General features: G+C 61.0%; 103 protein-coding genes, 1 tRNA gene and 2 riboswitches (2 of these 106 only partly in view). Of the genes, 35 read left to right on the top strand and 69 right to left on the bottom strand.

Annotated elements, in window-relative coordinates; all coding sequences use genetic code 11:
* The 3 genes from mtaB to J2X43_RS19415 form a co-directional block, all read right to left on the bottom strand.
* Positions 1–917, bottom strand: partial view of a tRNA (N(6)-L-threonylcarbamoyladenosine(37)-C(2))-methylthiotransferase MtaB gene (gene mtaB, locus J2X43_RS19405; RefSeq protein ID WP_310296378.1) — the 5' portion only. 358 nt of this gene lie to the left of the window's left edge; 917 of the gene's 1,275 nt are visible here — the first part of the coding sequence; its start codon is at positions 915–917; its stop codon lies off the left edge, out of view.
* Positions 914–1,819: a diaminopimelate epimerase gene (dapF, locus tag J2X43_RS19410; protein WP_310296381.1), complete on the bottom strand. Its 906-nt coding sequence runs from the start codon at positions 1,817–1,819 to the stop codon at positions 914–916. Before dapF ends, mtaB begins: the two co-directional genes overlap by 4 nt.
* A gap of 73 nt (positions 1,820–1,892) precedes the next feature.
* Positions 1,893–2,900 (bottom strand): MBL fold metallo-hydrolase, encoded by a 1,008-nt coding sequence (locus J2X43_RS19415; RefSeq protein WP_405049622.1) that lies wholly within the window; start codon positions 2,898–2,900, stop codon positions 1,893–1,895.
* A 293-nt stretch (positions 2,901–3,193) separates the two neighbouring features.
* On the opposite strand from J2X43_RS19415, the gene ffh reads away from it, so the two are divergent.
* From ffh to trmD, 5 genes are all read left to right on the top strand, one after another.
* On the top strand, positions 3,194–4,765 hold the full coding sequence (gene ffh, locus J2X43_RS19420; RefSeq protein ID WP_112517792.1) for a signal recognition particle protein: 1,572 nt from the start codon (positions 3,194–3,196) through the stop codon (positions 4,763–4,765).
* Between the two features lie 16 nt (positions 4,766–4,781).
* Positions 4,782–5,090, top strand: coding sequence for a chorismate mutase (locus J2X43_RS19425; protein ID WP_112385841.1), 309 nt, complete (start codon positions 4,782–4,784; stop codon positions 5,088–5,090).
* A 48-nt stretch (positions 5,091–5,138) separates the two neighbouring features.
* Positions 5,139–5,507: a 30S ribosomal protein S16 gene (rpsP, locus tag J2X43_RS19430; protein WP_112385842.1), complete on the top strand. Its 369-nt coding sequence runs from the start codon at positions 5,139–5,141 to the stop codon at positions 5,505–5,507.
* A 126-nt stretch (positions 5,508–5,633) separates the two neighbouring features.
* Positions 5,634–6,203, top strand: coding sequence for a ribosome maturation factor RimM (gene rimM / locus J2X43_RS19435; protein ID WP_112386059.1), 570 nt, complete (start codon positions 5,634–5,636; stop codon positions 6,201–6,203).
* Between the two features lie 3 nt (positions 6,204–6,206).
* Positions 6,207–6,887: a tRNA (guanosine(37)-N1)-methyltransferase TrmD gene (trmD, locus tag J2X43_RS19440; RefSeq protein WP_310296385.1), complete on the top strand. Its 681-nt coding sequence runs from the start codon at positions 6,207–6,209 to the stop codon at positions 6,885–6,887.
* A 28-nt stretch (positions 6,888–6,915) separates the two neighbouring features.
* Here trmD and J2X43_RS19445 read toward each other — a convergent pair whose 3' ends face one another.
* Positions 6,916–8,370: an NCS1 family nucleobase:cation symporter-1 gene (locus J2X43_RS19445; RefSeq protein WP_112385844.1), complete on the bottom strand. Its 1,455-nt coding sequence runs from the start codon at positions 8,368–8,370 to the stop codon at positions 6,916–6,918.
* Positions 8,371–8,715: 345 nt separating this feature from the next.
* On the opposite strand from J2X43_RS19445, the gene rplS reads away from it, so the two are divergent.
* From rplS to leuC, 4 genes are all read left to right on the top strand, one after another.
* Positions 8,716–9,252 carry a 50S ribosomal protein L19 gene (rplS, locus tag J2X43_RS19450; RefSeq protein WP_310296387.1) on the top strand — a complete coding sequence of 179 codons (537 nt, stop codon included), beginning with the start codon at positions 8,716–8,718 and terminating at the stop codon, positions 9,250–9,252.
* A gap of 150 nt (positions 9,253–9,402) precedes the next feature.
* Positions 9,403–10,200, top strand: a complete 798-nt coding sequence (locus J2X43_RS19455; RefSeq protein WP_112385846.1) for a transporter substrate-binding domain-containing protein — start codon at positions 9,403–9,405, stop codon at positions 10,198–10,200.
* Between the two features lie 16 nt (positions 10,201–10,216).
* Positions 10,217–11,035 carry an amino acid ABC transporter permease gene (locus tag J2X43_RS19460; RefSeq protein ID WP_112385847.1) on the top strand — a complete coding sequence of 273 codons (819 nt, stop codon included), beginning with the start codon at positions 10,217–10,219 and terminating at the stop codon, positions 11,033–11,035.
* Between the two features lie 238 nt (positions 11,036–11,273).
* Positions 11,274–12,683 (top strand): 3-isopropylmalate dehydratase large subunit, encoded by a 1,410-nt coding sequence (gene leuC / locus J2X43_RS19465; protein WP_112385849.1) that lies wholly within the window; start codon positions 11,274–11,276, stop codon positions 12,681–12,683.
* Between the two features lie 61 nt (positions 12,684–12,744).
* On the opposite strand, the gene J2X43_RS19470 is transcribed toward leuC, so the two are convergent.
* Together J2X43_RS19470 and J2X43_RS19475 are read right to left on the bottom strand one after the other, a co-directional pair.
* Positions 12,745–13,575 (bottom strand): aldo/keto reductase, encoded by an 831-nt coding sequence (locus tag J2X43_RS19470; protein WP_310296389.1) that lies wholly within the window; start codon positions 13,573–13,575, stop codon positions 12,745–12,747.
* Positions 13,576–13,672: 97 nt separating this feature from the next.
* Positions 13,673–14,221 carry a L,D-transpeptidase family protein gene (locus J2X43_RS19475; RefSeq protein WP_310296391.1) on the bottom strand — a complete coding sequence of 183 codons (549 nt, stop codon included), beginning with the start codon at positions 14,219–14,221 and terminating at the stop codon, positions 13,673–13,675.
* 141 nt (positions 14,222–14,362) lie between these two features.
* On the opposite strand from J2X43_RS19475, the gene J2X43_RS19480 reads away from it, so the two are divergent.
* Together J2X43_RS19480 and J2X43_RS19485 are read left to right on the top strand one after the other, a co-directional pair.
* Positions 14,363–15,046: a response regulator transcription factor gene (locus J2X43_RS19480; protein WP_112385851.1), complete on the top strand. Its 684-nt coding sequence runs from the start codon at positions 14,363–14,365 to the stop codon at positions 15,044–15,046.
* 13 nt (positions 15,047–15,059) lie between these two features.
* Complete coding sequence (locus J2X43_RS19485) at positions 15,060–15,515, top strand: cyclic nucleotide-binding domain-containing protein (protein ID WP_310296393.1); 456 nt, start codon at positions 15,060–15,062, stop codon at positions 15,513–15,515.
* Here J2X43_RS19485 and J2X43_RS19490 read toward each other — a convergent pair whose 3' ends face one another.
* The 6 genes from J2X43_RS19490 to tesB all read right to left on the bottom strand — a co-directional run bounded on the left by J2X43_RS19490 (position 15,516) and on the right by tesB (position 22,999).
* Positions 15,516–16,319 (bottom strand): exodeoxyribonuclease III, encoded by an 804-nt coding sequence (locus J2X43_RS19490; RefSeq protein ID WP_310296395.1) that lies wholly within the window; start codon positions 16,317–16,319, stop codon positions 15,516–15,518.
* 123 nt (positions 16,320–16,442) lie between these two features.
* On the bottom strand, positions 16,443–17,111 hold the full coding sequence (locus J2X43_RS19495; RefSeq protein ID WP_112385854.1) for an outer membrane lipoprotein carrier protein LolA: 669 nt from the start codon (positions 17,109–17,111) through the stop codon (positions 16,443–16,445).
* Between the two features lie 136 nt (positions 17,112–17,247).
* Positions 17,248–19,914, bottom strand: a complete 2,667-nt coding sequence (locus J2X43_RS19500; RefSeq protein WP_310296398.1) for a DNA translocase FtsK — start codon at positions 19,912–19,914, stop codon at positions 17,248–17,250.
* 240 nt (positions 19,915–20,154) lie between these two features.
* Positions 20,155–21,525, bottom strand: a complete 1,371-nt coding sequence (locus tag J2X43_RS19505; protein ID WP_112385856.1) for an ammonium transporter — start codon at positions 21,523–21,525, stop codon at positions 20,155–20,157.
* A gap of 28 nt (positions 21,526–21,553) precedes the next feature.
* A complete protein-coding gene (locus J2X43_RS19510) occupies positions 21,554–21,904 on the bottom strand; it encodes a P-II family nitrogen regulator (protein ID WP_162698828.1) in 351 nt (116 codons plus the stop codon).
* A 210-nt stretch (positions 21,905–22,114) separates the two neighbouring features.
* On the bottom strand, positions 22,115–22,999 hold the full coding sequence (gene tesB, locus J2X43_RS19515; protein WP_310296401.1) for an acyl-CoA thioesterase II: 885 nt from the start codon (positions 22,997–22,999) through the stop codon (positions 22,115–22,117).
* Positions 23,000–23,033: 34 nt separating this feature from the next.
* Between tesB and J2X43_RS19520 the strand changes: the two genes are divergently transcribed.
* Positions 23,034–24,296, top strand: coding sequence for a ubiquinone biosynthesis hydroxylase (locus J2X43_RS19520; protein WP_310296403.1), 1,263 nt, complete (start codon positions 23,034–23,036; stop codon positions 24,294–24,296).
* On the opposite strand, the gene J2X43_RS19525 is transcribed toward J2X43_RS19520, so the two are convergent.
* The 4 genes from J2X43_RS19525 to J2X43_RS19540 form a co-directional block, all read right to left on the bottom strand.
* On the bottom strand, positions 24,293–24,481 hold the full coding sequence (locus J2X43_RS19525) for a Trm112 family protein (RefSeq protein WP_112385859.1): 189 nt from the start codon (positions 24,479–24,481) through the stop codon (positions 24,293–24,295). The genes J2X43_RS19520 and J2X43_RS19525 overlap by 4 nt on opposite strands.
* 9 nt (positions 24,482–24,490) lie before the next feature.
* Positions 24,491–25,162 carry an LON peptidase substrate-binding domain-containing protein gene (locus J2X43_RS19530; protein WP_112385860.1) on the bottom strand — a complete coding sequence of 224 codons (672 nt, stop codon included), beginning with the start codon at positions 25,160–25,162 and terminating at the stop codon, positions 24,491–24,493.
* 102 nt (positions 25,163–25,264) lie between these two features.
* A complete protein-coding gene (gene trxA, locus J2X43_RS19535) occupies positions 25,265–26,248 on the bottom strand; it encodes a thioredoxin (RefSeq protein WP_310296406.1) in 984 nt (327 codons plus the stop codon).
* Positions 26,249–26,306: 58 nt separating this feature from the next.
* Complete coding sequence (locus J2X43_RS19540; RefSeq protein ID WP_310296408.1) at positions 26,307–26,816, bottom strand: prolyl-tRNA synthetase associated domain-containing protein; 510 nt, start codon at positions 26,814–26,816, stop codon at positions 26,307–26,309.
* A gap of 253 nt (positions 26,817–27,069) precedes the next feature.
* Between J2X43_RS19540 and J2X43_RS19545 the strand changes: the two genes are divergently transcribed.
* A tRNA-Gly gene (locus tag J2X43_RS19545) sits at positions 27,070–27,144 on the top strand.
* 169 nt (positions 27,145–27,313) lie between these two features.
* Positions 27,314–28,645 carry a glucoamylase family protein gene (locus tag J2X43_RS19550; protein ID WP_310296705.1) on the top strand — a complete coding sequence of 444 codons (1,332 nt, stop codon included), beginning with the start codon at positions 27,314–27,316 and terminating at the stop codon, positions 28,643–28,645.
* Here J2X43_RS19550 and J2X43_RS19555 read toward each other — a convergent pair.
* The 6 genes from J2X43_RS19555 to J2X43_RS19580 form a co-directional block, all read right to left on the bottom strand.
* Positions 28,642–29,682, bottom strand: coding sequence for an ABC transporter ATP-binding protein (locus J2X43_RS19555; RefSeq protein ID WP_112540454.1), 1,041 nt, complete (start codon positions 29,680–29,682; stop codon positions 28,642–28,644). The genes J2X43_RS19550 and J2X43_RS19555 overlap by 4 nt on opposite strands.
* Positions 29,679–31,349 (bottom strand): iron ABC transporter permease, encoded by a 1,671-nt coding sequence (locus J2X43_RS19560; RefSeq protein WP_310296410.1) that lies wholly within the window; start codon positions 31,347–31,349, stop codon positions 29,679–29,681. The genes J2X43_RS19555 and J2X43_RS19560 overlap by 4 nt, the downstream gene beginning before the upstream one ends.
* 63 nt (positions 31,350–31,412) lie before the next feature.
* Complete coding sequence (locus tag J2X43_RS19565) at positions 31,413–32,426, bottom strand: iron ABC transporter substrate-binding protein (protein WP_310296412.1); 1,014 nt, start codon at positions 32,424–32,426, stop codon at positions 31,413–31,415.
* A gap of 144 nt (positions 32,427–32,570) precedes the next feature.
* A complete protein-coding gene (locus tag J2X43_RS19570) occupies positions 32,571–33,560 on the bottom strand; it encodes an Ldh family oxidoreductase (RefSeq protein ID WP_310296414.1) in 990 nt (329 codons plus the stop codon).
* Positions 33,561–33,636: 76 nt separating this feature from the next.
* Entirely contained in the window at positions 33,637–35,175 is a 1,539-nt protein-coding gene (locus tag J2X43_RS19575) for an aldehyde dehydrogenase family protein (RefSeq protein WP_310296415.1), read from the bottom strand.
* Between the two features lie 21 nt (positions 35,176–35,196).
* Positions 35,197–36,480 (bottom strand): FAD-binding oxidoreductase, encoded by a 1,284-nt coding sequence (locus J2X43_RS19580; protein ID WP_310296417.1) that lies wholly within the window; start codon positions 36,478–36,480, stop codon positions 35,197–35,199.
* A 222-nt stretch (positions 36,481–36,702) separates the two neighbouring features.
* Here J2X43_RS19580 and J2X43_RS19585 point away from each other — a divergent pair, with 222 nt between their 5' ends.
* The 3 genes from J2X43_RS19585 (at position 36,703) to J2X43_RS19595 (ending at position 39,185) form a co-directional block, all read left to right on the top strand.
* Positions 36,703–37,593, top strand: coding sequence for a LysR family transcriptional regulator (locus J2X43_RS19585; RefSeq protein WP_310296419.1), 891 nt, complete (start codon positions 36,703–36,705; stop codon positions 37,591–37,593).
* 64 nt (positions 37,594–37,657) lie between these two features.
* On the top strand, positions 37,658–37,894 hold the full coding sequence (locus tag J2X43_RS19590; RefSeq protein WP_112385869.1) for an Lrp/AsnC ligand binding domain-containing protein: 237 nt from the start codon (positions 37,658–37,660) through the stop codon (positions 37,892–37,894).
* A gap of 121 nt (positions 37,895–38,015) precedes the next feature.
* Positions 38,016–39,185 (top strand): glycosyltransferase family 4 protein, encoded by a 1,170-nt coding sequence (locus J2X43_RS19595; RefSeq protein ID WP_310296423.1) that lies wholly within the window; start codon positions 38,016–38,018, stop codon positions 39,183–39,185.
* Here the strand turns inward: J2X43_RS19595 and J2X43_RS19600 are convergent.
* The 9 genes from J2X43_RS19600 to epmA form a co-directional block, all read right to left on the bottom strand.
* The gene (locus J2X43_RS19600) at positions 39,182–42,487 is read right to left on the bottom strand and encodes a polysaccharide biosynthesis C-terminal domain-containing protein (protein ID WP_310296425.1); all 3,306 of its coding nucleotides are present in this window, start codon (positions 42,485–42,487) and stop codon (positions 39,182–39,184) included. The genes J2X43_RS19595 and J2X43_RS19600 overlap by 4 nt on opposite strands.
* A 69-nt stretch (positions 42,488–42,556) precedes the next feature.
* Complete coding sequence (locus J2X43_RS19605) at positions 42,557–43,732, bottom strand: glycosyltransferase family 4 protein (protein WP_310296707.1); 1,176 nt, start codon at positions 43,730–43,732, stop codon at positions 42,557–42,559.
* Between the two features lie 13 nt (positions 43,733–43,745).
* Complete coding sequence (locus tag J2X43_RS19610; RefSeq protein WP_310296427.1) at positions 43,746–46,223, bottom strand: glycosyl hydrolase 2 galactose-binding domain-containing protein; 2,478 nt, start codon at positions 46,221–46,223, stop codon at positions 43,746–43,748.
* A 16-nt stretch (positions 46,224–46,239) separates the two neighbouring features.
* Positions 46,240–47,202, bottom strand: coding sequence for a DUF1839 family protein (locus J2X43_RS19615; RefSeq protein ID WP_310296428.1), 963 nt, complete (start codon positions 47,200–47,202; stop codon positions 46,240–46,242).
* Positions 47,203–47,210: 8 nt separating this feature from the next.
* Positions 47,211–48,119 carry an amino acid--[acyl-carrier-protein] ligase gene (locus tag J2X43_RS19620; RefSeq protein ID WP_112385874.1) on the bottom strand — a complete coding sequence of 303 codons (909 nt, stop codon included), beginning with the start codon at positions 48,117–48,119 and terminating at the stop codon, positions 47,211–47,213.
* 5 nt (positions 48,120–48,124) lie between these two features.
* On the bottom strand, positions 48,125–49,306 hold the full coding sequence (locus J2X43_RS19625; RefSeq protein WP_112385875.1) for an acyl-CoA dehydrogenase family protein: 1,182 nt from the start codon (positions 49,304–49,306) through the stop codon (positions 48,125–48,127).
* Positions 49,306–49,557, bottom strand: coding sequence for an acyl carrier protein (locus J2X43_RS19630; protein WP_112385876.1), 252 nt, complete (start codon positions 49,555–49,557; stop codon positions 49,306–49,308). The genes J2X43_RS19625 and J2X43_RS19630 overlap by 1 nt, the downstream gene beginning before the upstream one ends.
* Positions 49,558–49,813: 256 nt before the next feature.
* Positions 49,814–50,866: a lysine-2,3-aminomutase-like protein gene (locus J2X43_RS19635; protein ID WP_310296432.1), complete on the bottom strand. Its 1,053-nt coding sequence runs from the start codon at positions 50,864–50,866 to the stop codon at positions 49,814–49,816.
* The gene (gene epmA, locus J2X43_RS19640) at positions 50,863–51,927 is read right to left on the bottom strand and encodes an EF-P lysine aminoacylase EpmA (RefSeq protein ID WP_310296435.1); all 1,065 of its coding nucleotides are present in this window, start codon (positions 51,925–51,927) and stop codon (positions 50,863–50,865) included. The genes J2X43_RS19635 and epmA overlap by 4 nt, the downstream gene beginning before the upstream one ends.
* Before the next feature lie 150 nt (positions 51,928–52,077).
* Here epmA and efp point away from each other — a divergent pair, with 150 nt between their 5' ends.
* A complete protein-coding gene (gene efp, locus J2X43_RS19645) occupies positions 52,078–52,647 on the top strand; it encodes an elongation factor P (RefSeq protein WP_112385879.1) in 570 nt (189 codons plus the stop codon).
* Positions 52,648–52,699: 52 nt separating this feature from the next.
* Here efp and J2X43_RS19650 read toward each other — a convergent pair whose 3' ends face one another.
* From J2X43_RS19650 to metA, 6 genes are all read right to left on the bottom strand, one after another.
* Positions 52,700–53,428 carry an SIS domain-containing protein gene (locus J2X43_RS19650; protein WP_310296437.1) on the bottom strand — a complete coding sequence of 243 codons (729 nt, stop codon included), beginning with the start codon at positions 53,426–53,428 and terminating at the stop codon, positions 52,700–52,702.
* Between the two features lie 2 nt (positions 53,429–53,430).
* The gene (gene nagA / locus J2X43_RS19655; protein ID WP_310296439.1) at positions 53,431–54,582 is read right to left on the bottom strand and encodes an N-acetylglucosamine-6-phosphate deacetylase; all 1,152 of its coding nucleotides are present in this window, start codon (positions 54,580–54,582) and stop codon (positions 53,431–53,433) included.
* The gene (locus J2X43_RS19660) at positions 54,582–55,613 is read right to left on the bottom strand and encodes an SIS domain-containing protein (RefSeq protein ID WP_310296441.1); all 1,032 of its coding nucleotides are present in this window, start codon (positions 55,611–55,613) and stop codon (positions 54,582–54,584) included. The genes nagA and J2X43_RS19660 overlap by 1 nt, the downstream gene beginning before the upstream one ends.
* Positions 55,610–56,383, bottom strand: a complete 774-nt coding sequence (locus tag J2X43_RS19665) for a GntR family transcriptional regulator (RefSeq protein WP_112517819.1) — start codon at positions 56,381–56,383, stop codon at positions 55,610–55,612. Before J2X43_RS19665 ends, J2X43_RS19660 begins: the two co-directional genes overlap by 4 nt.
* Positions 56,384–56,498: 115 nt before the next feature.
* On the bottom strand, positions 56,499–57,521 hold the full coding sequence (locus tag J2X43_RS19670) for an aldose epimerase family protein (protein ID WP_310296444.1): 1,023 nt from the start codon (positions 57,519–57,521) through the stop codon (positions 56,499–56,501).
* 137 nt (positions 57,522–57,658) lie between these two features.
* Entirely contained in the window at positions 57,659–58,582 is a 924-nt protein-coding gene (metA, locus tag J2X43_RS19675) for a homoserine O-succinyltransferase (RefSeq protein WP_310296445.1), read from the bottom strand.
* Between the two features lie 65 nt (positions 58,583–58,647).
* Positions 58,648–58,725: riboswitch (SAM riboswitch) on the bottom strand.
* A 146-nt stretch (positions 58,726–58,871) separates the two neighbouring features.
* Between metA and J2X43_RS19680 the strand changes: the two genes are divergently transcribed.
* Positions 58,872–60,710 (top strand): ABC transporter ATP-binding protein/permease, encoded by a 1,839-nt coding sequence (locus tag J2X43_RS19680; protein WP_310296448.1) that lies wholly within the window; start codon positions 58,872–58,874, stop codon positions 60,708–60,710.
* Positions 60,711–60,714: 4 nt separating this feature from the next.
* Here the strand turns inward: J2X43_RS19680 and J2X43_RS19685 are convergent, their stop codons facing one another.
* The 4 genes from J2X43_RS19685 to J2X43_RS19700 all read right to left on the bottom strand — a co-directional run bounded on the left by J2X43_RS19685 (position 60,715) and on the right by J2X43_RS19700 (position 64,493).
* The gene (locus J2X43_RS19685) at positions 60,715–61,338 is read right to left on the bottom strand and encodes a hypothetical protein (protein WP_310296450.1); all 624 of its coding nucleotides are present in this window, start codon (positions 61,336–61,338) and stop codon (positions 60,715–60,717) included.
* Between the two features lie 101 nt (positions 61,339–61,439).
* Positions 61,440–63,263: an ABC-F family ATP-binding cassette domain-containing protein gene (locus J2X43_RS19690; protein WP_310296453.1), complete on the bottom strand. Its 1,824-nt coding sequence runs from the start codon at positions 63,261–63,263 to the stop codon at positions 61,440–61,442.
* A gap of 3 nt (positions 63,264–63,266) precedes the next feature.
* The gene (locus J2X43_RS19695; protein WP_310296455.1) at positions 63,267–63,923 is read right to left on the bottom strand and encodes a thiamine diphosphokinase; all 657 of its coding nucleotides are present in this window, start codon (positions 63,921–63,923) and stop codon (positions 63,267–63,269) included.
* Between the two features lie 42 nt (positions 63,924–63,965).
* A complete protein-coding gene (locus tag J2X43_RS19700) occupies positions 63,966–64,493 on the bottom strand; it encodes a MarR family winged helix-turn-helix transcriptional regulator (protein WP_310296457.1) in 528 nt (175 codons plus the stop codon).
* Between the two features lie 115 nt (positions 64,494–64,608).
* On the opposite strand from J2X43_RS19700, the gene J2X43_RS19705 reads away from it, so the two are divergent.
* The 5 genes from J2X43_RS19705 (at position 64,609) to J2X43_RS19725 (ending at position 71,516) form a co-directional block, all read left to right on the top strand.
* The gene (locus J2X43_RS19705; protein ID WP_310296459.1) at positions 64,609–66,144 is read left to right on the top strand and encodes an MDR family MFS transporter; all 1,536 of its coding nucleotides are present in this window, start codon (positions 64,609–64,611) and stop codon (positions 66,142–66,144) included.
* Positions 66,145–66,198: 54 nt separating this feature from the next.
* A riboswitch (TPP riboswitch) is annotated at positions 66,199–66,313 on the top strand.
* 49 nt (positions 66,314–66,362) lie between these two features.
* Positions 66,363–67,385 carry a thiamine ABC transporter substrate binding subunit gene (gene thiB, locus J2X43_RS19710; RefSeq protein WP_310296461.1) on the top strand — a complete coding sequence of 341 codons (1,023 nt, stop codon included), beginning with the start codon at positions 66,363–66,365 and terminating at the stop codon, positions 67,383–67,385.
* A complete protein-coding gene (thiP, locus tag J2X43_RS19715) occupies positions 67,385–69,022 on the top strand; it encodes a thiamine/thiamine pyrophosphate ABC transporter permease ThiP (protein WP_310296709.1) in 1,638 nt (545 codons plus the stop codon). Before thiB ends, thiP begins: the two co-directional genes overlap by 1 nt.
* Positions 69,009–69,719, top strand: coding sequence for an ATP-binding cassette domain-containing protein (locus tag J2X43_RS19720; RefSeq protein ID WP_310296463.1), 711 nt, complete (start codon positions 69,009–69,011; stop codon positions 69,717–69,719). Before thiP ends, J2X43_RS19720 begins: the two co-directional genes overlap by 14 nt.
* A gap of 252 nt (positions 69,720–69,971) precedes the next feature.
* Complete coding sequence (locus tag J2X43_RS19725; protein WP_310296464.1) at positions 69,972–71,516, top strand: M48 family metalloprotease; 1,545 nt, start codon at positions 69,972–69,974, stop codon at positions 71,514–71,516.
* Between the two features lie 54 nt (positions 71,517–71,570).
* On the opposite strand, the gene J2X43_RS19730 is transcribed toward J2X43_RS19725, so the two are convergent.
* The 5 genes from J2X43_RS19730 to J2X43_RS19750 all read right to left on the bottom strand — a co-directional run bounded on the left by J2X43_RS19730 (position 71,571) and on the right by J2X43_RS19750 (position 77,785).
* Entirely contained in the window at positions 71,571–72,434 is an 864-nt protein-coding gene (locus J2X43_RS19730; RefSeq protein ID WP_112385893.1) for an RNA polymerase factor sigma-32, read from the bottom strand.
* A 375-nt stretch (positions 72,435–72,809) separates the two neighbouring features.
* The gene (locus J2X43_RS19735; RefSeq protein ID WP_112385894.1) at positions 72,810–73,382 is read right to left on the bottom strand and encodes a CarD family transcriptional regulator; all 573 of its coding nucleotides are present in this window, start codon (positions 73,380–73,382) and stop codon (positions 72,810–72,812) included.
* A 397-nt stretch (positions 73,383–73,779) separates the two neighbouring features.
* Entirely contained in the window at positions 73,780–74,118 is a 339-nt protein-coding gene (gene fdxA, locus J2X43_RS19740) for a ferredoxin FdxA (protein ID WP_310296467.1), read from the bottom strand.
* Between the two features lie 193 nt (positions 74,119–74,311).
* On the bottom strand, positions 74,312–74,716 hold the full coding sequence (locus J2X43_RS19745) for an RNA-binding S4 domain-containing protein (protein WP_112540431.1): 405 nt from the start codon (positions 74,714–74,716) through the stop codon (positions 74,312–74,314).
* Between the two features lie 3 nt (positions 74,717–74,719).
* Positions 74,720–77,785, bottom strand: a complete 3,066-nt coding sequence (locus tag J2X43_RS19750; protein ID WP_310296469.1) for a helicase-related protein — start codon at positions 77,783–77,785, stop codon at positions 74,720–74,722.
* A 728-nt stretch (positions 77,786–78,513) separates the two neighbouring features.
* On the opposite strand from J2X43_RS19750, the gene J2X43_RS19755 reads away from it, so the two are divergent.
* Positions 78,514–78,669, top strand: a complete 156-nt coding sequence (locus J2X43_RS19755) for a DUF3309 family protein (RefSeq protein ID WP_112385898.1) — start codon at positions 78,514–78,516, stop codon at positions 78,667–78,669.
* A 28-nt stretch (positions 78,670–78,697) separates the two neighbouring features.
* On the top strand, positions 78,698–78,991 hold the full coding sequence (locus tag J2X43_RS19760) for a YMGG-like glycine zipper-containing protein (RefSeq protein ID WP_112385899.1): 294 nt from the start codon (positions 78,698–78,700) through the stop codon (positions 78,989–78,991).
* 101 nt (positions 78,992–79,092) lie between these two features.
* On the opposite strand, the gene J2X43_RS19765 is transcribed toward J2X43_RS19760, so the two are convergent.
* Together J2X43_RS19765 and J2X43_RS19770 are read right to left on the bottom strand one after the other, a co-directional pair.
* Positions 79,093–79,818, bottom strand: coding sequence for a beta-ketoacyl-ACP reductase (locus tag J2X43_RS19765; protein ID WP_310296470.1), 726 nt, complete (start codon positions 79,816–79,818; stop codon positions 79,093–79,095).
* 59 nt (positions 79,819–79,877) lie between these two features.
* Complete coding sequence (locus tag J2X43_RS19770) at positions 79,878–81,059, bottom strand: acetyl-CoA C-acetyltransferase (protein ID WP_310296471.1); 1,182 nt, start codon at positions 81,057–81,059, stop codon at positions 79,878–79,880.
* A gap of 239 nt (positions 81,060–81,298) precedes the next feature.
* Between J2X43_RS19770 and phaR the strand changes: the two genes are divergently transcribed.
* A complete protein-coding gene (gene phaR, locus J2X43_RS19775; protein ID WP_112385902.1) occupies positions 81,299–81,871 on the top strand; it encodes a polyhydroxyalkanoate synthesis repressor PhaR in 573 nt (190 codons plus the stop codon).
* Positions 81,872–81,896: 25 nt separating this feature from the next.
* Here the strand turns inward: phaR and J2X43_RS19780 are convergent, their stop codons facing one another.
* The 4 genes from J2X43_RS19780 to mtgA all read right to left on the bottom strand — a co-directional run bounded on the left by J2X43_RS19780 (position 81,897) and on the right by mtgA (position 84,252).
* Complete coding sequence (locus J2X43_RS19780; RefSeq protein WP_310296473.1) at positions 81,897–82,304, bottom strand: hypothetical protein; 408 nt, start codon at positions 82,302–82,304, stop codon at positions 81,897–81,899.
* A 144-nt stretch (positions 82,305–82,448) separates the two neighbouring features.
* Positions 82,449–82,634: a 50S ribosomal protein L32 gene (gene rpmF, locus J2X43_RS19785; RefSeq protein ID WP_006724402.1), complete on the bottom strand. Its 186-nt coding sequence runs from the start codon at positions 82,632–82,634 to the stop codon at positions 82,449–82,451.
* A gap of 153 nt (positions 82,635–82,787) precedes the next feature.
* Positions 82,788–83,435 carry a glutathione S-transferase family protein gene (locus tag J2X43_RS19790; protein WP_310296475.1) on the bottom strand — a complete coding sequence of 216 codons (648 nt, stop codon included), beginning with the start codon at positions 83,433–83,435 and terminating at the stop codon, positions 82,788–82,790.
* Positions 83,436–83,505: 70 nt separating this feature from the next.
* Entirely contained in the window at positions 83,506–84,252 is a 747-nt protein-coding gene (mtgA, locus tag J2X43_RS19795) for a monofunctional biosynthetic peptidoglycan transglycosylase (RefSeq protein WP_310296477.1), read from the bottom strand.
* Positions 84,253–84,386: 134 nt separating this feature from the next.
* On the opposite strand from mtgA, the gene J2X43_RS19800 reads away from it, so the two are divergent.
* Positions 84,387–85,301: a farnesyl diphosphate synthase gene (locus J2X43_RS19800; RefSeq protein WP_310296479.1), complete on the top strand. Its 915-nt coding sequence runs from the start codon at positions 84,387–84,389 to the stop codon at positions 85,299–85,301.
* A gap of 31 nt (positions 85,302–85,332) precedes the next feature.
* On the opposite strand, the gene J2X43_RS19805 is transcribed toward J2X43_RS19800, so the two are convergent.
* On the bottom strand, positions 85,333–85,755 hold the full coding sequence (locus J2X43_RS19805; RefSeq protein WP_310296481.1) for a DoxX family protein: 423 nt from the start codon (positions 85,753–85,755) through the stop codon (positions 85,333–85,335).
* A gap of 13 nt (positions 85,756–85,768) precedes the next feature.
* Complete coding sequence (locus J2X43_RS19810) at positions 85,769–86,212, bottom strand: cupin domain-containing protein (protein ID WP_310296483.1); 444 nt, start codon at positions 86,210–86,212, stop codon at positions 85,769–85,771.
* A gap of 116 nt (positions 86,213–86,328) precedes the next feature.
* On the opposite strand from J2X43_RS19810, the gene J2X43_RS19815 reads away from it, so the two are divergent.
* Together J2X43_RS19815 and J2X43_RS19820 are read left to right on the top strand one after the other, a co-directional pair.
* Positions 86,329–86,943 (top strand): TetR/AcrR family transcriptional regulator, encoded by a 615-nt coding sequence (locus J2X43_RS19815; RefSeq protein ID WP_310296484.1) that lies wholly within the window; start codon positions 86,329–86,331, stop codon positions 86,941–86,943.
* 52 nt (positions 86,944–86,995) lie between these two features.
* A complete protein-coding gene (locus tag J2X43_RS19820; RefSeq protein ID WP_310296486.1) occupies positions 86,996–87,634 on the top strand; it encodes a LysE family translocator in 639 nt (212 codons plus the stop codon).
* A gap of 11 nt (positions 87,635–87,645) precedes the next feature.
* On the opposite strand, the gene ispG is transcribed toward J2X43_RS19820, so the two are convergent.
* From ispG to J2X43_RS19835, 3 genes are all read right to left on the bottom strand, one after another.
* Positions 87,646–88,896: a flavodoxin-dependent (E)-4-hydroxy-3-methylbut-2-enyl-diphosphate synthase gene (gene ispG / locus J2X43_RS19825; RefSeq protein WP_310296488.1), complete on the bottom strand. Its 1,251-nt coding sequence runs from the start codon at positions 88,894–88,896 to the stop codon at positions 87,646–87,648.
* A 95-nt stretch (positions 88,897–88,991) separates the two neighbouring features.
* Positions 88,992–90,185, bottom strand: a complete 1,194-nt coding sequence (locus J2X43_RS19830; RefSeq protein ID WP_310296490.1) for an MFS transporter — start codon at positions 90,183–90,185, stop codon at positions 88,992–88,994.
* A 49-nt stretch (positions 90,186–90,234) separates the two neighbouring features.
* Positions 90,235–91,011, bottom strand: coding sequence for a DeoR/GlpR family DNA-binding transcription regulator (locus tag J2X43_RS19835; RefSeq protein WP_112386068.1), 777 nt, complete (start codon positions 91,009–91,011; stop codon positions 90,235–90,237).
* A 247-nt stretch (positions 91,012–91,258) separates the two neighbouring features.
* On the opposite strand from J2X43_RS19835, the gene J2X43_RS19840 reads away from it, so the two are divergent.
* The 3 genes from J2X43_RS19840 (at position 91,259) to J2X43_RS19850 (ending at position 93,564) form a co-directional block, all read left to right on the top strand.
* Complete coding sequence (locus J2X43_RS19840; protein WP_112385912.1) at positions 91,259–92,029, top strand: amino acid ABC transporter substrate-binding protein; 771 nt, start codon at positions 91,259–91,261, stop codon at positions 92,027–92,029.
* 96 nt (positions 92,030–92,125) lie between these two features.
* Entirely contained in the window at positions 92,126–92,806 is a 681-nt protein-coding gene (locus J2X43_RS19845) for an amino acid ABC transporter permease (RefSeq protein ID WP_310296493.1), read from the top strand.
* Positions 92,803–93,564 carry an amino acid ABC transporter ATP-binding protein gene (locus J2X43_RS19850; RefSeq protein WP_112385914.1) on the top strand — a complete coding sequence of 254 codons (762 nt, stop codon included), beginning with the start codon at positions 92,803–92,805 and terminating at the stop codon, positions 93,562–93,564. The genes J2X43_RS19845 and J2X43_RS19850 overlap by 4 nt, the downstream gene beginning before the upstream one ends.
* A 24-nt stretch (positions 93,565–93,588) precedes the next feature.
* On the opposite strand, the gene J2X43_RS19855 is transcribed toward J2X43_RS19850, so the two are convergent.
* The 3 genes from J2X43_RS19855 to J2X43_RS19865 all read right to left on the bottom strand — a co-directional run bounded on the left by J2X43_RS19855 (position 93,589) and on the right by J2X43_RS19865 (position 98,634).
* Complete coding sequence (locus tag J2X43_RS19855) at positions 93,589–94,149, bottom strand: NAD(P)H-dependent oxidoreductase (RefSeq protein ID WP_310296496.1); 561 nt, start codon at positions 94,147–94,149, stop codon at positions 93,589–93,591.
* A 160-nt stretch (positions 94,150–94,309) separates the two neighbouring features.
* Positions 94,310–97,774, bottom strand: coding sequence for a pyruvate carboxylase (pyc, locus tag J2X43_RS19860; RefSeq protein ID WP_310296498.1), 3,465 nt, complete (start codon positions 97,772–97,774; stop codon positions 94,310–94,312).
* 119 nt (positions 97,775–97,893) lie between these two features.
* Positions 97,894–98,634 carry a LuxR family transcriptional regulator gene (locus J2X43_RS19865; protein ID WP_112385917.1) on the bottom strand — a complete coding sequence of 247 codons (741 nt, stop codon included), beginning with the start codon at positions 98,632–98,634 and terminating at the stop codon, positions 97,894–97,896.
* A gap of 315 nt (positions 98,635–98,949) precedes the next feature.
* Between J2X43_RS19865 and J2X43_RS19870 the strand changes: the two genes are divergently transcribed.
* Both J2X43_RS19870 and J2X43_RS19875 read left to right on the top strand, forming a co-directional pair.
* Positions 98,950–100,713: a glucan ABC transporter ATP-binding protein/ permease gene (locus J2X43_RS19870; RefSeq protein WP_112385918.1), complete on the top strand. Its 1,764-nt coding sequence runs from the start codon at positions 98,950–98,952 to the stop codon at positions 100,711–100,713.
* A 286-nt stretch (positions 100,714–100,999) separates the two neighbouring features.
* On the top strand, positions 101,000–101,353 hold the full coding sequence (locus tag J2X43_RS19875) for a VOC family protein (protein WP_112540419.1): 354 nt from the start codon (positions 101,000–101,002) through the stop codon (positions 101,351–101,353).
* A 53-nt stretch (positions 101,354–101,406) separates the two neighbouring features.
* Here the strand turns inward: J2X43_RS19875 and J2X43_RS19880 are convergent, their stop codons facing one another.
* The 9 genes from J2X43_RS19880 to J2X43_RS19920 all read right to left on the bottom strand — a co-directional run.
* Complete coding sequence (locus J2X43_RS19880) at positions 101,407–102,615, bottom strand: OpgC domain-containing protein (protein ID WP_310296501.1); 1,209 nt, start codon at positions 102,613–102,615, stop codon at positions 101,407–101,409.
* A 97-nt stretch (positions 102,616–102,712) separates the two neighbouring features.
* Positions 102,713–111,238, bottom strand: a complete 8,526-nt coding sequence (locus J2X43_RS19885) for a GH36-type glycosyl hydrolase domain-containing protein (protein WP_310296503.1) — start codon at positions 111,236–111,238, stop codon at positions 102,713–102,715.
* 331 nt (positions 111,239–111,569) lie between these two features.
* Complete coding sequence (locus tag J2X43_RS19890) at positions 111,570–111,731, bottom strand: DUF1328 domain-containing protein (protein ID WP_112386069.1); 162 nt, start codon at positions 111,729–111,731, stop codon at positions 111,570–111,572.
* A 154-nt stretch (positions 111,732–111,885) separates the two neighbouring features.
* Entirely contained in the window at positions 111,886–112,395 is a 510-nt protein-coding gene (locus J2X43_RS19895; protein ID WP_112385922.1) for a Dps family protein, read from the bottom strand.
* A 182-nt stretch (positions 112,396–112,577) separates the two neighbouring features.
* The gene (locus tag J2X43_RS19900; RefSeq protein ID WP_310296505.1) at positions 112,578–112,742 is read right to left on the bottom strand and encodes a hypothetical protein; all 165 of its coding nucleotides are present in this window, start codon (positions 112,740–112,742) and stop codon (positions 112,578–112,580) included.
* Positions 112,743–112,878: 136 nt separating this feature from the next.
* Positions 112,879–113,067 (bottom strand): hypothetical protein, encoded by a 189-nt coding sequence (locus tag J2X43_RS19905; RefSeq protein WP_112385923.1) that lies wholly within the window; start codon positions 113,065–113,067, stop codon positions 112,879–112,881.
* A gap of 158 nt (positions 113,068–113,225) precedes the next feature.
* The gene (locus J2X43_RS19910) at positions 113,226–113,975 is read right to left on the bottom strand and encodes an ABC transporter ATP-binding protein (RefSeq protein ID WP_310296507.1); all 750 of its coding nucleotides are present in this window, start codon (positions 113,973–113,975) and stop codon (positions 113,226–113,228) included.
* Positions 113,972–114,805, bottom strand: a complete 834-nt coding sequence (locus J2X43_RS19915; protein WP_310296509.1) for an ABC transporter ATP-binding protein — start codon at positions 114,803–114,805, stop codon at positions 113,972–113,974. Before J2X43_RS19915 ends, J2X43_RS19910 begins: the two co-directional genes overlap by 4 nt.
* Positions 114,802–114,864, bottom strand: partial view of an ABC transporter permease gene (locus tag J2X43_RS19920; RefSeq protein WP_112517845.1) — the 3' portion only. 873 nt of this gene lie beyond the right edge of the window; 63 of the gene's 936 nt are visible here — the last part of the coding sequence; its start codon lies off the right edge, out of view; the stop codon is at positions 114,802–114,804. The genes J2X43_RS19915 and J2X43_RS19920 overlap by 4 nt, the downstream gene beginning before the upstream one ends.

Below are 114,864 nucleotides of genomic sequence, written 5' to 3' on the forward strand. Positions count from 1 at the left end.
ATCTCCTCGGTTTCCGTCGGGAAACCAGCGATCATATCTGCGCCAAAAGCCATGTCCGGCCGCAGGCGCCGCACCTGAGCGACAAAGTCGAGCGCATCGGCGCGGCTGTGCCGCCGCTTCATGCGCTTCAGGATCATGTCGTCACCATGCTGCAGCGACAGATGCAGATGCGGCATAAAGCGCGGTTCATCAGCGATAAGGTCGAAGAGGTGATTGTCAGCCTCGATGCTGTCGATCGACGACAGCCTGAGACGGCGGATTTCGGGGATCTGCTTCAACAGCGTCTTGGCCAGCATTCCAAGCGTCGGCTGCCCTGGCAGATCGGCGCCATAGCTGGTCGCATCGACACCGGTCAGCACGATCTCGCTGTAGCCGCCCTCGACCAGATTGCGGGCCTGATCGACGACAGCTCCCATCGGCACCGAACGCGAGTTTCCGCGGCCATAGGGGATGATGCAGAAGGTACAGCGGTGATCGCAGCCATTCTGCACCTGGATGAAAGCGCGAACATGGCCGTCGATGTGCTTGACCATCTGCGGCGCCGTCGCCTTGACGCTCATGATGTCGTTGACGCGCAGCTTCTCTTCCGCCTTGACGCCGAAATCCGGCAGCGCGCGATAGGAGGCGCTCTTCAGCTTTTCTTCATTTCCGAGGACAGCATCGACCTCGGCCATCTCGGCAAAAGTCTGCTTCTCCGTCTGCGCCGCGCAGCCGGTCACGATGATGCGGGCATGCGGATTATCGCGCCGCGCACGGCGGATCGCCTGGCGGGCCTGGCGCACGGCCTCGCCGGTGACGGCGCAGGTATTGACGAGGATGGCATTGTTGAGCCCGGCCTTCTCGGCCTCCGCCCGCATCACTTCGGATTCGTAGGTATTGAGACGGCAGCCGAAGGTGATGACCTCGACACCGCTCACCGCGCCTCGGCTCCCTGCTCCGCATCGCGTGCCCAGCTGCCTGTCTTGGGATCGACCATGCCCGACCATTCCCATTCGGCCGGGCCGGTCATGATGACGTGGTCGTCGCGCTCGCGCCATTCGATGGAGAGCGATCCCGCGTTCGGGCTGCTCGCAACCTTGATGGTCACATCGCGGCCGGTGCGGCCGGTGCGGGCGGCGGAGACGGCAGTGGCGCAGGCCGCCGAACCGCAGGCAAGCGTCAGACCGGCGCCGCGTTCCCACGTCCGGGTGGTGATCGAAGACGGCGAGGTGACCTCAGCCAGTGTGATATTCGCCTTTTCAGGGAACATCGGGTGGTTTTCGAGCAGCGGCCCGAATCGGCCTAGATCGAAGGACATCACGTCCTTGTCGACCCAGAAGATCGCATGCGGATTGCCCATCGAGGCAACCGACGGCGAATGCAGCACCGGATTGTCGATCGGCCCGATCTGCAACTCTATACGGCTCGTATCGTAGAATTCTTCGGCAAGCGGGATCTTGTCCCATTCGAAAACGGGCTTGCCCATATCGACCGAAATCGTCCCATCAGCCTGCTCGACGGCATTGAGGATCCCGGCGACGGTCTGGAAGGTGAAGACCTTCTTGCCGGTCTCGGCAGCGAGTGCCTGCACGACACAGCGCGTGCCGTTGCCGCAGGCCTGGGCCTTCGAGCCGTCGGAATTCAGGATATCGATCCAAGCGTCCGTACCCTGAGCCTTCGGATCATGGATCGCCATGATCTGATCGAACTGCGTTGCCGGATCGGCGTTCAGCGCAATCGCCGCAGCGGGCGTCACGGCATCCGGACGTCCACGCATATCGACAACCAGGATCTTGTTTCCAAGCCCGTTCATCTTCGCGAATTCGACCGTTGTGCTCATTGCTGCTGCTTCCATTGCTTTCGGCCTGTATATGGCGGAAATGCGGGGGAATTACCAGTAGGCCGCCGATAGCTCAAGCCTTGGGAACGTCGAACACTTCCCCTGCCCTCAGCGGCCGGAAACGGCCAGGCGCCATGCCGCGCGCCGCAAGCGCGGTCTCCAGCGCCTCGACTGGCGCATCGATTGCCTCGTTCGTCAGCTGGAACGTCGCGAAGTGGTGCCCTGCCACATAGGCGGCATTGGCGAGCTCCATGCCCTCCACCGCCTCCTCCGGATTTTGATGCTGCCCCTTCATGAACCAGCGCGGCTCGTAAGCGCCGAACGGCAGGATCGCCAGCCGGAAGCCACCATGCTTTTCGCGGACAGCACGGTAGTTGATGCCATCGTGAAAGCCGGTATCGCCGACATGGTAGATTTTGCCTGCCGGCGTCGAGATGACGAAGGCTGCCCAGAGCGCCATGCGCCGGTCGCGCGTGCCGCGCGCCGACCAGTGATGGCAGGGCTCGGCATCGATGGTGACCCCATCCCAATAGGAAAGCCGGTCGCCCCAATCCATATCGGAGATCTTCGTCTCGGGGATCGCACGATGGATGATCGTATCATTGCCGAGCGGCGTCACGAAATGCGGGCCATGCTCCTCATGCAGCCGCCTCAGCGTCCTGACATCGAGATGATCATAGTGATTGTGCGAGACGAGCACGATATCGATCGGCGGCAGATCCTCGAAGCGAATGCCGGGTGGCGAAACGCGGCGCGGGCCGGCGAAGGAGAAGGGGCTGGCGCGATCCGACCAGACAGGATCCGTCAATATATTCAGCCCGGAAACCTGGATCAGCATCGTCGCGTGGCCAACCATGGTCACCCGCAAATCCTCGCCGCTGACGCGTTCTACGGGCTTGGCGGACGGAAACGGGCTCTGCACCGCCTTCGGCCAGCGAAAACGCCCGCCGCCGAACTGCCAGCGCATCAAATCGCGAAAACCGAGCGGCTCGATCCCATCAGGATTGAAAAAATGGACGCCATCGAAATGGTCGGAGACCGGCCCCTGGTAATAGGCATTGCGCATCTTGGCGTCGGGCATGGGCAGATGGACTCTCGTGGCGGGAGGATGCATTTGGGAAGGCGCAGGCGATTTGAGAAGGACCGGAAGCGCGAATTTGGCTGCTCTGGCTTGACTTTCCGGCCGCTTTCCTGTTTACCGCGCCTCAATTCTGCGACGAGCGACATGACTCCGAGCCGCCGACCGGGACTTGATCCCGGAGGTCCACACCCGACAGCGCGATGCGCCCTCGGGTGCTTTTTGGCTTTGCGTCTTGTTTTCGTCAAGGAAAAGCACGAGGTTTCCGGCATATCCGGAAACACAAGGAAGAGCCTATGTTTGAAAACCTCCAGGACCGTCTTGGATCCATTCTCAATGGACTGACAGGCCGTGGCGCGCTTTCGGAAGCCGATGTTTCCGCTGCGCTGCGCGAGGTTCGCCGTGCCCTTCTGGAAGCCGACGTTTCGCTCGAAGTCGTCCGTGGCTTCACCGACCGTGTTCGCGAAAAGGCTGTCGGCGCCGAAATTCTGAAGTCGATCAAGCCCGGCCAGATGGTCGTCAAGATTGTCCATGACGAGCTGATCGAGATGCTCGGCGGCGAGGGCGTGGGCGTCGATCTTCATGCCGTTGCCCCCGTCGTCATCATGATGGTCGGCCTGCAGGGCTCCGGCAAGACGACGACCTCGGCCAAGATCGCCAAGCGGCTCACCGACCGCGACAAGAAAAAGGTGCTGATGGCGTCGCTGGATACGCGCCGTCCCGCCGCCCAGGAACAGCTGCGCCAGCTCGGCGTCCAGACCGGCGTCGATACGCTGCCTGTGATCGCTGGCCAGTCGCCGACTGATATTGCCGCCCGCGCCGTTCAGGCCGCCAAGCTTGGTGGCCACGACGTCGTCATTCTCGACACCGCCGGCCGCACGCATATCGACGAGCCCTTGATGGTCGAAATGGCCGACATCAAGAAGAAGTCGAACCCACATGAAATCCTGCTGGTCGCGGATTCGCTGACCGGTCAGGATGCCGTCAACCTCGCCCGCAATTTCGACGAGCGCGTCGGTATTACCGGCCTTGTCCTGACCCGCATGGACGGCGATGGCCGCGGCGGTGCCGCCCTTTCGATGCGCGCTGTCACCGGCAAGCCGATCAAGCTCATCGGTGTCGGCGAGCGCATGGGCGAGCTGGAAGAGTTCCACCCGCGCCGTATCGCCGACCGCATCCTCGGCATGGGCGACATCATCTCGCTGGTCGAGCGCGCTGCCGAAAACATCGATGCCGAAAAGGCAGCCGCCATGGCTGCCAAGATGGCCAAGGGCAAGTTCGACCTGAACGACCTTGCCGACCAGCTGCGCCAGATGCAGAAGATGGGCGGCATGGGCGGCATCATGTCGATGATGCCCGGCATGTCGGGCATGAAGGACAAGATGGCGTCGGCCGGCCTCAACGACAGCCTGTTCGGCCGCCAGCTCGCCATCATCTCGTCGATGACCAAGGCCGAGCGCGCCAACCCCGATATGCTGAAGCATTCGCGCAAGAAGCGTATCGCCGCCGGCTCCGGCACCGATGCCTCCGACATCAACAAGCTTCTGAAGATGCACCGCCAGATGGCGGACATGATGAAGATGATGGGCGGCAAGGGCAAAGGCGGCCTGATGAAGCAGATGATGGGCGGCCTCGCCGGCAAGATGGGTCTTGGCGGCATGGGTGGCGGAATGGGCGGCATGCCCGACCTCTCGAACATCGACCCGAAGCAGCTGGAAGCGCTCCAGAAGCAGGCTGAAGCGGCGGGTCTTGGAAAGCCGGGCGGCGGCATGCCGGGCCTCGGCGGACTTCCGGGCCTGGGTGGCGCCAAGCTGCCGGGTCTCGGTGGTGGTTTCCCGGGGCTTCCCGGTTTGCCCAAGAAGAAGTGAAAGGGTCGCCTGAACGATGATTGATCCTGAAATCAAAGCCCAGCTTTCGAGCTACCGCCAGTCGATTGACAATATCGACGCGGCACTCGTCCACATTCTGGCCGAACGCTTCCGCTGCACCAAAGAGGTCGGCGTTCTCAAGGCCAAGTACCAGCTGCCGCCGGCCGATCCGGCGCGCGAAGAATACCAGATCGAACGCCTTCGCCGCCTGGCCAAGGATGCCAATCTGGATCCGGATTTCGCCGAGAAGTTCTTGAACTTCATCATCAAGGAAGTCATCCGGCATCATGAGCAGATCGCTGCGGACCACGCCGCAGCAAAATGAACCTGCCGCCCTACGAAGCGGTCAAGAAAAGCCTAAGGAGTAAATGACATGGCACTGAAAATTCGTCTCGCACGCGGTGGTTCCAAGAAGCGCCCGTACTACCACATCGTTCTCGCTGACGCCCGTTCGCCGCGCGACGGCCGCTTCCTGGAGAACCTCGGTTCCTGGAACCCGATGCTCGCCAAGGACAACGACGCGCGCATCAAGCTCGATAACGACCGCATCAAGCATTGGCTCGATCAGGGCGCACAGCCGACCGACCGCGTTCTGCGCTTCCTGAACGAAGCTGGTCTCGCCAAGCGCGACACCAAGAACAACCCGGAAAAGGCAAAGCCGGGCAAGAAGGCTCAGGAGCGCGCTGCTGAGAAGGCTCAGAAGATTGCTGACGCCGCCGAAGCTGCAGCTTCCGCAGAATAATCCGCAAGGATTTTGTTTCGAACGGGCGGCATGGCGACATGCCGCCCGTTTTCGTTTTCATTCCGGCGCACTTCGTTTATGAGAGGCTTGAACGCGGATCGATGCAGACTTCGGATGAAGGACACCATGACAAAGCTTGAGAACCCCGTGCTGATGGGCACCATAGGCGGCGCGCAGGGCATCCGCGGGGAAGTTCGTGTCAAGCCTTATACGGCCGACCCGACGGCACTCGGCGATTACGGCCACCTGCACAGCCTCGATGGCCGCGTCTTCGAGATTCTCGAGCTGCGCGAAATGAAGAACATGGTCGTCGTCCGCTTCCGCGGCATCAACGACCGCAACGCCGCCGAGGCGCTGAACGGCCTCGAGCTCTATATGGAACGCGACAATCTTCCGGACGACGAACTGGAAGAGGACGAGTTCTATTATGCCGATCTCGAGGGCCTTGAGGCGCTCGACGACAAGGGCGTCAGCTATGGCACGATCACGGGCGTTTTCGATTTCGGCGCCGGCGACCTGCTGGAACTGAAAGGCCCGGGCAAGCGTCCGGTGCTGATCCCCTTCTCCGAAGCTTCGGTGCTGGAGATCGACCTCGAAGGCGGCACGATCCGCATCGACCCGATGGCAGCCGGCCTGATCGACGATCCGGAAGACATCTCCAAGCTCGCCACCGGCAAGCCGAAGAAAAAGAAGTAAGCCATGGCCTTCCGGGCAAGCGTGCTCACCCTCTATCCGGAGATGTTTCCGGGCCATCTTGGCTTCTCGCTGTCAGGCAAGGCGATGGAGCGCGGGCAGTGGTCGCTCGATGCCGTGCAGATCCGCGATTTCACCGCCGACAAGCACCGCACCGTCGACGACACCCCCGCTGGCGGCGGCGCCGGAATGGTGCTGAAGCCGGATGTGCTCGCCCGCGCCATCGATCAGACCTCCGAAAACGACAATCGCCCGCGCCTGCTGATGAGCCCGCGCGGCAAGCCCCTAACGCAGCAGCGCGTGCGCGAACTCGCCGCTGGCGAAGGCGTGATCATCGTCTGCGGACGTTTCGAAGGTGTGGACCAGCGGGTGATCGAGGCGCGCCAGCTCGAGGAAGTCTCGATCGGCGACTATGTGCTCTCAGGCGGCGAACCGGCGGCGCTGACGCTTCTCGACGCCATCATCCGCATCTTGCCCGGCGTTATGGGCAACGATCTCTCGGGCCTGCATGAGAGCTTCGAAGGCGGCTTGCTGGAGCATCCGCATTATACCCGTCCGCAGGAATGGGAAGGCCGCGAGATCCCGGCAATCCTGACCTCGGGCAATCACGGCGCCATCGAGAAGTGGCGGCATGAACAGGCCGTCGCCCTGACCAGGAAGCGACGGCCCGACCTCTTGGAAGAATAAGCGCCCGGAAGACCAGGCGCCTCATTTGTCAGGTGGCGGCGCCGACGGCAGAGCCGCGCGTGCTCATCCTCAGCACGTAATAGACCAGGCCGCCAATGCCGACGCCGAAGAACCAGCCATAGGTACCCCACCAATCCGGCAGGATCGATGTGAAGGTCGGCAGGATCGACGAAAAGACCACGCCGACGATGAATGCGATAAAGGCATTCGCATGCCAGCCGTTCTGGAAGCGGAATTCGCCGTCTTCGCGGTAGAGTGCCGCGACATTCAGCTCGCCCTTCCGGATCAGATAGTAGTCCACCATCATCACCCCGAAGATCGGCCCCATCGTCGAGCCGATGAAGTTGACGAAATGCGCCGCACCCGTCTCCCAGGGCGCGAAGGGATAGAGCACCAGTGCGATCAGAGCCGCAATGTAGCCGCCACGCTTGAAGCTGATCTGCCGCGGGAAGACGTTCGAGAAGTCGAAGGCCGGAGACACGAAGTTGGCAACGACGTTGATGCCGAGCGTCGCGACTGCAAAGGTCAGAGCCGCCAGCAGCGCCAGGAACCAGCTGTCGAATTTCGCAGAAATCGCTTCCGGATGCAGCAGCACCTCACCATAGACGGTGAAAGCCGCCGTCGTCGTCACACCCGCCACGAGGCAGAAGGCGAGGAGATTGATCGGCAGACCCCAGAGGTTGCCTTTGCGCAGGGTCTTGGTGTCCTTGGCATAGCGCGAGAAGTCGCAGAAGTTCAGATAGAGCGCTGCGAAATAGGTGATCCATGTCGCGGCAACGGCGGCCAGCGCCGGGAACGATCCGGGTTCACCGGGAACGCCGGCATCCTTGGTCTTCTCAAGCAGAACATCGCGCGGGATCTCGCTACCAAAGGAGAAGGTCCCCGCCTTGACGACGAGATAGACGGCAAGCACCAGCATCATGATCCAGACCGCAGGCCCGGCCCAATCCTGAAACTTGCGGACGGTTTCCATGCCGCGCTGGATGATCAGCAGCTGCAACGCCCAGATGATCACATAGCAGATCAGCTCCAGCGTCGAATGACCGAGCATATGGCTGTTCTGGTGGAAGGCGAGAATGCTGTCGTTGCGGATAAGGAGTGCAACGATCGCACCCGAAGCCGCCGCCGTCTGCGCGCCATACCAGAAGCAGGCAACGACGGCGCGCACCAGCGCCGGGAGGTTGGCGCCGAAGGTGCCAAAGGAAGCACGGGCGAGAACTGGGAAAGGTACGCCCGTCTTGACGCCGGCATTGCCGACAAGGCTCATCAGGCAGAAGATGACCAGCGAACCGATACCGATCGCAATCACGAAATTGATGAAGCTGCCGCACAGCAGGAAAAGACTTGCGGCGAGGTAATAACCCCAAAGACTATGGACGTCAGACGTCCAGACGTTGAAAATACTGAAGGCGCCCCATTTCCTCTCTTCTGCAGGCGCCAAGTCCTCGTTATACAACGAAGGCGATGGATTGCTTATCGACATTCATTCCCCTCCAAATTCCCACGGGTCATGATTTGGCCCGAATCAGAATCTGCTCCTAAATTAGGCATTCGACAAATATTTAATCAGGGAACTCGCTGCCTTGATTGCGTGGAGCATCCGGCGGCAGGCATACGAGACCGATGATCATTGTGGTTTTTCAGAGCGGGAGGGGTGACAAAGCCTGCGCGATAGGGTATGCGCACGCCCGGAATGGGAAAAAATCCCATCAACCACGTAAAGAAAAGCAGACGAATTCGCTCCTGCCTTCACCGGCATATATCCGAGGCTTCGCCAAAGATAGATCGTAGAGCGCTCTGGCTGTTGAACCAACAAAGAGGTTGAGTCATGAACATCATTCAGCAGCTTGAGGCCGAACAGGTCGCCAAGATCGAAGCCAAGCGCACCCTACCTGAATTCTCCCCGGGCGACACCGTCCGCGTCAACGTGAAGGTCACGGAAGGCACGCGTACCCGCGTCCAGGCCTACGAAGGCGTTTGCATCGCCCGCTCCGGCGGCGGCCTGCAGGAAAACTTCACGGTCCGCAAGATTTCCTACGGCGAAGGCGTCGAGCGCGTATTCCCGGTTTACTCGCCGATGATCGAAAGCGTCGAAATCGTTCGCCGCGGTAAGGTCCGTCGCGCCAAGCTCTACTACCTGCGCGACCGTCGCGGTAAGTCTGCCCGTATCGTTGAAGACACCGGCGTTCGCGCCCGCAAGCTCAACGACGCCGAGCGCGCCGCCGTTGCCGAGGAAAAGGCACGTCTGGAAGCTGAAAAGGTTGCAGCAGCACAGGCTCTCGCCGCCGAAAAGGCAGCGACCGAAGCCGCTGAAGCAAAGGCAGCTGCAGAAGCAGCAGCCGCTGCTGAGCCTGCAGCAGAATAAGTTCTGCCCAGCGCAAAATTCTTGCATGAAAAGGCGGTCTTCGGGCCGCCTTTTCTGTTTTAGAGCCGCAGGCGCGCACTGGCCGCTCTTGCCATCGCCTTCTCTTCTATGACAGTTTCCGCCAGCCACATTTTACCGGGGATTTTCAGCATGCTTTTCCGCCGCACCATTCTCGCGGGCCTCGCGGCCCTTTCTCTTTCGCCGCTCGCCGCTGTTGCGGAAAGCCTGCCCGATCTCGGCGGCAAGTCGGTCGTGGTCGTGACCGAGAACGCCTATCCCCCGCTGCAGTTCGTCGATCCGAAATCCGGCAAGCAGATCGGCTGGGAATATGATGCGATGAACGAGATCGCCAAGCGGCTGAATTTCAAGGTCGAGTACCAGAACACCAGCTGGGACGCGATGATCCAGGCGGTCTCCGACAACCAGTACAACATCGGCATGACCGGCATCACCATCAAGGACGACCGCAAGGCGAAGGTCGATTTCTCCGACCCCTACATGCGCTCGCAGCAGTTCATGCTTGTTCGCGCCGATGAAAACCGCTTCACCGACGGCAAGACCTTCGGCGCCTTCAAGGATGGCCTGGTCGGCGCCCAGCCGGGCACCTCGCCCTTCTATACCGCCGTCTACGAAATCCTCGACGGCAACGAGCAGAACCCGCGCATCAAGCTCTTCGAAACCTTCGGCGCCACCGTTCAGGCCCTGAAGACCGGTGACGTCGATACGGTGCTGACCGACGGTGTCGCCGCCAAGGGCTATGTCGACGCGTCGAACGGCACGCTCAAGGTCATCGGCGGCCCGCTCGGCACCGAGGACTTCGGCTTCATCTTCCCGAAGGGCTCCGACCTCGTTGCCCCTGTGAACGCCGCCATTGCCAGCCTCAAGGCCGACGGCACGCTCGACGCGCTGAACAAGAAGTGGTTCCTCGACTACAAGATGGGCCAGTAATTCTGGATCATCGCAGATGGCGCCACACCCATCCCCGCGATCCGAGAAGGGCGACTATCCCTGGTGGCTGGTCGCCCTTGCCATTATCGGCATCATCCTCGCCATCGTCATTGTCACCAACGGCATTTATGCGCAGGTCTTCCAGACCGTCTTCAACGGCGTCTGGATCACTGTTTTCGTCACCATCGTCGCCTTTGTGCTGGCAACGATCCTCGGCCTTGGAATCGCACTCCTCGGGCTGTCCGACAGCAAGGTGCTGCGGCAGATCTCGCGTTTCTATATCGAGATCATCCGCGGTATCCCCATGCTGGTGCTGCTGTTCTATGTCGCCTTCGTCGGTGCGCCCGGCATTGTCGCTGCCTATAATTTCCTGATCACACCGCTGGTAAAATCGGGCATCGCCGAACCCATTCTCGTTCGCGACCTGTCGCTGATGTGGCGGGCGATCATCGCGCTGATGATCGGCTACTCCTCCTTCATCGCCGAAGTCTTCCGCGCCGGTATCCAGTCCGTCGATCACGGCCAGATCGAAGCCGCCAAGGCCCTCGGCCTGTCGCGCTATCACCGCTTCCGGCTCGTCATCTTTCCGCAGGCGATCCGCGTCATCTTCCCGCCGCTCTCCAACGATTTCGTCTCGATGGTGAAAGACTCCTCCCTGGTCTCCGTGCTCGGCGTCTCCGACATCACGCAGATGGGCAAGGTCTACGCGTCCGGCTCCTTCCGCTTCTTCGAGACCTACTCGATCGTCACCTATATCTACCTGATCCTGACGATCGGCCTGTCGCTGGGCCTCAGGCAAGTGGAGCAGCGGATGCGCCGCAGGCACGGGCGATAGTCCTGACGATTCGAATTGCCGTTTATGAGAAAAATCGCTATATCCAGCCTCATGGAAAGCAAGTTCAAGTGCACAGGCGCGCATATTTTCGTGCTGCAGGACCATTATCGCCTGCCGGCGCGGTTCTTTGCGTGCGTTTCGGGCGCTCTCAACAGCCGACTTCGTTGATCGAATGACGGCCGGCGGGCCTTGCCGCCATTTCCCTTTTTCCATTGCATCCAAAAACGGACATACCGCTATGAGCGCACCGCGTACCCTTTACGACAAGATCTGGGACGATCACCTGGTTGACGAACAGGCCGACGGCACCTGTCTTCTCTACATCGACCGCCATCTGGTCCACGAAGTCACCTCCCCGCAGGCTTTCGAAGGCCTGCGCATGACGAACCGCAAGGTTCGTGCGCCGGAGAAGACGCTGGCGGTGGTCGATCACAACGTTCCGACCTCTCCCGATCGCCACCTCGGCATCAAGAACGAGGAAAGCCGCATCCAGGTCGAGCAGCTGGCGATCAATGCCGCCGAGTTCAACGTCGAGTATTACTCGGAGAACGACAAGCGCCAGGGCATCGTCCACATCATCGGTCCGGAACAGGGCTTCACCCTGCCGGGCATGACGATCGTCTGCGGCGACAGCCACACTTCGACCCACGGCGCCTTCGGCTCGCTCGCCCATGGTATCGGCACCTCTGAGGTCGAGCACGTTCTCGCCACCCAGACGCTGATCCAGAAGAAGGCGAAGAACATGCTGGTGCAGGTCGACGGCCAGCTGCCGCCGGGCGTCACCGCCAAGGACATCGTTCTCGCCATCATCGGCGAAATCGGCACGGCCGGCGGTACCGGCTACGTCATCGAATATGCCGGTGAAGCCATCCGCGCGCTGTCGATGGAAGGCCGCATGACGATCTGCAACATGTCGATCGAAGGCGGCGCGCGCGCCGGCCTGATTGCGCCTGACGAGATCACCTTCGAATACCTGAAGGACAAGCCGCGTGCGCCGAAGGGTGCCGAGCGCGAACAGGCGATCGCCTACTGGAAGACGCTGAAGACCGACGAAGGCGCCCATTTCGATCGCATCGTCAAGCTCAACGCCGCAGAACTGCCGCCGATCGTTTCCTGGGGCTCCTCTCCTGAAGACGTCATCTCGGTTCAGGGCATCGTTCCGAACCCCGACGATATCAAGGACGAGACCAAGCGCACCTCCAAGTGGCGCGCGCTTGACTATATGGGCCTGAAGCCCGGTACGCCGATCACCGACATCAACATCGACCGCGTCTTCATCGGCTCCTGCACCAACGGCCGCATCGAAGACCTGCGCGAAGTTGCCAAGGTCGTCGAAGGCAAGACCGTTGCCTCCACTGTCAGCGCCATGATCGTCCCGGGCTCCGGTCTGGTGAAAGAACAGGCGGAGAAGGAAGGCCTCGACAAGATCTTCAAGGCGGCCGGCTTCGACTGGCGCGAGCCGGGCTGCTCGATGTGCCTCGCGATGAACGACGACCGCCTGAAGCCGGGCGAGCGTTGCGCCTCGACCTCCAACCGCAACTTCGAGGGCCGCCAGGGCTTCAAGGGCCGCACCCATCTCGTCTCGCCCGCCATGGCAGCAGCCGCTGCGATTGCCGGTCACTTCGTCGATATCCGCGAGTGGAACTGAGCGTCTAACTGCATAAAATGAAAAGGGCGGCCTCGGGCCGCCCTTCTTGTTTCTGCCGATATCAGAATGTCGCCGTGTACGGATCCGGCCCCATCCGGGAGCCATTGTCGTCAAGCTTGGCGATCGCAGCCATATCCTCTGCATCCAGCTTGAAATCGAAGACATTGAAATTCTCTTCGATGCGAGACGGCGTTACCGATTTTGGAATTACCACCAGTCCGGTATCGATATGCCAGCGGATGATCACCTGCGCCGGCGTCTTGCCATGCTTCTTGGCGATCTCACCGATGACGGCATTGGCGATGAACTTGCCCTGCCCGAGCGGGCTCCAGGATTCCGTCACGATGTTGAGCTTCTTATGCGCCTCCTGCGCCGCCTTCTGCTGGAAATCAGGATGCAGCTCGATCTGGTTGATCACGGGCACGACGCCGGTATCGCCGATGATGTGCTCCAGATGATCCGGATAGAAGTTCGACACGCCGATCGAGCGCGCCCGGCCCTCTTCCTTGATCTTCACGAAGGCCTTCCAGGTCTCGCGATAGAGGCCGCGATGCGGCGATGGCCAGTGGACGAGATAGAGATCGACATAGTCCATGCCGAGCTTCTTCAGGCTGCCGTCGAAGGCGCGAAGCGTATTGTCATAACCCTGATCAGGGTTGCGCAGCTTGGTGGTGATGAAAACGTCCTTGCGGTCGAGACCGGAGGAGCGGAGGCCTTCGCCAACGCCCTGTTCGTTGTCATAGCCGGACGCCGTGTCGATATGGCGGTAACCGGCCTGCAGCGCCTTCAGCACTGTTGGCGCGGCGATATCCTGCGGCGTCTGCCAGACGCCCAGGCCGACCTGCGGAATGGAATGTCCGTCATGGAAAGTAATGATGGGTTGATTGGCCACAATATGTCTCCGTCAATTTGAAAGCCGGCGCGCCCGAGGCAGCGCGACGTCGAGAAGCCATATAGGACGGCGGCGAAGAATTATCACCCCTTGAGATTCAGAGAACCTTGACGACTGTCCCTTTACGCATGTGGGGCAGCATGCGGCGCATGTCCTGCGGCTTGACGGCGACGCACCCGTCCGTCGGCTGGTAGCCGGGGCGGATCAGGTGGAAGAAGATCGCCGAGCCGCGATAGCGCGCCCTCGAAGACACGTTCCAATCCATGACGAGGCAGACGTCGTAAAGGCCGTCCTTGCGCTTCAGTTCCTCATGGCTCTGCTTGAAGGGCGCCTTGACCAGGCGGTTATAGTTGGCGTTCTCGGCCTGATCGCACCAGAGCATGCCGGCACGGATGCGCGAAAGCGCAAGCGGCGTCGTGATCCGCTGTGGGCGCTCGCCGCGCCGGAAGCCGTACAGCAGCTTCATCGAGGCCACCGGCGTTGCCCCATCCCCCTCGCGCTTCAAGATGCTGCGGCCCGTCCGGCCGATCGCTGCAGGCACAACAATAGGCCCGCACTGCACCAGCGCCCGGCTCTTTTTTCCCGGTTGAGGCCTCACAAGGATGGTGCAGATACGCTTTGCCGCTCTCTGCCTTGTTTTTTCCATTATTGTCACATGTTTTTGTTTTGCTTAGATGTTCGATGAAATCATATCGATCCGGGCGCTGCAACCGCGTGTCTTGCGCTCTTTGCCAATCATCGAATTTGGCGTAGGACTTGTAAGACGGAACCTGAGGAACAAAGCCGCATGACCGCACGCACCATTCTACTGGTGGATGACGATGACGACCTCCGCGAAACCCTGACGGAGCAGCTCGCGCTCTATGAGGAATTCACGGTTCTCCAGGAATCGACCGCCGGCAAAGGCGTGCAGGCTGCCCGTGGAGCACCCATCGACCTTCTGATCATGGACGTCGGCCTGCCTGACATGGACGGCCGCGAAGCCGTCAAGCTGCTGCGCAAGGGTGGCTTCAAGGCGCCGATCATCATGCTGACCGGGCACGACACCGATTCCGACACCATTCTCGGTCTTGAGGCCGGCGCCAACGATTACGTGACAAAGCCCTTCCGCTTCGCCGTCCTCCTCGCCCGCATCCGCGTGCAGCTGCGCCAGCACGAGCAGAGCGAAGACGCGACCTTTACTGTCGGTCCATATCTCTTCAAGCCCAGCCAGAAGCTGCTGACCGCTGAAAACGGCCAGAAGATCCGGCTGACGGAAAAGGAAGCGGCGATCATCCGCTATCTCTATCGCGCCGAACAGAAGGTCGTGACCCGCGACGTTCTGCTCGAAGAGGTCTGGGGCTACAATTCCGGCGTCACCACGCATACGCTGGAAACCCACGTCTATCGCCTGCGCCAGAAGATCGAGCGCGACCCGTCCAATGCCGAAATCCTCGTCACCGAGAACGGCGGATACAAGATCATACCGTGAGGCAGATGCGCAGATGGCGCTGACAGACGACATCCACACGCTCTCGCAGCTGCCGCTCTTCAACGGCATGTCCGACGACCAGCTCCGCCTGGTCGCCTTCGGCGCCGATCGCCGCGTCATCTCCACCGGCCAGATGCTGTTCCGCGAGGGCTCTCCAGCGGAGAGCGCCTATGTGGTCACCAGCGGCGCTTTGGAGCTCACCGTAATGGACAAGGATGGGCATCATCGGGTGCAGCGTGTCGCCGGACCCGGAACACTGCTTTCCGAACTTGCGCTGGTGACGCTGGTGGAGCGCAAATATACCGCGGTCGCCCGCGAGGATACCGGCATCATCCGCATCACCCGCGCGCTTTTTCATCGCCTCATCGAGGAATATCCGGAAGCCGCCAAACTCATCGAAAACCGTATCCGCGACAATATCGCGGAGCTTGCTGCGCGCGCCACGGCGCAGCTCCACCGCTTTTCCTGATCAGAGATTGAAGTAGGCCGTCACGGGAACGTGGTCGGATGGCTTTTCCCATCCGCGCGCTTCCTTGAGGATCTCGACACGCTGCAGCAGCGGCCCGAGATCGGATGAAGACCAGATGTGGTCGAGGCGGCGGCCCTTGTCGGCCGCTTCCCAATCCTTGGCGCGGTAGCTCCACCACGTATAGAGCTTCTCATTGGCAGGCACATGCTGGCGCATCAGATCGAGCCAAGCACCGCGCTTGATGACCTCGAGCAGCCCCTCGGTCTCAACAGGCGTATGGCTGACGATCTTCAGGAGCTGCTTGTGCGACCAGACGTCGTGCTCCAGAGGAGCGATATTGAGATCGCCGACCAGGATCGAGGACGTGTTGGGCTCGGCATTGGCCTTCAGCAGCTTCATCTCATCGACGAAATTGAGCTTGTGGGCGAATTTCGGATTGATCGCGATGTCAGGCTCGTCGCCGCCTGCCGGCACATAGAAATTATGCAGCCGGATACGGCGCCCGCCGCGCTCGAAAATACCCGAGATATGCCGCGCATGGCCGACATCGCCGTAGTCGAAGCGGTGATCTTCGACGATCGGCAGCCGCGATGCGATCGCCACGCCATGATAGCCCTTCTGGCCGTGAAACAGGATGTGCTCGTAGCCCATCGCCTTCAGTGGCGCGAGCGGGAAGAGTTCGTTCGGAACCTTTGTCTCCTGCATACAGAGAATGTCGGGCTGATGCTTGAGCAGGAATTTCTCGACGATCGGCATCCGGAGACGGACGGAATTGATGTTCCAGGTCGTGATCGAGAAGCTCATGCCAATGCCTTTCATCGAGGGGTGAAAAGGCTTTAGAGCAAAGCCGCGCCGGAGGAAACGGGCGGCAAAAGAAAACGCCCGGACAAAGCCGGGCGTTGCTTCAATGGGATGAGATCGGCGGGGTCAATCGCGCGAGGCGGCCGTCCCAGGAATGCTTTCGTAAGGCACCCGAAACACCTTGTCGTCGAACTGCACGCCGGTCTTTACGTTGAACACCATGACCGAGGTGTCCTTGCCCTGGTTGTCGGTGATCGTCCACTGGCGAAGGTCGTAAGTCTTCGGATCGAACATCATGGTGATCGTCGAATTGCCGAAAACGGTGTTGTTACCAAGCGCGATCGTCGTCAGGTCCGACTCTTCCTTGACGCTCTTCACCGAACCATCGCTGAGATTGATCTTCTGTGCCAGCAGCAGGCTGAGCGGCGTCTTCGACAGCGGATAGAGGTTCCAGGTCTTGAGCTTCAGATTGCCGATCGCGACATTCTTGCCGTCGGCGATCACCCGGATCGGCGACGGGTCGTCGTAGTTGAAGCGCAGCTTGCCGGGCCGTTCGATGAAGAACTTGCCGCCTGTCTGTTCGCCACGCGGACCGAACTGCACGAACTCGCCCTGCATGGTGCCGACGCTCGAAAAATGGTCGGCGATCGCCTGTGCCGTCGAAGAGCCCGCGGCTGCCGCCTGAGCAAAAGCATTGAACGGTAATGCGGCCGACAAGGCGCCGAGCGCCATCGCGCCCAGCATATGGCGGCGCGTCAGCGAAAAGCCGTTCAGGAATGAATCGGAGTTGTTCATCTAGGTCTCCTTTATGCGACCTGCTTGCTGCCGAAAGGCGGCGTCTTCATGGCGCAGACGCATAGCTGCGAGAGGTAACGTTTTCGAGGCGATCAGGTTTCCGTGAAGCCGTTGCCTCGAAAGATTTTTTCACGTGTCAGCGATCGAGTATATCACCTTCGGTCGGAACAAGGATCTCGCGCTTGCCGGCATGGTTGGCGGGGCCGATGATCCCTTCCTGCTCCATACGCTCGATCAGCGATGCAGCGCGGTTATAACCGATGCCGAGGCGGCGCTGGACATAGGACGTCGATGCCTTGCCATCGCGCAGCACGATGGCCACCGCCTGGTCGTAGGGATCGTCGGAATCGGCAAGATTGGAGGTGCCGGCCGGGCCGCCACCGTAGTCACCATCTTCGTCGTCATCGGCTGTGATCGCATCGAGATACTGAGGCGCGCCCTGCGTCTTCAGGAATGAAACGATCTCCTCGACTTCCATATCGGCCACGAACGGGCCGTGGACACGCTGGATGCGGCCGCCGCCAGCCATGTAGAGCATGTCGCCCATGCCGAGCAGCTGTTCTGCACCCTGCTCGCCAAGGATGGTGCGGCTATCGATCTTCGACGTCACCTGGAAGGAGATGCGGGTCGGGAAGTTCGCCTTGATCGTGCCGGTAATGACGTCGACAGACGGACGCTGCGTCGCCATGATGACATGGATACCAGCGGCACGCGCCATCTGCGCCAGACGCTGCACCGCGCCTTCGATATCCTTGCCCGCGACCATCATCAGGTCGGCCATTTCGTCGATGATGACGACGATATAGGGCATCGGCTGCAGATCGAATTCTTCCGTCTCGTACATCGCCTCGCCGGTATGGCGGTCGAAGCCGGTCTGCACGGTACGCGAGATCTGCTCGCCCTTGGCAAGCGCCTGCTCGACGCGGGCATTGAAGCCATCGATATTGCGGACGCCGATCTTCGACATCTTCTTGTAGCGCTCTTCCATCTCGCGGACGGTCCACTTGAGCGCAACGACGGCCTTCTTCGGATCGGTAACGACGGGCGACAGCAGGTGCGGGATGCCGTCATAGACGGAGAGTTCCAGCATCTTCGGATCGATCATGATCAGGCGGCACTGTTCCGGCGTCATCCGGTAGAGCAGCGACAGGATCATCGTGTTGATGGCGACCGATTTACCGGAACCGGTGGTACCGGCGACCAGCAGATGCGGCATCTTGGCGAGGTCGGCGATGACGGCTTCGCCGCCGATCGTCTTGCCGAGCGCCATCGCGAGCTTCGCCTTGGATCCCTCGAAATCACGCGAGGCGATCAGCTCGCGCAGATAAACGGTCTCACGCGTTGAATTCGGCAGTTCGATGCCGATGGCGTTGCGGCCCGGCACGACGGCGACGCGGGCAGCGATCGCGCTCATCGAGCGGGCAATATCGTCGGCAAGGCCGATGACGCGGGACGACTTGATACCCGGAGCAGGCTCCAGTTCGTAGAGCGTGACGACCGGGCCCGGACGCACGTGGATGATCTCGCCCTTGACCCCGAAATCTTCGAGAACGCCTTCGAGCATCCGCGCATTCTGTTCCAGCGCATCCGCGGACAGCGTGCTGTCGCGGACGACATTCTTCGGCTCGGCCAGAAGATGCATCGGCGGCAGCTGGAAGCCTTCGGGACGGATGAAGCTGCCCTGCGATTCGCGGTCAAGACGCGCACCTGGCTTCGGGCGCGATGCTGCAGGCGTCACCCGCGGCTCCTGCTTGCCGCCGGAACGCGCCGGGGCGCGCATCATCCAGCCATCCTCGTCGTCATCGGGAAGGATATCGGCGGGGCGAGGCGGCATGTCGGCGTCAAACGCATCATCGTCGTCATCGTCATCGAGCGAAATCGACGGCGCGGAAACGATCCGGCGCTGCGAGGTCGCACCCACATCCATCGACGGGTCCATACGCTCGCCGCGGCCGGCAGGGGCCTTGGCACGCACCGGCTCGTTGAGCTTGCCGAATTCGTCATCGTTGAAATCGTAGGGCGATTCGAAGTCGCTCTGGCGGCGCTTGCGCGGCCCCATGCCGAAGATGCGGCGCATGCGCGCCTGGCTCATGTACCAGGCATGCGTCAGCGCGCCGAAGGCGAGCCAGCCACCTTCATCGTCGCCATCATCCTCGTCGGCTTCACCAACCGAACGCGCCTTGGAGCGCGTTTCGGTAAAGTCCTCGGCAATATCGTCATCTTCTTCGGTGCGGCCGACGATACCGGCCGCAAACAGCATCATCCAGACGGTCGGCACCGCGAAGACGCAGCCGACGGCGGTTGCGAATGTTCCGGTTGGATAGGCGCCGACGAACAGTGCCGGGAAGCGCAGAATCATGTCGCCGATGACGCCGCCGATACCGTTCGGGATCGGCCAGGTCAGTGGTGGCGGAAAGCAGCCGATGACGGCAGAGGAAAGCACCGAGCCGAGCGCCCACGCACCGCCGCGCGCCGGGATGCGGCTGATATGACGGCCGGAGATCATCGCCAATGCCCAAGCAACGACGGGCAGAAGCGCAATGACGCTCGCAAGTCCGAAGAACTGCATCGCCAGATCGGCAAAGGCAGCGCCGCTATAGCCGAGGATATTGCTCGGCGCATTGCTTGTTGCGTAGGAATAGCTCGGGTCGGCGACGTTCCATGTGGCCAGCGCCGCAACGGCAAGCGCCAGCATCAGGAAGATCGCAAAGCCCAGAAGAGCCTGCGCCTGCCTGAACAGGAACCCTGAAAGGGAGAAACGGTCCGGCCGGCTATCGATCGCCGGCGACGTGCTTCTTGCCATATGTCCTACCGTCCATGTGCTGCGGCGCGAATCGCTCTCGCAATTCACGCAGAATGCGTCTCTTCCACCTAACCAGAGGACGGTTAAAGCGGTGTTAACCATGACATCGGGGTATTAGAATGTTGAAAATAAAAGGGCCCGAACCTTGGAAGGTCCGGGCCAAAATGCGGTCTATGTTTTCGATAGGCCGCGACGGGCTGTTCAGCGGCGCCCTTTTTGCCGGGCGCCGCAATCCCTTGATTACGAGTGGTAGGCAGCTTCGCCGTGGGTCGCGAGATCGAGACCTTCGCGTTCGGCTTCGACGGCAACACGCAGGCCGACGATGAGATCGACAACCTTGTAGAGGATCGCCGAACCGACGCCGCACCATACGATGGTGGTGGCGATAGCCGTCAGCTGGGTGACGACCTGGCCGCCCATGGTGACACCTTCGGCATAGCCGACGCCACCGAGCGACGCGCTGGCGAAGATGCCGGTGGCGATAGCACCGAACATGCCGCCGACGCCGTGAACGCCGAAGACGTCAGCCGTGTCGTCATAGCCGAACTTGTTCTTCACGACCGAGACGAAGAAATAGCAAAGCGGAGAAACGATTAGACCCATGACGATCGCGCCCATCGGGCCGACGATACCGGCAGCAGGCGTGATGGCAACGAGACCAGCGACCATGCCGGAAGCGCCACCGAGCATCGATGCCTTGCCGCGTGTCAGGGTTTCGACAATCGCCCAGGAGATGACGGCAGCAGCGGTGGCAACGAAGGTGTTGACCGTTGCGAGCATGGCGCCGCCTGAAGCTTCGAGGTTGGAGCCGGCGTTGAAGCCGAACCAGCCGAACCAGAGCATCGAAGCACCGACCATGGTCAGCGTCATCGAATGGGGAGCCATCATGTCCTTGCCGTAGCCGGTACGCTTGCCGACCATGATCGCGCCGATCAGACCGGCAACGCCGGCGTTGATGTGAACGACCGTGCCGCCTGCGAAGTCCAGCGCGCCCATCTTGAAGAGCAGGCCGTTGGCGTCCCAGACCATGTGAGCGATCGGGAAGTAGACGAAGGTTGCCCAGAGCGCGCAGAACAGAACGACTGCCGAGAACTTGATGCGTTCGGCAAAGGCGCCGACGATCAGGGCAGGCGTGATCGCGGCGAAGGTCATCTGGAACATCGCGAAGATGAACTCAGGAATGACAACGCCCTGCGAGAAGGTTGCAGCCGTCGTATCCTTGGTGACGCCGGCAAAGAACATCTTGGCCGTGCCGCCCCAATACGGGCTTTCCGAGCCGCCGAAGGCGAAGGAGTAGCCGTAGATGACCCAGATCAGCATCAGAACCGCAGCAACCATCGTGCACTGCATCAGAACCGAAAGCATGTTCTTGGCGCGAACGAGGCCGCCGTAGAACAGTGCCAGGCCAGGCAGGATCATGAAGAGAACCAGCAGCGTGGAGATGAACATGAAGGCGGTGTCGCCCTTGTCGGCGACCGGAGCAGCAGCAGCGGCAGCGGCCGGAGCGGCCGTCGTCGCGGCGTCCTGTGCAAAAGCAGCGACCGGCGCCAGAAGCGCAGCCGATGCAGCGCCGAACCGCGCAAATGTGGAAGAAAACTTCGAAATTGACATTGGTAAAAAGCTCCTTGCTCAGCGGTTCTTAGAGCGCTTCGGTATCGGTTTCGCCCGTGCGGATGCGGACGGCGTGGTCGATGGAGTAGACGAAGATCTTGCCGTCGCCGATCTGGCCGGTCTTGGCCGACGATGCGATGGCTTCGACCGCCTTGTCGACGATCTCGGTGGCGACTGCGATTTCGATCTTGAGCTTCGGCAGGAAGCTGACCGCATATTCGGTGCCGCGATAAATTTCAGTATGTCCCTTTTGGCGCCCGTAGCCCTTAACTTCGGTCACGGTCAGGCCTTGGATGCCGATCGCGGTGAGGGCTTCGCGGACCTCATCGAGCTTGAACGGCTTGATAATGGCCATCACAATTTTCATCTGGTTTCCCATCCTTCGTTATCCTCGGCACGGAGCCGACTCTCCTTGCCGCTGACGTTTGCGAGCAGCGACCGGGGATATACATTCAAGGGGCGTGCCAGATTCGAGGCGCGTTATAAGTTATTGAAAAGTAAAGACGATATCGAGGGATGCCAATTTTGAGGCATTTGGCGGCGCAATAAAGGCTTAAATAATGCGCAAAACTGCGAATATGCACATTATTTATTCATCTGCCTTTTTCCGAATCAACCCCTCCTGGGCGACCGACGCAATCAGAACACCCGACCGCGTAAACAGGCTACCGCGGGTCAGCCCGCGCGCACCCGAGGCAGAGGGGCTATCCTGGGTGTAGAGCAGCCAGTCGTCGAGTTTGTCCGGCCGGTGAAACCACATGGAATGGTCGAGGCTTGCGACTTGCAGCGTCTGATCGAAAATCGACGTCCCATGCGCATAAAGCGATGTGTCGAGCAGCGTCATGTCGGAGAGGTAGGCAAGCACCGCTGCCTGATAGAGCCGGTCATCCGGGACCGGGCCAGTCGCCCGCACCCAGACGTCCTGACGCGGCTCCAGTTTCTCGCTGGAGAAATAATGCGTCAGCGAAACCGGCCGGATCTCGATCGGCCGCTCGCGCTCCCAGTATTTGCGGATCGCAGACGGCGCATGCGCAAGGTACTGGTCCTTGATCTGCTGTTCGCCAAGCAGCTTTTCCGGCGGCGGCACATCCGGCATTCCGGCCTGGTGGTCGAAGCCTGGCTCCTCGATCTGAAACGAGCAGGAAAGCGCGAAGATCGCCTTGCCGTGCTGGATGGCGACGACGCGCCGCGTGTTGAAGCTCGATCCGTCGCGAATGCGCTCGACCTGATAGATGATCGGCACCGAGGGGTCGCCCGGACGCATGAAATAGGCGTGCAGCGAATGCACGATCCGCCCGGGCTCGATCGTCCGCTGCGCCGCCATCAGCGCCTGGCCGATCACCTGCCCGCCGAAAACGCGCTGCCAGCCGACCTGCGGACTGCGGCCGCGAAAGATGTCGATTTCGATCGGCTCGAGGTCGAGCGTCGCAAGAAGGGTTTCCATGGCGGTCGGTTTTGCCGCAGCTGCGGTCATTTGCTTGCCCCCGGCAGTAGGAAGTAAGGGAGCGATGATCTATATAGATCGCGATTGTATTCACAAGGCTGAGGAGTGGGCGATGCTTGATATGCTGGTTGTTGGCGGAGGCTATGTGGGCCTGTCCGCGGCGGTGGCGGTCAAGCAGGCGGCGCCGCATCTTGATGTTGCCGTCGTCGAGGCAGCACCCGAGCATGTCTGGCAGAAGGACATGCGGGCGTCCGCCATCATCGCCGCCGCCGCCAAGATGCTGGAGGTTTTCGGCATATGGGAGAATATCCGCGGCGAGGCCCAGCCGATCACCAAGATGATCGTCACCGATTCCAAGACGTCGGATCCCGTTCGTCCGGTGTTCCTGACCTTCGATGGCGAGATCGAAGATGGCCGCCCCTTCGCGCATATGATCCCCAATGCGGTGATGGTCCGCGAATTGCGCGGCGTCTGCGAGCGGCTCGGCATCGAGATCCGCCATGGGCTCAGCGCCACCGGGCTGAAGACCGGCGAAAATAACTCGACGGTGGAGCTGTCGGACGGCAGCAGCATCGAGGCGCGCCTGGTGGTCGCCTGCGACGGCGTGCGTTCCAAACTGCGCGACCTCGCCGGCATCAAGACCGTCAGCTGGGACTACGGGCAATCCGGCATCGTCGCGACCGTCGAGCACGAGCGGCCGCATAACGGCTGTGCCGAGGAGCATTTCCTGCCCTCCGGACCCTTCGCCATCCTGCCGCTGACCAAAAATCGCTCGTCCCTCGTCTGGACCGAAGGCACCAGCGATGCCAACCGCCTCGTCGCCGGCGACGATCTGATTTTCGAGGAAGAGCTGGAGCGCCGCTTCGGCCACAAGCTCGGCGCGCTGAAGGTGATCGGCGTCAAACGCGCCTTCCCGCTCGGGCTGACGCTGGCCCGGTCATTCGTGGCGCCGCGCTTCGCGCTTGCCGGCGATGCCGCCCACGGCATTCACCCGATATCGGGCCAGGGCCTCAATCTCGGCTTCAAGGATGTCGCCGCACTTGCCGAAACCATCGTCGAAGCCGATCGCCTCGGCCTCGATATCGGCTCGATCAACATTCTGGAGCGCTACCAGACCTGGCGCCGTTTCGACACGTTCCGTATGGGCGTAACGACGGATGTTCTGAACCGGCTGTTTTCGAATGATATGACGCCGGTCCGCATCGCCCGCGATGTCGGCCTCGGCATCGTCGATCGGCTGCCCGGCCTGAAGTCGTTCTTCATTGGCCAGGCGGCGGGAACGACCACCAAGTCCAATCCGCGCCTTCTCGCCGGTGAAGCGATCTAGTCGTCCAGCCTTCGGGCCTCGGAAACCAGCATGATCGGGATCCCGTCGCGGATCGGATAGGCAAGCCTCGCCTTTTCCGAGACCAGCTCATTGAGCTCCCGGTCATAGCTCAACCTGCCTTTCGTCAACGGGCACACAAGCAGTTCCAGAAGCTTCGGATCGACGCGGCTGAGTTTTTCGTCCATTCCGGTTGCTTACTGCAAAACCGTGTCGGAGTCACCGAAGACCCGCGCCAGAACGATCTCGGTAATGGCAATCAGCGTTTCCGCTCGCGTCTTCAGGTCGGGCGCCTCCAGCAGCGCCTGCTTTTCGGCCGGGCCGAAGGGCGACATCATGGCCAGCGAATTGACGAGCGTCAGATTGCTCGCGCGTTCGACGCTGTCCCAATCCGCTTCCAGCTTGTTGGCATCGAGATAGGCCCTGAAGGCCGAAAGAAGCGCTGAGCGATCGACAGCATCCTCTTCGTCGCGCGCCGAAAGATCGGAAATGAACGGCGCGATCCGGAAGGTACGAAACGGCTCGTGCGTCACCTTTTCGCCGATCAGCCGGAAGCGGCAGATGCCGGTCAGCGAGACGATATAGCGGCCATCGCCGGTCTCTGCGAAAGATGTGATCCGGCCGACACAGCCTACGGGTGCAAGATTGCACTCGCCGCTCTTGTCATCGGTCTCGACGAGCGCCGGCTGCACCATGCCGATCAGCCGGTTTCCGGCCATCGCCGCATCGAACATCGCGAGATAACGCGGCTCGAAAATGTTTAAGGGGAGTTGCCCGGTCGGCAGGAGGAGAGCGCCGGTCAGGGGGAAAACGGCGACGGTTTCCGGCAGATCACCGGGTTTCAAATATCTCGCATTCCCGACTTGCATGAAATTTCGTCCCGCATTCTTCAGGCAGGAAAAATCGGAGCCCTTGCCATCCCTTTTGAATGTGGTGCCCCCGCTCAAAAACGCAAGGGCACCCGCCTCAAGTTAGGAGAACAGCATCGCGGAAAGCTTGCGCCGCGCAGCGATAGTTGCCGGGTCCTTGAAGCCCCAGACATCGAAGAACTGCAGCAGTTGGCGCCGCGCGCCGTCGTCGTCGAAAGTGCGGTCCTTGCGCATGACCGTCAGCAGATGCTCGGCCGCCTCGTCGCGGCGTCCCTCGACGTTGCGGATCTTGGCGAGCTTCACCCGTGCTTCATGGTCATCGGGATTACCGGCAAGCACCTGCTCCAGCGCAAAGGGGTCGCCGAGCTTGCGGGCCTCCTCGATCTGATCGAGCTTCTTGAGAACGGCCTGGATGCCGGCATCTTTGGCAAGCTCCTCAGGCAGATCGGTCAGCGCCTCGCGGGCGCGCTCATGCTGGTTGGCAGCAATCATGCATTCCGCCATGCCGGCAAGCGCCTTGGCATTTTCCGGATCGGCCTGCATCACCGCGCCGTAGAGCTGCGCCGCGCCGTTGACATCGCCCGAAGTCAGAAGACCGGCTGCCTCTTCGAGCACAGCTTCGATCTCGGCCGCCTGATCGGCACCGGCAGGACCTGCAAGACGATCGATGAACTGGCGAACCTGGCTCTCCGGCACCGCACCCATGAAGCCGTCAGCCGGACGACCGCCGACGAAGGCGATGACGGCGGGAATCGACTGGATGCCGAGCTGACCGGCGATCGACGGATGATCGTCGATATTCATTTTCACCAGCTTCACGCGGCCCTGGGCCTCGTTGACGACCTTTTCCAGAACAGGCGTCAGCTGCTTGCACGGGCCGCACCACGGCGCCCAAAAATCGACGAGAACCGGCTGGTTGCGCGAATCCTCGATGACGTCCTTGGTGAAGTTCGCCGTCGTCGTGTCCTTGATATAGTTGCCCGCTGCGGCCGGCGCGGAAGCAGCCTGCGGCGCACCGCCGCCATAGGTCGCCGTTGCCGACATCGTGCCGTAGGACGTGCTGTAGGGGTTGTCGTTGCCGCTCATAGGTATCTCCCGCCAATGCCGGTCGCGCCCGGCTTTTTTCTAGCGCTAAAATCGTATGTCAGGCCGTGACTTTCAAGACAAGCGGCTTGTGACCCGTCGCTTCCATGAAGCGGATGAGATCGGCGCTGGCAATGGAGGTCGTCGCATCGTTGGAAAGCGGATGGCAGTTGACGATCTCTTCCTTCATCAGATCGGCATCGAGAACGAAGGTGACGTTGCTGCCGGCATCGTTGATCGCCCCGAATGCGGTGACCGAGCCGGGAATCACACCCAGATATTCCATCAGCTTTTCCGGCTTGCCGAACGAAACCTTGCTGGCAGCACCGATCAGCGTGTGCACCGTCTTCAGATCGACGCTCGCATGCTCCTCGACGGTCAGCAGAAAGAACTGGTCCTTCTTGTCCTTCACGAAGAGGTTTTTCGTATGGCCGCCTGGAATCTCGTCGCGCAGTGACACCGATTCGGCAACTGTGAACACCGGCGCATGATCCTTCGTGGCATGCTTGATGCCGAGCTCGTCGAGAAAGGCAAAAAGCTCGTCGCGGGTCTTCGGCTTCGTATCGGTCATCACACCATCCATCTCATAAAAATTGCGGGCAGGCGCTTTGATTAAGTCCGGGCCTCAGCTTTTGCAATGCGCGCGATCGACGCTTTCGCCCGGATTTGCGGCATTTTCGGAAGTTTTTCCAAAGGCTTACAATTTTTCTTCGCCTCTCCGTCATTTCCCTGTTGCATTTGAAAATCGTTTGGGCGATATAGCGCCCGTCGCCGCAAGGTGGCGCCCACGGTCCTCACAACTACCACAGGCCATGGGATTATGAGCGGGTGTAGCTCAGTGGTAGAGCACAACCTTGCCAAGGTTGGGGTCGAGGGTTCGAACCCCTTCGCCCGCTCCAAACTTCCTCTAGGACACAAAATTGAAGACAAAGCGCTCCAGCGCGCAGCCGGTCTTCGCACTGTTCTCAGCCGACGATCCATTCAAGCCGCACACCGCCTTTCAAAAAGGTTTGATTTGCGCGCAACGCGTTGCCATGTTGAAGCAGGGCGAAAATGAATGGTTTGAGTATGCTGCAACGACTCGACGATACGGATGCTGCGCTGATCGACAGGCTGCAACAATCCGCCTTCAACTACTTCCTGAAACACACGAACCCTGACAACGGGCTTGTCGCCGACACGTCGGTCGATGGTGTGCCGTGCAGCATCGCTGCCGTCGGCTTCGCGCTATCGTCCTATACGGTCGCCGCCGAACGCGGCTGGCTCACCCGGGCGGCAGCAGTTGAGCGGACATTGGCGACCGTGCGGTTCTTTGCCGGAAGCCATCAGGGCCGGGAACGCCACGCGACCGGCTACCGCGGCTTCTATTACCACTTCCTGCACATGGATACCGGCCACCGCGCATGGAACAGCGAGCTGTCGACCATCGACACGACATTGCTCGTTGCCGGCATGCTGACGGCAGCCGCCTATTTCGACCGCGCCGATGACAGCGAGCGGGAAATCCGCGATCTCGTCAAAGCCATCTACGAGCGCATCGACTGGACCTGGGCGCTGAACAAGGGCCAGACCATCTCGATGGGCTGGAAGCCCGCCAGCGGCTTCCTGCGCTGGCGCTGGCAGGGATATGACGAGGCAGTGCTGCTCTATACGCTGGCGCTCGCCTCGCCCACCCACCCGATCCCGCAGGCGAGCTACGACGCCTTTACGTCAAGCTATTCCTGGATGCTCCACAAGGATCAGGCCTATCTTTATGCCGGTCCGCTGTTCATCCATTTCTTCTCGCACGCCTGGATCGATTTCCGCGGCATCCAGGACCGCCCGATGGCAGCACGAGACTGGGACTATTTCCGCAACACGCAGGTTTCGATTGCCGTGCAGCGCGATTACGCCGTGCGCAATCCCGGACATTTCGTCGGCTACAACAAGGATGCCTGGGGACTCTCGGCCTCCGATGGCCCGCCGCCGAGCCGCCATATGCCTGGCGGACGCCATCCGAAGGTGCTGGGCTATGCGGCGCGGGGTGCGCCTCTCGGGCCTGATGACGGCACGATTGCGCCCTGGGCAGCGCTCGCATCGCTTCCCTATGACCGTCAGGCGGCGATAGACGGCACCAAGGCCCTGCTCGAGACCTATCCCGATCTCATCTACGAAGGCCGCTTTCCGGGCGGCTTCAATCCGACCGTCAAGACCAAACGGCCCGAAGGATGGGTGGACGACCGCTGCGTCGGCATCGACCAGGGCCTGCTGGTGATGACGATCGAGAACGACCGCTCGGATTTCATCTGGAGCCTGATGCGGCAATCGCCGGTTATTCGCCTTGGGCTGGAGCGTGCCGGCTTCACCGGCGGCTGGCTGGAACGGAGCGACGAAATCGATGCGAGCCGGAAGACGGCTTAGCGGACGCTGAAAACGTGGGCCTTGCCAGCGATGTCGAGACGGACGCGATCGCCGGTCTCCGGCAAGGCGACGCTGGATGTCTTGATGAGAATGGGCGGCAGCGCCACGCCTTCCAGCGAGACGGCGACCGTGCAGGTCGCGCCACCGAACTCCACTTCGACCACCCGCCCATGATAGGCGGGCTGGCTGTCATCGGGAACGACGCGGATTTGCTCGGGCCGCAACATGATCTCGGCCTTGCCCTGATGATCGCCATCAACGGCAACCTTGCCCAGCGCGCAATCGGCAAAGCCGTTGCGAACGATGGCGGGCAGCATAACGGCATCACCCAGAAACAGCGCCGTCTCGCGATCCTTCGGCTGAAGATAAAGCTTCTGCGGCGAACCCGCCTGCACCAGCTTTCCATCGCGCAGCACCGCCACCTGATCGGCAAAGGACAGCGCCTCGCCCTGATCGTGCGTGACGAGAATGGTGGTGATGCCGGCCGCCTGCAACACGCGGGCAACGGCCTTGCGCATGTTTTCGCGAAGACCGGTATCCAGCGCCGAGAACGGTTCGTCGAGCAGCATCAGCCGCGGCTTGCGGCCAAGCGCACGCGCAAGAGCGACACGCTGCTGCTGGCCGCCTGAGAGCTGATGCGGGCGGCGCGTCAGCATATTGCGGTCAAGCTCGACCATATCGAGTAGCTCGAGGATCCGCTTGTCGCGATCGGCCGCACCCCGCTCGAAGCCGAAGCCGATATTGTCGGAGACGCTCAGATGCGGAAACAGCGCGCCGTCCTGCGATACGATGCCGATGCCGCGCTTGTGGGCGGGCACGGCCGACGGGCCATTGGCAAGCACTTCGCCATCAAGGCAAACCTTGCCCTGATCCGGACGCTCGAAACCGGCAATCAGCCGCAGAAGCGTGGTCTTGCCGGAGCCGGACGGTCCGACGACCGCGGTGCGGCTGCCGGCCGGCACATCCAGCGAAACATTGTCGAGCGCGGTCACCGGGCCATAGCGCTTGCTGGCGGATTGGATCGAGAGCAGCGTCATTGTCCGGCAGTCCGTTTCGATTGAACGTAGAGAAGCAGCGTCAGCGGCAGCGACAGGATGATCATCATCACAGCATAGGGTGCTGCGGAGACATAATCGATCTCGCTGGTCAGCGACCAGAATTTCGTCGACAGCGTTTCAACGCCGTTGGGCGACAGCATCAGCGTTGCCGTCAGCTCGTTGGTGATGCCGAGGGCAACAAGCGCGATACTGGCGGCAAAGCCGGGTGCGGCGAGCCGCATGGTGACCTGGCGAACGGCTTGCGCCGGCGTGCGGCCAAGGCCCATCGCCGCCCGCTCCAGCTCCACCGGCGCCTGCGCGATACTGGCACGCAGGCCAACCATGGCACGCGGCAGGAACAACAGAACATAGGCAACGGTCAGCGTCGCGAACGTCTGGTAGAGCGGCAGCACGAGGCGGACGGTAATCGTCACCAGTGCCAGCGCCACGACGACACCGGGCAGCGAGCCGACATAATAGTGGCAGGCTTCGAGGAAGCGCTGGAAGCGTCCGGGAGCCCGCACGGAGAGCCATGCCATCGGCACGGCAGCGATCGTCGTCAGAATGCCGCCGGCGACCGCAAGCACGATCGTCTGCAGAAAAGCATTGCCGACAGTATCGATGCGCCAGATTTCCGCACCGCCGAGATAGAGCCAGCGCCCGAGCGTCACCAGGGGAACACCGAGCGTCAGAACGGCAACGACGACGGGGAGCAGAATGGCCGGAACGACGAACCATCCGAGCCGGCGACGGTCGGCCGGGCGCGCCGAACCGGAACCGACCCGGGCATAGCGCTCGTTGCCACGAACCAGAATTTCGAGGCCGAGCAGGAACAGGCAGCAGCCAACCAGCACGCCGCCCAGCATGTTGGCCGCCGGGCTGTTATAAGCCGACTGGAACTGATCGACGATCGCCGTCGCGAACGTGTCGAAACGGATCATCACATAGAGCCCGTATTCCGACAGCAGATGGAGCGCGATCAGCAGCGAGCCGCCGCAGATTGCCAGCCGCAGCTGCGGCAGCACGGTCCGGAAAAACACCCGCCAGGGGTTAAGCCCAAGAGAAGCCGCCGCATCCTCGATCGCCGGATCGAGCCGCCGGAGCGCGGCTGCCACGGGCAGATAGAGAAACGGATAGTAAGCGAGAACCGAAACGAAGACGCCGCTTTCCAGCCCGCGCATGCCGGGCACCAGGCTGATCCAGGCATAGCTGTGCACGAAGGCGGGAACTGCAAGCGGCGCGACCGCGAGCCACGACCACAGACGCGAAAACGGAATGTCGGTTCGTTCGGTCAACCAGGCCAGCGTCACGGCAAGCGCAATGGATAGCGGAATCGTCAGCGCTTCGAGAAGCACCGTGTTGACCATAAGTTCGCCGACACGCGGGCGGAAGACCAGCGCCTTCACCGTGTCCCAGCCGACGTCATAGGTGATCCAGGCGATGAAGCCGAGCGGCACGAGGCTGAAGGCAGCGACGACCGTTGCGAAGACGACGACGGAAGCGTGCGGCATGCGCCCGCGAAGGGAAGCGATTGTGCTGACCGGCGCTTCATTGCCGGCAAGGCCGGTCACGAGCGATCTGTTGTCTTGCAGCAAGGCCGACGCCTTTGTGACGCTGAAAAAGGAAGGCAACCGCCTCGTCAGGAAGCGGTTGCCATGATTGATCATGCCCTAGGGTTTTCTTGAGCCAAAAGCAATAGTTTTGACTCCCGAGCCCTGCGGCAGATGGGCTTAGATGAGACCGGCAGCCGTCATCATCTCAACGACCTTCTTGCTGTTCAGCTCGGAGGCTTCGACCTTCGGCGCGTTCAGCTCCTTGAGCGGAACGAGCTTGGCGTTGGATTCGCCGCTGACGGCATATTCATAGGAGGTGCCGTCCTTGAGGATGGCCTGGCCTGCCTTGCCGGCGATGAACTTCAGGAACGCCTGGGCTTCCTTCATGTGCTGCGTCGACTTGAGGATACCGCCGCCGGAGATCGAGACGAAAGCGCCCGGATCCTGGTTCTTGAAGTAATGCAGGCCGACATTGGCGCTGTTTTCAGCGGTCTTTGCCTGATCACCGAACCAGTAATAGTGATAGATGATCGCGCCTTCGACTTCACCGGCATTGACTGCCTTCAGCGCAACGCTGTTGCCCTTGTAGGGCGTCGCATTGTCCTTGAGGCCCTTCAGCCAGGCAGCAGTCGCTTCCTCGCCCTTCAGCTGCAGCAGCGCGCTGACGATTGCCTGGAAATCGGCACCAGCAGGAGCAGCACCCCAGCGGCCCTTCCAGGCCGGGTCGGCGAGGTCGAGCATCGACTTCGGCAGCTTGTCTTCCGTAAGCTTGCGCTTGTCATAGGCAAATACCGTCGAGCGGGCAGCAATACCCGTCCACATGCCGTCAGCAGGGCGGTATTCGGCCGGAACCTGATCCAGCGTGGCCTTATCGACGGGTGCGAACAGGCCAGCGCCATCGACCAGCGTCATCGCAGGCGAGTTTTCGGTGAGGAACACGTCAGCCGGCGAGGCATCGCCTTCCTGGATGATCTGGTTGGCGAACTGCATGTCGCTACCCTGGCGCATGGTGACCTTGATGCCGGTCTCCTTGGTGAAGGCATCGATCCACTCGCGACCGAGGCTTTCGTGCTGCGCGTTATAGACGACGATACCCTCGTCCTGAGCGTGAGCGCCGGAAGCGAGCGAGGTTGCGGCCAGAAGCGACGCGGCAAGCGCCAGCGCAGAACGGCGCGTGATGGAATTGGTCATGATGCCCTCCATGGCATTGGCACCCTGCTGGGGGTGAGGGGTGCTGCGCGGCACCCTATATTTTTCCTGACTTCAATTTTCAAGTTTGCTTCACGAGACCGCGATCACAAATACTTGAAATTATTGATCAAGTTTAGAACGATTCTATACCGCGGCAATGTCCGCGATCACGTCATCATCGACATCGATACCGTTTTCGATCGCCGCCCGGCGTGCATTCTGCCCACGCCGTCCCGGCAGACGGACGCCTGGATCGGACGAGATTTCGTTGGCAAGCTCCGTCAGCCGCGCTGCCGCAAACGCGCCGCCGCCGGCTTCCGGATTGATGACGATGATCATCTGGCCGAGACCCGGAGCCGCGCCCTTGTCGTCGAAAAGCGATGTCGATTCATAGGAGAAGTTGGAGCCAGTCAGCGGCGCAGCCAGGATCTCGACCATCATTGCCAGCGCAGCGCCCTTGGCTTCGCCAGACGGCACCATCGTGCCATCAAGAGCTGCCACGGCATCCGTGGTCGGCTGGCCATCGCGGTCGAAAGCCCAGTCGGCAGGGATCGGCACACCCTTCTGCCGCGCGGCCATGATCTTGCCGCGGGCAACGCGCGAAAGCGCCAGATCGATGACAACGGGGTCCTGCCCGGTCACCGGCGCCGCAAAGGCAATCGGATTGGTGCCAAACAGCGGCTTGCGCCCACCCCATGCGGCCATCGCTGCGGTCGCATTGGCAACCATGATGGCGACAAGACCGGCTTCTGCGAAACGCTCGACCGTCAGCGCCAGAACGCCGGCGTGATGCGAGCGTCGGATGGCCGCCATGGCAACTCCCTGCACCTTCGCCATGTCCGTAAGAACCGGCACGGCAAGATCGAATGCCGGATAGGCATATCCATGACAGGCATCCACCTGGATGACCGAAGGATAGGGTTGATAGAGGCTCGGCCTGATGATGCCATCAACCTTTCCCGACTTTGCCTGGGCAGCATAGGCGGCAACACGCCGAAGCCCGTGCCCGCTCTGCCCGGCTGCTTCTGCGGCGACGAGCGCACGCGCCACGGATCGCGCATTGCCCTCTTCAACCCCGCTGCGTTTCAACGCCTCTATGACAAGCGTTTCAGCGGCAGCAAGCGTCAGATGCATGGGAAAAACCTTAGCGAAAAACAAAAGGGCGACGACGGTGTTACGTCATCGCCCCCAGAGCTGCAATGCAGCTGCCTTACTCGACGTCGAACTTCACGCCCTGCGCCAGCGGCAGTGTCTTGCCGTAATTGATGGTGTTGGTGGCGCGGCGCATATAGGCCCGCCATGCATCCGAACCGGATTCGCGGCCGCCGCCCGTTTCCTTTTCACCGCCGAACGCACCGCCGATTTCCGCACCCGACGGGCCGAGATTGACGTTGGCGATACCGCAATCCGAACCGCGCGCCGAAACGAAGGTTTCCGCCTCGCGCATATCATTGGTGAAGATCGACGAGGAAAGGCCCTGCGGCACGGCATTGTGCAGATCGAGCACTTCGTCGAAATCCGAATACTTCATCACGTAGAGGATCGGCGCAAATGTTTCATCGACAACGGGACCCGTCTGCGACGGCATCTCGACCAGAGCCGGGCGAACGTAGAAGGCTTCGCCAGCGCCGTTTTCGACACGTTCGCCACCAGTGATCTTGCCACCCGCTGCATTGGCAGCAGAGAGAGCCGACTGCATTTTTTCGTAGGCAGCCTTGTCGATCAGCGGCCCAACCAGCGTACCGTTCTCCAGCGGATTGCCGATGGTGACCGAACCATAGGCCTTCTGCAGGCGCGGAACGAGTTTGTCATAGACGCTGTCATGCACGAAGAGACGGCGCAGCGTCGTGCAACGCTGACCGGCCGTGCCCATCGCCGAGAAGGCGACACCGCGCAGCGTCAGGTCGAGATCGGCAGTCGGGCAGATGATGGCCGCGTTGTTGCCGCCGAGCTCGAGGATCGCCCGGGCAAAACGCTGCGACAGACGCGGACCGACGGCACGGCCCATGGCCGTCGAGCCGGTTGCCGAAACGAGCGGAACCTTGGGGTGATCGACAAGGGCTTCGCCGACATCACGGCCGCCGATCAAGAGCGTTGCCAGATTGGCCGGCGCCGAGCCACCTTCGGCGACGAAACGCTTCAGCGCCTTCTCGAACAGCGCCTGCGTGGCCAGCGCCGTCAGCGGCGTCTTTTCCGACGGCTTCCAGACGACCGAATTGCCGCAGACAAGTGCCAGCGCTGCATTCCACGACCAGACAGCAACCGGGAAGTTGAAGGCCGAGATGATGCCGACGACGCCGAGCGGGTGCCAGCTTTCCATCATCCGGTGCTCGGAGCGCTCTGTGGCGATCGTCAGGCCGTAAAGCTGACGGGACAGACCGACGGCGAAATCGCAGATGTCGATCATTTCCTGGACTTCGCCAAGACCTTCGGAGGTGATCTTGCCGACTTCGATCGAAACGAGGCGGCCGAGAGCGCCTTTGGCAGCGCGCAGCTCTTCACCGAGCAGACGGACGAGCTCGCCGCGCTTCGGCGCCGGAACGGCGCGCCATTCGGCGAAAGCCTTGTGGGCGGCATCGATCGCCGCCTTGGCGCCGGCAACGGTGTCTTCCTTCAGCGCGCCGATTTCCTTGCCTGTGACAGGCGAGGTAACGCGCAGCGTTCCGCCGGTATAGCGTGCGGCATCGACGCCGAGTTCGGACAGCAGCTTCTTGGTTTCGGCTGCGAGATCGAGGTTAGCGATGGTCATGTGTTTCCAACCTTCTTGTTCTTAAAAACGCGCATCGGCGAAGTGGGCGACCTGGGCGCCGGCTTCGTACCACATTTCCTTCAGCGCCCGGAACCCCGGCTCGCGCGGATCCGTCAGCGGCAAGGGCAGCTCGGCCTCGCTGATGCGGCCAAGAATATGTTCGGCGAGCGTCCGACCAAAAACAGTGCCAGGGGCAATGCCGCGGCCATTATAGCCCGAGAATCCGACGACGTTATCGGCAAACTTGTGGAACCGCGGCAAAGCATTGTCGGTCATGCCGATCTTGCCATACCACTCGCATTCGAACTCGACCTCGCCGATCTGCGGGAAGAGCTTGCGCAGCGAACGTTGCGCCCAGCCCTTGTGGACGGCAGTACCGGTATTGCGCAGCGCCCCGACGCTGCCGAAGACGAGACGGCCTGCCTGATCCATCCGAAACGACGACAGGATTTCCTTGGTATCCCACACGCCTTCGCGGCCGGGCAGGATCGACTTGCGCAGATTGTCGCCAAGCGGCGTGGTCGCGAGATTGAAATAGGGAAGATGAACCTGTTCGGTGCGCACCTGTTCCCAGGGGCCGGTGCTATAGGCATCCGTCGCAACGATGATCCAGTCAGCGGTGACGGTCCCCTGTTCGGTGCGGACGACCCATTTCCCACCCTGACGCTCCGTCGCAATCACTGGGCTTGCCGTGTGCAGGGAAACACCGGCTTGCACTGCAGCTCGCGCCAGCCCACGGGCATAGGCGAGCGGCTGCAGCGTTCCGGCTCGCATGTCCAGAAGCGCTCCGGCATAGGCATCGCTACCGATCCGGCGCGCCGTCTCCGCTGCATCCAGCACGGTCACAGGCGCACCCCGCTTGCCCCACTGCGCCGCCCGGTTCTCGATCTCCTTCAGCCCCTCAGAGCCGACGGCGCAGTGCAGCGTTCCGTTCGTTTCGAGCTCGCAGGAAATGTCATGCTTGGCGATCAGCTCCATCACCAGACGCGGCGCATTGCCGAGCATGTCGAGCAGCCGCTCGCCATGAACCGGCCCGAGCACACCGGGAAGATCATCAGGCATCACCCACATGCCGGCATTGATCAGACCGACATTGCGCCCGGCGCCGCCAAAGCCGATTTCCTTGGCTTCGAGAAGAACGACCTTGCTGCCGGCCTCCGCCAGATGCAATGCCGAAGAAATACCGGTATAGCCGCCACCGACGACAACCACATCGGCCTGCACGGATCCGGTCAGCGGCGCGGTTACAGGCGGCTGGGGCGCAGTCTTTTCCCAAAGTCCATGCGAGCGCGGATCATTCAGCATCGGTCAATCCATCCAAAGGCGAAACCGCCGTTAATCTAGCGCCGCGACGGCAACCGCGAAAGCACTCTCCGATGCCTTCATAGCAGGCATCTCACCGCGAATGGATGGTTTCCATCAGGCCACGAGTTCATTCCGAATATGCGCGACAGATTTCTTTACAAACCGGTTTTCACCGTGAATATCGACGTTTCGGAAACAGGTCATTCTGAAATGGACTGAACAATGCTCGCATCCCGCCGCTTCCTGCCCTCGATATCGCTGCTCGCGGCCTTCGAGGCCACTGCCAGAACCGGCAGCGTCACTGCCGCCGCCCGCGAACTCGATCTGACACAGAGCGCCGTCAGCCGGCAGATCAAGGCTCTGGAAGAGCAGCTGGGCGTCGAACTCTTCCTGCGCGAACGCCAGACCGTCCGGCTGAGGCTGGCAGGCGACGGCTATGCGAGGGAGATACGCGAAGCGTTGCGCCGCATCTCGAGTGCCTCGCTGAACCTGCGCGCCAACCCCTACGGCGGAACGCTGAACCTCGCCATTCTACCAACTTTCGGGACCCGCTGGCTGGCGCCAAGGCTCGGCCGCTTTCTCAGCCAGAATCCCGGCGTCACCATCAATCTCGTCACCCGGCTCTCGCCCTTCGACTTTCGCCTCGATTCGATCGACGCCGCCATCCATTTCGGCCATCCCCATTGGCCCGGTGCCGAACTGACGCTGCTGATGTCGGAGAAGACGGTTCCGGCCTGCAGTCCGCAATTTCTGAGGGATCACGGCATCCATGAAGCATATCATCTGCTGGACGTGCCGCTGCTGCATCTGACAACCCGGCCGGATGCCTGGGAGGCATGGTTTGCCGAAAACGGCGTTGCCTTCCAGAGCCTTCACGGCATGCTCTTCGACCAGTTCGCCACCGCCGCCCAGGCGGCCGTCGCCGGGCTTGGCGTCGCGCTGCTGCCGACCTTCCTCATCCAGGACGATCTGAAGCGCGGCGATCTCGTCGCTGCCATCGATGGAGAAATCGAAAGCCGCGAGCGCTACTATCTCGCCCACCCTTCCGAACGCGCCGACTATCCGCCGCTTGCGGCCTTTCGTTCGTGGATCGAGACCGAAGCGAAGTCTTGAGCTTGCATCCGGGGAGCGGTTTCGCGCATTATGCGCGCAAACATTCACTCCGCAGGAAATCCCCATGAAGCCCATTTTCGTCCAGCTCCAATGCGCCCCCGGCAAGACCTACGAAGTCGCCGACGCCATCTACCAGACGGAACGTGTTTCTGAGCTCTATTCGACCAGCGGCGACTACGACCTGCTGATGAAAGTCTATATCGAAGAAGGCCAGGACATCGGCAAGTTCATCAACGACAATATCGCCAATATCCCGGGTATCGTCCGCTCCCTGACGACGCTGACCTTCAAGGCATTCTGATCTCCAGGATTAACTCTCTTTCGGAAGATTTCCCGCTGCTGGGCGCTCCGTAAACCGGGCCTTAAGGCGATCAGGTATCTCGTCCGGCACTATGGCGCGGCCCGTTCCGGGATCAGGGAGCATGGCATTGGAAGCAACGGCAGAGCAGGCAAATGCAGCACCGATGATCGTGCATGTCGTGCGCCAGTTTCTGCCGAACCGCGGCGGGCTGGAAGACGTGGTCGCCAACTTGGCGCGCGAGACCGTCAAGCGCGGCTACCGCGTCCGGGTCGTCACGCTCAACACGCTGTTCACGGCGCGCGACCGCAAGCTTCCGTCGCATGAGATCATCGACGGTATCGACGTCGTGCGTATCCCCTGGTCCGGCAGCACCCGCTATCCGATCGCACCGCAGGTCCTTCGCCATCTCGCCGACGCCGATCTCGTCCATGTCCACGCGATCGATTTCTTTTTCGACGCGCTGGCGCTCGGCCGCGTTCTGCACCGCAAGCCGATGGTCGCGACGACCCATGGCGGCTTCTTTCACACGCAGAAACACGCGGCCCTCAAGAAGATATGGTTCCAGACGCTGACACGGTTCTCGGCGATGAACTACAAGCGCGTCGTCGGCTGCAGCGCCTCCGATATCGCCCAGTTCTCGCAGATCGCCGGCAATACCGTGCTGATCGAGAACGGCGTCGATATCGGCAAGTTCGCAGACAGCGCATCACGCCAGCCGCGCCGCCGGATCGTCACCATCGGCCGCTTCTCGGTCAACAAGCGGCTCGACCATCTCCTCGATGTCATGCAGGTTCTGGCCGCCCGTGATCCGGAATGGCATCTGGATATCGTCGGCTCGGAATCGGATCTGAAAGGCGCCGATCTCACGCGCGAGATCGCGGCCCGCGGCCTCGATCGTGCGGTCGGCCTTCATGTCGGCATCGCCAATCCGGAGATACGGTCTCTGATCTCGGCGGCATCGCTCTTCGCCTCAGCATCCGAATACGAAGGCTTCGGCCTCGTTGCGCTGGAAGCGATGAGTGCCGGCCTCAATCCGGTTCTGAACCGCAATGCTGCCTATGTGGCACTAGCCGAACGCAAGATGCCGCTGTCGATTGCCGACTTCAGCGATCCGGAAAATGCAGCGGCCGCAATCGAACAGGCCTTCGCGACGATTGCAGCCGAACCGGCGGCAATGCGCGATGCGCTGATCGCTGCCGCCAGACCCTATTCATGGGATCACGTCGCCGGGCTCTATATCGATCTCTACAGATCGCTCGGTATCCCGGCTTTCCAGCGGATTGCCGCTTAAGCTTTCGCCAGCTTGGCGATCTCATCCAGCACGATCCGGCGCGATTCCAGTGGCGTCAGATTGTGGTCGGCATCCTCAAGCATCACGAGACGCACGTTCGGATAGCGCGCCAGCTTGCGGCCACCCGGACCGAAGTGGAAATACATATGATCGAGGCCGACATCCGCTTCGCTGTAGATCAGCGTCAGCGGCACGTTGCGCTTGCCGAACGATGCGAAGGCCTGCTTCACCTCGCGCGCCACATGCCCCTTGTGCGGTAACAGCTCGATCAGCGGCGCGAAGCGATGCGAAACCCGGCGGCCGAGCGCGATGAAGATGTTCTGGAAGGCCGCCTTGACATCGACCTGACCACGGAAAAGCCGCTTCAGGGTCTCGATGTTCATCAGCCGCTGGCTGTAGTCATCGACGCTGCGCGGCACCGAGACGACATGCTCCTTGGCGACCTGAACGGCGGGGTCCCAGTAATAGACGAAGGGATTGATCGAGACGACCGCCTTCAGGCGCTCATCGGCAATGCCGGCACGGAAGGCCACATAGCCGCCGCTGCAGCGCCCGGCGACCATCACGGGGCCTGGAACATGGGTCTCCAGGAGATCGAGCGCAGAGACAGCGTCATCGATCTGTGTCTGCGAGTAGAGAATCTGATCCGGCGCATCGGGACGCGGAACGCTGTCGCCGACATTGGCGGAATCGAAGCGCAGCGATGTCACACCCTGGCGGGCGAGTTCGCGCGCCATGTCAACGATCGCACGGCCCCAGCCGGCGTGCCGGTCATAGGCAGTGGTGAGGAACATCACCGAATTGCCCTTGGACGCCCCAACCGGTCGGCTGATGACGCCAACGAGATGGTGATGCGCACCGAAACGCACCGGCACTTCTTCAAAGCCATCGCCGTGCAGGATCTGGTTTTCGGCGGGAACCACCGAATTTGCCGCCGTGGCGTCAGGCACCGTGTTCGTCTCGATCCAGCGCGTCAGTTCGGCAACGACACGCATCGGCGTCTTCGCAAACAGCGGATTGGTCGCCAGCTCGTCATACCCCTCGAACACAGTCTCATCGACGGTCGCGCCGAGTGATCTGAGGGCAGTGGCAAAGCTGGAATCTCCGACGCGCGACGGGTGCTCGAAGATCACATAATGCGATGCAGCCAGGCTCTCGGGCGCCGTCAGATTGAGCTTGCGGATTTCCGCGGCAATCGCTTCAGGCATGAACAGACCGGCGATCGTTACCTGATCGGCCGGAGCGTGCTCCTTGCTGAGGCCGAGATCGGCGTGAATGATCTTCGCCCACATGTTCAATTCGCGCAGATAGCCGCGTCCGCTCAGAACCGGCGCCAGCATCGCGACGCCACTGACGCCTGGGATCGTCGCACCGATACGCTGCACCAGCGCGGCGCCGATCCCCTGGGCGATAAGGATGATTTGGTCGCAACCGCTCAGCGATTTCAGCTCTTCGGCCGCAGCACGAACCGATGCTTCCCAGCTGGAGAGCGTTGCCGGCTGATTGCCGAAATCAAGCGCGTCGCCGGTGCCCAGATAATCGAAGCGAAGGCTGGGAACACCGATATCCGAAAAATGCTCGGCAGCGACGCGATAGAACTTGCGGCTGCACATCTCCTCGAAGCCCCAGGGGCTGACGAAGAGGACAGCGGAGGACCGCTTGGTGACGGCAGGATTTTCAGGCATGAACAGCCCGATCGTGCCATCGAAGGCAACCGGGAAGGCGGCGCTGCGGCCGGCACCTTCAGCCGGCTCGTGAACGGCCTCGGTTGGCTTTTTCTGATCATTCTCCGACTGCAGCGGTGCGATGAATTGCGCGGCCTTCAACGCCGGGCCGCGCAACGCAGACGGCACCTTGCTGAGGATCGAGCGAATGACAATTGCGTCTTGTCTCGGAATGACCTTGAGAAGTTTGAGTGCGAACAGATAGGCGACACCGCCTGCGATGATCGCCAGCACCAGGCCAACAGGATTGTGGACGAGCTCGAGGACCGCGAGAGCCGCCAATGCGCAAAGCACGGCCGCCACCGTCACCTTCGCGAGGCTGACATAGAGGGTCGAAAGCTGACTTCCAAAGCCGGTCTGTTTGATCATGATCACGCACATCACGACAAAAACAGCGATGCGAACGACCGCAGCGCCTTCCGCCGCAAAAGTAGGCACCAGGAGTAAACAACCGCCTACCATGACAAGGCCACCAATCACACTGGTCTTCAGGCGATCGCGCACCCGGTCCATCGACAGCAAATAGAGGCTGAGGATCTGCATGAAGGTGTAGGCAGGGGCGGCCAGCGCCAGAAGCATGACGACGGGACCGCTCGGGCGGAAGGCTTCGCCGAACACGCTGACAACGAGAACGCCCGAGATCGCCGCCAGTCCAAAGCTCATCGGCATGATGATATAGGCCATGCTGCGGGTGACCGCGGCGAAGACTTCAACCGGCAGGGTCGAATCCTTGCTGTTGTGCCGCTGCTCCGAATAATAGGGCAGCAGGCTGCCGGTCATCTGGATCGGCAGTTGCAGGGCGATATTGGCGACCGACAGACCGATTGCGTAGTAACCGACCATCTCGACCGACCAGAATTGCTGCAGGAACAGCAGTTCGAGGCGATTGATGAAGACGGAATCGATCAGGAACTGCGTCGATATGATCACCGACGACGAGGCGAGAACGCTAAGTGAAATATCGCATCTGTCCCGCTTGGTCAGCAGGATCGGCATGGTCGCGACGAAAAACACCAGTTGGCCGAGCGCATAGCCGATCAGCACGCCCTCGACGCCGTAAAGCACCGCGCCGATCGCGACGCCACCGAGCTGCAGGATCGAAACGCCGACGGTGAGCTTGAAGAAATCGCCGAGGCGCTTTTCGCCGATCAGGTAGAATTTGACGAAAGAGCCGATCGCCTGAATGAAGAACAGCGCGCCTGTCACCATCGCCACCGACGGCGCCGTTTCGGCCCAATGCATCTCTTCCGACGACAGGAAGAAGATGCCGTAGAGCCCGAGCAGCACCACCGTCGAAAACAGCATTAAGGTGACGAGGATCGAGGCAAAGCCCATGCGGCGCTTGCTGTCGTAACCTTGCACATTCAATTGCGGCAGGGTCTTCAGAAGCGTGATGCTGGAGCCCAGTTCGGCAATTGACGCGCCGGTGGCCACAAGCCAGAGCGAAAAGGCAACGATGCCGTTTGCCTCCGGGCCAAGCAGGCGGGCGGTGATGATCGACGATGCAAAACCGGTAGCCAGCAGCAGCATACCCGCAGCCGCGTTCATCACCGAATTCGCTATGATCCCGTTCGACATCCGTCTCTTTCCACTGGCTTCTCAGCCATTCCTAATGTGAAACCGTTAAATAAGGACCGAGGAGTTCGGTTAACGGCCCGCACCGGCAAGCGCCTGCAGCGCTTTCTCGTAGGTATTGGCCTCCAGATAGGCGACCAGGAAGCGTTTGGCGCGAGCGGCCTTTTCCTTCGCCGCCTGCGGGTCGGAATAAATCTGATCGAGGTAGCCCGCCGCCACTTCAGGCGACGGATCGGCCCAGACTGCACCCTTCAGCGCCGCAAATTCCGGATGCGTATCGACAACCGGGATCAGCGATGGCGCGACGTTCCAGGTATTTTCAGGGTCGCAGAAATCGACGGTGCCGGACCATCCCGTGGTCACGACAGGGGTATTATGAATGATCGCTTCGGCAACGGTCAGGCCGAAACCCTCCGAACGGTGTAGCGAGATATAGGCATCGGAATCACGGATCAGCCCGTTGATCTCGCTGCTCGCCAACTTGTCTGTGGCGATGCGAATCCGGCTATTGCCCTCGGCCGAACGGTAAAGGGCTGCAAGGCCGGGATCCTTCGCCGGATCACCGCTTCCCTTCATCAGCATGAAAGCCTTTGGGCAGCGCCGCTGAAAGATCTTGAAAGCATCGATGACAGCCTGCGGATTCTTGCGGTTGATCGACGATCCGGCGCTGAAGATGAAGCTGACCAGAAACGCGTCGTCCTCGACACCGAACTTCGCCCGCATCCCATCCGCAGCCGGCTTCTCCGTCACCGGATGCGGCAAAACAACGACAGGCGCGCTGGTCAGCGGCGCAATCGCCTTGCGGGTAAACTCAGAGGGGACAAAAACCGCGTTGACATAGCGCGCGCCGTTCCGCCACTCCGGCGGCACGATCTCCAACTCCCAGGCCCAATAACCGATGTTGTAGGCGCGGGCGAACTCCCGCAGTCCGGTGCTGAGCACCGCCCGCGGCAGCATTGGCGGATTGAGGTGCCAGATGCGCGTTCCCGGTTGAGCGGCATTGACTGCGGCAGCCTTCCATTCGACGGACGCACCCTCGTCGGCATGGGTACTGACATCCCGCAGAGAGATTCGGCGGCCGCCCGCGGTCAGCGCGTCGGCGCAAAGCCGCGCGGATTCGCCCACACCGGCCATCATCGACAGATAGCCGGCGACTTCGATCGGCCGCGCCGGATCGAAAGGCACCCGGGATTTCGGGATCAGCCGCTGCAGGACATGAGAGCGGAAGGCACGGTAGAGAGATCGGATAGGCATCTGTTTTTCAACCACCCACGCCGAAAGCAAAGCGGCGCATACTGCCGGCGCAAAGCACCTCGCCCTGAGGCTCTCCCGCCTTAGTGCCAACAGGCGTCAGCCGGATACGGCGCTGGATACCCGGCGCCAGATGAAACCAGTCGTCAGCTGGGCGATACCCAGCAGCATCGATGTGAAGCGATTGGGCAAGGCAGTTGGCGGAGACATCGAGTGCCCATGCGCCGCCGTCATCCACCAATGTCACGGCAACATCGGCATCGTGAAACGCCTTTGCCCGACCAAGCGGAAAGTGGAACGCTTCGGCCAGCAGGTCACCTTCCACCGAGCGCAGCCGCGCCACCGTAACGTCATGCGACGGCGGGCCGAAACGGAAGGCGTAAGTGGTATCGAAGAAGGCGCCGAAAAGTTCGGTCGCCGCGATCTTCTGCTTGCTCCGCGCTGCGATTGTCAGGCTCTGGCTGCCGCTTGCCGCCTGCTGCCGGCCGTCGCGGAAGCAGATAAGCTCAAGTTCCCCGGCAAGGTCAGTAGATGTCTCGTTGACCACATGCACATCGAGACCATTGGTCCCTTCGTCCGTCAGCACCACCTGCAACGGGCGGAATGCCCGGCGCATTGCATGCCAGACGGGCTTGGGTTCACCGGTGGAATCGATCACTCCCCAGCCCGGTCCGGCCAGCAGATCCTGTAGCGTCCAGACCAGCGCGCCGTCGCAACGCGATCCGGTGCGGCGCCATTCGGCAAAGGTTTCGGTCAGCACTTCGCCTGTGACGGCACGGGAAAGATCGAGATAGCGTTCCGGATTTTCGCGGCGAAGCCTGGCCGGATCGGTATCGTAGAGCAGCCCAAGATAGTGATCTCTGATATCCTCGAAATCCCAGGACGCGCCGCGGTCGCGCGGCACCCGGGCCTTCCAGAGAGGGTTGTGAACGGAGGGCACATCGAGATGCCGCTGCAACGTTCTCTGCTGCGGGACATGCGCGAAGGCGAGGCTTTCGGCGGCGAAACGCACATCGGCCCGGCGCGCATCGTCAAGCGGGCGCATATAGGCGCCAACGCCGTAGTAGTGCGTGACCCCTGCATTCGGCGAAAACGGCATGGCCCCGCCATAGGGCGAATTCGGAACGTAGGGCACATCCGGCCGCAGCCGCGACGCGATCGCCGGGATTACTTCGTCGGTCACCGGACCGCCCCAGAACTCCCGCGGCAACCCGAGCATCGCCGCCTGTTGGTGCACCTCGCTGCCACCGCAGAGCACGGCAAGCGAGGGTGAGGCCTGAACCCCATGCAGGAACCCTTCGACTTCGGCATGGACGTGACCGATGAAGGTCTTGTCGTTGCGTGGATAGTCGAAATTGGCAAACATGAAGTCCTGCCAGACGAGCAGGCCGAGCTCATCGCAGAGCGCAAAAAAATCGGGCGCCTCGTACGCCATCGTGCCGCCGACGCGGATCATGTTCATGCCGGCTTCGGCAGCCAGCCGCAGGAACGGCTCGTAATCGGCCCGCGCGCCGGGAAGCCGCACGATATCGGCGGTGGTCCAGACGGCACCCCGGCAAAAGACGCGCTCGCCGTTGACGCAAAGCCCGAAGCCATCGCCATCGGCCCCGCGATCGAGGGCGATCGTGCGGAAACCGGTCTTGCCGAGTGGATACTCGACATCGTCGGAAACCAGCGTCAGATCGTAGAGATCAGGCGTGCCGTGCGTGTGCGGCCACCACGGCTTCACATCGGCAAGCTTGAGGATGGCCGAGTAGTGGTTCTCGCCGATCTTCTTAAAGGCCGCCTCTTCTCCGCCGCAGCGCAGCTGAAGGATCGGATCGTCCGCGGCGGAATAAAGCGAAACGCTGACCCGTCCGCTGCCATCCTCATCCAGAACGCTGCGGATCGAGACATTGTCGATCGAAACAGGGCCGCTGCGCACCAGCGATATCGCCCGCCATGGTCCGATGGCATGGATCTCGGGGCACCAGCCCGGCATATGGCCGAGCACTGTGGTGCGGACATTCTTGAGGCCCGGCGGCGTGATCATCTGCGGGCGCCAGCGGGCGCGCGGCCCGGGCTCGGTAAGCTTCGGCGCGAGTGCCCGGAAGCACAGCGCAAGCTCGTCGCCGCCGGCAAGCGTCACCGGAATTTCGTGAGCGGTGAACATGCTTTCCGAAAACAGCAGCTCTTGGCCGTTGACGAACACGTGGCAAAGCGTTGCCAGTCCCTCCAGCCGCAGAATCCAGTCTCCCGGTTCTGTGTCGAACAGGCGGCAGACATACCAGGCATCCCGGGTGTTCAGAGGCTCCGGATTTTCCCTGTCGAACAGGCCGGCTCTCTCGAGCGCTTCGGCAACGGTTCCGGGCACCGGTGCGGCGATGAACTGCGACGTCGGGGGGATATCATGCGGCACGGCATAGGCATCGGGTTCCGTGAGAACGAGGTTCCAGCCTTCCGAAAGCAGCACCTCTTCTGCGCCGACGCTCGCCAACCTGCCCCGCATGATCAAGCCTCCGGTGTCACAGCTGCTCGGAAATCGAAGCCATCATGGAATCCCATGCATCGGCGGCCGGATCAAGCGCGGTCTGCAGCGGCTCGAATTTCTTGCGGGTCACGGCCCGCGCCAATTGGAACTGCACGGATTTGGCCGTCTCGGAAATCTGCCGGGCATCCGCCTCGGCGCTGCCGAACTGCCCCGGCGCAAGCCAGGCGAGATGATCCGCCGCCAGCTCGAAATTGGCGCCGAACTGGCGAAGCGTGTTGAAGGCATATTTGTGGAAGAAGCCGAAGGGCCGCTCGGCAATTTCCTCGACCTGCTGCGGGAAGACCGCGGCAAAGGCGCGGATCGGATTGCGGGCCGGGCGGCGTGCGAAATGCTTTCTGAAGATTGTTTGGGAAGCCGCCCGCATCTCCGCATCGCCTGGAAGCATCACCGGAAACTTGGCAAATTCGGTGTAGGGCAGAAACAACGCTCCGTCCGCGCCTGAATTCAGCTGAAACAGACCGTCAAAATCCTCGCCATCCAGCGCGAAGAACCCGGCATTGTGGAAATACTCGACGCGCTTCGCATCGAAATCCAGCCGGTTGATCGCCACGGTCGTCTTGCCGTGCTCGGTGCGGTAGGCAGTGCCCTGGGTGTCGGGCATGTAATAAGAATCCATCTCGATCAGGCAGAGCCGCCCGCGGCCGATCTGCATTTCGATATGGCGCTCGACGCGATCGAAGATCGCCAGTTCGCTGACGCGAATGCCGTAGAGCGTTTCCAGATCTTCCAGCGGCACCTTGAAGAAGGTGAACTGGTCGCCCTCGAAATCCTGCGTCATGGTAAAGCCGAGCATCGCTTCCGGCGGCAAGCCGAGCGTGTTCAGTACCTCGATCCAGAGATCGATATAGCAATTGGTTTCCGGCCACATGCGCTCGCTGGAATGGAGCGCATGCCTGACGTAGCCATCCGGAGCGATAGCCGGGAAAACAGCCTTCATCAGACGTCTCAGCCCCAGAGCGCCTTGCGGACGTTTTCAGGCCATTCCTTCACGTCGAGACCGTGATGGTGGAACAGCGCAAGCGCGATACGTTCCAGACCGAAGCCGACGCAGGCGGTATGTGCCACGCTGCCATCCTCGAGATTCAGACCCCACTTCAAGCCAAACGAGTCCTGATGGTAGTTGAAGCTCATGCAGGCGGTCGGATTGGCGGTCGAGGTGATCGGGATCAGCAGCTCGAACTTGAGGTTCTGGTCGCGCTGGTTGTTGACCATCATCTTGCCGGCGCGACCGAAGAACGGATCGTTCGCCACGTCGATGACCACATCGAGGCCAACCAGCTTCATCATCTCGACGCCGCGATCCATCCAGCGCTGGCGGAAATCCGTCACGTGGCTCTCGGTGCCCATGCAGACATATTCACGCATGCGAAACAGCTGCTGTCGGGCCGGATCCTTGGAAGGCTCATGGCGGAAGCAGTAGGACTGCAGATCGTAAAGCCCACCCTTGGCCGGCAGATTGCCGCGCTTGGCGACGGTCGGGTAGAGCGGATAGCAGGCGGCCGGCGTCAGTACGATCTCGGTCGCCTCCTGGCCCTTGGTCCAGTCGTCGCCGACTTCCATGCATTGCAGCAGGTTCATGTGATCGAGCTCGGCGCCGCAGAAGCTGTGCACCGTACCCGCAAGCTGCGGGAAGCTCTTCATATAGCCGCTTTTCTCGAAGATCGCCCGGTTCATGCCTGGCGGAAAGCGCATGGCTTCGGCACCATCGGCGCCGCCAAACCTGTCGATCAGGCGCTCGAAAGCGGAGATTACGTCTTCGAACTGGCCGCTGCGGCCGTAGAGGCCGTCAACGCCGGTATCGATCAGCAGGCCGGATTCGAAAAGCCGGTCCAGAAACGAGGTCTGCATATCCATGTGAGTCACCCCAGTAGGCTAGTGTCCTGCTTGTGGACGAGAAGCATGCTCGACGTGTTGCCGAGGATGCGGTCATTGGAAATCATCAGCTGCGCGGAATGCGCATCGCGAAGGTGCCGGCCGACGCTGAAAGGCGTGCCGTTCTTGTAGCCCATGATGCCGCAGATCAGCATGACGTGGTTGACGATCTCGAGGATCGTTTCCGACGAGGCGATCTTCACGTTGTTCATGGCAACGGCAAAGCCCATCGACGACAGCTTGTCGGGATCGGCCTTGGCGTCTTCGTAGGCTTTCAGACCCGCGACGACATTCGACTTCACCATCTGCAGAAGGTTCGAAACCTCGGCAAGGCGTAGTGCACCGGGCGGCGGAGCGCCGGGCGATTTGCGTGCGGCAGCGCGAACGAACGCCTGGGCGCGGCAGACGGCATCAACCGCAATGCCGTACCAAACACCGCTCCAGAGAAGATGCGAGGAGGCAAGCATCGACTGTGCTGCGATTTCGGCAAACGGCTTCGGCAGGATTTGTGCCGCCGGCGCTTCGCCCTTGAAGAGGAAGCCGTCGGAGCAGGTGCCGCGCATGCCGAGCGTATTCCATACATGGGTGCGCTCAAGCGTGTACTGGTCCTTGAGGAATGCCGTCAGCACCTGATCCGAAGACGCGGCCTCCGGCCCGCTGCGCGACGTGATCAGGATAGCATCGGCATGTGAGCCGTAGGAGATGACGGTCGCGTCCTTTTCGAGACGGCAAGTATCGCCGGTGATCTCGATGGCGCAGATGCTGTTGCGCAGATTGCCGCCAATGCCGCCTTCGGTCGTCGCCGAGGCGATCAGCAGCTGTTCGGCCGCGATACGCCGCATGAAACCTGCATGCCACTCGCTGTCAGCGCCATGCTCGACAAGGCTAGAAAGCTTGATGTGGTGCATGGCGAAAACCATGGCGCTTGCGGCGCAAGCCTGGCCAAGAACAGAGCAGAGTTCGGCGATTTCGGTCGTCGTCGCGCCCTCGCCGCCAAGGTGGCGGGGGATCTGAATGCCGAGCAGACGTTCGGCCTTCATCGCATCGGCAGCTTCCCGCGGGAAACGGCCTTCGGCATCGACGGTGTCGGCGTGCTTAGCCGCAATCTCGGCGACGCGCGCGGCCCGTGCCGCAAAGCTCTCTTCCGTGATCTTGACCGGGAAGTTCATCAGGCGACCTTCCGGCTGTCCTTGATCATATCGACGGTCTTCTCGATCGCCGAGATGCTGGCGAAGGACTTGCGGTTGAGAAGATTGTCGGGGAACTCGATATCGAAGGCTTCTTCGATCGCCAGCATCAGCTGGACCGATGCAAAGGATGTCAGACCCGCCGCGTAGAGATCGGCGTCGTCGGCGACCTGGTCGATCGACGCGGGAAGCTTGCCGAATTTGGCTATAATATCGCGGATTGTCTTGTTCATCCGAACATCTCCAAGATTGTCATGATCCAGAGCAGGCGTTCATCGCCTTCATCATGAGCGCTCTTTTAGGCCGGAAAACCCAATATTCCGCTAATTTGTCTGGTTAAAGATGAGCAAGATTCACACTTAAAGTTTTATCGAGTATCGCGCCCTGATTGAATTTCGCCTTTTCTGCTCAAATACTTGCCTCGCCAGTTTGGCGTAATACAGGAGCGGCGCGAAGGACTTGCCAGTGCAGAAATGGAACGGAAATCTTCTATCCCGCCGGTGGATAGCTGTGCTCGCCGCCCCGGTAATCAGAGACCGAGAAGCAACCGTCGGCGGTTTTGCGAACGCCGCTTTCGGCGATCACGGTCTTTCCGTAGCCGCCCGGAATATCCAGAATATAGGCCGGCTGGCAGAGGCCGGATATGCGGCCGCGCAAGGCTGCGACGATCGCCTGCCCTTCCTCGATCGACAGTCGGAAATGGCTGGTGCCGGGCGCAAGGTCGGGATGATGCAGGTAATAGGGCTTGATGCGGTTCTCGACGAACGTCTTCATCAGCGACGCGAGCACATCCGCGTCGTCATTGACGCCCTTCAGCAGCACAGATTGGCTGATCATGACGATACCGGCGTCGACGATCCGCGCGCAGGCCGCCCGCGCTTCGGCCGTAAACTCGCGCGGATGATTGGCGTGCAGTGCGATGTAGACGGTCTTGCCGCTCGCCTTCAGCGCGCCGATGAGCGCCGCATCGATCTTGCGCGGATCGACCACGGGCACGCGGGTATGAAACCTGACAATCTTGACGTGATCGATCGCCGAAAGCTCCCGCATGATGTCTTCCAGCCGCCGCGGCGACAGGATCAGCGGATCGCCACCGGTGAGAATGACTTCCCAGATCTGGTCATGCGTGCGGATATAATCGAACGCGGCTTTCATCGCCTCAGGCTCGAGCGTGCCGAGACCTTGCGGCCCGACCATCTCGCGGCGGAAACAGAAACGGCAATAGACCGGGCAGACATGCACCGCCTTCAGCAGCACACGATCCGGATAGCGATGCACGATCCCTTCGACAGGGCTGTGCGGGAGATCACCGATGGGATCGTCCCGCTCTTCCGGTGTCGTCTGCAGTTCGGAAACATCGGGCACGAATTGGCGAGCAATGGGATCAGCCGGGTCTACACGGTCGATCAGCGCCGCAATCGACGGCGTTAACGCGATCGCGTAGCGCGCGGCGACATCTTCAAGCGCCAGCCGGTCGGCGTCCCCGATCAGGCCTGCGCTCGAAAGGTCATCGATGGTCTTGATCGGCCTGACGATATTCATCGGCCATACTCCGCCACAGGCGCCCACAACACCTGATCGATGCGCGAGGCACCAGTCGCCAGCATCACCAGCCGGTCAAAGCCGAGCGCGATGCCGCTCGCCTCCGGCATGATCTGCAACGCCTCGAGAAAATCCTCGTCCAGCGGATAGCGCTCGCCATAGATGCGTGCCTTCTCGGCCATCTCGATCTCGAAACGGCGCCGCTGTTCGGCAGCATTCGTCAGCTCGCCGAAACCATTGGCGAGCTCGACGCCGCAGGCATAGACCTCGAAGCGCTCGGCAACCCGGGGATCCCGGCCTGACGGCCGCGCCAGAGCAGCTTCCGAAACAGGATATTCGTCGAGAATGGTGATGCGGCCGAAACCGAGATGCGGCTCGATCTTCTCGACCAGCGCTCGGCTGAAGAGATCGGCCCAGCCATCGTCTTCGGCGACACGCAGGCCGTTGCGGCGCAGTTCAGCCGCCAGATGCTCGCGATCGGTCGAGCCATCGGCTGCGACCGAGCCGAGCAGATCGATCCCGGCATAACAATCGAAGGCTTCCGCAACGGAAATCCGCTCCGGCCCAGCAAAAGGATCGGCCTCGGCACCGCGATACATCAGTTTGGATGCCTTGGCGGTCTCGGCAGCGAGTGCTGCGATCCGCACGCAATCCATCATCAGCGTCTCGTAACTCTCGCCCGCCCGATACCATTCGAGCATCGTGAACTCGGGATGATGCAGTGGCCCGCGCTCGCGGTTGCGATAGACATGCGCGAAACAGGCGATGCGCTGTTCGCCTGCCGAAAGGAGCTTCTTGCAGGCAAACTCTGGCGAGGTGTGCAGATAGAACAGCGCCGGTTGACCATCTGTCGTCAGCGCTTCTGTTGCGAAAGCATGCAGATGCGCCTCGTTGCCCGGTGACACCTGAAGTGCGGCCGTATCGACCTCGACAAAATCTTCGCCGGCGAAATAAAGACGCAGTGCCGCCTGGATCGCGTTGCGCCCAATCAGGAACGGGCGGCGATCCGCGTGGACGTCGGGCGTCCACCAGGGCGAGGCTTTGGCGCTCGTCAGGCTCATTCTCCGCTTTCTTCACCGTGACGGCCAACGCTGGGCTGGCTTTTCGCCGGATTTTAAGTTAGTTGCCGCCCCAAAGGAAAATTAATCGCGTCTCCAGGGCTATTGCGACAGTCCTCTACGACGCCGAAGGCTGAGTTACAAGGAAGTCTTATGGTCAAGATCATCGCCTCCTCCGTCCGCAAGGGCAACGTTCTCGAAGTGGATGGCAAGCTGTATGTCGTTCTTACGGCCAACAACTTCCATCCTGGCAAGGGCACGCCGGTGACCCAGGTCGACATGCGCCGCATCGTCGATGGCGTGAAGGTGTCCGAGCGCTGGCGCACGACCGAGCAGGTCGAGCGCGCATTCGTCGAAGACGTCAACTTCCAGTTCCTGTATGAGGACGGCGAAGGCTTCCACTTCATGAACCCGGAAAGCTACGATCAGGTCGTCGTCGACAACGAAACGATGGGCGATCAGAAGGCCTATCTTCAGGAAGGCATGACCTGCATCCTGTCGATGCACGAAGGCATTGCGCTGGCTCTCCAGCTGCCGCGCCATGTGACGCTCGAAATCACCGAGACCGAGCCGGTCGTCAAGGGTCAGACGGCATCGTCCTCCTACAAGCCGGCAATCCTTTCGAACGGCATCAGAACGCTGGTTCCGCCGCATATCGATGCCGGCATCCGCGTTGTCATCGCGACGGAAGATAACTCCTACGTCGAGCGCGCCAAGAACTGATTGTCCGCAGGGGCAAAGCAAAAGGCCGGCGGAGACGCCGGCCTTTTTCGTTTCAGAGATGCGGGTTGCGCGGCCGGTAGCGTTTGACCAGCTGCTGGTTCACCGCTGCAGCACCCGGCATGTTGGCGCTGAGATAAACCGGCGCATCGCCTGACTTGGCAAGCTCCGAGGCCACCTCGGCAAAGATCGCATTGAGCACGGTAGCCCCGACTGCCGTCGAGACCGGTCCGACCTTCAGCCCGCTCCCTTCGATCTCGATGACGGCATCGCCCGGCGGAAGTCCGTTGTCGAGGACGATATCGGCAACCTCGGCCAGCCTGCGGCGGCCGTTGGCGATCGCCTTGGAATATTCGATCGAGGTGATGGCGATTACCTTGGCGCCTATCTCATGACCGTAATCGGCGGCCTCGAGCGGCGCGGCGTTCACGCCGGAATTCGACGCGATGATAATCACGTCGCCCGACTGCATGCCATAGCGCTCGAGCACCGGACGAACGAGACCTTCCGTCCGTTCATAGACCGAACTGATCACCGCACCCTCGTGCAGCATCGCAGAACCGACAAGTACGGGAACAGTGAAGGCAAGCCCGCCAGCCCGGTAATGCACTTCTTCGGCCAGCATATGGGAATGGCCGGTGCCGAAGACATAGACGCGCTTGTCGCTGCGGGCCGCTTCGAGGATCGCCGCGGCAGCCTGCTGCATCGGAACATCGAGAGCCGACTTCAGCTGGCCGAGCCGCTCGATCAAGTTCGAGAAATAAGCATCGGTGATCGCAGTCATCGCTACTTCCTCTCCCCGCCGATCCAGGCCGCCGTGACCTCGATCTTGTCGGTCAGGTGCACGAAGTCGGCGCGATACCCGGGAGACAGGCGGCCGTAGCCATCAAGCTGCAGGAAGCGTGCCGGATAAAGCGTCGCCATCCTCACCGCTTCGGCCAGCGTCAGGTCGAGATAGGTCACGCAGTAACGGATGCTGGACGCCATATCGACATCGGACCCCGCCAGCGTGCCGTCATCCAAAACCACCTTGGAGCAGAAACTGCCGCTTTCGCGATGAACGGTGCGGCCATTCAGCGTGAAGCTGTCCTTATCGGAGCCGACAAGCGACATCGCATCGCTGACGAGGAAAAGCTTTCCTTCGCCGCGCTTCGCGCGCAGCGCCGTGCGCAATGCCTTCGGATCGACATGGTGGCCATCGGCAATCACGCCGCACCAGGTAGAGGGGTGATCGATCGCCGCGCCAACGAGACCCGGAGCGCGATGCCCCATCTGGCTCATCGCGTTAAAGAGATGCGTGACGCCGCGGGCGCCGGCATCGAAACGCTCTTCCGCCTGCTCGCTGCTGCAATCGGAATGTCCGATGCTGACGATCACGCCGGCTTCGGCAAGCGCGCGCACCTGCTTCACGCTCACCTGTTCAGCCGCCATGGTGATGAGCAGCGTGCCGATCGCTTCACGCGCCGCAATGAACGCCTTGACGTCTGCGTCTTCGACCGGACGCATCAGCGACGCGAGATGCGCGCCTTTGCGCGCCGGTGCCAGATGCGGACCTTCGAGATGCAGACCGGCAACGCCGCGGTTGGTCTTGACGGCTTCCTTCGCAGCCTCGATCGCCGCCTTGGTGGCATCAGCCGTGTCGGTGATCAGCGTCGGCAGCAGCGCTGTCGTACCATAGCGGCGATGCCCATCGGCGATGATATACATCGAGTCAGCCGATGGCTCGTCGTTCAGCATCCGGCCACCGCCGCCGTTCACCTGCGCGTCGATGAAACCTGCGGAGAGAACACCACCGTCAAGCACCACGGTTTCGCATTCGGGGAGATCGTTGAGTGCCGCGATGGTCTCGACGCGTCCGTTCGAAACGACCAGCGCCCTTTCGTCATGGAAGCGCTCGCCGTCGAAGATCCGGGCGCCGGTGAAGATCTTGCGGGACATCAGACGGTCTCCGTAACCTTGAGCAGGTTTGCCGGCTTGTCGGGATCGAAACCCTTGCGGCGCGTTACCGACTCGATGAGGCGATAGTAGACGAGCAGCGAAACCAGCGGGTCGAGCAGGCCGTTGCCGGTCGTCGGAACGCGCAGATTGACGCCTGCGAGCGGCTGGGCCGAAAAAGGAACGGTCGTCGCGCCGAGCTTCTGCAGACGTTCGAGCGCCTGGACGTTGTTGGCATAGGCGGCATCGTCAGGCGCGAAGGCAACGATCGGGAAGCCCGGCTGCACGAGACGCATCGGGCCGTGCATCAATTCGGCCAGCGAGAAGGCTTCGGCATGCAGGCCCGACGTTTCCTTTGCCTTGAGCGCGGCTTCGAGCGCAATCGCGAAGGCCGGGCCACGGCCGGCCGTGTAAAGCGAGCTGGCGTTGAAGAGCACGTCCTCAGCGGCAGTTGTATCGATACCCGACGTGGCAGAGAGTGCCTCGGGAAGCTTCTGCAGGGCGGCCTGCAGATCAGCCTTGCCGCCGATCGCAGCCGTTACACCGGCAAGCGCTGCAACCGACGCGATGAAGGATTTCGTCGCGGCGACGCTCTTTTCCGGTCCCGCATTGAGGCCAAGCACGATGTCGGCCTGATTGCCGAGCGGGCTATCGGTGACGTTGACGACGGCGATCGTGGTCGCCCCGCCCTTCTTCGCGGCTTCTTGCAGGGCAACGATGTCAGGGCTGGCGCCCGACTGCGAAACCGTGAAGTGAATGCCGCCCTTCAGATGTAGCGGCGCGCCGTAGACCGAAGCGATCGACGGGCCGACGGATGCGACCGGAACGCCGCAGGTGATTTCGAAAAGATACTTGAAGAAGGTTGCGGCATGGTCGGAAGACCCGCGGGCTGCCGTCGTCACCACGCTCGGCCGCGCCGAGGAGAAAAGCTTGGCAATTTCGGCAAAGGCCGGCTTTTCCTTCTCGAGCAGGGTTGCCACGACCTCCGGCGACTGCCCGGCTTCCTGCAGCATCAGCGACTTGTTCTCACTCATAGTTCATCTCCAATTCTCAATTCTGCAACGAAATCATAAGCATCGCCACGATAGTGCGAGCGGGTATATTCAACGACGCGCTGATCCTCGAGGCGGGATATCCGCTCGATCAGCAGGGCCGGCGCACCGGCCTTGACGTTCAGCATCGCGGCCGAGGATGGGTCGAGCGTCACTGCCGTCAGCCGCTGCAGCGCCCGCACCGGCTTGTGGCCGTTGGCAGCCAAGGCGTCATAGAGCGAACCCTCGCCGCCCGCCTGTTCGCCGACGAACTTGACCGGAACGACGGCCCGTTCGATCGCCAGCGGCAAACCATCGGCAAGACGAAGACGATCGAGCCGCAACACCGGTTCGTCCTGACCGAGCCCCAGCAGGAAGCTTTCTTCCGGCGATGGCTGATTGATTTGCCGGGAGAGGATTTTCGCCGCCGGAGAGCGGCCGCGCGAACGCATGTCGGCCGAGAAAGACGAGAGCCGCCAGAGCGATTGCTCCATGCGCTCGACACGAGCCGAAACGAAGGTACCGCTGCCGTGTCGCGATTCAAGCGCGCCTGAAGACATCAGCTCGCGATAGGCGGTGCGCACCGTGACACGCCCAAGCTTCAGGGCCTCAGCAAGATCGCGCTCACCGGGAAGCGCAGCGCCTGGCTTCAGCAACCCCTCCTGAACGAGACCCGTCAATGCCAGGGCCAGCCGCTTATAGAGCGGTCCGGTCGAGGCCTCGTCGCGCAGTCCGCGCGCATTCAGCTCTGCTATCAGACTGGTTCTATCCATAGGCGCACATTAGAACCTATTTAGAACCACTCTTCAAGCTGAATCTACGCCGCAAAAAAGAAACCCTCGTGACGGATCACGAGGGTTCGCAAAACCAGCGATCAAATCGAACGCGTCAGTTCTTGGTGAAGATGTAATCCGTTTCCTGGCGCAGAACCTCGCCCGGCCGCAGCACGGCATTCGGGAAGCCCTCGTGATTGATCGCATCCGGCCAGACCTGGGTCTCCAGGCAGAAGCCGGCGAACGGTCCGTACTTGCGGCCGTCCAGACCGGGCACGGCGACATTCAGCTTGAAGCCGGCATAGAACTGCACGCCCGGTTCGGTCGTGCGCACTTCCATCGACACGCCGGAATTGAGGCTGCGGGCCAGCACGGCGGTGCGCTTGGCGACACGCTCCTTCGACAGGCAGAAATTATGATCGTAGAGCGCCTGTTCCGAACCTTCGAAACGCTTCATCGGCGCCATCTCGCGGAAATCGAAAGCCGTGCCACCGACGGAACGCAGCTCGCCGGTCGGGATCTGGCGCTCGTCGGTCGGCAGATAGTGATCGGCCGCGATCATGATGTCGTGGCCGAGCGCGTCGTCTCGGCCGTCCAGATTGAAATAGGCGTGCTGGCAGACATTGGCGAGCGTCGGCTGGTCGGATGTCGATTCATAGACGATCGAGAACTCGCCGTTGCCGTGAACGTGGTAAGTCGCCTGGATCGTACAATTGCCCGGATAGCCGGCGCGGCCATCGGGATCGACGATCTTCAGGACAACGCGATCGACGGCATGCTCGACGATCGTCCAATTGCGCTTGGCAATGTTATCGCTGCCGCCATGCAGATGCGAAACACCCTTTTCGTTGAGCTCCAGCTGGTAAGCCTTGCCGTCCAGCGTGAACTTGCCACCGCCGATGCGATTGGCGCAGCGCCCGGGCGTCGCACCGAAATAGGAGGAGTAGGCCGGATAGTCGGAAAACTTGTCGAAGCCGAGCAGCAGCGGGGCATCGTGGCCGTCGAGCCTGAGATCCTGGATGACAGCGCCCCAGCTCATGATCTTGGCCGTCAGACCGCCGCCTTTGATCTCGACGCGATAGACGGTTTCTCCGTCTTTCGTCGTTCCGAAAACTTCCCGCTTGAGCTCTTCCGCCATTATACCATCGTCCTGAAATCTGTTCGCATCCGGCAGCGAAACTGCCCCCATTTGCCGCGAACCGCAACTGCCAATGCCAAAAAAGAAATGCCGCTGCGGCAAAGGCAGCGGCATAGCATCAACAGTTTGATAAGCCGTCAGATTTTCGTGCCGATCTCGTTGAGGTCGTAGGACGTCGTCTGATAGATTTCATTGATCCAGTTGCCGAAGAGCAGATGTGCATGACTGCGCCAGCGATTTTGCGGCGGCAGCGCCGGATCATTATGCGGGAAGTAGTTGTGCGGCATCTTGATCGGCACGCCGGCATTCACGTCGCGGAAATATTCGTCCGACAGCGACGTCGAATCGTATTCGACATGGTTGAAGATGTAGAGGCGTTTGCTGGCCTCTTCCTGAACCAGACAGACGCCCATCTCGTTTGATTCCATCAGGATCTCGAGACCCTGCGCCTTCTCGATGTCGCCGCGGCGCACTTCCGTCCAGCGCGACACCGGAATCTCGAAATTGTCCGAGAAACCGTTGAGATAGACCGAGGACGGCTTCAGGTTCTTGTGGCGGTAAACGCCGAATGCCTTCTCCTTCAGCTCATGCTTGGGAACGCCGTGGAAGTGGTAGATCGCCGCCATCGCGCCCCAGCAGACGTTCATCGTCGAATGCACGTTGGTGCGCGTCCACTCGAAGATTTCCTGCATCTCGCTCCAATAGTTGACGTCCTCGAAGGGCATCAGCTCGATCGGCGCGCCGGTGATGATGAAGCCGTCGAACTTGCGATGCTTCACCTCTTCCCAGGTCTGGTAGAAGGCCAGCAGATGGTCTTCCGAGGTATTCTTGGCCTTGTGGTTGCCGACCCTGACCAGCGACAGCTCGACCTGTAGCGGCGAGGCGCCGACAAGGCGCGCCATCTGCACTTCGGTCTTGATCTTGTTCGGCATGAGATTGAGAAGCCCGATCTGAAGCGGGCGGATATCCTGGCGGATAGCCACTGTCTCAGTCATCACCCGCACACCCTCCTGAACGAGGGTTTCGAAAGCGGGCAGCGTGTCAGGAATCTTGATGGGCATTGCATTCACTCGATCGAACAGGACAACCGGCAAATAAAAAAACCGGTGGCGAAAAAAGAATCGCTACCGGTCCGCACGCGGCCCTTTAGCGACTTATTTAACGTGGCTGCAAGCCGGCCGGCCAAATCACCACGATCCTCTAGATAGCGCTGACAGCGCCGCGAATCAATCGTGATTCGCAACCTGCACTTTGAGTTAGGTAACTCACGCATTAATGACTGGTAGAATCTGTTGATGGACAGCACGCGCTACCATGTTAATCAGGGATGATGCTGTACAGGAATGCATGATGACGGACGACGCCAAAGGCGGGGCTGTCGGCCAGCGGCAAGATAGGGTCGGATACGATCTCAGCCTCGGCTATCGCCTCAAATTGATGTTTTTAGCCTTCTGGGCTTCGAAAGTGCGCGGCAAGATCCTGTCTCTCGCCGCTATCCTTATGTTCGTCATCTTGGCGACGGCCTACGGTCAGGTCGTTCTCAACCGCTGGAACGCGCCGTTCTATGATTCGCTGCAGCGGCGCGATGTCGGCGAGTTCTTCCATCAGCTTCAGATTTTCGGCCTGATCGCCGGCTCCCTGCTGCTTCTCAATGTCGGCCAGGCCTGGCTGAACCAGATGACGGCGCTCTATATGCGCGAGGGCCTGACCCGCGATCTGGTCGATCAATGGCTGAAGCACAAGCGGGCCCTGCGGCTCGCCTCGAGCGGGCTGATCGGCGTCAATCCGGACCAGCGCCTGCACGAGGATGCCCGCAACCTGGCCGAAAGCACCACCGGCCTGGTTCTCGGCCTCATACAGTCGACGATCCTGCTCGTCAGCTTCATCGGCGTGCTCTGGGAACTGTCGAGCGGCTTCGTCTTCCACTTCCGCACCTATTCCTTCGCCATCCCCGGCTACATGGTCTGGGCCGCCGTCTTCTATGCCGCGTCGGCGTCGATCCTAAGCCAGATCGTCGGCCGAAAGCTGGTGCCGATCAACGCCGAGCGCTTCTCCAAGGAAGCCGAACTCCGCTTCTCGCTGATGCACGCCAACGAGAATATGCCGGCGATTACCGTCGCCAGAGGCGAGGAAAACGAGCGCCAGCGCATCAACACCGATATCAGCACGGTTCTCGCCGTGCTCAAGCGGCTGACCATGGCCAATACCAACCTGACCTGGGTTTCCGCCGGTTACGGCTGGCTGGTCATCGTCATCCCGATCATTGTCGCCGCTCCCGCCTATTTCTCCGGCGGCCTGACTTTCGGCGAACTGATGATGTCGGTCGGCGCCTTCAACCAGGTCAACACGGCGCTGCGCTGGTATGTCGCCAATTTCGGCCCGATCGCCGAATGGCGCGCGACGCTCAACCGCGTCACCGATTTCCGCCATGCGCTTGAGCACATGGATGAACCGCTCAATCCGAAGAATGTCATCGCCTACGAGGATACGGCTGCCGACAGGCTTGTGATGAAGAACGTCACCATCGCCGCCAAGCTGGGCGAAGAAGTCGATCAGTGCGGCGGCTTCCGCCTGCACGAGCCCGATGTGACGCTTAAGGCCGGCGAGAAGGTGATGATAAACGGCGATCACAACGTCAATCGGAAGCTTCTCTTCCAGGCGATGGCCGGCCTCTGGCCCTGCGGCAGCGGCACGATGGGCCTGCCGCCCTCCGACGACATCCTGTTCGTACCCCAGGTCGCCTATATCCCCGGCGGTACGCTGCGCGAGGCGCTCTCCTTCCCCGAACCGGCCGGTTCCTACAAGAACGAGGATATCGAGGCCGCTCTGGAGAAAGCCGGGCTGCGTCAGCTGATCAGCCGCCTCGACACGCGGGCGCGCTGGGACAAGGTTCTGGATTCCGACGAGCAGAAGGCCATCGGCTTTGCCCGGCTTCTGCTCGTGCGGCCGCGCTGGGTGGTGTTCGACGAAGTGCTTGAAGGCCTGGAGCCGGAATGGCAGGCGACGCTCACCAACCTGCTGACGGCGCTGCCGGAAACGTCGATGATCTATATCGGCCGCTCGGAGATCTACATGGAGATCCTGAAGCCGAAGGTTCTCCATCTGGAAGCGATCGCCTCCAAGGCAGAAGAACCGCCGCCACCGCCGAAGACCGGCACCGGCCGCCCCGCGGCGGCACCGGTTATCTAGCGAATTACATCGGCTGAACGCCGCTGAGACCGACCGAGACCTGTTTCGAGGAGACGCTGCCGTCGGCGGCCTTTTCGGCGTTGACGATCACCGCCGCGCCCGGCTTCAGATCATCCTTAGTCGCCGTAGCGATGGTGACGACCTGTGTGCCATCAGGGATGGCAATGGTCTTTTCCTTGCCCTGGTAGGTGAGCGTGATCGTCTTGCCGTTGACCGCCTTGACGGCGGTGCTGACGGTCGCGTTGGTCATCTCGGTATTCGGCTTGGCATCCCAGGGGCGGTTACCCTCGCCGGTGCCTTTCATAGATGCCGGGAAGATCATCACCTGCAGCGCGTCATTCGGCCCGCTGCCCTTCGGCATCGAGCCGACGCCAACGAAATCGCCCGGCTTGATGTCATCGACGGCCGCCCGCTGGATGCCGCCAACCCGGAAGCCCGATTGCATGGCGATCGACTGGTCGGTTCCATCGCGGGTCTTGATGGTCAGCACATCGCCGTTGAGGCTCTCGACGATGCCGCGAATGCGGACACGCTGCGTATCGTCGGCCTGGCTGGACTGAACGGCTGAAAAGGTGATGGCTGCGGCGGCGAGCGCCGTCAGAAATGCGGAAGAAAGCTTGCGAGACATATGACTATTCCTTGTCGCCACGATAGCAGGCATATCCCCCGGCTGCCGGAGCGGACTCTAGAGCCGCACCGGGACACCGGCGAATCAAGGAAACGTGAGACTCAGCCTTCGATCTCCTCCCTCAGCATTTCCAGCTCAAGCCATTCCTCTTCCATCTTCGTCACGCTGTCGCGCAGCTTTTCCATCTCGGCGGCAAGCTTGTTGAAGGTCGCCGGATCCTTGGTGAAAAGGTTCGGATCGGCCATCTTCGCTTCGCGCTTGGCAATCTCCGCTTCGGCCTTGGCCATTTCTTTCGGCAGGTTTTCGAGTGCGAACTTCTGCTTGAACGAAAGCTTGCCCTTGCCCTTCGGTGTCTCGGCAGAGGGCGAAGCCTCCGCCTTTACCTTTTCGGCAGCCTTCTCCGCCCTGCGACGCTCATCCAGCGCGCCTTTCCGCTGCGCCATCATGTCGGAATAGCCGCCGGCATATTCGATCCACCGGCCATCGGGCGCATCCGGAACGGCGGGCGCAATCGTAGAGGTCACGGTGCGGTCGAGGAAGTCACGGTCGTGGCTGACGAGAATGACCGTGCCCGGAAAGCCGGCAACGATTTCCTGCAGCAGGTCGAGCGTTTCGATATCGAGGTCGTTGGTCGGCTCGTCGAGGATCAAAAGGTTGGTCGGCCGCGACAGGATCCGCGCCAGCATCAGCCGCGCGCGCTCACCGCCGGAGAGGTTCTTGATCGGCGTCCGTGCCTGCTCCGGCTGGAACAGGAATTCCTTCATGTAGCCGGTCACATGGCGCTGCTCGCCATTGACGAGAAGGTTTTCGCCGCGGCCATCGGTCAGGTAATTGGCGAGCGTGTCGTCGAGGTTGAGTTCCTCGCGCTTCTGGTCGAGCGTTGCGATCTCGAGATTGGTGCCGAGCTTCACGGTGCCGCTGTCGGGCGCCAACTGGCCAGTCAGCATCTTCAGCAGCGTCGTCTTGCCGGCACCGTTCGGGCCGACGAGACCGATGCAATCACCGCGATGCACGCGAATAGAAAACGGCGTGACGATGGGCCGCTCGCCATATGTCTTGGTGATCTTGTCCGCCTCGATCACCAGCTTGCCGGATTCCTGCGCATCCGAAACGCTCGCCTGGACGCTGCCCTGCGGACCCTTGTGGCCGCGATATTGCGAGCGCATGGTCTGCAGCTCACCCAGACGGCGCATGTTGCGCTTTCGGCGCGCGGTAACGCCATAGCGCAGCCAATGCTCTTCACGCTCGATCGCCTTGCCGAGCTTGTGCTGTTCCAGCTCCTCGGCCTCCAACACCTGATCGCGCCAGACTTCGAAATGCCCGAAGCCACGATCCAGACGCCGCGACGTGCCGCGATCGAGCCAAACGGTGGCCGTCGAGACCTTTTCGAGGAAGCGTCGGTCATGCGAGATCAGCATGAGGGCGCTGCGCGTCTTCTGCAGCTCGCCTTCCAGCCATTCGATGGTCGGCAGGTCGAGATGGTTGGTCGGCTCGTCGAGCAGCAGGATATCCGGCTCCGGCGCCATGACGCGGGCAAGTGCTGCGCGGCGGGCTTCGCCGCCGGAAAGGTTCTTCGGGTCCTCCTCGCCGGTGAGACCCAGATGCGACAGCAGATAGGTGACGCGATAGGGGTCGTCACCCGGCCCAAGACCGGCCTCGGCATAGGCCTGCACCGTCGCAAAACTTCCGAAATCAGGAGCTTGCTCAAGATATCGGACCGTCGAGGATGGATGCCGGAACACCTCGCCGGATTGCGCTTCGGCGATGCCGGCAGCGATCTTCAGCAGCGTCGACTTGCCGGAACCGTTGCGGCCGACGAGGCAGATCTTGTCGCCGGGCTCCACCTGCAGGCTTGCGCCCGCCAGCAACGGCGCGCCGCCGAAGCTCAGAAAGATGTCGTCCAGTTTGAGAATGGGAGGCGCCAAGGATCAGACTCCGGAAAGGTCATAGGGGCGGGCAAGGACGATCGCGCGGCCACTGCCGAGCGTGAACCGAACCTTGCCTTCTGCCACATTGGAAATGGTACGCGACGAGCCGAACGGCAAATGGAAATCCGAGAGCGGATAGCGCGCGTTTTCGATGAAGAGACCGCGCAATTCGCTGAAACCGGGAACCGAGAACAGGCTGTTCTTCGGCAGGTCGAGCTCGATGGAACCTGAAAGAAGCGGAACTGCTTCCTCCAGCCCCGAAGTGAGCAACAGGTCGATACCCTGTTCGGCGAGGCTGACGGCATAGAGGAGGTGCTGAAGCGCATGGTCGGACCGCTCACCCGCCAGCGCACCGGCAAGGATCAGCCGTTTCGCGCCACGGGCTATCGCTTCGGAAACAGCGATCTCGCCATCCGTCGAGGCCTTGGCTGCCGGGTATGGCTGCTTCGGCACACCCGGAAACGCGCCTTCGAGATCCGGTGCGGTGGAATCGAAATCACCCACCCAGAGCTCTGGCACGACACCGAGCTCTGCCGCATGCCGCATGCCGCCATCGGCCGCGATGAACCGGCTGCCGGCAATCGCACTGCGCAGCCGCTCTGTCGGCGTCAGCTCGCCGCCGAGCAGGATCGTGAAGGTCGTCTGGGTCATGGGCATTGCCCATAGCGCAAAGGAGGGGTCGAGGGAAAGGGGCGGGGCTTAACCGGGCGTGCCCTTATCGCGCCGTTCGAAGGCTTTTTCATAGCCGTCGATAAAGCGCTCATAGAGCGCGGCGAAGGCATCGACGTCCGTGTTGCTCCAGCCGTCGAGGATTTCTGTGATCAACGACAGCTTCTGCGCCCGGATCTCCGACAGCAGCCGCTGGCCGATCGGCGTCATCACGACGACGATGCGCCGCGCATCGGCTTGCGATGCTTCGCGGCGCAGAATGTTGCGGCTGACCATATCGGCAACCACGCGGCTGGCGCGAGAGGGATCGATCCGCAGCATCTCGGCGATCATCCCGACAGTCACTTCATCGGCCGGCTGCGCACGGCGCACGGCGTCAAGAACATCGAGATGCGAGAGCTCGAGATCCGGCGCCACGCTCTGGATTGCCAGACGCCCAATCAGCCGGCGCCCAGTCATCAACTTCATGCGTGTCATGCTCTGGCCGATGCTGGAAACGCTTTCGTTCTCCAGTGACAGCGGATCAAGCTCGTGAATGCGGGCGGGTTTCTCGTTCATGCGCCGAGCATAACAGAAGGCTTGCGCGAAGGAAATATGCCCGCGTCATTCTGGTGTCATTGACATTTATATGCTTTTGTCACATAAATTGGCGATCAAGATTGGAACTGTCTTCATGGATATGCAGCTTGCCTCCCAGCCGCTCGTGACGGATCCCCGCCGCAGGCTTATTCTCTTCCTGTTTCTGATGACCGCGATGTTCATGGCAACGCTGGACAATCAGATCGTCTCGACGGCGCTGCCGACCATCGTCGGCGAATTCGGCCACCTCGAACGCTTCGGCTGGATCGGCTCCGCCTATCTGCTGTCGCTGAGCGCCGTGATGCCCGTCTATGGCAAGCTCGGTGACCTCTTTGGCCGCAAATACGTGATGATGACCGCAATCGCGATCTTCACCGTCGGCTCCGCCGTTTGTGGTCTCGCCGTCTCGATGAACACGCTGATCGCCGCCCGCGTGCTCCAGGGCCTGGGCGGCGGCGGCATCATGGTATCGATCTTCGCCGTCAATGCCGATCTCTTCGAGCCGCGCGAACGAGCCCGCTACCAGAGCTATTCCAGCCTGGTGCTGATGGCCTCGAGCGCCATCGGCCCCGTTCTCGGCGGCATGATGAGCGATCTCTTCGGCTGGCGCTCGATCTTCCTCGTCAACGTGCCGATCGGTTTCGTTGTCTTGATCGGCCTCGCGCTGATGCTGCCCTATCGCAAGCCGCACCGCCGCCCGAAGATCGATTATGCCGGCGCCCTACTGCTGGCGATGACGACGACGAGCATCGTGCTGATGGCCGATGGCAGCGAGCTGTTCGGCTCGATCCTGGCGCCGCAGAGCCTTGGGATCATCGGTATCGGCGCGCTTTGCGCCATCGCCTGGGTCTTCGTCGAGCGCCGCGCCGCCGAACCGATCGTGCCGCTATCGCTGTTCCGCAACCCTACCTTCCCGCTTCTCCTGATCATGTCGATCACCGGCGGCGGCATCGCTATCGGCATGGCCAATTACTTCGCGCTGTTCCTGCAGACGACCACGGGCCTGTCGCCCTCGCATGCCGGCCTGCTCTTCGTCATGTTGACCGGCGGCCTCGTCTGCGGCTCGCTCTTTGCCGGGCGCATGATCTCGCGCACCGGACGCTACAAGCCCTTCGCCATTGCCAGCCTCTCCTGCAGCGCGGTGGCCTTCGCGCTCCTGACCCAGGTCCATGCTGGTACGCCGCTGCCGATCATCGGCCTGCTGATGATGCTGCACGGCATCGGCATCGGCTTGTCGCAGCAGGTGCCCGTCATCGGCGTCCAGAACGCCGCTCCGGCGCGTGATGTCGGCGCCGCCACCGGTTCCGTCACGCTGTCGCGCATGGGCGGCGCCTCGATCGCCATCTCCATCTACGGCGCCATCATCGGCTCACAGCTGGCAAAGGTCGGCGTTTCCATCCCCGGCGTTACGGATATCGAGCAGCTGACGCCGAAGATGATGGCAGCCCTCCCGGAAGCCAGCCGCCAGGCTGTCGCCGATGCCTATGCCAGCGCCTTCACGCCGATGTTCATGACCTCCTGCGCCTTTGCTCTGATTGGATTGATTGCAGCGCTTTCGCTGAAACCGGTCCAGTTGCCGCGCCACGGCGAGACCAAGAACACGGCCGCAGCCGCCGAAGCCGCCGAGTAGCGGCAAGGGCGCGCTGCGCCCTTGTCATAAAGCCTGCATCACTATACATCTGCCAACGCTCTAACGGGGTGCCCTGTATCCGCAAGGATATCTGGCTGAGAGGCTTTCAAGCCAACCCGCGGAACCTGATCCGGCTAACACCGGCGGAGGGATTAGACGCGTGACACCAGGCACCGCCCTTTTCCCCATGAAACAACTTTTTTAGGAGGAGGCGCGCCATGCCCGGCCGCAAACCATTGATCGCATCATTCGTCACGGCTTTCCTTGCCGCAACAGTCACTCTGTCTCCGGCGCAGGCCGCCGACAAGACGCTGACCATTTACACCTACGAGAGCTTCACCTCGGAATGGGGCCCGGGCCCCAAGGTCAAGGAAGCCTTCGAGAAGACCTGCGCCTGCACGGTCAATTTCGTCAGCGTCGCCGATGGCGTGGCGCTTCTCTCACGCCTGAAGCTCGAAGGCGCCTCGACCAAGGCCGACATCGTTCTCGGCATCGATACCAACCTGATCACCGAAGCCAAGGACACCGGCCTGTTCGACGTAAGCGGCGTCGATACCAGCGACCTCAAGGTACCGGGCGATTTCAAGGACGATGTCTTCGTTCCCTATGACTATGGCCACTTCGCCATCATCTACGACACGCAGACCATCAAGAACCCGCCGAAAAGCATGCAGGAACTGATCGACGGCGACCCATCGCAAAAGCTCGTCATCGAGGATCCGCGCACCTCGACGCCCGGCCTTGGCCTGCTGCTCTGGGTGAAGTCCGTCTATGGCGACAAGGCGCCCGAAGCATGGACGAAGCTCAAGAGCCGCATCCTGACGGTGACGCCCGGCTGGTCTGAAGCCTATGGCTTGTTCACCAAGGGCGAGGCGCCGATGGTATTGTCCTACACGACCTCACCAGCCTATCACATGGTCGCCGAGAACACCGACCGCTATCAGGCCGCCGCCTTCTCCGAAGGTCACTACATCCAGATCGAAGTCGCCGGCCTTCTCAAGAACGCGCCGGATAAAGAACTCGCCCGCGACTTCCTGAAGTTCATGGTGACGCCGGGTTTCCAGGACACGATCCCGACCAACAATTGGATGATGCCTGTTGCGGCCACCTCCACGCCGCTGCCGGATGCCTTCGGCAAGCTGGTCAATCCGTCCAAGACCTTCCTGATGAGCCCGGATGATGTCGCCAAAAACCGCAAGTCCTGGATCGATGAGTGGCTGACGGCCATGAGCATGAACTGATGCTGCAGACGGCTGCGGAACGGAGAAATGCGCTGGCGGGCGGGGCAATCGGCCTCGCCGCCATCCTGCTTTTCATCGGCATCGCCGCCGTCTCGCTGACTGCTTCCGGCGGCAGTGATGCGTTCGCCGGGATCATCTCGGATCCCTACATTCTCCGCGTCCTGCGCTTCACGCTGCTGCAAGCGGTTCTCTCCACGCTGCTCTCAGTTCTCCTGGCGCTCCCCGTCGCGCGGGCGCTTGCCCGCCAGCCGAACTTTCCCGGCCGCATCTGGATCATCCGGCTGATGGCCGTGCCGATGGGATTGCCCGTTCTGATCGGCGCGCTCGGGCTCATTGGCATTTGGGGACGGCAGGGCCTGCTCAATACCGCTTTGCTCAAGCTCGGCCTGTCCGAACCCGTCAGCATCTACGGACTGACCGGCATCCTCCTCGCCCACATCTTCTTCAATCTGCCGCTCGCTTGCCGGCTGATGCTTGCAGGACTGGAGCGCCTGCCCGCCGAATACTGGCTGATGGCAAGCAATCTCGGCATGCGCCCGCGCGCCGTCTTCCGTTTCATCGAATGGCCGGCGATCCGCGGCCTGATCCCTGGCATTTCAGGGCTGATCTTCATGCTCTGCGCCACCAGCTTCACGCTGGTGCTGACGCTTGGCGGCGGACCGGCGGCAACGACGATCGAGGTGGCGATCTACCAGTCGCTGCGTTTTGATTTCGACCCGGGCCGAGCGGTAGCTCTGTCCTTGCTGCAGATTGCCCTGGCCGGCCTCATCCTCGGCGCCATGTCGTTTCTCCCCGCCAGCCGTGACGAAGGGCTGACCGCCGGACGCCACTCCATGCGTTTCGATGGCAGAATGGCGATGGCAAAACTGTCGGATGGCCTGCTCCTCGTCCTCGCTACGGCTTTTCTGCTTTCGCCATTGCTTTCCGTGTTGGTAGCCGGCCTGAGAGCCGACCTCCCGAAGCTGGTCGGCGAGCCGGTCTTCTGGCAAGCCGCAGCGATGAGCTTCGGCATATCCCTTTCCGCCGCCACATTGGCCCTTGTCGTATCAGCAGCCCTGATCCGCGCCCGCCAGACCATCAGCGGGGACAAGCGTTTCACACGCGGCAGCCGCGCCCTCTACGCAGCGATGGGCGGAGCCTCGTCAATGGTGCTGTTGGTGCCGCCCGTGGTGCTTGCGACCGGCTGGTTCATGGCGCTCAGGCCATTCGGCGACGCCTCTGTTTTTGCGCCCGTCCTCGTCGTTCTGATCAACATGCTGATGGCCCTGCCCTTCGTCATGCGCGTGCTTGAACCGGCCTATCTCGTCCATCAGCGCCGCACCGCGCGCCTCTCGGCAAGTCTCGGGATAACCGGCGCGGCGCGGCTGCGGCTTGTCGACTGGCCGGGGCTGCGCAAGCCGTTGCTGACCGCCCTGTCTTTCGCCATGGCGCTGTCGCTCGGCGATCTTGGCGCTGTCGCCCTGTTCGGATCCGATGGTTTTGTCACACTTCCATGGCTGGTCTACAGCCGCATGGGAAGCTACAGAACCAACGATGCCGACGGCCTTGCGCTGATCCTCGGCGTCATTTGCCTATTGCTGACGATCGCCGGAGCATCCGGCCAGATGCGAGGACATGGTGCCGATGACGGCCGCTGATATCACCATGCAGAACGTCCGCCTGACGCTCGGCAGCCACGCCTTCCATTTCGATTGCACGCTGCCCCGCGGCCAGATCATTGCCGTGACAGGCCCATCGGGCGCCGGCAAATCGACCTTACTCAATCTGCTGGCAGGCTTCGAGACGCCGGAGAGCGGCCGCGTTCTGCTCGCCGGACATGATGTTACCGGCAGTCACCCGGCCGAGCGGCCCGTCTCGCTTGTCTTTCAGGACAACAATCTCTTCGCTCATCTCGATATCTTCACCAATGTCGGGCTGGGCATTAATCCGGCCCTGAAGCTCGCGCCGACGGATCGCAGCCGCATCTCGGCCGCGCTGGCGCAGGTCGGCCTGACGGGCTTCGAAAAAAGGCTTCCTGCAACGCTTTCCGGCGGCGAAAGGCAGCGCGCCGCCTTTGCCCGCGCCCTCGTTCGCAAGCGTCCAATCCTGCTTCTCGACGAACCCTTCGCCGCCCTCGACCCTAGCCTGCGCAACGGCATGGCTGAGCTTCTGACGGCAATGCAGCGCGAGACCGGGGCCACGGTCATCATCGTTTCGCACGACCCGGATGAGGTTCGCCGCATTGCACAATATGGCGTTTTCATCGACCATGGCGCGATTGCGCTCGCTGCACCGTTGAGCGAGTATCTGGCTGATCAGAGCACCCCCGCATTGCGGCAATTTCTGCAGGGCTGACGAATATCCACGCCGCGATGGCACTTTCGCCACAATTTCATCGGAGCGAAAGAACTCCTTAACCACGCTAAGCTTGCTAAATTACAACGGCGCCATAATTACGCAGAGTCTCGCTATGCAACCGATGCGGAAATCAGCTACAGCAATGACGTCTGTTCCCCCGTTGTGCAATGCGAGAAGCGGGATGGACGCCTGTTGAACCCCGTTGGAAGTGGCCGGATCGAACATTTGGCGAGCCGGCCGAAAAGCAAGATGACTCGGAGAGCCAGACTGGACAGCATGACGACGTGGACGAGACCCGCGCCTTCCAGGAACGTGCTATCCGCTTTGCGTCAACGGGGACGGCATGCGCTGCTTTTGACGGCTGCTGCCATGGCTCTCAACGGCTGTCAGTCGATCATCGAACAGTCCTACCAGCCGACGGTTTCCCCCTCGTCCAATCCGCAGATCGTCGATGAGGTCCAGAAGAACGACCCGCGCGCTGCCATGGGTGCGCGCGAGCATCCGCGCATCGTTGCGAGCTACGGCGGCGAATACAAGGATGCCAAGACCGAGCGGCTTGTCGCCCGCATCGCCGGCGCCCTGACGGCGGTTTCCGAAAATCCGAGCCAGTCCTATCGCATTACCATTCTGAATTCGCCGGCGATCAACGCCTTTGCGCTGCCGGGCGGCTATCTCTATGTGACTCGCGGCCTGCTGGCGCTCGCCAACGACGCTTCGGAAGTCGCTGCCGTGCTATCGCATGAGATGGGCCACGTGACCGCAAACCACGGCATCGAGCGCCAGAAGCGCGAAGAGGCCGAAGTCATAGCCAGCCGCGTGGTCGCCGAAGTCCTGTCGAGCGATATCGCCGGCAAGCAGGCGCTCGCCCGCGGCAAACTGCGTCTCGCCGCCTTCTCCCGCCAGCAGGAACTGCAGGCCGACGTGATCGGCGTGCGCATGCTGGGCGAGGCAGGCTACGATCCCTACTCGGCGGCACGCTTCCTTGACAGCATGGCCGCTTACAGCCGCTTCATGTCGGCCGATCCCGACGCCGACCAGAGCCTCGACTTCCTGTCGAGCCACCCAAATTCGGCCCAGCGCATCGAACTTGCGCGTGACCACGCCCGCGCCTTCGGCCAGGAAGGCAAGGTCGGCGACAAGGGCCGTGACTATTATCTCGATGGCATCGACGGCCTGCTCTACGGCGACAGCCCCGAAGAGGGCTATGTGCGCGGCCAGACCTTCCTGCATGGCGGCCTCGGCATCCGCTTCGACGTACCGCCCGATTTCACCATCGACAACAAGGTTGAAGCCGTCATGGCGACCGGCCCGGGCGATGTCGCGATCCGCTTCGACGGCGTGGCCGACAGCAACAACCAGAGCCTGACAAATTATATCTCGAGCGGCTGGGTGACAGGCCTCGACCCGTCGACCATCCAGCCGACGACAATCAACGGCATGGAAGCCGCAACCGCCCGCGCCAGCGCAGATCGCTGGGATTTCGACGTAACCGTCATCCGCAACAACCAGCAGATCTTCCGTTTCCTGACGGCCGTGCCGAAGGGCAGCACAGCGCTGCAGCAGACGGCCGACGTGCTGAGAGCGAGCTTCCGCCGCATGACGCCGGACGAGATGTCCTCGCTGAAGCCGCTGCGCATCCGCGTCGTCACGGTACGCGCCGGCGACAACATCACCACGCTCGCGGCCCGGATGATGGGCACCGATCGCAAGCTCGACCTTTTCAAGCTGATCAATGCCCTGCCGATGGGCGCGTCCGTAGCGCCCGGCGACCGTGTGAAAATCATCGCCGAATAAAAAAGGCCCGGTGTGAACCGGGCCAGTCTGTGCTTCTGGGAGTAAAGACTACTTTCAGGCGTAGGCGGCCATATGCGGATCGGCGCTGACAAGCGCGCTGCGCAACTTTTCCATTGCCCGGCTCTCGATCTGGCGTACCCGTTCCTTCGAAATTCCGAGATCGGCGCCGAGCTCTTCAAGAGTCGCTCCGTCTTCTGCCAGGCGCCGTGCGCTGATGATCTTCATCTCGCGCTCGTTGAGATGCGTCAGCGCCGAGGCCAGCCAGACGCGGCGGCGCTCGCCGTCGATCATGTTCGTCACCTGCTCGTCCGGCAGTGGCTCGTTGCTGACGAGGAAATCCATCTTCTCGGCACTATCGGCGTCCCCGGAGACCGAAGGCGCCTGCAACGACGCATCGTTGCTGGAGAGCCGCGCATCCATCGTCTGGACGTCCGCAAGGCTGACGCCGAGTGCAGCAGCGATTTCCTGATGGATCGACTGCACGGTCAGCTGGGTGTCGCCACGCGCCAGCTTGGCGCGCAACCGGCGAAGATTGAAGAACAGCGCCTTCTGCGCTGAGCTTGTGCCGCCGCGAACGATCGACCAGTTTCGCAGGATATAATCCTGAATGGAGGCACGGATCCACCAGCTGGCATAGGTCGAAAACCGCACTTCGCGTTCGGGCTCGAACCGCGCTGCAGCTTCAAGCAGACCGACATACCCTTCCTGCACGAGGTCGCTCATCGGCAGGCCGAAATTGCGGAACTTGCCGGCCATGGAGATGACAAGACGCATATGCGCCATGGCGATCTGGTTGCGCGCGCCGCGGTCGTCATTGTCCTTCCAGCGGATCGCCAGCTGATGCTCTTCCTCGCGGGCAAGATAGGGAGCCGCCATCGCAATTTTGATCATGCGCCGGTCTGCAGACATGTTCCTCATATCGGTCTCCTAAAATCAGGCCTCGCGCCCAAACAAAAAACAACGAAGGTTCGTTTCCGGAACGTGGCCGCCCGGATCAAATTCAGCTCTCGAATGCAAAAGGCCTCTCTCCTGGACTTTTCAGGAGGAGGCCCTATCTCTTCAACAAGTACCGGTCAGACGGTCAGGCAGGATCTGATTCTTCAAGTTGCCGTTCCGGCAAAATGTGGAAGCCATGACCCACTCCTCGTCCAGCGTTCAAACCAGCGGACGAACGGTGGGCTCCACCGGTTTTTTGTCCGCACTTACGAGATCTAAACGCGGCAGCGCGGAAAAAGTTCCAAGAAAAAACCCGGCTCGAAGGCCGGGTTTTTTGCAAGGAAAAACAAAGTGCTATTATGCGGCTTCGTCCTGGGAGTCGTCTTCTTCGATTGCCTTGCCGCGCTTCGGACCCTTGTTGAGGTTGGTCTCGACGAGACGGACGGCTTCCGTTTCCGACATCTTGTTCACGGCAGCGATTTCGCGAGCCATACGGTCGAGGGCAGCTTCATACAGCTGACGCTCGGAATAGGACTGCTCCGGCTGGTTTTCGGCACGATAGAGATCGCGCACGACTTCTGCGATGGAAATCAGGTCGCCGGAATTGATCTTGGCATCATATTCCTGCGCACGGCGGGACCACATGGTACGCTTGACACGAGCCTTGCCCTGCACAACCTTGAGCGCGCGCTCAACGAAGTCGGTTTCCGACAGCTTGCGCATGCCGATGCTCATCGCCTTTGCGACCGGAACCTTCAGACGCATCTTGTCCTTTTCGAAATCGATAACGAAAAGTTCGAGCTTCATGCCGGCAACTTCTTGCTCTTCGATAGCGGTGATGGTACCGACGCCATGAGCGGGGTACACGATCGATTCACCGGTCTTGAAGCCGTGGCGAGCTGCTGAAGGTTTTTTCTGCTGGGTCGTCATACTAATCAAAAACTCCCTGTTACGCTTCCGGCGGCGGCCGGAGCCGGGTCAGTCAGGCCCGGATGAGACGGTAGAATTCCCGTCGGGTGACTTCACTCTGGTCCCACCAGACATAAGCAAAGAAATTCGTGCACGCGATTAACGATCGGACAGCTCAACTCGTTGATATGTCACGGAAACCGCGTACGGATTTAATTTGCTTTCGTGATGGTTTTGGGCACGCCTCGTGCCTCAAATGGGTCAGTCTCTAGAACCTATCACAAAAATATGAGGAAATCAATAATTTGGTGCGTGTGAGTCATGCGGGCAACACATGGCTCACATATTAGTGAAGCATCACTTGAAACGTTTAAGCGCCTTCTGAACCCGATTTCAGGCGGATTTCAGTAGCTTGAACTCAATCGCCCGCGCCGGGCTTTTCGGAGAAATACTTCTCGAATTTGCCGGTCTCGCCGTCCATTTCCTTGGCCTCGGGCATCGAGTCCTTTTTGACGGTAATATTGGGCCAGACGCTGGCATATTCAGCGTTGATCTTGAGCCATTTGTCGAGACCCGGTTCGGTATCCGGCTTGATCGCCTCGGCAGGACATTCGGGTTCGCAGACGCCGCAGTCGATGCATTCGTCGGGATGGATGACGAGGAAATTTTCGCCTTCATAGAAGCAATCGACCGGGCAGACTTCCACGCAGTCGGTATATTTGCAGCGAATGCAATTGTCGGTCACGACATAGGTCATGAAAAACTCCAGGATTTCACGCGAGCGGGGAGACGAACCTGGAACGTCGCGTCTTTCCCTGTGCCGGAGGAGCAGCGTTGACTGGCTTGGGAGGCAAGAACGCAGTCCGGCGAGTTGATTGTGACGTATCGGCTTTACAGCCTGATTTCAAGGATTATCCATCTTCAAAAACCGGCGGCGCAGACAGAGTTTTCTAATCCTCGCCCGACTGGAGCCTGTCGATTGCCCGCCGCTCTTTCTTTGTCGGCCGTCCTGCCCCCGCGCCGCGGATCGCCTGCTCGTAGGCGGTGAGACGTTTCGTCTCATCTTCAGGCGGCGTGATGTTCTCGTAAAGGCGCTGCGCCTCTTCGAAAGGCCCCCGCCGCTCGCCCGGCAGTTTGACAAGGAGGACGACGTCCCGGCGATCGAGTTGCAGCTCGACGCGATCGCCCGCCTTGACTGTCTGACTGGGCTGGATGGCACGCTCGCCGTTGATGCGAACGTGCCCGGATTGAACATGGCTTTGCGCCAATGAGCGGGATTTCACCATGCGCGTGAAGAACAGCCATTTGTCGATGCGCTGGCGCGAACCGCTTGCTGGCTGTGTCTCCCCGCCCATCGATTACTTCTTCATCTGCTCCTTCAAGGCAGCGAGCTTGGCGAAGGGCGAATCCGGATCGATCGGCTTTTCCTTGCGCGGCGGCTTGGCCTCGAAGCGCAGCGGCTGGGCGCCGCCACGGTTGTTGTTGCGGTCGTTGCGATCCTTCCGGTCACCACGATCCTGACGGTCGCCACGCTGTTCGTTGCGATCGCCACGGCCCTGATGCGGCTTGCCGCCATCGCGGCCGCGCTGCTGGCGGTTGCCATCGCGGCCTTCGCGATTGCCTTCGCCGCGGTTGTTGCCTTCAGCGCCTTCGGTCGCGCCGCCCTGACGACGGTTGCCCTGCTGGCGCTCGCCGCCGCGGCGTTCGCCGTGGTTGCGCACCGGGCGCTGGTTGTCGTTGCGGCCGCCGAGGCGCCACAGCAGAACCGGCTTCGGCTCCTGCGGTTCGCCGCTTTCGGCCGTCACTTCGGCAGCTTCAGCAGGCGCTTCGGCAGCGGGTGCTTCTGCAGGTGCTTCCTCAGCACCATCCGCATCGTCGTGATCGGCCTTGTCGGATGCTTCTTCGGCTGGTGCCTCGCTCGCGGCCGGTGCATCCGACGCATCTTGCGTGGCAAGATGGGCGGCAGCCTCTTCGGCCTTCACGGCATCCGCACGGTAACCGAGACCCTTGAGGATCTCTTCCATGTCCTCGAGCGTCGCGCCGAGGATGGAGAGCATTGCGGTCGTTGTCGTAAAGCGGCGGCCGTCATAGGCACCCTCGGGACGGTTTGCCTGACCCGGCTTCCACTGCAGCAGCGGACGGATGATATCGGCAAGCCGCTCTAGAATATCGATACGAACAGCCCGCTTCCCGAGGAAACGGAAACCGGCAAGCTTGTAGAAGGTGCGCTCGAAGCTCGGATCGGTGACGACAGACGTACGGCCAGCGGCCAGAACCGGAATGAGGTCACCATAGCCAGGCTTGTCGAGACCGTCGTTCTTCAGCGCCCAGAGGAGCGTGATCAATTCGGCAGGCGCCGGCTTCAGAAGTGCCGGAACGAAGATGTGGTAAGCGCCAAACCGCACGCCGTAGCGGCGCATCGAGGCACGGCCATCCTGATCCAGCGACTTGACGTCGTCGGCGACGTCGCGGCGGAACAGTACGCCGAGATTCTCGACGAGCTGGAACGCCAGACCCTTTGCCAGGCCCTGCAGGTCTTCAGCGCGCGACAGATCGTCGAGCGGCTTCAGCACCGTGCTGATGTGATGATTGACGAAGCGCTCGACGCGGGCGGCGACATGATCGCGCGCATTTCCGGTCAACTGTTCGTCGGCAAGCAGGATCACCCGCGGCCGCATTATGTGGTCGCTGCCCGAAAGCCGCGCCACGGGATCGCCGAGCCAGCGCACAAGGCCATCGGCGCTGATCGCCAGATCGCCATTGCCGGCAGCATGCATGCGCGCAGCGCGCGCTTCGAATTCCAGAGCAAGCGCCTTTTGTGAAGCAGCCTGTACGGCCTTGGCGTCCGGTCCATCCGTTCCACCGATGGGCGTGAAGCGGAAACCGCTCAACTGACCCACATGATGTCCCTCCACGAAGACATCACCATTCACACTGATTTCAGCTTCCAGCATCGCATTCTCTCTCAGGCGCTTCATGAGCACAGATGTCCTGCGATCAACAAAGCGTTTCGTCAACCTTTCATGTAACGCATCGGACAATCGATCTTCGATTTCCCGCGTCTTTTCCTGCCAGTGTGTCGGATCGGCAAGCCAACCGGGCCGGTTCGACACATAGGTCCAGGTTCTTATCTGCGCGATTCGCGCCGAAAGCGTGTCGATTTCACCGTCCGTCCGGTCCGCACGATGCACCTGCTCCGCGAGGAAATCTTCGTTCACCGTGCCACGGCGGACGAGATCAGAAAAGAGGGTCGAGATCAGATCGGCATGCTGGGCCGGTGCAATACGCCGGTAATCGGGCAGCGCACAAGCTTCCCAGAGCTTTTCAACCCTTTCCGGCTTGGTCGCAAGATCAATAATTTCCGGATATCGTGAAAGATGTTCCAGCGCCTGCTGATCGACCGAAGGCAGGGATCGCGTCAGCCCCTGGACGCTCGGCGGCTTTTCCAGGCTTGCGCGCAGCGATTGTATCGAGGCGAAGTCGAATTCCTTGGTCCGCCACTGCAGAACCTTGACGTTGTCGAACTCGTGCGCCTCGATCCGCTGCACCAGTTCATCATCAAAAGGTGCGACCTGCCCGGTGACGCCGAAGGTGCCATCGCGAACATGGCGGCCGGCACGCCCGGCGATCTGGCCAAGTTCTGCGGGATTGAGATTGCGGAACTGGTAGCCGTCGAATTTCCGGTCTTGCGCGAAGGCGACATGATCGACGTCGAGATTGAGCCCCATGCCGATCGCATCGGTGGCGACCAGATATTCGACATCGCCCGCCTGATAGAGCGCCACTTGCGCATTGCGCGTCCGCGGGCTGAGCGCGCCAAGCACGACGGCCGCGCCGCCGCGTTGGCGCCGGATCAGCTCGGCGATGGCGTAAACTTCGTCAGCCGAGAAGGCGACGATCGCCGAGCGCTGCGGCAGCCGGGTAATCTTCTTCTGCCCGGCATAGAGCAGCTGCGACAGTCTCGGCCTCTCGATGACGGTAATACCAGGCAACAGCTGCTGGAGAATGGGGCGCATCGTGCCGGCGCCAAGCAGCAGCGTCTCGTCGCGCCCGCGCAAATGTAGAATGCGGTCGGTGAAGATATGCCCGCGCTCGAGATCTCCGGCCAGTTGCACTTCGTCGATCGCGACAAAGGCCGCCTTGGTTTCCCGCGGCATCGCCTCGACTGTGCAGACCGAAAAGCGCGCATTGGGCGGAGAAATCTTTTCCTCGCCCGTGACCAGCGCGACATTGTGCACACCGACCTTTTCGACGACCCGGCTATAGACCTCTCGCGCCAGAAGGCGCAGCGGCAGCCCGATCACGCCGGTGCCATGCGCGACCATGCGCTCGATGGCGTAATGCGTCTTGCCGGTATTGGTCGGCCCGAGCACCGCGGTCACACCGCGCCCACTCAGTATCATCGGCTGCGAATTCAGTGTCATGGTCCATGCAAGTGAGGCGGGGAGCCCCGGGGTCAAGTCAGCAGACAACACATGGACAGGGCAACCGGCAAACGCAAGAGCCGGATGATGCGAATGCTCTGCTAATTTGATTCAACAAGCGGCGCTAAGCCTCTGTTTTGAGATTCGGAACAGCTTGAGAACGAATCAGAGACGAATCGCAGACTCGCGGTGATTCAGCTTTTGTTCACGGCTAAGTATTGGTTTTGAATCAGCTTTTCCCACTAGATGCTGAATCACCGGAATCCGGCAATTTGCAGCAGGCGAACTTGGATGGCCTATTTTCATCCGGCGTCAACCGCAAAGACGGAAAACCCGAAAACCACTGAATTAACCTTCGGGTCAAAGCCGGAACGAATCACAGACGAATCGCCGACAGCCGCAAATTCCGCTTTTGTTCGCCACTGCATATTGATGAACTGCGCGAACGGGCGCTATATGCAGCCTCCTTGATTGCAGGATCAGCATTGAAAATCGGGCGCCATTAACACTTTCCGCCCTGAGTTTGATGTTTCGTTAAAATTTTCTGCGGAACAGCGGAACCTTTTTGAGCCTGACGCGTTTATACCGTCCCGTAGAATATAAGTTCCGGCACCATCAAGAAAACTCCATCCTGAAATTGCACGCACATAAGTTTAGCCGGGAACAAAAACCCGGCTACCGTGTTTATTGTCCATTCGTAACTCGCGGTGAGTTGAAGGACAGAAAACATGCTCAGTACGATACTTCTTATTATCCTTATTCTGCTTTTGATCGGCGCTCTGCCGAATTGGGGTTACAGCCGCGCTTGGGGCTATGGACCTTCTGGCGGTTTGGGGCTAGTTCTCGTCATTATCATTATCCTTGTCCTGATGGGCCGCATCTAAAGGCCATGTAACTGGGGAGTTGTAAGTCATGATGAAGAAGGTTGTTCTCGTTGCAGCACTCGTGGGTGCGCTTGCATCGTGCACGGCAACTGAGCAGGGCACCGCAATCGGCGCTGGCTCTGGCGCCCTTATTGGCGGTGCGGTTTCCAACAGCTGGGGCGGCGCAGCCGTCGGCGCCGTTGCAGGCGGCCTGGTTGGCGCTGCAGTCGGTAACTCGGTCGATCAGCGCAATGGCCGCTATTCGGGCCAGCGCGTCTATCGTGACCGCTACGGTTGCTACGTAGCCTACTCGAACGGCTCAACGCGCCGCGTTCGCTGCTAACAATAGACTGATCTCTTGAAAACGGGCGCCTTGGCGCCCGTTTTTGTTTCAACCGTTGCGCTAGATCCCGGTGAGTGAACTCCCGGAAGCTCAGGGCGCCTCTAGACGAAAAACTGCCCGCCATTCGCCGTCAGCGTCGAGCCGGTGATGAACCCGGCGTCATCCGAGGCCAGGAACACCACACAACGCGCGATTTCTTCAGGCTCGCCAAGACGGCCAACCGGGATCTGCGGGATGATCCGCTCGTTCAGCACCTTTTCCGGAACCGCAAGAACCATCTCCGTGCCGATATAACCGGGGCAGACGGCGTTGACCGTGATGTTCTTCGCCGCACCCTCTTGCGCCAGCGCCTTGGTGAAGCCGAGATCGCCGGCCTTGGCAGCTGAATAGTTGACCTGTCCCATCTGGCCTTTCTGGCCATTGATCGACGAGATATTGACGATACGGCCGAAGCTGCGGTCACGCATGCCGCCCCAGACCTGGTGGGTCATGTTGAAGAGACCGGTGAGGTTGGTGTTGACGACCTCATGCCACTGCTGTGGGGTCATCTTGTGAAACATCGCGTCGCGGGTGATACCGGCGTTGTTGATCAGAACGTCGATGGGGCCGAGCTCGGCCTCCACCTTGGCGATGCCCTCGCCGCAAGCGGCATAGTCGGAAACGTCCCACTTGAAGACCGGGACGCCGGTTAGGTCATGAAAGGCCTTGGCCTTCTCTTCGTTGCCGGCGTAGTTCGCCGCCACCTTGTAACCGGCGTTCTTGAGCGCCACCGAAATTGCTGCACCGATGCCACGTGTGCCACCGGTGACCAAAGCCACTCTGCTCATGTTTCGCTCCCCTTGTTATCGCCTTCGATCCCGTCATTAAGACATGGATCGCATGCTATTTAAAGTGCTTCGAGGCACATCGCGACGCCCATGCCGCCGCCGATGCAGAGTGTTGCCAATCCTTTTTTGGCGCCGCGGCGTTTCATTTCAAAAACCAGCGTATTCAGAACGCGGGCACCGGACGCACCGATCGGATGGCCGATGGCGATCGCGCCGCCATTGACGTTGACGATCGCCGGATCCCAGCCGAGATCACGGTTGACGGCACAAGCCTGTGCCGCGAAGGCCTCGTTGGCCTCCACCAGATCGAGATCGCCGACCGACCAGCCTGCTTTCTCAAGCGCCTTGCGCGATGCCGGGATCGGGCCTGTGCCCATGACCTGCGGATCGACACCCGCGGTTGCCCAGGAAACGATGCGCACGAGCGGCTGGATACCGCGGCGCACAGCCTCCGCTTCGGTCATCAGAACAGTTGCGGCGGCACCGTCGTTGAGACCGGATGCGTTGGCGGCAGTTACCGTCCCGTCCTTGTCGAAAGCCGGGCGAAGCTTGGTCATCGCCTCGATCGTTGCACCGTGGCGGATATACTCGTCGGCATCGACGGTCACGTCACCCTTGCGGCCCTGGATGACGAAAGGAACAATCTCATCCTTGAAGCGGCCGGCCTTCTGCGCGGCCTCCGCCTTGTTCTGCGAGGAAACCGCGAACTGGTCCTGCTCGTCGCGCGAAAGCTGCCACTGGCGGGCGATGTTTTCCGCCGTGATCCCCATGTGATAGCCGTAGAAAGCGTCTGTGAGGCCGTCCTTGATCATCGTGTCGATCATCTTCATGTCGCCCATCTTGGTGCCGCCGCGAAGATGCGCAGCATGCGGCGCCATCGACATCGATTCCTGGCCGCCGGCGACAATGATCTTTGCATCTCCGGTTGCGATCTGCTGCATGCCGAGCGCAACAGCGCGCAATCCGGAACCACACAGCTGATTGACACTCCAGGCCGTCGCTTCCTTGGGAACACCCGCCTTCATCGCTGCCTGACGCGCCGGGTTCTGACCCTCACCAGCCTGCAGGACCTGGCCGAGAATGACCTCGTCCACCTCTGCGGCATCGACGCCGGCGCGCTCGAGCGCACCCTTGATGGCCGTTGCTCCGAGTTCGTGTGCAGGGACTGTGGCAAAGGCGCCGTTGAAAGAGCCGACCGCTGTGCGGGCTGCGCTGGCGATGACGATGGACGTGTTGCTCATGGAAAGCCTCCTCGCGTTTCAGCACTTTATATAGGTCGAAACTGGCAAAGCTTTTAGCCCGAGTCAAACGCCAAGACCGTCATATGGCAATTTTAGCCCGCACTTACGAAGACGCGAATTATGACGGGAATAAAAGGGGTTGCCGCATCGCACAAAGAGATTGTCACCGGCGTTCTTTTGCGTCTACATTCGATATTGGAGGAATTTCCACATCATCAGACGGGGTTCAGGAGACTGATATGGCGAAGAATGAGGGTCAGATAGTCATCAAGAAATACGCCAATCGCCGACTCTATAACACGGGCACCAGCACCTATGTGACGCTGGAAGACCTGGCGGAGATGGTGAAGAAGGGCGAGGACTTCACGGTCCAGGATGCCAAGTCCGGCGATGATATCACCCACTCGGTATTGACCCAGATTATTTTCGAGCAGGAATCGAAGACCGGCAACACGCTGCTGCCGATTTCCTTCCTTCGACAGCTGATCACCTATTATGGCGATCAGATGCAGATGGTCGTTCCGAGCTTTCTCGAACACTCTATGAAGGCCTTCACCGAGCAGCAATCGCAGATGCGCGAGCAGGTGACCCGCGCCTTCGGCGAAACGCCGATCGGCAAGAACCTGCAACTTCCGATGCAGATGGTCGAGGAGCAGGTGCGCCGCAACACCGAGATGTTCCAGCAGGCGATGCAGATGTTTTCGCCCTTCATGACCCCTCCTGCCAAGGAGACCAAGAAGGCTGAAGCCAAGGACATCGACGAGCTGAAGGAACAGCTGAGGGCGCTTCAGAACAAGCTGGACAATCTCTGATCTCCGGGCGTTTCGAGGAAACGCTCTAAAGCCCGATCGAGACGTCTCGCCCCGCGGTGCGGATCGAGACGGCAAAGCCGCCGATCACATCGATCAGCGCAATCGTCATCAAGATGAAGAACACCTGGGTTGCCGCATCCTGGACGAGCAGAAACTCGACCAGGAAGGCGATGAAGACCAGCATCGACAGCATGTGATTGATCAGGCTGCCTGAGCCGTTACGCGTCGCCTTCAATATCTCGAAGAATAGCACCACAAGCGCGATGACGATGAAGAGATCGCCGAGCGACATGCTCCAGATCGCGCCTGAGATCATCGACAAAACCATGATGTCGTGCTGAAGCGCGGGAATACCGCCGCTTCCCATCAGGCCGAGCATTGCCATGTTGTAAAGAATAAATGGAATGATCATCAGCGGCATTGCACCAAGCATCTCGGTCTGTTCTCCCTCTATTCAGGGAATACTGCCGTAGATCGCCGTCCCACTTCAAGACAATTGCGAATATCGTGGTGCGCAAACGCAAAAAGACCGGCTGAAAGCCGGTCTTTCAATCTGGAAAACCAGAAACAGGAAAGCTTATGCGCTTTCCTTTGGCGTCAGAACCTGACGGCCGCGATACATACCGGTCTTCAGATCGATATGGTGCGGACGGCGCAGCTCGCCGGAGTTCTTGTCTTCAACATAGGTCGAAGCCTTCAGTGCGTCTGCAGAACGGCGCATACCGCGCTTGGACGGGCTCGTTTTTCTCTTCGGTACAGCCATTTCTCGTACTCCACTTCACGGGCAACACATTTTCGGCCAGACTGGCGGCCGAAACGACATGTCGCGATTTCGGAAATTTTGCGCGCTTATACATGCGATAAACGGCCTTGACCAGTCCCTAAACAGATTTTTTGAGAATCCTTTGATTCCCGTTCAAACCTCATCGTGCGGCACGATCCACGGTTCGGCGCGCGCAGCCTCTTCCCACCTCCGCCAGGCGGGATGCGCCTTGACGGCCGCCATATAGCTCAGCGTATCGCCGGATGTCACGAGGTCATAGACATCGAAGCGATTGACGACAGGCGCAAACATTGCATCGGCAGCCGAAAAACTCCCAAACAGGAACGGTCCACCGGATTGCTCCCGCAACTCCCGAAAGATCGTCTCGATACGCAGGACGTCGGCCATCACGCCATCGGCAAGCGCAATCTTGCCTTTCGGACGGCGAATGTTCATCGGGCAGGCATTCCGAATGGCACGGAACCCGGAGAGCATCTCCATCGAAACGGAGCGGGCGGCGGCTCGCTTCGCACGATCCTTCGGCCACAGCCCGGCTTCGGGATAGAGTTCGGCAACATACTCGATGATCGAGAGCGATTCCCAGACGCGGACGTCACCATGATGCAGCGCGGGAACGCGGCCGGTTGGCGAAAATTCCTTGAAGCGCGGATTGCCCGCTTCGAAATCGAAGGGAGTGAGAACTTCCTCGAAGGGAATGCCCGCTGCCTCCATGGCGATCCACGGCCGGAAGGACCAGGAAGAATAGTTCTTGTTGCCGATATAGAGCGTGAGCTTGTTCATGAGCCGATCCGTGCTGTTTCAGCTCTATCTACCGGCCACTGCGGCGGCTCACCAATGAATTATTCGCAGCTCAATCATAAATGCATCTGATGTAATCGCCGGCACCCTGGGCGCGGCGCTCGATCACCGCCGCAAGCCGCCTCAGGCCGCGGCCGGGCTTGCCGGCATTGCGGTCGATCGGGTTGGGCAGCGAGACGGCCAGCAGCGCCGCCTGGCGGCGTGACAGCTTGGACGCCGGAACCTTGAAATGGTAACGCGCCGCCGCCTCGATACCGTAGATACCCGGCCCCCATTCGGCGATATTCAGATAGATTTCCATCAGCCGCCGCTTGGTCCAGACGAAATCGGAGGCGACCGCCAGGGGCAGCTCAAGACCTTTGCGCACAAAGGAGCGGCTGTTCCAGAGAAACAGGTTCTTTGCCGTCTGCATTGGGATCGTGCTGCCGCCGCGCGTCGAGGCGCCGTCCAGCGTATCTTCGATCAGCATCCGCATCTCACCCCAATCGACACCACCATGGAAGCAATACTGCCCGTCCTCGGACATCATCACCGACTGCACTAGCGCCGGTGAGATATCGTCCAGCGACACCCATTGGCGATCGTAGCCGCGCAAAAGGACGAGATCGCGCAGCATCAGCGTTGAGACCGGATGAATGAAGGGAATAAGATAGAGAATGATCAGCGCATAAGGCAGGACGCAGAGAGCCAGGATGCCAAGCACGATGCGGGCAGGCAGCGAGCGGCCGCGCAGCCATGCATACATCCGCCGATGAGCCGGCATGGCGATGCTTTCCTCTCTCTCCGGCGTTATATCCAACGTCTAGCCCAGACCTGTTCCCTGCGTCCTCCATACCGTCTGAGAAAGGCCAAGGCCAGAGCACAACGGAAATCTTGATCTCTCCATCTACAATTCCGTTGCGCCGCGGGCTTTGCTCATGCCAAACAGCGGCCATGAACGCCAGTCCAGACCCATTTTCCGAACGGTTGAAAAGCAACGCCAGAGAGATCGAAGCGCTGCTGGAAGCGCTGCTTTCGAAAGACGTTCTGTCCGACGAGATCGCCCGGCCGGAAAGCCTGCGCGCCGCCATGCATTACGCCGTGCTGAACGGCGGCAAGCGGCTGCGTCCCTTCCTGGTTATCGAAAGCGCTCTCCTGCTCGGTGGTGACAGAGAGACTGCGCTGCGCGTCGGCGCAGCACTTGAATGCGTTCATTGCTATTCGCTTGTTCACGACGATCTCCCAGCCATGGACGACGACGATCTGCGCCGCGGCAAGCCGACGGTGCACATCGCCTTCGACGAAGCGACCGCCATTCTGGCCGGCGACAGCCTGCTGACTTACGCTTTCGACATCATCGCAGCGCCAGAGACCGCGCTTTCCGACGCCCGCAAGACCGCACTGATCCTGGCGCTCGCCCGCGGCTCTGGCCTCGGCGGCATGGCCGGCGGCCAGGCACTTGATCTGGCAGCGGAAAAGCAGGCGCCCTCCGCCGATGGCATCATTGCATTGCAGGCTATGAAAACCGGCGCCCTGATCCGCTTCGCCTGCGAGGCCGGCGCGATCGTTGCTGGCGCCGCAGACGGCGAGCGCAAGCGCCTCCGGGCGTTCGGTGAAAAGATCGGCCTCGCCTTCCAGCTTGCCGACGATCTGCTGGACATCACCTCGGACGCCGAGACCATGGGCAAGGCAACTGGCAAGGATGCCGGCCGCGGCAAGGGTACACTCGTTGCCCTCAACGGTATCGAATGGGCAGAAACGGAATTGCGCCGCCACGTCCAGGACGCGACGGCGCTGCTCGAGCCCTACGGCGACACAGCAGCGACGCTTGCCGCCACCGCGCGCTTCGTTGCCAACCGCAAGAACTGATTGAGAGCGCCGGGCAGTCCGGCGCCGATATCTACGCTTTTGCCAAGCGCCCTACCTCAGCCGATACCGGCCGCCGCAGGATGGCAACAACCATCAACCCGCCGATGACACTGATATGCTCGATAGCAAAGAGCATCTCGAAGAAGGCGGCCTCACCGGTCATCGTCCAGAAGGCATGCGCGACCGGGATCGTCAGTGCCGTGAAGACGCCGAGCGCCCCGGCTCCCAGCCAGACATTCCAGCCCGAAATCACCAGCGCCGAACCGCCGAGCTGAACCATGATGACCAGGGCAGCCATCGGCGCTGCCGGCAGCACGCCATATTTTTCCATCTCGGCGACGGCACCGGCAAAGTCGAAGAGCTTCGCAAGGCCGCTGGACCAGAAGACGAATGTCACCAGCACACGGGCGAGTATGCCGAGGACAGGCGACGACAGGAGCTTGTCGATCAACATATCCGCTCCTTCCTCAGGCTGCCGGTGCGAGCGGGATATCGATGCCGAAGCGGGCGGCCGTCTCGACAATCTTCGGAATGTCGGGCGGCGGCATTTGCGGAAACTGCGTCGTTCCCGGCGGCAACGGCTCGCCGACAGCCACGAAGAATTCTTCGTGCAGATCACCGGGAAAGTTGATCAGCAGCAGCTTCGACGGCTTGTCGTCAATGTTGCGGAAGGCATGCATGGTTCCCGGCGAGACATGCACGAACTCACCCGGTCCGCAGATCTTTGTCTCATTGCCGACCATGATCTCATAGCGGCCCTCGAGAATGAGAAACGCTTCCTGATCGGTCTGCGTGTGTGGCGGCGGGCCGGCATTCGGCGCGGTAAAAACTTCGATCACGGTGAAGCTGCCTTTCGTATCGGCATACCGTGCGCGAAAGGTCAGGATATTGCCGATGAAGTGAACGGTCATCGGCGTATCCGCCGATTGGTCTGGTTTTGTCGGAATGGAATTCATTGACTTGTGCCCCCAGGCGTTTGTGATACACTCAACTCTTAATGAGATACTCGTCTCATAATGAGGTAAAAATGGACAGTCAAGAAAAAAGATTCGAGCGTGTGAACCAGAAGCGCCGTACGCGCAGCGAACTGCTGCGCGCCGCACGGCAGATCGTCGAGCGAGGGGGACACCCGTCCGTTGCCGATGTTGCTGATCTGGCAGGGATTTCTCGCGCCACCGCCTATCGCTACTTCTCGACGCCCGACGAGATCATCCGCGAAGCGGTGCTTGATGGTGTCGCTGATGTCATCAGCATCGAACCGGCCACCCAAGGCGCTGGCGTAAATGAAGCCGAAGCGCGAACGGACAAGCTGGTCTCCGATATCTTCCGGATGATCCTCGGAAATGAGAGTGTCTTCCGGGCCCTGCTCGGCAATTCCGTCACCGGCCAATCGCAGGTCCGCCGCGGCGGACGGCGCATCCCGTGGCTGAAGGAGGCACTATCGCCGCTTCAGGGACGCATAGCCTCGAAGCAGCTCGACAAGCTCATCCATGCCCTGTCGCTGGTCACCGGCATCGAATCCGTCGTGGTGATGCGGGATATCTGCGAGCTCGAGCAGGATGAGGCCGAGAAAACACTGCGCTGGACAGCGAAGGCCATCCTGAAAGCGGCTCTGAATGAAAGTGATCTCAAGACGGCGTGACAGCAGACGAAAACTCTGACAGGTTCACGCTTTCCCGCCGAAGAGCAGCCCCATGCACGACACGCTATCCTATCTCCCGTCCATCATGCCCGCCTATATCGCTTACGTGATAGCGGTCATCAGCCCCGGCCCCGCGATCCTGGCGATCGTCGCGACCTCGATGACGCAGGGCCGTAAGGCCGGAATGACGATCAGCGTGGGGATTTTCGGCGGCTCCTTCACCTGGGCCTGTGCCGCAGCACTTGGCCTGGCAACGCTGCTGCATACTTACGCGATCGCTCTGGAAATCCTGAAGGTCTTCGGCGGGCTCTACCTGCTCTATCTCGCCTACAAGGCGTTCAAGGCGATGCGAACAGGCAATGAGCTTGCGCAGGCAAAGGATGTGCCGCCGCTTTCGACACGCGCCCTGCTGCTGAAGGGTTACGGCATCCACGTCACCAATCCGAAGGCGATCTTTGCCTGGCTCGCCATCATCGCGCTCGGCATGCCGCAGGGCGCACCGGGTTCGGTCGCGGTCCTCATCGTCGCCATCTGCCTGACGACAGGCTTCGCAATCTTCATGGGATATGCGGTGCTGTTTTCGACCCCGCATGCGCTGAAGGTCTACCGGAGCCTGCGCCGCTGGATTGAAGGCGCAATGTCCGCCTTCTATTGCTTCGCCGGGCTGAGGCTCCTCACCAGCCGCATCTAGCGGCTGGCTCCTTACTCGGCCGCGGTCTTCTGGCCGAAACGCTTCTCGATATAGTCGGCAACCAGCGCCTCGAAATCGGCCGCGATATTCGGGCCGCGCAATGTCAGCGCCTTCTCACCGTCAATGAAGACGGGCGCGGCAGGCGTCTCGCCGGTGCCCGGAAGAGAAATGCCGATATCGGCGTGCTTGCTCTCGCCGGGGCCATTGACGATACAGCCCATGACGGCGACGTTCAGCGCCTCGACGCCCGGATATTTCTCACGCCAGACCGGCATGTTCTTGCGGATGTCGTTCTGAATGCTCTGCGCCAGTTCCTGGAAGACCGTCGACGTCGTGCGGCCACAGCCGGGGCAGGCGGCAACGACAGGAATGAATTGCCGGAAGCCCATGACCTGCAAGAGCTCCTGCGCCACCTGCACTTCACGCGTCCGGTCGCCATTCGGCTCCGGCGTCAGCGACACGCGGATCGTATCGCCGATACCATGCTGCAGCACATAGCCCATGGCGGCCGACGAAGCGACGATGCCCTTCGAGCCCATGCCGGCTTCGGTGAGGCCGAGATGCAGGGCATGGTCGGAGCGCTCCGACAGCATCGAATAGACAGCAATCAGATCCTGTACCTGGCTGACCTTGGCAGACAGAATAATGCGGTTGCGCGGCAGGCCGATCTCTTCGGCGAGATTGGCCGAGATCAACGCCGACTGAACGATCGCCTCGCGGGTCACCTGGCGTGCCGAAAGCGGCGAGCCCGCCTCGGCATTCTGGTCCATCAGCGCCGTCAGCAGATCCTGATCGAGCGAACCCCAGTTGACACCGATGCGTACCGGCTTGTCGTAGCGGATCGCCATCTCGATGATCTCGGCGAACTGCTTGTCCTTCTTGTCCTTGAAGCCGACATTGCCCGGGTTGATGCGATATTTCGCCAAGGCTTCGGCACAGGCGGGATGATCGGCAAGCAGCTTGTGGCCGATATAATGAAAGTCGCCGATCAGCGGCACGTCCATGCCAAGACGCAGCAGGCGCTCGCGTATCTTCGGAACAGCGGCGGCACTTTCGTCGCGGTCGACGGTGATGCGGACCATCTCCGAACCGGCCTTGAACAGCGCGGCGACCTGCGCCACCGTTCCGTCGATATCGGCGGTATCGGTATTGGTCATCGACTGTACGACAACAGGCGCGCCGCCTCCGACAATCACTCCGCCGACATCGACGGCAACGGAAGAGCGGCGCGGTTTCGGATCAAAATCCGTGGCTGAAGACATGAAGAGAGCTCTTGGACCCTTTGAAAATCGTGCCTTTCAGGTGGATCATGCCTGCCTGCTTGTCAACCGCCCCGCGCTTCACTTTTGTTGGCGGCCTAGTGGCCGCCACCCGAGGCGCCGTCGGCATAGCGCGCCAGTCTCGAAAAGATCAGAACGACGACCAGAAGGGCCGGCAGCGCCATGAACACCGTCGAGAAGCCGATATGCTCGGCGACGAAACCGATTGCCGAAGGCGCAACCAGCATCCCTGAATAGCCCATGGTCGTCACCACCGAGATGCCGATTCCGGGTCTCAGGCCTGGCACGTTGCCGGCCGCCGAAAAGGCGATCGGCACCATGTTGGAAATGCCGATACCGCAGAAGGCGAAGCCGACGATTGCAAGCTCCGCAGTCGGCGCAAGGGCTGCAATCAGCATGCCGACGATCGCAAACAGCGTGCAGACACGCAGCGTCTTCACCCCACCGAACCTGTCGCGCACCATATCGCCGGCAAAGCGCATGATCGCCATCGTCAGCGAGAAGGCAGCAAAACCAAAGCCCGACAGAGCGACGGATGCGCCCATTTCCTGACGCAGATACAGTGCGCCCCAATCCAGCACCGCGCCTTCCGGAACCATGGAGAACAGCGCCATCAGGCCAAGCAGCCATGGCAGCGGCACCATCGGCAGGCGGGTCTTTTCCTTCTTCTCATCCGGATGCGGTGGGTCCGAAAGCATCATCGGCCACGCGACGGCAAGAAAGGCGGCGGCAAGCGCCGTCGCAAGCCCGGCATGACCGAGCACGCCGATCTTGGAAATCAGCAATCCGCCGAGCCCGGAACCGATCAACCCGCCAAGGCTCCAGAAAGCGTGGCAGGACGACATGATCGCCCGGCGCATCGACTTCTCGACAACTACCGCATTGGCATTCATGGCAACGTCCATGGCGCCGACGAAGCCGCCGAACAGGAAGAGAGCGATGCTGCCGGTGATGACATTGGGCGCAACGGTCAGCGCCAGAAGGATCGGCAGCAGGCAGACGGCCGTCGCCAGCGAGACGACACGCGAGCCGTGCTTTGCGATCTTCGCGCCGGCAATCGGCATCATCGTCAGGGAGCCAACGCCGAAGACCAGGATCATCAGGCCAAGCTCGAATTTGCTGATGCCGAGCCTTTCGGCAAATTCCGGAATTTTCGGTGCCCAGCAGCCGACCAGAAAGCCGTTCATCAGAAACAGCAGCGAAACCGCGATCCGGCTCTTCGGCATGAACCCGCGCTGCACGCCCGGCATCGCATGTAGTTGATTATCCATTGTCCCGTCTCGTTCACTATCGCCTGCCTCTTTGGCAGGTCACTTCAATTCAATTCGCCGCCGCGGCCTGCACCGTGCGGCACCCGCGCTCGCGATAGGCCGCGAGCAATGTTTCATCGGCGTCATGTTCAACCACTAGGCATTCGCAATGCGCCACCGGCAGCACGCTATGGGGTGCTGCCGTGCCGAATTTCTCCGATGTCGCGGCAACCAGAACCTGGCGGCTCTTGGAGGCTGCGAACCGCTTGAACTCGGCATCCTCAAAGCCGAAGGTCGTGACTCCGGCTTCCAGATCGACGCCGCAAGCACCGAGCACGCAGAGATCCGGAGACAATTGCTCCATGTCGCGCAGCGCCTTGGCACCGAGCGCGCCGCCGACCTGCCGGTCGATCAGCCCGCCGATAAGGATGACGTTGATACCCGTCTTGTCGAGCAGCGCTGCGGCAATGGCCGGCGCATTGGTGGCTGCCGTCAGCAGCATCTCCTGAGGAAGGGCGTTGGCGATCGCGAGATTGGTGCTGCCAGCGTCAAAGAAAACGGTCGATCCCGCCTTGATCTGCGAGACTGCCGCTTGTGCCAGCGACTGCTTGCGCTCGAAGGCGACGCTCATCCGCTGCTTCAGACTGCCGCCGGCCGGCGAAATCGGCAAAGCGCCGCCATAGACGCGCTCGCAAAGTCCAGCCGCCGCCATCTCGCGGAGATCGCGGCGTACAGTATCCTCGGATACGCCAAATTCGGCGGCAAGCTCCGCTGCCAGCACGCGGCCATGCGTCTGCAGCTTCAGCGAGATGATGCCTTGCCGCTCCCGCAGCAACATTTCGTTCACATTCATCCTCGACCCCGACATGAACAGGCACAAACAAACACAAACGTGCATAAACAGATAATCGCATGCATGCAATGGGGTCATCGCCACACGTTTATTGACGCCCTGAAACAAGCCGCGCTAAAAGTGCGGCAAATGAGAAAAATATTCGCAGTTGCCGATTTTCTTTGCAGTTTTCTACGCTTCGCCCCGCCCTGTTTTCTGCGATCAATGCGGCATTGAATTTCCTCCTTTACGGAACAGAAAAATGAAAATCCTGAAGACCATCGCCACCGCAGCCCTGATCTCCGCCGCAGCCTTTGCTGCTCATGCTGGCGAAAACCTCGCCGCCATCAAGTCCGCGGGTGTTCTCAAGATCGGCACGGAAGGCACCTACGCGCCCTTCACCTATCACGACGACAGCAACAAGCTCGTTGGCTTCGACGTCGAGATCGGCGAAGCCGTCGCGGCCAAGCTCGGCGTCAAGGCCGAGTTCGTCGAAGGCAAGTGGGACGGCCTAATCGCCGGTATCGACGCGAAGCGTTACGACACCGTCATCAACCAGGTCGGCATCACCGACGCCCGCAAGCAGAAGTACGACTTCTCCGAGCCCTACATTGCCTCGAAGGCCGTTCTGATCGCCCGCACCGACGACGACAGCATCAAGTCCTTCGCCGATCTGAAAGGCAAGAAGGCCGCTCAGTCCCTGACCAGCAACTTCGGCAAGCTTGCCGAGCAGTCGGGCGCCGAGCTCGTCGGCACCGATGGTTTCGACCAGTCGATCCAGCTCGTGCTGACGAAGCGTGCAGACGCAACCGTCAACGACAGCCTCTCCTTCCTCGACTTCAAGAAGCACAAGCCTGATGCGCCGGTGAAGATCGTCGCCCAGCAGGAAAATGCCGATTACTCCGGTATTATCATCCGCAAGGGCGAGCCGGAACTGCTGGAAGCGATCAACAAGGCTCTCGTCGACATCAAGGCCGACGGCACCTACAAGAAGATCGCCGACAAGTATTTCGGTCAGGACGTTTCCAAGTAACTCCGTTGCGCCGGTTTTCCCGCGCATCGACTTGATCTATAGAGTGTAGAGCGTCCGGCGATTTCGCCGGACGTATCTTTTTCAGAGGGTCGTCCCGTGCCTCATTGGCTTCAACTGATGGCGGAATCGCTGCCTACCCTTTTGTGGGGCGGCATCAAGTTCACCATCCCGCTTACGCTGCTCTCATTCTCCTTCGGACTGATCCTCGGATTGGCAACGGCCGTCGCCCGGCTGTTCGGCCCGGCACCCTTTGCGGCAATTGCCCGCTTCTATGTCTGGATCATCAGAGGCACGCCGCTGCTCGTCCAGCTTTTCGTCATCTTCTACGGACTGCCCAGTATCGGCATCCTGCTCGACGCCTTCCCGGCTGCCCTGATCGGCTTCACGCTCAATATCGGCGCCTACAGCTCCGAGATCATCCGCGCCGTCATCTCATCGGTGCCGAAGGGTCAGTGGGAAGCCGCCTATTCGATCGGCATGAACTGGCGCCAGGCGATGACCCGCACTGTCCTCCCGCAAGCAGCCCGCGTCGCGGTGCCGCCGCTGTCGAATACGTTCATTTCGCTGGTCAAGGATACCTCTCTTGCCGCCGCCATCACCGTGCCGGAACTCTTCCAGGCCGCGCAGCGCATCGTGGCAACGACTTATGAGCCGCTGATCCTCTATATCGAAGCCGCTCTCGTCTACCTCGTCCTCAGTTCCGTCCTGTCGACGCTGCAGGTGCGGCTGGAACGCCGTTTTGCCCGCTATGGCGGCATGCTGGAGGCAAACGCATGATCGAGCTCTCCAATATCGAAAAACGCTTCGGTGACGCCGTCATCCTGAAGGATATCAGCATCCGCATTCCCGAAGGCAGCGTCACCGCGCTCGTCGGCCCCTCGGGCGGCGGCAAGAGCACGCTTCTGCGTTGCATCAACCTGCTGGAAATCCCCACGGCCGGCTCGGTCCGCATCGGCGAGGAAACGCTGGACTTCGCGCCCGGCAAGCGCACCGGCTGGCAATCGATCCAGAAGATCCGCCGCCAGACCGGCATGGTCTTCCAGAATTTCCAGCTTTTCCCGCATCAGACCGCGATCGAAAACGTCATGGAAGGACTGGTCACCGTTCTCAGATGGCCGAAGGAAAAGGCCCGCGAGCGTGCCATGGAGCTGATGACCAAGGTCGGCATGGCCCACAAGGCGGATGCCTGGCCCTCGACGCTGTCAGGCGGCCAGCAGCAGCGCGTGGCAATTGCCCGCGCTCTCGCCCCGTCGCCACGCGTGCTGCTCTGCGACGAGCCGACCTCGGCGCTCGACCCGGAGCTCTCGGCCGAGGTGGTCGATGTTCTCGGTAAGCTTGCAAACGAGGGAACCACGATGGTGATGGCGACGCATGACCTGCGTCTCGCCTCGAAGATCGCGAATAACGTCGTCTTCCTGGAGGCGGGTAGCGTCGTCGAAACCGGCAGCGCCAAGGCAATCTTCACCGCACCCGAACGCGAGCGCACCAAGCGCTTCATCTCGACGATCAACGCCGCCCATACCTACGATATCTAGGCACGGGCGGCGCAAGGTCCGGTCTCAGCCAGCGCGCGCAGCCTTCAGTGCCTTGCCCCACCAGATCAGCTGGTCGAGCTGGTTCTTGGCGGCCTCGGCAAGATGCGGATAGTCGTTCAGGCTCTTCCCATCCTTGGCGACGGAAAGATATTCCGGGAAGCTGATGTGGACGCCGGTCCTCACCGACGCAGCGCTCATTTCCACGAAGACCAGCCGCAGATGCTCGACCGCACGGGCACCGCCGACGCCGCCATAGCCGACGAAGGCAACCGGTTTCTGGATAAAATCGCCAAGGTCGATGGCGTTTTTCAGCACTGCCGTCGGGGCGTGGTTATACTCGGCGACCGTGAAGATGTAGCCGTCGAATTCACGCAGCTTCTTTTTCCAGCGCTCGGCCGTCTCGCTTTCGGCCTCGCTGGCCGATGCTTCACCAAAGAAGGCCATCGGATAATCGAGAAGATCGAGCACCTCGACATCCAGTTCCGGACGCTCGGCGGCGATCGCGGAGATCCACTTCGCAGGATGATCGGCAAAACGCCCGATACGCGTGCTTCCAACGATAACGGCGATTTTGAGCTTGCTCATTGTGACCCTTTCCTGATCCGCAAATGATTGGAAAGGTCTGGATACTAGGCCAAGGTTCAAACCCGGCAAGCCCAAAGGCGTCAAAGACGGCGTCGCCACGATAGTTTATTGCAGCAATACGAGCTCGGGAGGCGGGCGACAGGCCCGCCTCCCGTAAGACTTAGGCTGAGTAGGATACCAGCAAATCCTTGGCATCGATCTGGTCGCCGGCCTTGACGAGAACTTCGGCGATGGTGCCGTCCTTCTCGGCGTGGATCGCCGTTTCCATCTTCATCGCTTCGATCGACACCAGCACATCGCCGGCATTGATCGCCTGACCTGGCGACACAAAGACGCGCGAGATGACACCCGGCATCGGCGCGCCGACATGGGCGGCATTGCCCGGCTCCGCCTTGCGGCGGGCAGCAGCGCCCGATGCGCCATGGGCGCGATCCGGCACCTTGATGCGGCGCGGCTGGCCGTTGAGCTCGAAGAACACGGTGACCATGCCCTGGCTGTCGGTGCCGCTCATCGCCTGATTGACGACGACGAGCGTCTTGCCCTTCTCGATATCGGCAAACAGCTCCTCGCCATCGCCAAGACCGTAGAAATAGGCAGGTGTCGGCAGAACCGAAACCGGACCGTAGGTGTCCGACGCCAGCGCAAAGTCGGTAAAGACCTTCGGATACATCAGGTAGGAGGCAAACTCGAAGTCGCTGACCTCACGCTCGAGCTTAGTCTCGATCGTCTTGCGCTCCGCATCGAGATCGGCCTCTGCAAGCAGCGAGCCCGGGCGGACCGTATACGGCTTGTCGCCCTTCAGCGCCTTCTTCTGCAATGCCTCCGGCCAACCGGACGGCGGCTGGCCGAGATCGCCCTTCAGCATCGAAACGACAGATTCCGGGAAGGAGACTTCCTTGTCCGGGCTGATGACATCGGCGACCGTCAGATCCTGGGAGACCATCATCAGCGCCATATCGCCGACGACCTTGGAGGACGGTGTCACCTTGACGATATCGCCGAACATCTGGTTGGCGTCGGCATAGGCCTGCGCCACGCGATGCCAGCGGGTCTCAAGCCCGAGCGAGCGGGCCTGTTCCTTGAGATTGGTGAACTGGCCGCCCGGCATCTCGTGGAGATAGACTTCCGAAGCCGGCCCCTTGAGATCGCTCTCGAAGGCCGCATACTGATGACGCACCGCTTCCCAGTAGAAGGAGATGCGGCGGATCCATTCGGGATCGAGGCCCGGATCGCGATCGGAACCACGCAGCGCTTCGACGATCGAGCCGAGGCAGGGCTGCGAGGTATTGCCTGACAGCGCGTCCATCGCCGCGTCGACAGCGTCGACGCCGGCATCGACGGCCGCAAGAACCGTCGCAGCAGCAATACCCGACGTATCATGCGTGTGGAAATGGATCGGCAGGCTGGTCGCCTCGCGCAGCGCCTTGAACAGCACCTTGGCAGCAGCAGGCTTCAAGAGGCCCGCCATATCCTTCAGCGCGATGATATGCGCACCGGCCTTTTCGAGCTCGACGGCCAGATCCGTATAGTATTTCAGGTCATATTTCGGGCGCGCCGAATTGAGGATGTCGCCCGTATAGCAGATCGCCGCTTCGCAGAGCTTGTTCTCTTCGGCAATGGCATCCATCGAGACGCGCATGTTCTCGACCCAGTTCAGGCAGTCGAAGACGCGGAACAGATCGATGCCGCCCTTTGCTGCCTGACGGACGAAGTATTTGACGACATTGTCAGGGTAATTCGTGTAGCCAACGCCGTTGGCGCCGCGCAGCAACATCTGCAACAGCAGGTTCGGCGCCGCTTCGCGGACCTGCGAAAGCCGCTCCCAAGGATCCTCGGTCAGGAAGCGCATGGAAACGTCGAAGGTCGCACCACCCCAGCATTCCAGCGACAGCAGATTCGGCAGAGCATGCGCATAGGTGCCGGCAATGCGGGCGATATCGTAGGTGCGCATACGGGTCGCCAGCAGCGACTGATGGCCGTCGCGCATCGTCGTGTCGGTCATCAGCACGCGTTTTTCATTGCGCATCCATTCGCCGAACTTCTTTGGTCCTAGCTTGTCGAGCAGCTGCTTGGTGCCGTCGGGGATAGCGCCGCCATTGGTATAGGGCACGACCGGTTCGGCAATATCGGCAGATGGCTTCGGCCGGTCCTTGGCCTCAGGATGGCCGTTGACCGTCACATCAGCCAGATAGGTGAGCAGCTTGGTGGCGCGGTCCTGACGCTTGACCTGCTGGAAGAGTTCCGGCGTCGAGTCGATGAAGCGCGTCGTGTAGCTGTTATCCTTGAAGTTCGGATGCGTGATGATCGCTTCGAGGAAGGTCAGGTTGGTGGCGACGCCGCGGATACGGAACTCGCGCAGCGCGCGGTCCATGCGGGAAATCGCTTCCGAAGGGTTCGGCGCCCAGGCCGTTACCTTCACCAGTAGCGGATCGTAATAGCGGGTGATGATGGCGCCCGAATAGGACGTGCCGCCGTCGAGACGGATGCCGAAGCCCGAGGCCGAACGGTAGGCAGTGATGCGGCCGTAATCCGGAATGAAGTTATGCTCCGGATCCTCGGTGGTGATGCGGCACTGCAGCGCGTGGCCGTTGAGCTTGATGTCTTGCTGCTTCGGCACGCCAGACTCCGGCGTGCCGATCGCGAAGCCATCGAGGATATGGATCTGCGCCTTGACGATATCGATGCCGGTGACGACTTCGGTGACCGTGTGCTCGACCTGGATACGCGGGTTCACCTCGATGAAGTAGAATTTGCCGGTATCGGCATCCATCAGATATTCGACGGTGCCGGCACCGATATAGTTGGTGGCCTTGGCGATCTTCAGCGAATAGGCAGCCAGTTCCTGGCGCTGCGCTTCGGAGAGATACGGCGCCGGCGCACGCTCGACGACCTTCTGGTTGCGGCGCTGGATGGAGCAGTCACGCTCGAAGAGATGCACGACATTGCCATGCGTATCGCCGAGAATCTGGCTTTCGACATGGCGGGCGCGCTCGACGAGCTTTTCCAGATAGACCTCGTCCTTGCCGAAGGCGGCCATTGCCTCGCGCTTGGCTTCCGTCACTTCGCGGGCAAGATCCTTCGGATCGCGAATGGCGCGCATGCCGCGCCCACCACCGCCCCAGGAAGCCTTGAGCATCACGGGATAGCCGATCTCCTCGGCCATCTTGGCGACAACCTTCATGTCGTCAGGCAGCGGCTCGGTTGCCGGAACGACGGGAACACCGACGGAGATCGCGAGATTGCGGGCCGCGACCTTGTTGCCGAGCTGACGCATCGTATCCGGCTTCGGACCGATGAAGATGATGCCGGCGGCATTACAGGCATCGACGAATTCGGGGCTCTCGGACAGCAGGCCGTAACCTGGATGGATCGCATCGGCGCCGGACAGCTTGGCAACACGGATCACTTCGTCGATCGACAGATAGCTCTCGATCGGCCCGAGATCACGGGCAAGATGCGGCCCGCGGCCGACCTGATAGCTTTCGTCGGCCTTGAAGCGGTGCAGCGCGAGTTTGTCTTCCTCTGCCCATATCGCGACCGTTTTTATCCCGAGCTCATTGGCCGCGCGGAAAACGCGAATGGCAATTTCGGAACGGTTGGCGACAAGAATCTTCGAAATGGGCAATGCACTCTCCTCAAAGCACGGATCACGCGGGCAATGCTGCACCCGCGAAGAGAATTCTTAACGTGCTGTTACAGAAAGTTCAATTTCCCTTGCCGCCACGAAATAGAATTTCTCCGTCATTAGGTAATTAAGCCGTACCTAAAGGCCAGAGCGACGGCCTGTTGACGGTTTTTGGCCTTCAGCTTGTCCTGAATGCCGTTCATGTACCAGTCGACGGTGTGGTTGGAGATGCTGAGCAGCTTGCTGATTTCGATCGAGGTCATGCCGTCGGCGAGATAATGCAGGATCTCCAGCTCGCGCCGTGTCAGCGGCGTCTCCATCAGAGTCGGGCTATCGAGTGCATCGGCGTCGCCACGCAATTCGAGCAGCCGCCAGAACGCCTTGTGGGTCACGCCACAGAACAGCGACATCTCCACAGGCGACAGATCGACCGGGACGCCGCCGATGCTGAGGCTCCCCAGCAGGCCACTACGGCCGTGAACCGGGAAGACGTAGCCGTCGCCCAGGCCATGCTGTGCCGCGTCGGCCATCATCTGCTCCATGCGGCGCTGATGCGGATCGCGCCGGTAGGCAGCAAGTCCTTCGCGCCATCGGAACGGCCTGTGCGTCTGGCCGAGATAACGCATGGTCGGGTCGATGAGGAAATATTTCTTGGTTGCATAGACCTGTGTCCAGGTCTCCGGCCAATCGCCGGCCAGCACCGTGCCCCAGGGATCGACGCTGCGTTTCGGATGGCGCAGAAGCACATAATATTGGAAGCCGTAGGAATGCAGGACATTCTCCAGCTCCTCGACGACACGCTCGACCTTCTTGCATTCCTCTAGAACGACAAGCAATTGAATCAACGAATGAATATTCACAAATGCCCCCTGCCCGAAAAGGGCGTGCGGTTGAGGGCCGTCGACCGGCACTAACGCAGCCGGCATCCCAACGGTCTTCGGTTCAATGATTTAACCCGTATGAGTTTAAGGTGCGACGTACCGCCTTCCAAATGCAAGCGAAAATTGTCACAACCGTTCTCGGGTGAACAACTTTCGGCCCATGTCATCTCGTCGCACCCTGCTTTTGACGCCTTCTGAAAAGTCCCGGGTGAACACGGTGTTAATCGCCGGTTCAGGTAGATTTTAGTAGCGTCGCAACATCCCGTTTTGCAGATGCACAAAAGAGGTACTGCCGTGTCGCTATTCAAGGTCTATGCAAGAGCCTTGCGCTACCTTGGCGCATACAAGCTCCGCGTATCCCTGGTGGTCGTTGCCAACATTGTTCTGGCTGCCATCACCATCGCGGAACCGATCCTCTTCGGCCGTATCATCGATGCCATCTCCGGCAAGGGTGACGTGAAGCCGATCCTCTTCATGTGGGCAGGCTTTGCCGTCTTCAACACCATCGCCTTCGTGCTTGTCGCCCGCGAGGCCGACAGGCTGGCGCATGGCCGCCGGGCCACGCTTCTGACCGAAGCCTTCGGCCGCATCATCTCCATGCCGCTCTCCTGGCACCACCAGCGTGGTACGTCGAATGCGCTGCATACGCTGCTGCGCGCCTGTGAAACGCTGTTCGGCCTCTGGCTCGAATTCATGCGCAATCACCTTGCAACTGCCGTCGCCATCATGCTCTTGGTTCCGACCGCCATGATGATGGACCTGCGTCTGTCTGCAGTGCTCGTCGTGCTCGGCGTTGCCTACTGGCTGATCGGCCGCCTCGTCATGAGCCGCACCAAGGATGGTCAGGCTTCTGTCGAAAACCACTACCACACCGTTTTTTCGCATGTCAGCGACTCGATCAGCAACGTCTCGGTCCTGCATAGCTACAACCGTATCGACGCCGAAACGCGTGCCCTGAAGGGCTTCACTGACCGCCTGCTGCAGGCGCAGTATCCGGTTCTCGACTGGTGGGCTATCGCCGGCGCGCTGAACCGCATGGCGTCCACCATCGCAATGATGATCATTCTGGTCATCGGCACGCTGCTGGTCCAGGCTGGCGAACTGAAGATCGGTGACGTCATTGCCTTTATCGGTTTTGCCAACCTGCTGATCTCGCGCCTCGACCAGATGCGCCAGTTCGCAACGCAGATCTTTGAGGCCCGCTCGAAGCTCGAAGACTTCTATGTCCTCGAAGACTCCGTCCGTGACCGCGAAGAGCCTGCCGGCAATGTGGATATCAAGGACGTCAAGGGCGAAGTCGAATTCCGCGACGTCTCCTTCGGCTTCGGCAATTCCTCGCAGGGCCTGCACAGCGTCAACTTCAAGGCCAAGGCCGGCCAGACGATCGCCATTGTCGGCCCGACCGGCGCCGGCAAGACAACGCTCGTCAACCTGCTGCAGCGCGTCTACGACCCTGACAGCGGTGAAATCCTGGTCGACGGCCAGGACATTACCAAGGTCACCCGCAAGTCGCTGCGCCGCTATATCGCAACCGTCTTCCAGGATGCCGGTCTGCTGAACCGTTCGATCAGCGACAACATCCGCCTTGGCCGCGAGGGCGCCAGCGAAGAAGAGATGCGTCAGGCAGCAGAAGCCGCCGCCGCGGCCGACTTCATCGAGACGCGCGAAGACCAGTATGACACCCATGTCGGCGAGCGCGGCAACCGTCTCTCCGGTGGTGAGCGTCAGCGCATCGCGATCGCCCGCGCCATCCTGAAGGATGCGCCGATCCTGGTGCTCGACGAAGCGACCAGCGCGCTCGACGTCGAAACGGAAAACCGCGTGAAGGCTGCTATCGACAACCTGCGCCAGAACCGCACCACCTTCATCATCGCCCACCGTCTGTCGACGGTCCGCGAGGCCGACAAGGTGCTGTTCCTCGACAACGGCCGGATCGTCGAGCAGGGCAGCTTCGATGAACTGAGCCAGAGCAACGGCCGCTTTGCCGCCCTGCTCCGCGCCAGCGGCATCCTGACGGACGAAGAAGTCCGCAAGGCACATGCGACCGAAGCCGCATAAACTAGCGGCCGCACAGAACTTGGATATCAGGCGGGGGGGGTCGCCCCTCCGGCCTTTTCTTATGTGGCAGCGGATCAGCGGATGGAAATGCTCGAGCGGCGACCACTGAAGTCCGGCGCCACCTGCTCAAGAGAAGCTTGCAGTCCCCGCTTGCCACCAGATTGATGGCGTGGGGCAAACCGAGATGGCAGAAGCGATCGCGGCTCATCACCAACACCGGATGAGAGCTTCAATCTCCCAATAGAAGGCTCTAGCATCGCCCCTTCACAACCAGGGAGGATCCATCATGGCCGTACGCCGCATCATTGCCAATCTGCCGGCAGCCGATCAGGCACGGACGCAGCGCTTCTATGGTGAAGTGCTTGGGTTGGATATTCTGATGGACCATGGCTGGATCATTACCTATGGCAATGCCACCGCGATGCAGGTTCAGCTCAGCATTGCCAGCGAGGGCGGCTCAGGCACGCCTGTTCCGGATATCTCCATGGAAGTCGATGATGTCGATGCCGTTCTCTCGGCGATGCGGCAGGCAAAATTCGAGATCGTCTACGGCCCCGCCGACGAGCCGTGGGGCGTCCGGCGCTTCTTTGTCCGCGATCCCGCGGGCAAACTCGTCAACATCCTGCAGCATATAAAATAAGCCGGCGGGCTGTTGCGCCGCCGGCTTGATATCTTGGAATCTTTGGCACGCCGTTACTTCCGCCCGTCGTTGATCCGCACCGGAACCGGCATGGCGCCGCGTCCGATCGCTGGCTTGGCCTTCTCATCCAGACGCTTGCGCTCCAGATGGTAGGCATAGGCGAACTGCGCGGCGATACCGGCAACCACGAACATCGGTCCGATGAACTGATCGCGGTTGGTGACATAGAGCAGGACCTGACCCGCCATCGCCAGGATCGTACCGGCAACGAAGATGTTCAGCGAATGCCGGCCAAGGATCGTCAACGGATGATCCGCCGGGCGGCGCAGCATGCGCGACAGCGCCGGGATGTTGATGACGAGATAGGTCAGGGCCAGCACATGCAACAGACGCGGCAGCGACAGGAAGGTCTTGTCGAACCCGGTCAGAACGCTCGGGAGACCCAGCGCCGCCAACGCGTTGCCGAGATCCCAGAGATGACCGACAACCCAGGCGAAGGACAGGGCCACATAGCCGGATGCCAGCACGAACAGGATCGGGTGCTGCGGCAGCGAGCCGCCGCGCTTGACGTGCATCATCCCAACGATGCCGATGGTGAAGATGAACTGCCAGGACAGCGGGTTCAGGAACCAGTAGTCGGCAATGATCATGTTATGCGGGGCGATCTGATAGATACCGGCCATCAGCCACACAGCGCCCGACACGCTGAGTGCCAGCAACGGATGCCAAGAGTTCAGCAGCAGGATGATCGGCACCATCAGCATCAGCGCGCCATACATCGGCAGGATATTGTTGTAGCCAATCTGGTGTCCCAGCAGCAGCAGCGCCGGAATGCCCTCTTTCAGATTTGTCAGCACGGCAAGAATATTGATTTCCACCAGCAATCCAGGCCGGTGGAATAGCCAGGCGCCGCAAATGAACAGCGCCAGGGTCATGAAGGTGGTGATCATGTGCGCGAGGTAGAGCGTGAAGGCGCGCTTCACGGCCTTCCTCGCCATCTCCAGCCTGCGGCCGAACTTGAAGCCGGATCCATAGGCCAGACCGACAGCAATACCCGAGATGAGGACGAAAGCCTCGGCCGCATCGGAGAAGCCGAAATTCTTCGTCGTCACATACTCGAAAATCTGCCCGGGGACGTGGTTGATGAAGATCGTGATCAGCGCCAGCCCGCGCAACACGTCTAGTCTTGTGTCACGTTGCGGCCGGGCCGCAGATCGGGAAACGCGCTCAGCGCCGATGGCTTTTTCCGGCGTAGTCGCCATTATTCTCTCCTGGTTCCGATTTGCAAACGCGGTTGCGGCCAAAAGGTTTCCCTTTTGGCCGCAACGAATCGCCGGAGTGTGAGCTTAGGAAATGCTGCTATCCGACCGGATATCCCTCAGAGGGATTGGCGATGTCGTTGCCATTGATAACAAGACTGTAGCCGCCGGGTTGGGACGATTTTGAGACCGAGATGCGGTATTTCACACCGGAATGTTCGACCTCCGCCGAGAAGCCGTCCCAGGCGCTTGGCAGCGCCGGACGGACGAACAAACGCCCATCCTTCAGCCGGATTCCGAGGATGCCTTCGACGGCCGCGCGGTAGAGCCAGCCGGCCGATCCCGTGTACCAGGTCCAGCCACCGCGGCCCTTGAGAGCGCCTTCGCCATAGACGTCGGCAGCAATCGTGTAGGGCTCGACACGATAACGCTCGGCCGATCCCTTGTCCCGCGAATGGGTGATCGGGTTCAGCAGTTCGAAGCAGGCGAACGCATCGTCGCCCCGGTTCATTTCTGCAAGCGCCATAACCACCCAGGTCGCCGCATGCGTATACTGGCCACCGTTCTCGCGAACGCCCGGAGGATAGGCCTTGATATAACCCGGATCCTTGGCCGAGGTGGCGAAAGGCGGTGTAAACAGGCGGATGATGCGGGTATCGCGATCGACGAGGCGGTTCAGCACCGCATCCATCGCTGTCTTCGCATGCTCGGGATCGCCTTCGCCCGAAAGCACGCTCCAGGACTGCGCGATCGAATCGATCTGGCATTCCAGGCTTTCCTTCGAACCCAGCAGGCTGCCGTCGTCGAACGTGCCGCGGCGATAGTAGCCGCCGTCCCAGCCTGCGCTCTCCAGTGCTGCCTTCAGCTCGCCGAGATGCTTGGTCCAGCGCTCGACGCGAGTCGTGTCGCCACGCTCCTGCGCATAAGGTGTGAACGAGCGAAGTGCACCGGCAAGGAACCAGCCGAGCCAGACGCTGGTGCCCTGGCCATGGATGCCGACGCGGTTCATGCCGTCGTTCCAGTCGCCACCGAGGATCAGCGGCATGCCGTTCGAGCCGGTCCGCTTGATCGCCAGATCGAGGGCGAGAGCGGCATGTTCGTAGATGCTCGCCTTGTCTTCTGAAATCTCCGGCTTGTAGAACGAGTCGTGTTGTCCTTCGAGAAGCGCCGGCCCTTCGAGGAACGGCAGCTGCTCGTCGAGCACGGACTTGTCGCCGGTGACGCCGCAATAGTGATGGATGCCATAGGCAAGCCAGACGACGTCGTCGGAGATCAGCGTGCGGACGCCCGCACCCGTTCCCGGCAGCCACCAATGCTGAACGTCACCCTCACGGAACTGACGCGAAGCGGCGTTGACGATCTGGTTGCGCGCCAGCGACGGATCCTGCAGCACGAAGGCCAGAGTATCCTGCAGCTGGTCGCGGAAGCCGAAGGCACCGCTGGCCTGATAGAAGGCCGAACGCGCCATGATTCGGCAACCAAGGCTCTGATAGGGCAGCCAGGCATTGATCAGGTTGTTCATGCCCTGATCAGGTGTCGAGATCTGCACCTTGCCGGTGAAGCCCTGCCAGAAATCGCGGTTTGCCTGGACAGCATCGTCGATGCTCGCGGAACGGATATCCTTGACCAGAGTCGCCGCCTCGTCCTTCGAGCCGGTATCCCCGAGGAAGAACGTCACGTCGCGGCTTTCGCCGGGCGCCAGCGTGATATCGATCGCGAGCACCGCGGCCGGATCGCCGTCGAGTTCCTTCGCGCCCGAAAGCGGAACGGAGGGCTTCAACGCCTGCGGCGACTGGATCGTACCCGCCTTGCCGATGAATTCGCGGCGGCTGGTCGCGAAGCTCGATGGCTTCTCGCTCGCCGCGAAGAACGATACGCGCTTCGAAAAGTCGATGCTGTACTGGTTGGCGGCGAAGAGAGCACCCGTCTCCTCATCTGCCGATGACAGGATGAAGGGTGTGGTGCGCTGCGGATTGTTGCCGAGCACCCATTCGACATAGCCATAAAGCCTGAGCTTGCGGGCGCCGGAGCTGTTGTTGCGCACGCGCACGCGCTGCATTTTCACCGGCTTTTCGCGATGAACGGTCTGGGTGACCTCCATGGCGATATCGTTCTGCTCGCTGGAGAAGACCGAGTAGCCGAGACCATGGCGGGTTTCGAAACGCGCGTCGGCGCGCTGCGACAGACCGGCATAGGGCGTCAGGATGGCGTTGTTGTCGAGGTCGGCGACATAGATTGCCTCACCCGAGCGATTGACCACGGCATCGTTCGACCAGCTGGTCAGCTGATAGTCACGCGAGTTCACCGACCAGGTGAAACCGGCGCCTTCAGCGGAAACATGGAAGCCGAACCTGTCGTTCGAGATGACGTTGATCCACGGCTGCGGCGTCGCGGTGCCGGCGGCGAGGCGAACCACATATTCGCGTCCGTCGCGGGCAAAACCGCCGTAGCCGTTCCAGAAGTCGAGATCGCCTTGCTCTTCGATATCGGCAGCAACCGGACGCGGCTTGATGACAGGCGCGATGCGCTTCGGCGCTGCCGCCTTGGCGCGTTCGGACGCCTTCTGCATCTCTTCCTGCTCTTCCTTGGAAGGCGAGGTAAGAGCAATGGCGCGATTGATCTGATCGATCACCTTGCCATTCTTCGCGTGGAAGGTGACGCGGGCGGCGGCCAGCAGCGCGTGATAGGTCGTCTCCTCCATCAGATCCTTGCGGACGGCAAAGATATGCTGGCGTAGACCATCGGCCTGGCCCATCCGGCGGACGTTTTCGCACATCTGGTCGACAGCATGCTGCATGTCCTGCGCATAGGAGGAGGCGCGCTCATTCATGATCACCAGATCGGCGGTGACGCCCCGCGAGCGCAGATATTCCTGCGTCAACAGCGCCTCACGAACGATATCGAGATCGAGATCATCGTTGATGCGCAGCATGAAGATCGGGAAGTCGCCCGAGATCGCCAGCGGCCAGAGCGACGACTGCGAGGCCATGCCCGCCTGAACGGCAGCGGCATCGGCGCGCAGATCCATGTCGGGATAGACCAGATAGCGGCCGAGATGCTGGAAGGCAGCGGCCTGCTGCGAGGTCACGCCGACATGGCGCATCTGCACCTGCGTGCGTGTCCAGGCCTGAACCAGCTCGTGCTGGAAAGCATCGGCGTGGCGGTAGCGCTCGACAGCCTTGTCCACTTCGTCGCGGCTTGGCGCAGCGATCGTCCAGAAGATCACGCTGACCTTCTTGCCGGCTGGCACGCGAACCGTGCGGCGCAACGACAGGATCGGATCGAGCGTGAAGCCGTCAGTACCCGACAGCGTCGCGCCCGGATCGAACGCAGCAGCATCCGAAAGGCTGCGGCCGCGGCCGAGGAACTTGCGGCGATCGGTTTCGAACTCTGTCTGACGCTGCGGACCGGCGCTGTCGACGATCAGATGGGCGATGCTCATGTTCGCTTCGTTCGGATCGCGCTTGTTGCGTTCCGCTCGGATGACATCGCCGCGCTTGCCGAAGTCGGTCTTGACGAACATACGGGCAAAGGCCGGATGAGCATTGTCCGTGTCATCGCTGGTGAGCACGGGTTCCATATAGGAGGTAACTTCGATGAAGCGATCTTCCGAGCCCATGTTGAGCAGCGTCAGGCGGCGGCCATCGGCATCGTGCTCGGTGGCGACGATGCATTCGACTTCGCTGGTCAGATCGCCGACGACCTTGGTGAACTCCGCCTTTTCATCGGCGAAGAGCACGTTGACCTTTTCGCCTTCGACGCTCTTCGGCTCCGCGGTCGCCGACCACCATTCGTTGGTGACGGTGTCGCGCAGGAAGATGAAGCTGCCCCAGCGGTCTTCGGTCGGATCGGGCTTCCAGCGGGTGACGGACTGGCCGTTCCAGCGGGCGTAACCGGCGCCGGTCGCCGTCAGCATCATCGAGTAATGGCCATTCGACAGGAAGACGAGTTCGCGGTCGCGAGACAGCGGATCGGCGATCTTGCGCAGTTCCGGACGCAGAAGATCGTCCTGGATGCTGGCGGGCGTGTCGGACTCGTGCTTGCCGCTCATCACCGGGATATCGCGCGGCGCCTTTTCCTGCAGCAGCAATTCCGCCGCTTCGATCACCGGATCGGAGTGGAAGAGTTCGCGCAGGTGGCCGTTGAAGGCGACGTTGGCGACGGCTGCGATCGACATGCCATGGTGGTGGGCATAGTAGTTATAGACCACTGCACACTTCTTGCCCTCAGGCACGCGCGTTGGCGTGAAGTCGACGGCGTCATGATAGCCATACTTGCCAAGTGCGCCGAGCGCACGCAGGCGATCGAGGTTTTCGAGCGCAGCCTTCGGATCGTACTGGCTGGCCAGGATCGATGCATAAGGCGCAATGACGGCGTTGTGGCCGAGGCCACGCTTCAGGCCAAGCGTCGGCACACCGAAGTTGGTGTACTGGTAGTTCATGTTATGGTCGCGGGCATTGAAGGCGGCTTCCGAGATACCCCACGGAATGCCGAGCTTGCGGCCGTAATTCATCTGCTCGACGATAACGAGATTGTTGGTCTGGTTGAGAATACCGCCACCGCGCTCCTGCATGACCAGAGGCGGCATCAGATACTCGAACATCGAGCCGGACCACGAGACCAGCGCGCCCCGCGAGCCGACCGGAACGACCTGGCGTCCCAAGCGGTACCAGTGCTCCGTCGGCAGATCGCCCTTGGCGATACCGAACAGCGACGTCAGGCGGCATTCCGATGCGAGAAGGTCGTAGCAGGCCTGATCGAGCTCGCCGCTTTCGACGCGGTAACCGATCGACAGCAGGCGGCGCTCCGGACGGAACAGGAACGAGAAGTCCATCGAGAAGGCGAGATCACGCGCCTTGTCGCGCAGCGCAATCAGGCGTGGGCGCAGCGGATCGATATTCGACAGATCATAGGTGCTGTCGGAAATATGCGCTTCGCAGACCTTCACCAGTTGCTCGGCCCAACGGGTCAGCTCGCCGCTCAGCGACGACTTGACTTCGTGGTCGAGATTGGCAGCCAGCTTCTGGATATCACGGGCGAGAACAGCCAGGTTGATGACGCGGATCGAGGCGAACTCGTGCTCACGCTTGACCGCGGCCAGTGCGTTCTGGAAGCCGATGATGCGTTCTTCCAGGCGGCGGCGCAGCGGGCGGACGGTCTTGCGATCGTCAGGCAGGTCGGCAAGCACTTCGCCGAGGATGCCGGCGGTATCGCCGACACCATCGAGATTGCCCTGCATATGCGCAGACGGTGCTTCCGCCCAGTTGCGGCACGCCGACGAAACGGCGATCAGGTGACCGGCCAGGTTGCCGCTATCGACGGCCGAAACATAGCGCGGGCCAAGCGTCTGCAGCGTGTCGGTATGATACCAGTTGAACAGATGGCCACGGTACTTCTCCATCTTGTCGATGGTGGCGATCGTCTTCTCCAGGCGGTCGATCGTCTCTTCGAAGGAGAACCAGCCGAACTGGCGGCCGGAAACGACCGAGAGAAGATATACGCCGATATTGGTCGGCGACGTCCTGGTTGCCACGATCACGTGCGGCGTTTCCTGCACGTTGTCAGGCGGCAGATGGTTCTGCTCGGCCGTCGTGAACGTGTCGAAATAACGCCAGGTGCGGCGTGCGATCTTGCGCAGTTCGGTGGAGTCGGACTCTGCCACTTCGAGCCGGTCTTCGGTTTCCGCCGACTGGCTCACATAGTAGGCAACGAGCGGCGAAAGGATCCAGAGAACGGCGAAGGGAATACCGACGAGGAAGGCCTTGTCGCCCGAAAGCGCCGCGAAGGCGAGCGCAAGCAGTGCCAGCACCGGCGCATGCCACATGGCCTTGTAATAGGAGGCAATCGTTCCCTGTTTGCCAGCCTGAACGCTGGCGGCAGTGCGCCATTGCAGCATCAGCTTGTGGCTGAAGAACAGACGGTACAGCGAGCGGCCGATGGCATCGGCCATCATGCAGGCGGTATCGGCAATGAAGACGATCCGCAGTGCCACCTGGGCGTTCGCCGCGCGGATATCGGACCAGACCGTATAGAGATGGGCACGCGCGACGATATCGCTGGTGCGCGGAATGATGCCGTTGATCAGCGACAGCGTCGGAGCGACGAATAGGCAGAAGATCAGCAGGATCTGCCAGACCAGCGCGCCGAGCGGACCCATGAAATACCAGCCGAGCACGGACGCGAAGAACCAGGCGATCGGGGTCAGCGAGCGGCGCAGGTTGTCGAACATCTTCCAGCGGCCGAGCGCGGTGACGCCGTATTTCGGATTGAACATGTAAGGCAGGAGCTGCCAGTCGCCGCGCGCCCAGCGATGCTGGCGCGAGGTTTCGACTTCGTAGCGGATCGGGAAGTCTTCGACGAGCTCCAGATCGGTGACGAGCGCGCAGCGCGCCATGGAGCCTTCGAGAAGGTCATGGCTGAGAACCGAGTTCTCATCGATACGGCCCTTCAGCGACGCTTCGAAGGCGTCGACATGATAGAGGCCCTTGCCGGTGAACGTGCCCTCGCCGGCCAGATCCTGGTAGACGTCGGAGACAGTAAAGACATAGGGGTCGAGACCGCGGTTGATCGAGAACACGCGCTGGAAGACCGAGGCATCCTTGCCGGTCGTCAGCGACGGGGTGACGCGCGGCTGCAGAACGCCATAGCCGCTTTCGACGCGGCCGGTCTTCGGGTTGAGCACCGGGCGGTTGATCGGATGATAGAGCTTGCCGACGAGCTTGGTCACCGCATCGCGCATCAGGCGCGTGTCGGCATCGAGCGTCATCACATACTGGACGTTCTCCGGCACGATGTTGGCGCCCGGCAGATAGGTGGTGTCGGCATCACCGCGCAGCAGCATGTTCAGCTCATGCAGCTTGCCGCGCTTGCGCTCCCAGCCCATCCACGCGCCTTCCGAAGGATTGTAGAGGCGGCGGCGGTGCAGCAGATAGAAGCGGGTCTTGCCATCGGACGCATAGCGCGCCGAGAGGTTCGCGACTTCGCGACGGGCATAATCCAGCACTTCGAGATCGTTGGCGGTTTCCTCAACCTGACTGTCCGGCCAGTCGCTGAGCAGCGAATAGTAGATCTCACCGCGCGGGTTCGCGAGATAGTGAACCTCGAGATTGCGGACGAGCTCATCGACGCTATCGCGGTTGGAAATCAGGCAGGGCACGACAACGAGTGTGCGCGCGTCCTCCGGAATACCTTCCTTGAACTCGTAGCCAACGAGACGCGATGGCGTCACGAAGAACGACAGCACGGTGTTGAATAGCCCCGTCGCGCCTTCCGAAGCCGGCAGCGAGAACATGATCAGGAGAACGATGATCTCTGCAGGGCTCATGCCGGCATTCGCCATGAACTTGCCGACAATCACCATCGCCAGGATCGTCAACAGAGCGACGGGTACGGCGATCGACAGCCAATTGAACTTGCGGACGGTGCGAACGAAATGCTGCACGAGCGTCGGGCGATAGTTCGCGCGCGCCTCGAACTTCGGGCGATGCATGCCCGCGAGGAAGCCCCCGACATTCGGCTCGTGCGGCTGCGGCTCATCGGAGGCCTTGGCCTCCTCGGTCATATCCAGCGCCAGCTGCGCCACTTCCATTTCACTGAGCGGCGAACGCTTGGCGAGCTTTTCGATCTGCTTGCGGTATTTGTTGCGTGAGCCGGAATCGAGAATGCCGTAATCCGATTTGTCCCAGAGCAGCTGGTCGACATGGCTCACCTGCTCGACCCAGACCGACCATTCGGTGTCGTCGATCTCGCGCAGGCTGCGGATGATGTTGCCCATCGTCACGTTGCCGGATGACAGGCGGCTGTGCTCTGCCATCGTCGCTTCTTCGGTATCGCGGCCGAGCGAAGCGAGACGGTCGTCCAGCCAGGCAATCGCCAGGCTCGACGATTGAGAGCCGTCGCGCATGCGATAGAGGAACTGCGTCGAGAACGTATTGTCCTCGGCAAGCGTCTCCAGTGTCTTCAGGTATTCGGCAGCCTTCGCCGGATCGGCCAGACGTACCAGCTCGTCGGCGGCCTCGTTGGCGCGGCGGCGCATCCGGCGGCTGCGTTCGACGCGGCTCGAAATGCGGCGCAGATTTTCAACGAGCACGTACCTGACCAGCGACGGAACTGCCCAGAGCTCCCCGATCTTCAGCGTCTCGGTCTGCTGGAAGCCATCGACGAGAGCCGTCAGGCTTTCCTGCGAAACGGTGCTGTGCGTATGCGCCACGTAGAGCCAGGCGAGAACCAGCGTCCGCGGGACCTGCGTGCCGCCAACATTGACGGTCGGCAATTCGCGATAGAAGCGGCGCGGAAAGTCGCGGCGCACTTCTTGGATCGCCTCTTCGACGATGTAGTGATTGTCGAGCAGCCACTCCGCGGCAGGCGTGATGGTCTCGCCCGATTCCACATCTGCGGCGGTCGTACGATAGACGCGCAAGATCTCCTTTTCGTTCTCCTTGTGCCGCGCGAAGAAATCGAAAGGCGCAAAGGCGGGAAGCGATTCCGCCCCGCTGCGGGCGACCATTTCGCCCATCGCCTTGATGTCTTCGATGGAGAGGTATGTCGAACGGATCGAGTCGTTATGATCGATCTGCTTCGTTTCGGAATCGCGCGACGGGCTCGGAGACGGATTGGAAATTGACATGGGTTCGGTTCTGGATCCAAACAAAGTTATGGTAATTTTGGCTAGCCTTTTGCACCGGCAAATATGACTGCCGCATGAACGGCAGAGCACTGTTGCTCAAAGATACTATGGCAGCCGATTTTTAGATGCGAAACGGTTTAAGCCCTGCTTTATCGCACAGCTATGACCGTGATGGCAGTGCTTCTTGTCCCTCCCGCAAAGCCATTTCCTCAAAGTTGGACACTAAGCGGATAATTCAAGTCAAGAGCGAAGAATTGGCACTGGAGACATGAAAAATCCGGCGCCGCTCCGGCACCGGATTTTCATCATCGCAACGATGCTTTCAGCGCCGTCAGCGCCGCATCAGACGCATGAAAAGCGAGACGACGAACAGTACCAGGAACAGGAAGAACAGAACCTGAGCGATCGAGGCCGACGCGCCGGCAATACCACCGAAACCGAGAAGGCCGGCGATCAGGGCGACGACGAGAAATACCAGAGCGTAATAAAGCATGCCCATCTCCTTGTTTGCTGACGGATAAACGAAGATCTGCGACCATGGTTCCGCGAGATTGAGAAAATCTTTCGATATCAATGAATTATGAAAAAGGGCGCATGGACATGAGCATGCGCCCTCGCGGCGGCGATAAGGCGCAAAGCGCCCACGCCTACTTTGCAATGATGGCTTTCAGCATCCAGAGCGCCTTCTCGTGAAACGTCAGGCGGTCGGTCAGCATGTCGGTGGTGACAAGGTCCTTGTTGTCGTCGGCAGCGGTGCCGGCTTCGCGCATCGCCCTGCAGGCCGCCTCATGATCGGCGATCAGGTCGCGCACCATGTCTTCCGCCGTCAACTGGCTGAAGTCGCCATTATCAGGCGCGAATTTCGCAGCGTCTCCGACGCGGGCCGGCGCCAGGTGACCAAGGGCGCGAATACGCTCGGCGATGATATCGGTCGCCTTGAAAAGCGTATTGTAGTGCTCTTCGGTCAGCTCGTGCAGCGGCTTGAACAGCGGGCCGACGACATTCCAGTGATAGATGTGGCTCTTGATCACCAGATGATAGGTGTTCGCCAAGATCGCCGACAGGCTCTTTGCCATGTCGGCGCAATATTTGTCGGTCAGTCCGGTTTTCACCGAGACGTCACGCGATTTCGGTTTCAGTACGGCTGTATTTGCCATCGTCCTCAACTCCTGACTGGGAACGCCAGACAGCGTGGGATGGAAGGAGAAGGATGATGACCGGGGTCCGGTACACTATGCCTTTAACGTCCATTCCCGATACGCTGAATGCGTAAGCAGAGAATGCCGCGGCTGGCACATTGTTCCGAAGGAAGGGCACCGGCAGAGCGCCGGTGCGAAGATCAGCCGATCAGGCCGAATACGAACGCAGCGACGAATGCGAAAGCTGCGGTCAGCAGCACGGCATGAACGCCAAGCTGCAGCTTGCCGCGCACGGACAGCGGCTTCTTTGCCGGCACGGAACCATAATGGTTCGCGTGAGTATGCGATATACCCAAGTCTGCCATGTGTTGCCTCCGTCTGTTCTCTTTGGTGCGGCTTTATGCCTGCACCTTTATTCTTATATTCTCTATCAGGTAGGTAGAGATAAAATTCCTTCCAGAGGCAACCGGGTAGAAAATCCAACCGGTGCTGGAAGAAAGCTCAGCAGAGAGTGCGCCAGGCCCAGATCAACGACCGTTCGATCGCATTTTCCTCGCGCTGCGCAGCAGCGGAGACATCGATGAAGCGGCGGTCCTTTTCGGCAGGAATAGAAACGACTGGCTGCTCGCTCCGCTCGGCCTTCACCGGCGGCTCGAGATATCCCATGGTCATGCCACCGAGAAAGAACATCCTTACCTCCATGATCACGAAAACTAACAATCGTTAACGGGATCATGACAGATGAAACGGGCCTGTCAATAGTCTAGTCGAATGGTCGTCTTTAACGCTACGTTAACCTTAACCGCACGCATGGAACAGCCTTTTCAAACACTTGAAAAACCTGTATTTCAGCTTTTGACGAAGCCTTTGCTCGCGACCATCAGATTGCGGGTGTATTCTTCCTGGACATCGGCGCGGGCAAGCTCGGCCGAGCTCAAGCGCTCGACGACCGCGCCATTGCGCATCACCGCGAGCTGCTCGCACATATGGGTGACGACGCCGAGATCGTGGCTGACCATCACGAAAGTCAGCTTTCGATCGCGCCGGATCTGCTCCAGCAGGTTCAGCACTTCGGCCTGAACAGAGGCATCGAGTGCCGAGGTCGGCTCGTCGAGCAACAGCACCGACGGCTCGACGATCAGCGCCCGGGCAATCGCTACGCGCTGGCGCTGGCCGCCCGAGAGCTGATGTGGATAGCGGAAACGGAAACCATTTCCGAGGCCGACTTCGTCAAGCGCGCGGGCAATACGCGTTTCACCGTCGCTGATGCCGTGGATCGCCAATGGCTCCAGCAGCAGCCGGTCGATCGTCTGGCGGGGGTGAAGCGAACCATAGGGGTCCTGAAACACCATCTGGACGCTGCGATAGAAAGCCTTGCTGCGCTTGGCGCCCTGCAGCGCCTCGCCATGAATGCGGATAGTCCCCGAACTGACGGGCGCAAGCCCGGCAACCGCCCGCAGCAGCGTCGATTTCCCCGACCCCGATTCCCCGACAAGCCCGAAGGACTCGCCCGTTCCGACCTCGATGCTGACATCCTTCAGGGCGTGGAAATCGTCATAGATGACGCCGAGCTTTTCGACAGAGAGTGCTGCGCTCATGCCGCCCACTCCGGCTTGCGGTCGAGAACCGGCAGCGGATGGCGGCTCTGGCCGATCTCCGGCATGCAGTTCAGCAGACCCTGCGTATAAGGATGCTGGGCATTCTTCAGATCGGATGCCTTCAATTCCTCGACGATCCTGCCAGCATACATGACGATGACACGGTCACAAAAGGACGAGACGAGTCGCAGATCGTGCGACACGAAGATCAACCCCATGCCGCGCTCGGAAACGAGTTTGTCCATGATCTTCAGCACATCGAGCTGAACGGTCACGTCGAGCGCCGATGTCGGCTCGTCGGCAATCAACAGCTCCGGCCCGGCGATCAGCATCATGGCGATCATCGCTCGCTGCCCCATGCCGCCGGAAACTTCATGCGGATAGAGATCGAAGACCCGCTTGGGATCGCGGATCTGCACCGCCTCCAGCATCGCAAGTGCCCGTTCCTTGGCCTCCGCCCGGCCGACCTGTTCATGGGTCTTCAGCGTCTCGCAGATCTGCCGGCCGATCGACATGACCGGGTCCAGCGAATATTTCGGATCCTGCAGCACCATGGCGATCCGCTTGCCGCGCAGAAGACGCCGCTGCTTGGCGGAGGCGGACAGGAGATCGATGCCGTTGAAGTCGAGGTTGTCGGCGCTGACGACGGCGTGCTTCGGGGTGAGGCCCATGATGGCGCGACCGGTCTGAGACTTGCCGGAGCCGGATTCACCGACGATACCGAGGCGTTCCTTGCCGAGCGTGAAAGACACGCCACGCACCGCCTCGATTACGCCTGTGCGCGTCGGATAGCTGACACGCAGGTTGTTGACGTCGAGAAGCTCGGTCATTGGCCGCTCTCCTTCGGATCGAGCGCATCGCGCAGGCCATCGCCGAGCAGGTTGAAGCC

Origin of the sequence: Rhizobium sp. BE258 (assembly GCF_031457345.1) — a bacterium.
Taxonomy (GTDB): Bacteria; Pseudomonadota; Alphaproteobacteria; order Rhizobiales; family Rhizobiaceae; genus Rhizobium.

Excerpts from the sequence above, each read along its gene's own strand:
- J2X43_RS19915 (WP_310296509.1), bottom strand. The coding sequence starts at position 114,805 with ATGACCGAGCTTCTCGACGTCAACAACCTGCGTGTCAGCTATCCGACG.
- J2X43_RS19580 (WP_310296417.1), bottom strand. The coding sequence starts at position 36,480 with ATGCTGAATGATCCGCGCTCGCATGGACTTTGGGAAAAGACTGCGCCC.
- J2X43_RS19615 (WP_310296428.1), bottom strand. The coding sequence starts at position 47,202 with ATGAAGGCTGTTTTCCCGGCTATCGCTCCGGATGGCTACGTCAGGCAT.
- J2X43_RS19735 (WP_112385894.1), bottom strand. The coding sequence starts at position 73,382 with ATGACGACCCAGCAGAAAAAACCTTCAGCAGCTCGCCACGGCTTCAAG.
- rplS (WP_310296387.1), top strand. The coding sequence starts at position 8,716 with ATGAACATCATTCAGCAGCTTGAGGCCGAACAGGTCGCCAAGATCGAA.
- J2X43_RS19855 (WP_310296496.1), bottom strand. The coding sequence starts at position 94,149 with ATGAGCAAGCTCAAAATCGCCGTTATCGTTGGAAGCACGCGTATCGGG.
- J2X43_RS19490 (WP_310296395.1), bottom strand. The coding sequence starts at position 16,319 with ATGAGCTTCTCGATCACGACCTGGAACATCAATTCCGTCCGTCTCCGG.
- J2X43_RS19525 (WP_112385859.1), bottom strand. The coding sequence starts at position 24,481 with ATGGACGAAAAACTCAGCCGCGTCGATCCGAAGCTTCTGGAACTGCTT.
- J2X43_RS19520 (WP_310296403.1), top strand. The coding sequence starts at position 23,034 with ATGATCTATATAGATCGCGATTGTATTCACAAGGCTGAGGAGTGGGCG.
- rpsP (WP_112385842.1), top strand. The coding sequence starts at position 5,139 with ATGGCACTGAAAATTCGTCTCGCACGCGGTGGTTCCAAGAAGCGCCCG.
- J2X43_RS19840 (WP_112385912.1), top strand. The coding sequence starts at position 91,259 with ATGAAAATCCTGAAGACCATCGCCACCGCAGCCCTGATCTCCGCCGCA.
- phaR (WP_112385902.1), top strand. The coding sequence starts at position 81,299 with ATGGCGAAGAATGAGGGTCAGATAGTCATCAAGAAATACGCCAATCGC.
- J2X43_RS19650 (WP_310296437.1), bottom strand. The coding sequence starts at position 53,428 with ATGACTGCGATCACCGATGCTTATTTCTCGAACTTGATCGAGCGGCTC.
- J2X43_RS19585 (WP_310296419.1), top strand. The coding sequence starts at position 36,703 with ATGCTCGCATCCCGCCGCTTCCTGCCCTCGATATCGCTGCTCGCGGCC.
- J2X43_RS19600 (WP_310296425.1), bottom strand. The coding sequence starts at position 42,487 with ATGTCGAACGGGATCATAGCGAATTCGGTGATGAACGCGGCTGCGGGT.
- J2X43_RS19720 (WP_310296463.1), top strand. The coding sequence starts at position 69,009 with ATGACGGCCGCTGATATCACCATGCAGAACGTCCGCCTGACGCTCGGC.
- J2X43_RS19680 (WP_310296448.1), top strand. The coding sequence starts at position 58,872 with ATGACGGACGACGCCAAAGGCGGGGCTGTCGGCCAGCGGCAAGATAGG.
- trmD (WP_310296385.1), top strand. The coding sequence starts at position 6,207 with ATGGCCTTCCGGGCAAGCGTGCTCACCCTCTATCCGGAGATGTTTCCG.
- J2X43_RS19875 (WP_112540419.1), top strand. The coding sequence starts at position 101,000 with ATGGCCGTACGCCGCATCATTGCCAATCTGCCGGCAGCCGATCAGGCA.
- J2X43_RS19495 (WP_112385854.1), bottom strand. The coding sequence starts at position 17,111 with ATGAACAACTCCGATTCATTCCTGAACGGCTTTTCGCTGACGCGCCGC.
- J2X43_RS19770 (WP_310296471.1), bottom strand. The coding sequence starts at position 81,059 with ATGAGCAACACGTCCATCGTCATCGCCAGCGCAGCCCGCACAGCGGTC.
- efp (WP_112385879.1), top strand. The coding sequence starts at position 52,078 with ATGGTCAAGATCATCGCCTCCTCCGTCCGCAAGGGCAACGTTCTCGAA.
- rpmF (WP_006724402.1), bottom strand. The coding sequence starts at position 82,634 with ATGGCTGTACCGAAGAGAAAAACGAGCCCGTCCAAGCGCGGTATGCGC.
- J2X43_RS19610 (WP_310296427.1), bottom strand. The coding sequence starts at position 46,223 with ATGCGGGGCAGGTTGGCGAGCGTCGGCGCAGAAGAGGTGCTGCTTTCG.
- J2X43_RS19880 (WP_310296501.1), bottom strand. The coding sequence starts at position 102,615 with ATGGCGACTACGCCGGAAAAAGCCATCGGCGCTGAGCGCGTTTCCCGA.
- J2X43_RS19445 (WP_112385844.1), bottom strand. The coding sequence starts at position 8,370 with ATGTCGATAAGCAATCCATCGCCTTCGTTGTATAACGAGGACTTGGCG.
- J2X43_RS19850 (WP_112385914.1), top strand. The coding sequence starts at position 92,803 with ATGATCGAGCTCTCCAATATCGAAAAACGCTTCGGTGACGCCGTCATC.
- J2X43_RS19415 (WP_405049622.1), bottom strand. The coding sequence starts at position 2,900 with ATGCCCGACGCCAAGATGCGCAATGCCTATTACCAGGGGCCGGTCTCC.
- J2X43_RS19905 (WP_112385923.1), bottom strand. The coding sequence starts at position 113,067 with ATGTTCTTTCTCGGTGGCATGACCATGGGATATCTCGAGCCGCCGGTG.
- J2X43_RS19695 (WP_310296455.1), bottom strand. The coding sequence starts at position 63,923 with ATGCCCATGACCCAGACGACCTTCACGATCCTGCTCGGCGGCGAGCTG.
- J2X43_RS19425 (WP_112385841.1), top strand. The coding sequence starts at position 4,782 with ATGATTGATCCTGAAATCAAAGCCCAGCTTTCGAGCTACCGCCAGTCG.
- J2X43_RS19780 (WP_310296473.1), bottom strand. The coding sequence starts at position 82,304 with ATGCTTGGTGCAATGCCGCTGATGATCATTCCATTTATTCTTTACAAC.
- J2X43_RS19750 (WP_310296469.1), bottom strand. The coding sequence starts at position 77,785 with ATGACACTGAATTCGCAGCCGATGATACTGAGTGGGCGCGGTGTGACC.
- fdxA (WP_310296467.1), bottom strand. The coding sequence starts at position 74,118 with ATGACCTATGTCGTGACCGACAATTGCATTCGCTGCAAATATACCGAC.
- J2X43_RS19830 (WP_310296490.1), bottom strand. The coding sequence starts at position 90,185 with ATGGATAATCAACTACATGCGATGCCGGGCGTGCAGCGCGGGTTCATG.
- J2X43_RS19590 (WP_112385869.1), top strand. The coding sequence starts at position 37,658 with ATGAAGCCCATTTTCGTCCAGCTCCAATGCGCCCCCGGCAAGACCTAC.
- epmA (WP_310296435.1), bottom strand. The coding sequence starts at position 51,927 with ATGAGCCTGACGAGCGCCAAAGCCTCGCCCTGGTGGACGCCCGACGTC.
- J2X43_RS19790 (WP_310296475.1), bottom strand. The coding sequence starts at position 83,435 with ATGAACAAGCTCACGCTCTATATCGGCAACAAGAACTATTCTTCCTGG.
- J2X43_RS19475 (WP_310296391.1), bottom strand. The coding sequence starts at position 14,221 with ATGGAAAAAACAAGGCAGAGAGCGGCAAAGCGTATCTGCACCATCCTT.
- J2X43_RS19815 (WP_310296484.1), top strand. The coding sequence starts at position 86,329 with ATGGACAGTCAAGAAAAAAGATTCGAGCGTGTGAACCAGAAGCGCCGT.
- J2X43_RS19570 (WP_310296414.1), bottom strand. The coding sequence starts at position 33,560 with ATGCATCTGACGCTTGCTGCCGCTGAAACGCTTGTCATAGAGGCGTTG.
- J2X43_RS19730 (WP_112385893.1), bottom strand. The coding sequence starts at position 72,434 with ATGAGGAACATGTCTGCAGACCGGCGCATGATCAAAATTGCGATGGCG.
- J2X43_RS19885 (WP_310296503.1), bottom strand. The coding sequence starts at position 111,238 with ATGTCAATTTCCAATCCGTCTCCGAGCCCGTCGCGCGATTCCGAAACG.
- ffh (WP_112517792.1), top strand. The coding sequence starts at position 3,194 with ATGTTTGAAAACCTCCAGGACCGTCTTGGATCCATTCTCAATGGACTG.
- leuC (WP_112385849.1), top strand. The coding sequence starts at position 11,274 with ATGAGCGCACCGCGTACCCTTTACGACAAGATCTGGGACGATCACCTG.
- dapF (WP_310296381.1), bottom strand. The coding sequence starts at position 1,819 with ATGAGCACAACGGTCGAATTCGCGAAGATGAACGGGCTTGGAAACAAG.
- metA (WP_310296445.1), bottom strand. The coding sequence starts at position 58,582 with ATGCCCATCAAGATTCCTGACACGCTGCCCGCTTTCGAAACCCTCGTT.
- J2X43_RS19745 (WP_112540431.1), bottom strand. The coding sequence starts at position 74,716 with ATGGGCGGGGAGACACAGCCAGCAAGCGGTTCGCGCCAGCGCATCGAC.
- J2X43_RS19460 (WP_112385847.1), top strand. The coding sequence starts at position 10,217 with ATGGCGCCACACCCATCCCCGCGATCCGAGAAGGGCGACTATCCCTGG.
- J2X43_RS19635 (WP_310296432.1), bottom strand. The coding sequence starts at position 50,866 with ATGAATATCGTCAGGCCGATCAAGACCATCGATGACCTTTCGAGCGCA.
- J2X43_RS19555 (WP_112540454.1), bottom strand. The coding sequence starts at position 29,682 with ATGACGCTGCTCTCGATCCAATCCGCCAGCAAGCGCTATGGCCCGGTG.
- J2X43_RS19800 (WP_310296479.1), top strand. The coding sequence starts at position 84,387 with ATGAACGCCAGTCCAGACCCATTTTCCGAACGGTTGAAAAGCAACGCC.
- J2X43_RS19505 (WP_112385856.1), bottom strand. The coding sequence starts at position 21,525 with ATGTCAATTTCGAAGTTTTCTTCCACATTTGCGCGGTTCGGCGCTGCA.
- J2X43_RS19805 (WP_310296481.1), bottom strand. The coding sequence starts at position 85,755 with ATGTTGATCGACAAGCTCCTGTCGTCGCCTGTCCTCGGCATACTCGCC.
- J2X43_RS19910 (WP_310296507.1), bottom strand. The coding sequence starts at position 113,975 with ATGAGCGCAGCACTCTCTGTCGAAAAGCTCGGCGTCATCTATGACGAT.
- J2X43_RS19630 (WP_112385876.1), bottom strand. The coding sequence starts at position 49,557 with ATGAACAAGACAATCCGCGATATTATAGCCAAATTCGGCAAGCTTCCC.
- J2X43_RS19700 (WP_310296457.1), bottom strand. The coding sequence starts at position 64,493 with ATGAACGAGAAACCCGCCCGCATTCACGAGCTTGATCCGCTGTCACTG.
- thiB (WP_310296461.1), top strand. The coding sequence starts at position 66,363 with ATGCCCGGCCGCAAACCATTGATCGCATCATTCGTCACGGCTTTCCTT.
- J2X43_RS19500 (WP_310296398.1), bottom strand. The coding sequence starts at position 19,914 with ATGGCAAGAAGCACGTCGCCGGCGATCGATAGCCGGCCGGACCGTTTC.
- J2X43_RS19765 (WP_310296470.1), bottom strand. The coding sequence starts at position 79,818 with ATGAGCAGAGTGGCTTTGGTCACCGGTGGCACACGTGGCATCGGTGCA.
- J2X43_RS19575 (WP_310296415.1), bottom strand. The coding sequence starts at position 35,175 with ATGACCATCGCTAACCTCGATCTCGCAGCCGAAACCAAGAAGCTGCTG.
- J2X43_RS19900 (WP_310296505.1), bottom strand. The coding sequence starts at position 112,742 with ATGGCAGACTTGGGTATATCGCATACTCACGCGAACCATTATGGTTCC.
- tesB (WP_310296401.1), bottom strand. The coding sequence starts at position 22,999 with ATGACCGCAGCTGCGGCAAAACCGACCGCCATGGAAACCCTTCTTGCG.
- J2X43_RS19760 (WP_112385899.1), top strand. The coding sequence starts at position 78,698 with ATGATGAAGAAGGTTGTTCTCGTTGCAGCACTCGTGGGTGCGCTTGCA.
- J2X43_RS19890 (WP_112386069.1), bottom strand. The coding sequence starts at position 111,731 with ATGCTTTATTACGCTCTGGTATTTCTCGTCGTCGCCCTGATCGCCGGC.
- J2X43_RS19485 (WP_310296393.1), top strand. The coding sequence starts at position 15,060 with ATGGCGCTGACAGACGACATCCACACGCTCTCGCAGCTGCCGCTCTTC.
- J2X43_RS19810 (WP_310296483.1), bottom strand. The coding sequence starts at position 86,212 with ATGACCGTTCACTTCATCGGCAATATCCTGACCTTTCGCGCACGGTAT.
- J2X43_RS19480 (WP_112385851.1), top strand. The coding sequence starts at position 14,363 with ATGACCGCACGCACCATTCTACTGGTGGATGACGATGACGACCTCCGC.
- J2X43_RS19705 (WP_310296459.1), top strand. The coding sequence starts at position 64,609 with ATGGATATGCAGCTTGCCTCCCAGCCGCTCGTGACGGATCCCCGCCGC.
- J2X43_RS19725 (WP_310296464.1), top strand. The coding sequence starts at position 69,972 with ATGACTCGGAGAGCCAGACTGGACAGCATGACGACGTGGACGAGACCC.
- J2X43_RS19895 (WP_112385922.1), bottom strand. The coding sequence starts at position 112,395 with ATGGCAAATACAGCCGTACTGAAACCGAAATCGCGTGACGTCTCGGTG.
- J2X43_RS19685 (WP_310296450.1), bottom strand. The coding sequence starts at position 61,338 with ATGTCTCGCAAGCTTTCTTCCGCATTTCTGACGGCGCTCGCCGCCGCA.
- J2X43_RS19625 (WP_112385875.1), bottom strand. The coding sequence starts at position 49,306 with ATGAACTTCCCGGTCAAGATCACGGAAGAGAGCTTTGCGGCACGGGCC.
- J2X43_RS19755 (WP_112385898.1), top strand. The coding sequence starts at position 78,514 with ATGCTCAGTACGATACTTCTTATTATCCTTATTCTGCTTTTGATCGGC.
- J2X43_RS19820 (WP_310296486.1), top strand. The coding sequence starts at position 86,996 with ATGCACGACACGCTATCCTATCTCCCGTCCATCATGCCCGCCTATATC.
- J2X43_RS19660 (WP_310296441.1), bottom strand. The coding sequence starts at position 55,613 with ATGAGTGAGAACAAGTCGCTGATGCTGCAGGAAGCCGGGCAGTCGCCG.
- J2X43_RS19455 (WP_112385846.1), top strand. The coding sequence starts at position 9,403 with ATGCTTTTCCGCCGCACCATTCTCGCGGGCCTCGCGGCCCTTTCTCTT.
- J2X43_RS19665 (WP_112517819.1), bottom strand. The coding sequence starts at position 56,383 with ATGGATAGAACCAGTCTGATAGCAGAGCTGAATGCGCGCGGACTGCGC.
- nagA (WP_310296439.1), bottom strand. The coding sequence starts at position 54,582 with ATGTCCCGCAAGATCTTCACCGGCGCCCGGATCTTCGACGGCGAGCGC.
- J2X43_RS19510 (WP_162698828.1), bottom strand. The coding sequence starts at position 21,904 with ATGGGAAACCAGATGAAAATTGTGATGGCCATTATCAAGCCGTTCAAG.
- J2X43_RS19530 (WP_112385860.1), bottom strand. The coding sequence starts at position 25,162 with ATGCAAGTCGGGAATGCGAGATATTTGAAACCCGGTGATCTGCCGGAA.
- J2X43_RS19620 (WP_112385874.1), bottom strand. The coding sequence starts at position 48,119 with ATGGATATGCAGACCTCGTTTCTGGACCGGCTTTTCGAATCCGGCCTG.
- thiP (WP_310296709.1), top strand. The coding sequence starts at position 67,385 with ATGCTGCAGACGGCTGCGGAACGGAGAAATGCGCTGGCGGGCGGGGCA.
- ispG (WP_310296488.1), bottom strand. The coding sequence starts at position 88,896 with ATGTCTTCAGCCACGGATTTTGATCCGAAACCGCGCCGCTCTTCCGTT.
- J2X43_RS19550 (WP_310296705.1), top strand. The coding sequence starts at position 27,314 with ATGCTGCAACGACTCGACGATACGGATGCTGCGCTGATCGACAGGCTG.
- rimM (WP_112386059.1), top strand. The coding sequence starts at position 5,634 with ATGACAAAGCTTGAGAACCCCGTGCTGATGGGCACCATAGGCGGCGCG.
- J2X43_RS19540 (WP_310296408.1), bottom strand. The coding sequence starts at position 26,816 with ATGACCGATACGAAGCCGAAGACCCGCGACGAGCTTTTTGCCTTTCTC.
- J2X43_RS19595 (WP_310296423.1), top strand. The coding sequence starts at position 38,016 with ATGGCATTGGAAGCAACGGCAGAGCAGGCAAATGCAGCACCGATGATC.
- J2X43_RS19565 (WP_310296412.1), bottom strand. The coding sequence starts at position 32,426 with ATGACCAATTCCATCACGCGCCGTTCTGCGCTGGCGCTTGCCGCGTCG.
- J2X43_RS19670 (WP_310296444.1), bottom strand. The coding sequence starts at position 57,521 with ATGGCGGAAGAGCTCAAGCGGGAAGTTTTCGGAACGACGAAAGACGGA.
- trxA (WP_310296406.1), bottom strand. The coding sequence starts at position 26,248 with ATGAGCGGCAACGACAACCCCTACAGCACGTCCTACGGCACGATGTCG.
- J2X43_RS19560 (WP_310296410.1), bottom strand. The coding sequence starts at position 31,349 with ATGATCAATCATGGCAACCGCTTCCTGACGAGGCGGTTGCCTTCCTTT.